General features: G+C 60.2%; 97 protein-coding genes, 2 tRNA genes, 1 other RNA gene and 5 pseudogenes (2 of these 105 only partly in view). 46 read left to right on the top strand and 59 right to left on the bottom strand.

Translation table 11 applies throughout. The features are described from left to right. From pnp to rlmE, 15 genes are all read right to left on the bottom strand, one after another. Positions 1–690 carry the 5' end (the start) of a polyribonucleotide nucleotidyltransferase gene (gene pnp, locus M5B96_RS07985; protein WP_248796140.1) on the bottom strand. Its footprint begins 1,416 nt before the window's first position, so the window shows 690 of its 2,106 coding nt (coding positions 1–690); its start codon is at positions 688–690; the stop codon falls past the left edge of the window. A gap of 211 nt (positions 691–901) precedes the next feature. Beyond that, positions 902–1,171 carry a 30S ribosomal protein S15 gene (gene rpsO, locus M5B96_RS07980; protein WP_002555121.1) on the bottom strand — a complete coding sequence of 90 codons (270 nt, stop codon included), beginning with the start codon at positions 1,169–1,171 and terminating at the stop codon, positions 902–904. A 142-nt stretch (positions 1,172–1,313) separates the two neighbouring features. Further along, positions 1,314–2,231 carry a tRNA pseudouridine(55) synthase TruB gene (truB, locus tag M5B96_RS07975; protein WP_248796139.1) on the bottom strand — a complete coding sequence of 306 codons (918 nt, stop codon included), beginning with the start codon at positions 2,229–2,231 and terminating at the stop codon, positions 1,314–1,316. A gap of 3 nt (positions 2,232–2,234) precedes the next feature. Beyond that, complete coding sequence (gene rbfA, locus M5B96_RS07970; protein ID WP_248796138.1) at positions 2,235–2,651, bottom strand: 30S ribosome-binding factor RbfA; 417 nt, start codon at positions 2,649–2,651, stop codon at positions 2,235–2,237. 159 nt (positions 2,652–2,810) lie between these two features. Continuing rightward, on the bottom strand, positions 2,811–5,336 hold the full coding sequence (gene infB / locus M5B96_RS07965; RefSeq protein ID WP_248796137.1) for a translation initiation factor IF-2: 2,526 nt from the start codon (positions 5,334–5,336) through the stop codon (positions 2,811–2,813). Between the two features lie 27 nt (positions 5,337–5,363). Further along, on the bottom strand, positions 5,364–6,845 hold the full coding sequence (nusA, locus tag M5B96_RS07960) for a transcription termination factor NusA (RefSeq protein WP_100939596.1): 1,482 nt from the start codon (positions 6,843–6,845) through the stop codon (positions 5,364–5,366). 47 nt (positions 6,846–6,892) lie between these two features. After that, positions 6,893–7,351 carry a ribosome maturation factor RimP gene (gene rimP / locus M5B96_RS07955; protein ID WP_191489699.1) on the bottom strand — a complete coding sequence of 153 codons (459 nt, stop codon included), beginning with the start codon at positions 7,349–7,351 and terminating at the stop codon, positions 6,893–6,895. 143 nt (positions 7,352–7,494) lie between these two features. Further along, a tRNA-Met gene (locus tag M5B96_RS07950) sits at positions 7,495–7,571 on the bottom strand. 96 nt (positions 7,572–7,667) lie between these two features. Further along, positions 7,668–7,753 (bottom strand) — tRNA-Leu (locus M5B96_RS07945). A gap of 29 nt (positions 7,754–7,782) precedes the next feature. After that, complete coding sequence (secG, locus tag M5B96_RS07940; protein WP_100939598.1) at positions 7,783–8,163, bottom strand: preprotein translocase subunit SecG; 381 nt, start codon at positions 8,161–8,163, stop codon at positions 7,783–7,785. Positions 8,164–8,166: 3 nt separating this feature from the next. After that, positions 8,167–8,922 carry a triose-phosphate isomerase gene (gene tpiA, locus M5B96_RS07935; RefSeq protein ID WP_248796136.1) on the bottom strand — a complete coding sequence of 252 codons (756 nt, stop codon included), beginning with the start codon at positions 8,920–8,922 and terminating at the stop codon, positions 8,167–8,169. 66 nt (positions 8,923–8,988) lie between these two features. Then, positions 8,989–10,326: a phosphoglucosamine mutase gene (glmM, locus tag M5B96_RS07930; protein WP_248796135.1), complete on the bottom strand. Its 1,338-nt coding sequence runs from the start codon at positions 10,324–10,326 to the stop codon at positions 8,989–8,991. Positions 10,327–10,342: 16 nt separating this feature from the next. Then, the gene (folP, locus tag M5B96_RS07925) at positions 10,343–11,194 is read right to left on the bottom strand and encodes a dihydropteroate synthase (protein WP_248796134.1); all 852 of its coding nucleotides are present in this window, start codon (positions 11,192–11,194) and stop codon (positions 10,343–10,345) included. Positions 11,195–11,202: 8 nt separating this feature from the next. After that, complete coding sequence (gene ftsH, locus M5B96_RS07920; RefSeq protein ID WP_248796133.1) at positions 11,203–13,113, bottom strand: ATP-dependent zinc metalloprotease FtsH; 1,911 nt, start codon at positions 13,111–13,113, stop codon at positions 11,203–11,205. 203 nt (positions 13,114–13,316) lie between these two features. Further along, positions 13,317–13,946, bottom strand: coding sequence for a 23S rRNA (uridine(2552)-2'-O)-methyltransferase RlmE (gene rlmE / locus M5B96_RS07915; protein WP_248796132.1), 630 nt, complete (start codon positions 13,944–13,946; stop codon positions 13,317–13,319). Positions 13,947–14,052: 106 nt separating this feature from the next. Between rlmE and yhbY the strand changes: the two genes are divergently transcribed. Continuing rightward, complete coding sequence (gene yhbY, locus M5B96_RS07910; RefSeq protein WP_100939603.1) at positions 14,053–14,361, top strand: ribosome assembly RNA-binding protein YhbY; 309 nt, start codon at positions 14,053–14,055, stop codon at positions 14,359–14,361. A gap of 12 nt (positions 14,362–14,373) precedes the next feature. Here yhbY and M5B96_RS07905 read toward each other — a convergent pair whose 3' ends face one another. The 8 genes from M5B96_RS07905 to grpE form a co-directional block, all read right to left on the bottom strand. Further along, positions 14,374–14,778 (bottom strand): MFS transporter, encoded by a 405-nt coding sequence (locus tag M5B96_RS07905; RefSeq protein WP_248796131.1) that lies wholly within the window; start codon positions 14,776–14,778, stop codon positions 14,374–14,376. A 28-nt stretch (positions 14,779–14,806) separates the two neighbouring features. Then, positions 14,807–15,283 carry a transcription elongation factor GreA gene (greA, locus tag M5B96_RS07900; RefSeq protein ID WP_248796130.1) on the bottom strand — a complete coding sequence of 159 codons (477 nt, stop codon included), beginning with the start codon at positions 15,281–15,283 and terminating at the stop codon, positions 14,807–14,809. After that, entirely contained in the window at positions 15,280–18,501 is a 3,222-nt protein-coding gene (carB, locus tag M5B96_RS07895) for a carbamoyl-phosphate synthase large subunit (protein WP_248796129.1), read from the bottom strand. Before carB ends, greA begins: the two co-directional genes overlap by 4 nt. 105 nt (positions 18,502–18,606) lie before the next feature. After that, a complete protein-coding gene (carA, locus tag M5B96_RS07890) occupies positions 18,607–19,743 on the bottom strand; it encodes a glutamine-hydrolyzing carbamoyl-phosphate synthase small subunit (RefSeq protein WP_248796128.1) in 1,137 nt (378 codons plus the stop codon). Between the two features lie 374 nt (positions 19,744–20,117). Continuing rightward, positions 20,118–20,924, bottom strand: coding sequence for a 4-hydroxy-tetrahydrodipicolinate reductase (dapB, locus tag M5B96_RS07885; protein WP_248796127.1), 807 nt, complete (start codon positions 20,922–20,924; stop codon positions 20,118–20,120). Between the two features lie 10 nt (positions 20,925–20,934). After that, positions 20,935–22,059, bottom strand: coding sequence for a molecular chaperone DnaJ (gene dnaJ, locus M5B96_RS07880; RefSeq protein ID WP_248796126.1), 1,125 nt, complete (start codon positions 22,057–22,059; stop codon positions 20,935–20,937). Between the two features lie 194 nt (positions 22,060–22,253). Next, positions 22,254–24,170, bottom strand: coding sequence for a molecular chaperone DnaK (gene dnaK, locus M5B96_RS07875; RefSeq protein WP_248796125.1), 1,917 nt, complete (start codon positions 24,168–24,170; stop codon positions 22,254–22,256). 101 nt (positions 24,171–24,271) lie between these two features. Then, the gene (gene grpE / locus M5B96_RS07870; protein ID WP_248796124.1) at positions 24,272–24,838 is read right to left on the bottom strand and encodes a nucleotide exchange factor GrpE; all 567 of its coding nucleotides are present in this window, start codon (positions 24,836–24,838) and stop codon (positions 24,272–24,274) included. A gap of 243 nt (positions 24,839–25,081) precedes the next feature. Between grpE and recN the strand changes: the two genes are divergently transcribed. After that, the gene (recN, locus tag M5B96_RS07865) at positions 25,082–26,755 is read left to right on the top strand and encodes a DNA repair protein RecN (protein WP_248796123.1); all 1,674 of its coding nucleotides are present in this window, start codon (positions 25,082–25,084) and stop codon (positions 26,753–26,755) included. Between the two features lie 99 nt (positions 26,756–26,854). Here the strand turns inward: recN and fur are convergent, their stop codons facing one another. After that, complete coding sequence (gene fur / locus M5B96_RS07860; RefSeq protein WP_248796122.1) at positions 26,855–27,262, bottom strand: ferric iron uptake transcriptional regulator; 408 nt, start codon at positions 27,260–27,262, stop codon at positions 26,855–26,857. A gap of 97 nt (positions 27,263–27,359) precedes the next feature. Here fur and M5B96_RS07855 point away from each other — a divergent pair, with 97 nt between their 5' ends. Next, positions 27,360–27,884 (top strand): outer membrane protein assembly factor BamE, encoded by a 525-nt coding sequence (locus M5B96_RS07855; protein WP_248796121.1) that lies wholly within the window; start codon positions 27,360–27,362, stop codon positions 27,882–27,884. A gap of 131 nt (positions 27,885–28,015) precedes the next feature. On the opposite strand, the gene M5B96_RS07850 is transcribed toward M5B96_RS07855, so the two are convergent. Together M5B96_RS07850 and M5B96_RS07845 are read right to left on the bottom strand one after the other, a co-directional pair. Continuing rightward, entirely contained in the window at positions 28,016–28,324 is a 309-nt protein-coding gene (locus tag M5B96_RS07850; protein WP_248796120.1) for an RnfH family protein, read from the bottom strand. Then, positions 28,317–28,751 (bottom strand): type II toxin-antitoxin system RatA family toxin, encoded by a 435-nt coding sequence (locus M5B96_RS07845; protein WP_191489717.1) that lies wholly within the window; start codon positions 28,749–28,751, stop codon positions 28,317–28,319. Before M5B96_RS07845 ends, M5B96_RS07850 begins: the two co-directional genes overlap by 8 nt. 127 nt (positions 28,752–28,878) lie before the next feature. Between M5B96_RS07845 and smpB the strand changes: the two genes are divergently transcribed. Beyond that, the gene (smpB, locus tag M5B96_RS07840) at positions 28,879–29,361 is read left to right on the top strand and encodes an SsrA-binding protein SmpB (protein ID WP_100939616.1); all 483 of its coding nucleotides are present in this window, start codon (positions 28,879–28,881) and stop codon (positions 29,359–29,361) included. A 213-nt stretch (positions 29,362–29,574) separates the two neighbouring features. Here smpB and M5B96_RS07835 read toward each other — a convergent pair whose 3' ends face one another. Beyond that, entirely contained in the window at positions 29,575–30,342 is a 768-nt protein-coding gene (locus M5B96_RS07835; protein WP_248796119.1) for a GntR family transcriptional regulator, read from the bottom strand. A gap of 260 nt (positions 30,343–30,602) precedes the next feature. On the opposite strand from M5B96_RS07835, the gene M5B96_RS07830 reads away from it, so the two are divergent. The 6 genes from M5B96_RS07830 to M5B96_RS07805 all read left to right on the top strand — a co-directional run bounded on the left by M5B96_RS07830 (position 30,603) and on the right by M5B96_RS07805 (position 38,713). After that, positions 30,603–32,297, top strand: coding sequence for a lactate permease LctP family transporter (locus M5B96_RS07830; protein WP_248796118.1), 1,695 nt, complete (start codon positions 30,603–30,605; stop codon positions 32,295–32,297). 69 nt (positions 32,298–32,366) lie between these two features. Next, positions 32,367–33,512, top strand: a complete 1,146-nt coding sequence (gene lldD, locus M5B96_RS07825; protein ID WP_248796117.1) for an FMN-dependent L-lactate dehydrogenase LldD — start codon at positions 32,367–32,369, stop codon at positions 33,510–33,512. Positions 33,513–33,592: 80 nt separating this feature from the next. Then, a complete protein-coding gene (locus tag M5B96_RS07820) occupies positions 33,593–36,409 on the top strand; it encodes an FAD-binding and (Fe-S)-binding domain-containing protein (protein WP_248796116.1) in 2,817 nt (938 codons plus the stop codon). 122 nt (positions 36,410–36,531) lie between these two features. Further along, positions 36,532–36,810 (top strand): hypothetical protein, encoded by a 279-nt coding sequence (locus tag M5B96_RS07815; RefSeq protein WP_191489722.1) that lies wholly within the window; start codon positions 36,532–36,534, stop codon positions 36,808–36,810. Positions 36,811–36,889: 79 nt separating this feature from the next. Next, positions 36,890–37,281: a transfer-messenger RNA gene (gene ssrA, locus M5B96_RS07810) on the top strand. Between the two features lie 187 nt (positions 37,282–37,468). After that, positions 37,469–38,713, top strand: a complete 1,245-nt coding sequence (locus tag M5B96_RS07805) for an integrase domain-containing protein (RefSeq protein ID WP_248796115.1) — start codon at positions 37,469–37,471, stop codon at positions 38,711–38,713. Positions 38,714–39,235: 522 nt separating this feature from the next. Here the strand turns inward: M5B96_RS07805 and M5B96_RS07800 are convergent. The 5 genes and pseudogenes from M5B96_RS07800 to M5B96_RS07780 all read right to left on the bottom strand — a co-directional run. Next, a complete protein-coding gene (locus tag M5B96_RS07800) occupies positions 39,236–40,858 on the bottom strand; it encodes a type I restriction-modification system subunit M (protein WP_248796114.1) in 1,623 nt (540 codons plus the stop codon). Then, positions 40,855–42,093 carry an AAA family ATPase gene (locus M5B96_RS07795; protein WP_248796113.1) on the bottom strand — a complete coding sequence of 413 codons (1,239 nt, stop codon included), beginning with the start codon at positions 42,091–42,093 and terminating at the stop codon, positions 40,855–40,857. The genes M5B96_RS07800 and M5B96_RS07795 overlap by 4 nt, the downstream gene beginning before the upstream one ends. Continuing rightward, the gene (locus M5B96_RS07790; RefSeq protein ID WP_248796112.1) at positions 42,090–43,412 is read right to left on the bottom strand and encodes a restriction endonuclease subunit S; all 1,323 of its coding nucleotides are present in this window, start codon (positions 43,410–43,412) and stop codon (positions 42,090–42,092) included. The genes M5B96_RS07795 and M5B96_RS07790 overlap by 4 nt, the downstream gene beginning before the upstream one ends. Further along, positions 43,402–46,413 carry a type I restriction endonuclease subunit R gene (locus tag M5B96_RS07785; RefSeq protein WP_248796111.1) on the bottom strand — a complete coding sequence of 1,004 codons (3,012 nt, stop codon included), beginning with the start codon at positions 46,411–46,413 and terminating at the stop codon, positions 43,402–43,404. The genes M5B96_RS07790 and M5B96_RS07785 overlap by 11 nt, the downstream gene beginning before the upstream one ends. A 176-nt stretch (positions 46,414–46,589) precedes the next feature. Then, positions 46,590–46,753 (bottom strand): annotated as a pseudogene (locus tag M5B96_RS07780) (histone deacetylase); the annotation flags it as partial. A 948-nt stretch (positions 46,754–47,701) separates the two neighbouring features. On the opposite strand from M5B96_RS07780, the gene M5B96_RS07775 reads away from it, so the two are divergent. From M5B96_RS07775 to M5B96_RS07745, 7 genes are all read left to right on the top strand, one after another. After that, entirely contained in the window at positions 47,702–49,102 is a 1,401-nt protein-coding gene (locus tag M5B96_RS07775) for a YfjI family protein (protein ID WP_248796110.1), read from the top strand. Beyond that, complete coding sequence (locus tag M5B96_RS07770; RefSeq protein WP_248796109.1) at positions 49,086–49,445, top strand: hypothetical protein; 360 nt, start codon at positions 49,086–49,088, stop codon at positions 49,443–49,445. The genes M5B96_RS07775 and M5B96_RS07770 overlap by 17 nt, the downstream gene beginning before the upstream one ends. Further along, entirely contained in the window at positions 49,423–50,403 is a 981-nt protein-coding gene (locus M5B96_RS07765; RefSeq protein ID WP_248796182.1) for an integrase domain-containing protein, read from the top strand. Before M5B96_RS07770 ends, M5B96_RS07765 begins: the two co-directional genes overlap by 23 nt. Continuing rightward, positions 50,400–50,729, top strand: a complete 330-nt coding sequence (locus M5B96_RS07760; protein ID WP_248796108.1) for a hypothetical protein — start codon at positions 50,400–50,402, stop codon at positions 50,727–50,729. Before M5B96_RS07765 ends, M5B96_RS07760 begins: the two co-directional genes overlap by 4 nt. A 248-nt stretch (positions 50,730–50,977) precedes the next feature. Then, complete coding sequence (locus M5B96_RS07755) at positions 50,978–52,174, top strand: hypothetical protein (protein WP_248796107.1); 1,197 nt, start codon at positions 50,978–50,980, stop codon at positions 52,172–52,174. Beyond that, positions 52,171–52,626, top strand: coding sequence for a three component ABC system middle component (locus M5B96_RS07750; RefSeq protein WP_248796106.1), 456 nt, complete (start codon positions 52,171–52,173; stop codon positions 52,624–52,626). Before M5B96_RS07755 ends, M5B96_RS07750 begins: the two co-directional genes overlap by 4 nt. After that, positions 52,623–54,452: a DUF3732 domain-containing protein gene (locus M5B96_RS07745; protein WP_248796105.1), complete on the top strand. Its 1,830-nt coding sequence runs from the start codon at positions 52,623–52,625 to the stop codon at positions 54,450–54,452. Before M5B96_RS07750 ends, M5B96_RS07745 begins: the two co-directional genes overlap by 4 nt. Before the next feature lie 295 nt (positions 54,453–54,747). Here the strand turns inward: M5B96_RS07745 and M5B96_RS07740 are convergent, their stop codons facing one another. Further along, on the bottom strand, positions 54,748–55,530 hold the full coding sequence (locus M5B96_RS07740) for a hypothetical protein (protein ID WP_248796104.1): 783 nt from the start codon (positions 55,528–55,530) through the stop codon (positions 54,748–54,750). Between the two features lie 110 nt (positions 55,531–55,640). Here M5B96_RS07740 and M5B96_RS07735 point away from each other — a divergent pair. Next, a pseudogene (locus M5B96_RS07735) lies at positions 55,641–55,860 on the top strand (transposase domain-containing protein); the annotation flags it as partial. Positions 55,861–56,486: 626 nt separating this feature from the next. Here the strand turns inward: M5B96_RS07735 and M5B96_RS07730 are convergent. Then, entirely contained in the window at positions 56,487–58,088 is a 1,602-nt protein-coding gene (locus tag M5B96_RS07730) for a hypothetical protein (RefSeq protein ID WP_248796103.1), read from the bottom strand. A 380-nt stretch (positions 58,089–58,468) separates the two neighbouring features. Here M5B96_RS07730 and M5B96_RS07725 point away from each other — a divergent pair, with 380 nt between their 5' ends. Next, a complete protein-coding gene (locus M5B96_RS07725; RefSeq protein ID WP_412548595.1) occupies positions 58,469–59,419 on the top strand; it encodes a GlxA family transcriptional regulator in 951 nt (316 codons plus the stop codon). A gap of 69 nt (positions 59,420–59,488) precedes the next feature. Here M5B96_RS07725 and M5B96_RS07720 read toward each other — a convergent pair whose 3' ends face one another. The 3 genes from M5B96_RS07720 to M5B96_RS07710 form a co-directional block, all read right to left on the bottom strand. After that, entirely contained in the window at positions 59,489–59,971 is a 483-nt protein-coding gene (locus tag M5B96_RS07720; RefSeq protein WP_248796101.1) for a YybH family protein, read from the bottom strand. Positions 59,972–60,052: 81 nt separating this feature from the next. Continuing rightward, positions 60,053–60,907: a DJ-1/PfpI family protein gene (locus M5B96_RS07715; RefSeq protein WP_248796100.1), complete on the bottom strand. Its 855-nt coding sequence runs from the start codon at positions 60,905–60,907 to the stop codon at positions 60,053–60,055. 13 nt (positions 60,908–60,920) lie between these two features. Then, on the bottom strand, positions 60,921–61,667 hold the full coding sequence (locus M5B96_RS07710; RefSeq protein WP_248796099.1) for an SDR family oxidoreductase: 747 nt from the start codon (positions 61,665–61,667) through the stop codon (positions 60,921–60,923). A 434-nt stretch (positions 61,668–62,101) separates the two neighbouring features. Between M5B96_RS07710 and M5B96_RS07705 the strand changes: the two genes are divergently transcribed. The 3 genes from M5B96_RS07705 (at position 62,102) to M5B96_RS07695 (ending at position 63,555) form a co-directional block, all read left to right on the top strand. Continuing rightward, complete coding sequence (locus M5B96_RS07705) at positions 62,102–62,341, top strand: hypothetical protein (protein ID WP_248796098.1); 240 nt, start codon at positions 62,102–62,104, stop codon at positions 62,339–62,341. A 171-nt stretch (positions 62,342–62,512) separates the two neighbouring features. Further along, complete coding sequence (locus M5B96_RS07700; RefSeq protein WP_248796097.1) at positions 62,513–62,938, top strand: hypothetical protein; 426 nt, start codon at positions 62,513–62,515, stop codon at positions 62,936–62,938. A 206-nt stretch (positions 62,939–63,144) separates the two neighbouring features. Beyond that, on the top strand, positions 63,145–63,555 hold the full coding sequence (locus tag M5B96_RS07695) for a VOC family protein (RefSeq protein ID WP_248796096.1): 411 nt from the start codon (positions 63,145–63,147) through the stop codon (positions 63,553–63,555). Between the two features lie 185 nt (positions 63,556–63,740). On the opposite strand, the gene M5B96_RS07690 is transcribed toward M5B96_RS07695, so the two are convergent. After that, positions 63,741–64,376 carry a response regulator transcription factor gene (locus M5B96_RS07690; protein ID WP_248796095.1) on the bottom strand — a complete coding sequence of 212 codons (636 nt, stop codon included), beginning with the start codon at positions 64,374–64,376 and terminating at the stop codon, positions 63,741–63,743. Positions 64,377–64,413: 37 nt separating this feature from the next. Next, positions 64,414–66,222 carry a PAS domain S-box protein gene (locus M5B96_RS07685; protein WP_248796094.1) on the bottom strand — a complete coding sequence of 603 codons (1,809 nt, stop codon included), beginning with the start codon at positions 66,220–66,222 and terminating at the stop codon, positions 64,414–64,416. A gap of 229 nt (positions 66,223–66,451) precedes the next feature. Here M5B96_RS07685 and M5B96_RS07680 point away from each other — a divergent pair, with 229 nt between their 5' ends. Both M5B96_RS07680 and M5B96_RS07675 read left to right on the top strand, forming a co-directional pair. Beyond that, positions 66,452–68,074 (top strand): acyl-CoA synthetase, encoded by a 1,623-nt coding sequence (locus M5B96_RS07680; protein WP_248796093.1) that lies wholly within the window; start codon positions 66,452–66,454, stop codon positions 68,072–68,074. Between the two features lie 107 nt (positions 68,075–68,181). Then, entirely contained in the window at positions 68,182–69,954 is a 1,773-nt protein-coding gene (locus M5B96_RS07675) for an acyl-CoA dehydrogenase C-terminal domain-containing protein (protein ID WP_248796092.1), read from the top strand. A 120-nt stretch (positions 69,955–70,074) separates the two neighbouring features. On the opposite strand, the gene M5B96_RS07670 is transcribed toward M5B96_RS07675, so the two are convergent. Further along, entirely contained in the window at positions 70,075–70,554 is a 480-nt protein-coding gene (locus M5B96_RS07670; RefSeq protein ID WP_248796091.1) for a lysozyme, read from the bottom strand. 559 nt (positions 70,555–71,113) lie between these two features. Here M5B96_RS07670 and M5B96_RS07665 point away from each other — a divergent pair. The 9 genes and pseudogenes from M5B96_RS07665 (at position 71,114) to M5B96_RS32700 (ending at position 81,210) form a co-directional block, all read left to right on the top strand. Beyond that, positions 71,114–71,575, top strand: a complete 462-nt coding sequence (locus M5B96_RS07665) for a type IV pilin protein (protein WP_248796090.1) — start codon at positions 71,114–71,116, stop codon at positions 71,573–71,575. Next, positions 71,575–72,030: a Tfp pilus assembly protein FimT/FimU gene (locus M5B96_RS07660; protein WP_248796089.1), complete on the top strand. Its 456-nt coding sequence runs from the start codon at positions 71,575–71,577 to the stop codon at positions 72,028–72,030. The genes M5B96_RS07665 and M5B96_RS07660 overlap by 1 nt, the downstream gene beginning before the upstream one ends. Further along, positions 72,014–72,439, top strand: coding sequence for a hypothetical protein (locus M5B96_RS07655; protein ID WP_248796088.1), 426 nt, complete (start codon positions 72,014–72,016; stop codon positions 72,437–72,439). Before M5B96_RS07660 ends, M5B96_RS07655 begins: the two co-directional genes overlap by 17 nt. Further along, a complete protein-coding gene (locus tag M5B96_RS07650) occupies positions 72,436–73,176 on the top strand; it encodes a PilW family protein (protein WP_248796087.1) in 741 nt (246 codons plus the stop codon). Before M5B96_RS07655 ends, M5B96_RS07650 begins: the two co-directional genes overlap by 4 nt. An 11-nt stretch (positions 73,177–73,187) precedes the next feature. Beyond that, positions 73,188–75,371 carry a beta strand repeat-containing protein gene (locus M5B96_RS07645; RefSeq protein ID WP_248796086.1) on the top strand — a complete coding sequence of 728 codons (2,184 nt, stop codon included), beginning with the start codon at positions 73,188–73,190 and terminating at the stop codon, positions 75,369–75,371. Positions 75,372–75,618: 247 nt separating this feature from the next. After that, on the top strand, positions 75,619–77,451 hold the full coding sequence (ggt, locus tag M5B96_RS07640) for a gamma-glutamyltransferase (protein ID WP_248796085.1): 1,833 nt from the start codon (positions 75,619–75,621) through the stop codon (positions 77,449–77,451). Positions 77,452–77,573: 122 nt separating this feature from the next. Next, positions 77,574–79,034 carry an ArnT family glycosyltransferase gene (locus M5B96_RS07635; protein ID WP_248796084.1) on the top strand — a complete coding sequence of 487 codons (1,461 nt, stop codon included), beginning with the start codon at positions 77,574–77,576 and terminating at the stop codon, positions 79,032–79,034. A gap of 316 nt (positions 79,035–79,350) precedes the next feature. Further along, positions 79,351–80,307, top strand: a pseudogene (locus M5B96_RS32705) (methyl-accepting chemotaxis protein); the annotation flags it as partial. 39 nt (positions 80,308–80,346) lie between these two features. After that, positions 80,347–81,210, top strand: a complete 864-nt coding sequence (locus M5B96_RS32700; RefSeq protein WP_412548594.1) for a methyl-accepting chemotaxis protein — start codon at positions 80,347–80,349, stop codon at positions 81,208–81,210. 54 nt (positions 81,211–81,264) lie between these two features. On the opposite strand, the gene M5B96_RS07625 is transcribed toward M5B96_RS32700, so the two are convergent. From M5B96_RS07625 to M5B96_RS07615, 3 genes are all read right to left on the bottom strand, one after another. Beyond that, positions 81,265–81,633: a glyoxalase superfamily protein gene (locus tag M5B96_RS07625; protein WP_248796082.1), complete on the bottom strand. Its 369-nt coding sequence runs from the start codon at positions 81,631–81,633 to the stop codon at positions 81,265–81,267. Positions 81,634–81,851: 218 nt separating this feature from the next. Further along, positions 81,852–82,745 carry an NAD-dependent epimerase/dehydratase family protein gene (locus M5B96_RS07620; protein WP_248796081.1) on the bottom strand — a complete coding sequence of 298 codons (894 nt, stop codon included), beginning with the start codon at positions 82,743–82,745 and terminating at the stop codon, positions 81,852–81,854. Between the two features lie 103 nt (positions 82,746–82,848). Then, the gene (locus M5B96_RS07615) at positions 82,849–83,757 is read right to left on the bottom strand and encodes a LysR family transcriptional regulator (protein WP_248796080.1); all 909 of its coding nucleotides are present in this window, start codon (positions 83,755–83,757) and stop codon (positions 82,849–82,851) included. Positions 83,758–84,211: 454 nt separating this feature from the next. Between M5B96_RS07615 and M5B96_RS07610 the strand changes: the two genes are divergently transcribed. From M5B96_RS07610 to M5B96_RS07600, 3 genes are read left to right on the top strand one after another with little or no spacing between them, the layout of a single operon-like run. Then, positions 84,212–85,498, top strand: a complete 1,287-nt coding sequence (locus tag M5B96_RS07610) for an ABC transporter ATP-binding protein (RefSeq protein ID WP_248796079.1) — start codon at positions 84,212–84,214, stop codon at positions 85,496–85,498. Further along, on the top strand, positions 85,489–86,850 hold the full coding sequence (locus tag M5B96_RS07605; protein ID WP_248796078.1) for a polysaccharide pyruvyl transferase family protein: 1,362 nt from the start codon (positions 85,489–85,491) through the stop codon (positions 86,848–86,850). The genes M5B96_RS07610 and M5B96_RS07605 overlap by 10 nt, the downstream gene beginning before the upstream one ends. Positions 86,851–86,859: 9 nt before the next feature. Further along, positions 86,860–87,546, top strand: coding sequence for a 2OG-Fe(II) oxygenase (locus M5B96_RS07600; RefSeq protein ID WP_412548593.1), 687 nt, complete (start codon positions 86,860–86,862; stop codon positions 87,544–87,546). A gap of 51 nt (positions 87,547–87,597) precedes the next feature. Here the strand turns inward: M5B96_RS07600 and M5B96_RS07595 are convergent, their stop codons facing one another. Continuing rightward, positions 87,598–88,365: a sulfite exporter TauE/SafE family protein gene (locus M5B96_RS07595; RefSeq protein ID WP_248796076.1), complete on the bottom strand. Its 768-nt coding sequence runs from the start codon at positions 88,363–88,365 to the stop codon at positions 87,598–87,600. Between the two features lie 193 nt (positions 88,366–88,558). On the opposite strand from M5B96_RS07595, the gene M5B96_RS07590 reads away from it, so the two are divergent. Both M5B96_RS07590 and M5B96_RS07585 read left to right on the top strand, forming a co-directional pair. Beyond that, positions 88,559–89,491, top strand: a complete 933-nt coding sequence (locus M5B96_RS07590; protein WP_248796181.1) for a LysR substrate-binding domain-containing protein — start codon at positions 88,559–88,561, stop codon at positions 89,489–89,491. A 39-nt stretch (positions 89,492–89,530) separates the two neighbouring features. Beyond that, positions 89,531–89,878 carry a cupin domain-containing protein gene (locus tag M5B96_RS07585; RefSeq protein ID WP_100939656.1) on the top strand — a complete coding sequence of 116 codons (348 nt, stop codon included), beginning with the start codon at positions 89,531–89,533 and terminating at the stop codon, positions 89,876–89,878. A gap of 79 nt (positions 89,879–89,957) precedes the next feature. On the opposite strand, the gene M5B96_RS07580 is transcribed toward M5B96_RS07585, so the two are convergent. The 4 genes from M5B96_RS07580 to M5B96_RS07565 form a co-directional block, all read right to left on the bottom strand. Beyond that, positions 89,958–91,436: an NCS1 family nucleobase:cation symporter-1 gene (locus M5B96_RS07580; protein ID WP_248796075.1), complete on the bottom strand. Its 1,479-nt coding sequence runs from the start codon at positions 91,434–91,436 to the stop codon at positions 89,958–89,960. Between the two features lie 437 nt (positions 91,437–91,873). Next, complete coding sequence (locus M5B96_RS07575) at positions 91,874–94,237, bottom strand: DNA polymerase II (RefSeq protein WP_248796074.1); 2,364 nt, start codon at positions 94,235–94,237, stop codon at positions 91,874–91,876. Positions 94,238–94,427: 190 nt separating this feature from the next. Beyond that, the gene (gene mmsB, locus M5B96_RS07570) at positions 94,428–95,312 is read right to left on the bottom strand and encodes a 3-hydroxyisobutyrate dehydrogenase (RefSeq protein WP_248796073.1); all 885 of its coding nucleotides are present in this window, start codon (positions 95,310–95,312) and stop codon (positions 94,428–94,430) included. 14 nt (positions 95,313–95,326) lie between these two features. Continuing rightward, positions 95,327–96,850 carry a CoA-acylating methylmalonate-semialdehyde dehydrogenase gene (locus M5B96_RS07565; RefSeq protein WP_248796072.1) on the bottom strand — a complete coding sequence of 508 codons (1,524 nt, stop codon included), beginning with the start codon at positions 96,848–96,850 and terminating at the stop codon, positions 95,327–95,329. A gap of 131 nt (positions 96,851–96,981) precedes the next feature. On the opposite strand from M5B96_RS07565, the gene M5B96_RS07560 reads away from it, so the two are divergent. Then, a complete protein-coding gene (locus tag M5B96_RS07560) occupies positions 96,982–97,929 on the top strand; it encodes a LysR family transcriptional regulator (protein ID WP_248796071.1) in 948 nt (315 codons plus the stop codon). 277 nt (positions 97,930–98,206) lie between these two features. Here M5B96_RS07560 and M5B96_RS07555 read toward each other — a convergent pair. From M5B96_RS07555 to M5B96_RS07540, 4 genes and pseudogenes are all read right to left on the bottom strand, one after another. Next, positions 98,207–98,338 (bottom strand): annotated as a pseudogene (locus tag M5B96_RS07555) (3-oxoacyl-ACP synthase); the annotation flags it as partial. A gap of 241 nt (positions 98,339–98,579) precedes the next feature. Then, positions 98,580–98,865, bottom strand: a pseudogene (locus M5B96_RS07550) (hypothetical protein). Positions 98,866–99,232: 367 nt separating this feature from the next. Further along, the gene (locus M5B96_RS07545; RefSeq protein WP_248796070.1) at positions 99,233–100,123 is read right to left on the bottom strand and encodes an esterase/lipase family protein; all 891 of its coding nucleotides are present in this window, start codon (positions 100,121–100,123) and stop codon (positions 99,233–99,235) included. A 121-nt stretch (positions 100,124–100,244) separates the two neighbouring features. Then, positions 100,245–102,314 carry an AsmA family protein gene (locus M5B96_RS07540; protein WP_248796069.1) on the bottom strand — a complete coding sequence of 690 codons (2,070 nt, stop codon included), beginning with the start codon at positions 102,312–102,314 and terminating at the stop codon, positions 100,245–100,247. A gap of 361 nt (positions 102,315–102,675) precedes the next feature. On the opposite strand from M5B96_RS07540, the gene M5B96_RS07535 reads away from it, so the two are divergent. The 7 genes from M5B96_RS07535 (at position 102,676) to M5B96_RS07505 (ending at position 108,014) form a co-directional block, all read left to right on the top strand. Further along, positions 102,676–103,236: a hypothetical protein gene (locus tag M5B96_RS07535; protein ID WP_248768019.1), complete on the top strand. Its 561-nt coding sequence runs from the start codon at positions 102,676–102,678 to the stop codon at positions 103,234–103,236. Between the two features lie 164 nt (positions 103,237–103,400). Next, complete coding sequence (locus M5B96_RS07530; RefSeq protein WP_248796068.1) at positions 103,401–104,033, top strand: TetR family transcriptional regulator; 633 nt, start codon at positions 103,401–103,403, stop codon at positions 104,031–104,033. A 333-nt stretch (positions 104,034–104,366) separates the two neighbouring features. Beyond that, positions 104,367–104,867: an urease accessory protein UreE gene (gene ureE, locus M5B96_RS07525; RefSeq protein WP_248796067.1), complete on the top strand. Its 501-nt coding sequence runs from the start codon at positions 104,367–104,369 to the stop codon at positions 104,865–104,867. Then, positions 104,864–105,538 (top strand): urease accessory protein UreF, encoded by a 675-nt coding sequence (locus M5B96_RS07520; protein WP_248796066.1) that lies wholly within the window; start codon positions 104,864–104,866, stop codon positions 105,536–105,538. Before ureE ends, M5B96_RS07520 begins: the two co-directional genes overlap by 4 nt. A gap of 9 nt (positions 105,539–105,547) precedes the next feature. Then, positions 105,548–106,162, top strand: a complete 615-nt coding sequence (gene ureG, locus M5B96_RS07515; protein WP_248796065.1) for an urease accessory protein UreG — start codon at positions 105,548–105,550, stop codon at positions 106,160–106,162. 41 nt (positions 106,163–106,203) lie between these two features. Further along, a complete protein-coding gene (locus tag M5B96_RS07510; protein ID WP_248796064.1) occupies positions 106,204–106,776 on the top strand; it encodes a HupE/UreJ family protein in 573 nt (190 codons plus the stop codon). A gap of 104 nt (positions 106,777–106,880) precedes the next feature. Further along, positions 106,881–108,014 carry an AGE family epimerase/isomerase gene (locus tag M5B96_RS07505; protein WP_248796063.1) on the top strand — a complete coding sequence of 378 codons (1,134 nt, stop codon included), beginning with the start codon at positions 106,881–106,883 and terminating at the stop codon, positions 108,012–108,014. Between the two features lie 186 nt (positions 108,015–108,200). On the opposite strand, the gene M5B96_RS07500 is transcribed toward M5B96_RS07505, so the two are convergent. From M5B96_RS07500 to M5B96_RS07470, 7 genes are all read right to left on the bottom strand, one after another. Then, positions 108,201–108,965 carry an SDR family oxidoreductase gene (locus M5B96_RS07500; RefSeq protein WP_248796062.1) on the bottom strand — a complete coding sequence of 255 codons (765 nt, stop codon included), beginning with the start codon at positions 108,963–108,965 and terminating at the stop codon, positions 108,201–108,203. An 821-nt stretch (positions 108,966–109,786) separates the two neighbouring features. Beyond that, the gene (locus M5B96_RS07495) at positions 109,787–110,503 is read right to left on the bottom strand and encodes an ABC transporter ATP-binding protein (RefSeq protein ID WP_248796061.1); all 717 of its coding nucleotides are present in this window, start codon (positions 110,501–110,503) and stop codon (positions 109,787–109,789) included. Next, positions 110,500–111,375, bottom strand: a complete 876-nt coding sequence (locus M5B96_RS07490) for an ABC transporter ATP-binding protein (protein WP_248796060.1) — start codon at positions 111,373–111,375, stop codon at positions 110,500–110,502. Before M5B96_RS07490 ends, M5B96_RS07495 begins: the two co-directional genes overlap by 4 nt. Then, the gene (gene livM / locus M5B96_RS07485; RefSeq protein ID WP_248796059.1) at positions 111,372–112,670 is read right to left on the bottom strand and encodes a high-affinity branched-chain amino acid ABC transporter permease LivM; all 1,299 of its coding nucleotides are present in this window, start codon (positions 112,668–112,670) and stop codon (positions 111,372–111,374) included. Before livM ends, M5B96_RS07490 begins: the two co-directional genes overlap by 4 nt. 3 nt (positions 112,671–112,673) lie before the next feature. Continuing rightward, positions 112,674–113,588, bottom strand: a complete 915-nt coding sequence (locus M5B96_RS07480; protein ID WP_248796058.1) for an ABC transporter permease subunit — start codon at positions 113,586–113,588, stop codon at positions 112,674–112,676. 171 nt (positions 113,589–113,759) lie between these two features. Further along, on the bottom strand, positions 113,760–114,893 hold the full coding sequence (locus M5B96_RS07475) for a branched-chain amino acid ABC transporter substrate-binding protein (RefSeq protein ID WP_177098582.1): 1,134 nt from the start codon (positions 114,891–114,893) through the stop codon (positions 113,760–113,762). 362 nt (positions 114,894–115,255) lie between these two features. Then, on the bottom strand, positions 115,256–115,343 hold the end of the coding sequence (locus tag M5B96_RS07470) for an NAD(P)/FAD-dependent oxidoreductase (RefSeq protein ID WP_248796057.1). The gene runs 1,196 nt beyond the window's last position; only the last 88 of its 1,284 coding nucleotides appear in the window; its start codon lies off the right edge, out of view; its stop codon occupies positions 115,256–115,258.

The raw sequence follows: 115,343 nt of genomic DNA, 5'->3' as shown, positions 1-115,343 counted from the left end.
TGGCTTGGCAGCTTCGGCGGCCAGCTCTTTCACGGCCTGGATAACCACCTGGAATTCGTCGTGGGCGAACAGTACCGCGCCCAGCATCTGGTCTTCGGTCAGCTCCTTGGCTTCCGATTCAACCATCAGTACCGCTTCCGAGGTGCCGGCAACGACCATGTCCAGGCTCGAGGCTTTCTGCTGCTCGTAAGTCGGGTTCAGCAGGTAGCCGGTGCTTTCGTGGAAAGCCACGCGCGCGGCGCCGATCGGGCCGTCAAACGGAATACCGGAGATGGCCAGGGCCGCCGAGGTGCCGATCATCGCGGCGATGTCCGGATCGGTCTTCTTGCTGGTGGAGACGACGGTGCAGACAACCTGCACTTCGTTCATGAAACCTTCAGGGAACAGCGGGCGGATCGGACGGTCGATCAGGCGCGAAGTCAGGGTTTCTTTTTCGGAAGGACGGCCTTCACGCTTGAAGAAGCCGCCAGGGATCTTGCCGGCAGCGTAGGTCTTTTCCTGGTAGTGCACGGACAGCGGGAAGAAGCCTTTGCCTGGATCCGCTTGCTTGGCACCGACCACGGTCACCAATACGCTGACGTCGTCGTCAACGGTGACCAATACTGCGCCGGAGGCCTGACGGGCGATACGGCCTGTCTCGAGGGTAACGGTCGACTGACCGAACTGGAATTTTTTGATAACCGGGTTCACGGTGTCCTACCTTCTTTTGTGGCTCTTGGGGAACTTGTCTTCTTGCGAAATTCTTGGGCAACGCCGGGAATCGGCCCGACTGTGATTGTCCAGGTGCTGTCTTTGGGTAAAACAGGTACTCAGATAAAACTAGAGGCTGGGAGCTTGCCATGCGCCGGCGGAAAACCCGCTGACGCACAGCAAACAACCAACCTCATAGCGCAATCGCTGATTAGCGACGCAGACCCAGGCGACCGATCAGAGCGCTGTAACGGCTCACGTCCTTGCCTTTCAGGTAGTCCAGCAGCTTACGACGCTGGTTAACCATGCGGATCAGACCACGACGGGAGTGGTGATCTTTACCGTTGGCCTTGAAGTGACCTTGCAGTTTGTTGATGTTGGCGGTCAGCAGTGCAACTTGCACTTCTGGCGAACCAGTATCACCAACGGCTTGCTGGTAGTCGGTAACGATTTGAGCTTTTTCTTCAACGCTGAGAGCCATGAGGCAATCCTTCTATCAAGAAACTGTTTCAAGAAACAGTTTCAACAGGCCAGGGACAAATCCCTGTATCTATAAATGAGCAGTGACCGTGCCTGTTGACAGCCACCCTCTCCAGCCTGCGATCAAGCAGGCTGGTTTCCGGTCATTCTGACCGAATCAGTCGACGCGGCGCGATGCGCCCGTCTTCGCTCACTTCACCGATACCGATAAAGCGACCGTTGTGATCTTGTACCCGCACCATGCCGAACTTCGGCGCGTCCGGGGCACGTACCGGTTGGCCGTTGAGCCAATAGAACGCACTGTGCTCCGAGAAGTGCAGCAGCGGCCAGTCTAGCAGACCGCTGTCCGAAGGCATGAGGAAGCGGTCGACCGCCTCGTTGCCGCCTTCGGCATGCACGGCCTCGAGCTCTTCCAGCGTGACGGTCTGGGCCAGGGTGAAGGGGCCGGCCTGGGTCCGTCGCAGTTCCGCCACGTACGCGCCACAACCGAGCTTCTCACCGATATCCTCCACCAGGGTACGAATATAGGTGCCCTTGCTGCAATCCACCGCCAGCCGGACAGTATCGCCTTCACAGGCGAGCAATTCCAAGCGCGCAATAGTAACAGAACGCGGTTCGCGCTCCACTACTTCACCGGCACGGGCCAGCTTGTACAACGGCTGTCCGTCACGCTTGAGCGCCGAGTACATCGGCGGTATCTGACTGATTTGACCGCGAAATTCCGGTAACACCGCGTCGATATCGGCACGACCAACGGTCACCGGGCGCGTCTGCAAAACTTCGCCTTCGGCGTCCGCGGTGGTGGTGGTCTTGCCCAATTGCGCCAGGGTTTCATAACCCTTGTCGGAATCGAGCAGGTATTGCGAGAACTTGGTGGCCTCGCCAAAGCACAGCGGCAGCACGCCGGTGGCCAACGGATCGAGGCTGCCGGTGTGACCGGCCTTCTCGGCGTTGAGCAACCAGCGGACCTTCTGCAAGGCGGCGTTGGAGGTGAACCCCAACGGCTTGTCCAACAGAATGATGCCACTGACGTTACGACGGATACGCTTGACCTGAGCCACCGGTTACTCCCCGGCGTCTTCTGGAGTGCGGCCTTGCGCAGCGGCGTCGCCGACATGCTGGCTGTCTTCGGCCACGGCACGTTCGATCAAGGCCGACAGGTGCGCGCCACGCACGACGCTCTCGTCATAGTGGAAGTGCAACTGCGGCACGCTGCGCAGCTTCATCTCACGGGCCAGTTGCATACGCAGGAAGCCCGCCGCCGCGTTGAGCACCTTGATGCTCTGGGCGATATCTTCCGGATTGTCCTGGCCCATCACGGTGATGAAGATCTTCGCGTGGCCGACGTCACGGCTGACGTCGACGGCGGTAATGGTCACCAGGCCGACGCGCGGGTCTTTGACTTCACGACGGATCAGCTGCGCGAGCTCACGCTGCATCTGGTCGCCGATACGTTGGGTACGGCTGTATTCTTTTGCCATGTCTTGTTACCTGTAGCTGCCCCGCGGTGAAACCCGCAAGGTCTGAAAGCGGCAAACGCCCGGCCTGGCAGAAGCCGGACCGGGCGTTGCGTTTAGAGTCCTGACACCGTGCCGCGCATTGGCATGCGGCGACTCGGCGTGGCCCTTGAAGTGTGCGAGTCAGAGGCTGCGAGCAACCTGAACCTTCTCGAAGACTTCGATCTTGTCGCCGACCTTGACGTCGTTGTAGCTCTTCACGCCGATACCGCATTCCATGCCGGCACGCACTTCGGAAGCGTCATCCTTGAAGCGGCGCAGGGATTCCAGCTCGCCTTCGAAGATAACGATGTCTTCACGCAGTACACGGATTGGACGGTTACGGTGAACAACACCCTCGATCACCATGCAACCGGCGATCGCGCCAAACTTCGGCGAGCGGAACACGTCACGCACTTCAGCGATACCCAGGATGTTCTCGCGAACATCGCTGCCGAGCATACCGGTGAGGGCTTTCTTGACGTCTTCGATGATGTCGTAGATCACGTTGTAGTAACGCATATCCAGGCCTTCCTGCTCGACGATCTTCCGGGCGCCAGCATCGGCACGCACGTTGAAGCCGAACAGTACAGCGTTGGAGGCCAGTGCCAGGTTGGCGTCGGATTCGGTGATACCACCGACACCGCCACCGACCACACGTACTTGCACTTCGTCGTTACCCAGGCCGTTCAAGGCACCGTTCAACGCTTCCAGCGAACCGCGGACGTCGGATTTGAGGACGATGTTAAGCGTCTTCTTCTCTTCCTGGCCCATGTTCTCGAAGATGTTTTCCAGCTTGCCAGCATGGGCGCGAGCCAGTTTGACTTCGCGGAACTTGCCTTGACGGAACAAAGCCACTTCACGGGCTTTCTTCTCGTCGGCAACCACGCTCATCTCGTCGCCAGCGTCCGGGGTACCGTCCAGGCCGAGGATCTCGACAGGGATGGAAGGACCGGCTTCCTTGATCGACTTGCCGTTCTCGTCGAGCATGGCCCGTACACGGCCATAGTTCGAACCGACCAGGACCATGTCGCCTTGGCGCAGGGTACCGTCCTGGACCAGAACGGTCGCCACCGGGCCACGACCTTTGTCGAGGCGCGATTCAACCACGACGCCACGGCCAGGAGCCGATGGAGTCGCTTTCAGCTCCAGGACTTCGGCTTGCAGCAGGACCGCTTCGAGCAACTCGTCCACACCGGTACCGACTTTCGCCGAAACCGAGACGAACGGCGTATCGCCGCCCCACTCTTCCGAGGTCACGCCGTGAACCGACAGTTCGCTACGGATGCGATCGAGATCGGCGCCCGGCTTGTCGATCTTGTTCACCGCGACCACCAGCGGAACACCGGCAGCCTTGGCGTGCTGGACCGCTTCAATGGTCTGCGGCATCACGCCGTCGTCCGCCGCAACCACCAGGATCACGATGTCGGTCGCCTTGGCACCACGGGCACGCATCGCGGTAAACGCGGCGTGACCCGGGGTGTCGAGGAAGGTGACCATGCCGCGATCGGTTTCCACGTGGTACGCACCGATGTGCTGGGTGATACCACCGGCTTCGCCGGCAGCTACCTTGGCACGACGGATGTAGTCGAGCAGCGAGGTCTTACCGTGGTCGACGTGGCCCATGACGGTCACGACCGGAGCACGGGAGAACGCTTCACCTTCGAACTTCAGGGACTCGGCCAGGGAATCTTCCAGGGCGGTGTCGCTGACCAGGGTCACTTTGTGGCCCAGCTCTTCAGCAACCAGCTGGGCAGTTTCCTGGTCCAGTACCTGGTTGATGGTGGCCGGGGTACCCAGCTTGAACATGAACTTGATGATTTCAGCAGCCTTGACCGACATCTGCTGGGCGAGATCGCCGACAGTGATGGTCTCGCCGATCTTCACTTCACGCACGATAGGGCCGGTAGGGCTCTGGAAACCGTGGGCGTTGCGTTTCTTCAGCTTGGCCTTGCCGCGACCGCCACGACGGAAACCGTCGCTTTCTTCGTCGGTAGTGCGCGGTGCCACACGTGGCGCCGGAGCCTTTTCCTTGACCGAAGCACGATGCGGAGCGTTCTTGCGCTCGCCATCGCCACCGCCGCTCCGACGATTGCTATCGTCGGCACGAGGTTTGTCCGGACGACGCGGCTCTTCGCGCTTGCGCTCGACAGCCGGTGCAGGAGCGGCCACCGCGGCTTCACGGACAGGCTCGGCAGCGACCACAGGGGCCTGGGCAATAGCCTCGACCACCGCAGCGTTCCCCGGAGCAGCAGCAGGCTGGCGGCGCGCTTCTTCTTCGGCGCGACGCTTGGCTTCTTCTTCAGCCTTTTGACGGGCCGCATTCTCTACGGCACGACGTTCTTCCAGCTCACGCTTGCGCTCGGCTTCGATTTCTTCCGGGCTGCGTTGTACGAAGACTTTCTTCTTGCGTACTTCAACGCTGATGCTTTTGCTACCGGCAACACGCAGGGTGCTGGTGGTCTTGCGCTGCAAGGTAATCTTGCGCGGCTCTTCCACTTTCGCCTTGTGGCTGCTTTTCAGGTGAGTCAGCAGCGACTGCTTCTCACTGTCGGTCACATGTTCCTCGGCGGCGGTGTGCGGCAGACCTGCCTCACGCATCTGCTGCAACAGGCGCTCTACCGGTGTTTTGACCTCATCGGCCAGTTGTTTCACCGTGACTTGCGTCATGCACTTCTCTCCTCAGGCCGCGCCTAATTACTCGAACCAATGGGCTCGGGCGGCCATGATCAACTTGCCGGCACGATCATCGTCAATGCCGTCGATGTCGAGCAGGTCGTCAATAGACTGCTCGGCCAGGTCTTCGCGGGTAATTACGCCGCGCACCGCCAGTTCCATCGCCAAATCCTTGTCCATACCCTCAAGCGAGAGCAGGTCTTCGGCCGGATGGGCGTCTGCCAGCTTTTCCTCAGTAGCGATGGCTTTAGTCAACAAACGATCCTTGGCCCGAGCGCGAAGCTCGTTGACGGTGTCTTCGTCAAAGCCATCGATGTTGAGCATTTCTTCCAACGGTACGTAGGCAATCTCTTCCAGGCTGGTAAAGCCTTCATCAACCAGTACCTGCGCCAGATCTTCGTCGACTTCCAGCTCGTCGATGAAGTTGCGCAGAATGTCACCGGTCTCTGCTTGCTGTTTAGCCTGGATGTCCGATTCGGTCATCACGTTCAGGGTCCAGCCGGTCAGCTGGCTGGCCAGACGCACGTTCTGACCACCGCGACCGATGGCCTGAGCCAGATTGTCTGCGCCGACGGCGATGTCCATCGCATGGGCATCCTCGTCAACGATAATTGCCGCGACTTCCGCCGGCGACATGGCGTTGATCACGAACTGCGCCGGGTTGTCGTCCCACAGGACGATGTCCACGCGCTCGCCACCCAACTCGCCGGAAACGGCCTGGACGCGCGAACCGCGCATACCGATGCAGGCGCCTTGCGGGTCGATGCGTTTGTCCTTGGAGCGGACCGCGATCTTGGCACGCGAACCCGGGTCACGGGAGGCAGCCATCACTTCGATCAGGCCTTCGGCGATTTCCGGCACTTCGATGCGGAACAGCTCGATCAGCATTTCCGGCGCGGTACGCGACAGGATCAACTGCGGGCCGCGGTTCTCGGTGCGGATTTCCTTGAGCAGGGCGCGCACGCGCACACCGACGCGGAAAGTCTCGCGGGAAATGATGTCTTCGCGGGCCAGCAGGGCTTCGGCGTTGTTACCCAGGTCAACGATGACGTTGTCGCGGGTGACTTTCTTCACGGTGCCGGAGATGATTTCCCCCAGGCGCTCGCGATAGGCGTCGACAACCTGTGCGCGCTCGGCTTCGCGAACCTTCTGCACAATGACTTGCTTGGCGGTCTGAGCGGCGATACGACCGAATTCGATGGACTCGATCTTGTCTTCGACGACGTCGCCAACCTTGGCACCCGGGTGGGTCTCCGCGACCTTGCTCGGCCAGGTCTCGATCGCCGGATCATCAAGATCGGCTTCCTCGACGACCGTCCAGCGACGGAAGGTCTCATAGGCACCGGTGTGGCGGTTGATTTCCACACGCAGGTCAACTTCGTCTTCAAAGCGCTTCTTGGTAGCGGTCGCCAGAGCAATCTCCAGCGCCTCAAAAATCACGCTTGCCGGTACACCCTTTTCGTTGGATACCGACTCAACAACCAGCAATACTTCTTTGCTCATCGTACGCCTCGCCTTTCGCAAGCCATTGGATCCGCGGGATCCGCGTCTCAGTCAAAACTGGGAATAATGTTGGCCTTGTCGATCAAATCGATCGGCAACAGGAACTCATGGTCTTCCACCTGCACCACGACATCCTGTTCTTCCACTCCGCGCAGAAGGCCCTGAAAATTACGTCGACCTTCGAAAGGCGAGCGCAACTTTATCTTCACTTGTTCGCCGGCATGCGAGGCAAACTGTTCAAGGGTGAACAGCGGGCGTTCCATGCCAGGAGAGGAAACCTCAAGGGTGTATTCATTGGTGATGGGGTCTTCGACGTCCAGGACACCACTGATCTGACGGCTGACGATGGCACAGTCGTCCACCAGCACACCGCCTTCTTTATCGATATAAACGCGCAACACGGAATGGCGACCTTGAGCCGAATACTCAATACCCCAGCATTCATAGCCAAGGGCCACGACCACCGGGGCCAACAAGGCCTGCAACTGTTCTAGCTTGCTCGACACCTGAACCCCCTCGTGCATCTCTGTGCATGCTATTGAAATAAACAAAAAATGGGCGAATCGCCCATCCCTGAAACGCCGTCGAACAGCGGCGTCATAAAGTGCCCAGCCAACAAAAAGCCCCTGAAAAGGGGCTCCGCTAAAACTGGTTGCGGGGGCCGGATTTGAACCGACGACCTTCGGGTTATGAGCCCGACGAGCTACCAGACTGCTCCACCCCGCGACAAAGCTGGGGCGGAAGTATACGACCGATCCCTTGCAGGGTCAATGTAACCTTCCACCTACAAGAAAGCCCGCAACAGCGGGCTCTCCTGATAATTGGTACCGAGAAGGGGACTCGAACCCCTACACCCTATGGGCACAACCACCTCAAGGTTGCGTGTCTACCAATTCCACCACCTCGGCAATACAACGTTTACAGCGTGAAACCCATTTTACTTCTGCTCTGGAGCCTTGGGTACATCAGTCGGTGAGGCCGACTTAGGTTCCTGGAGCACCGGTACATCATCAGATGCCGGTTTCTGCTTTGGCACTTCCAACACCGCCGGGTTTGGCAAACCTACTTGAGTCAGCTCATGAGCTTTCTCTTTAGCAAAGTAACCTAACCCCAAGCTGGTTATGAAGAAACCTGCGGCAAGTATAGCAGTAAACTTACTAAGAAAGGTAGAGGAACCTTGGCTTCCGAACACAGTATTTGAAGCACCTGCCCCGAAAGACGCACCAGCGTCCGCACCTTTACCCTGTTGCAGCAATACCAGGGCGACAACGCCCAGCGCACCCAACAGATGAAGAACGACTACGACTGTTTCCAGCATTTTTCAGTTTCCCGCGGCGCGACAGATCGCACCGAACTCATCTGCATTCAGGGAGGCCCCACCAATGAGCCCCCCATCGATATCCGGCATGCCGAACAGTTCGACCGCATTGGCCGCCTTCACGCTGCCGCCGTATAGAAGCCGCACACCTTGTGCGACCTCAGAATTCTCTGCCGCCAACTGCGCGCGGATGGCGGCGTGCACATCCTGCGCTTGTTGCGGCGAAGCTGTCAGCCCGGTGCCAATGGCCCAGACCGGTTCGTAAGCGATGACAGCCTTGGCAAAAGCGCCGACACCCAGCTCCTCGATAATGCTGCCCAGCTGACGCGAAACCACTTCCAGCGTCTTGCCGGCTTCACGCTGCTCCAGGGTTTCCCCGACACAGAGCACCGGAATCAAGCCACAAGCCTGCGCTGCCGCAAACTTGCGATTGAGGGTGCGATCCGACTCACCCATGATCAGGCGACGCTCGGAATGCCCAACCAAAACCAGCGAACATCCTGCATCGAGCAACTGGCTCGGGGCAGTTTCACCGGTCAGGGCACCCTGCATGGATTCCACCGCGGAGTTCTGCGCACCGACCGCAATCGATTTGCCTTTCAGGCCTTCAACCACCTGGCTGATATGCAGGCAAGGCGGGAATACCGCCACGTCCACACCGCTCGGCAAGGCCAGGTTACGCAGGCCCTTGATCAGCTCGACGACGCTGGCGCGGGTACCGTGCATCTTCCAGTTACCAGCTACCATTGGGCGACGCATGCTGTACCTCGCAGGTCAAAGTGGGCGCAGATGTTACCCAACCATATCCTCACTGGCAAGCCGAAATCAGGCGCAAACTTCAGTCACCAGTTTTGCCAGCGCATCGGCATGCCCACGAACCATCGCTTCGTCTTCGCCCTCGACCATGACCCGCACCAGCGGCTCGGTGCCGGACTTGCGCAACAGCACGCGACCGCGACCGTTCATGGACTCGGTGACACGCTCGCAGGCCTGCACCACCTTCGGGTGCTTGACCGGGTCGGCGCCGCCACCGAAACGCACATTGACCAACACCTGCGGGCACTTGCGCAAGGCCTGCCGCGCTTGCGCCAGGCTTTCACCGCGGCGCCGCAGGGCCATCAAGGTCTGCAGTGCCGCAATGATCGCATCCCCGGTGGAGTTGTGATTCAGGCAAAGGATATGTCCGGAATTTTCCCCGCCCACCAGCCAGTTGCGCTCCAACAGCTCGGCAATCACATAACGGTCACCGACATTGGCCCGCACGAAAGGAATGTCCAGCTCCTTGAAGGCCAGCTCAAGACCCAGGTTGCTCATCAAGGTCCCGACCACGCCGCCATTCAACTTGCCGCGCTCGGCCATATCCCGGGCAATGATGAATACCAGTTCGTCGCCATCGACCACCGCGCCAGTGTGATCGACCATCAGCACCCGGTCGCCGTCGCCGTCGAACGCGATGCCCAGGTCCGCCTGTTCGGCCAGCACCGCCGCCTGCAGCGGCTTCATGTGCGTCGAACCGCAGTTGTCGTTGATGTTCAGGCCGTTGGGCGCCGCCGACAGCGCCGTGACCTGCGCACCGAGCTCGCGGAACACACTCGGCGCGACCTTGTAGGTCGCACCATGGGCGCAGTCAATCACCAGCTTCAGGCCCGCCAGGCTGGTCCCGGTCGGCACACTGCTTTTGCAGAATTCGATGTAGCGACCGGCAGCGTCATTGATACGCGAGACCTTGCCGAGTTTTTCCGACTCGACCACCGTCATCGGCGCATCGAGCAGCTCCTCGATCATCAGCTCGACCTCATCCGGCAGCTTGGTGCCCTCGCCGGAGAAAAACTTGATGCCGTTGTCGTCATGGGGATTGTGCGAAGCACTGATCACGATCCCGGCTTCAGCGTGAAAGGTCCGGGTCAGGTAGGCGATAGCCGGTGTCGGCATCGGCCCCAGCAGCAGCACATCGGCGCCGGCCGCGGAAAGGCCGGCCTCCAGGGCGGATTCGAACATATAGCCGGAGATCCGCGTGTCCTTGCCCACCAGCACCCGGCATGCACCCAGCTTGCGGAATGCCATGCCGGCGGCCCAGCCGAGCTTGAGCATGAACTCCGGAGTGATCGGGAATTGCCCTACGCGCCCACGAATACCGTCGGTGCCGAAGTATTTTTTCTTCATCAGTGCTCCATCGTTCTTATTGCGCAGCGTCAACAGCAGCAATCATGCGTACCACGTCGACCGTTTCGGCGACATCGTGCACGCGAAGAATCCGTGCCCCTTTGCTCATCGCCAGGGCAGCCAGGGCAAGGCCGCCATAAAGGCGCTCACCCACCGGGCGACCCAGGGCCTGCCCTATCATGCTCTTGCGCGAGACGCCGACCAACAATGGCCGGCCCAGGGCGTGCAAAGCTTCCATATGCTTGAACAGGCTCAGGTTGTGCGCCAGGGTCTTGGCAAAACCAAAACCCGGGTCGAGCACGATACGCTCGGGCGCGATACCTGCCGCCGCGCACAGCGCCATGCGCTCGGCGAGAAAATCCACCACCTCGCCGGTCACGTCATCATAGTGCGGATTGTCCTGCATGTTGCCCGGTTCGCCGAGCATGTGCATCAGGCAGACCGGCAACCCCGTCGCCGCGGCAGCCTCCAGGGCGCCGTCGCGCCGCAGCGAACGCACGTCATTGATCAGGCCCGCGCCCAGCCGTGCGGTTTCGCGCATGACCGCCGGAGTGGAGGTATCCACCGAGATGATCACATCCAGTTCCCGGTGAATACGCTCGACCACCGGTGCGACACGCTCCAGCTCCTCGTGCGGAGAAACCACTGGGGCACCGGGACGCGTTGACTCACCGCCGATATCGATCAGGGTGGCGCCAGCCTCGACCATTGCCCGGGCATGGGCCAGGGCCGCCTCCAGGTGATTGAAGCGACCGCCATCGGAAAAGGAATCAGGGGTGACATTGAGAATGCCCATGACGTGCGTCTGGGCCAAATCAAGAACCCGGTTGCCGCAAGGCAACCGGGTCGAGGACTGAACAGAAGTCATTTCAAACCTTAATGATCAGCCGCAGGGCCGCCGATCGGCGTTTCAGGTCGTTCGTTCTGGATCACCGGCGGAGTGCCCGATGTACCCGAACCACCTTCCCAATCGCGCGGTTCACGCGGCGGGCGACCGGCCATGATGTCGTCGATCTGCTCGGCATCGATGGTTTCATACTTCATCAGCGCGTCCGCCATGGCGTCGAGCTTGTCGCGATTTTCCGTCAGGATCTGCTTGGCCGTGCCGTAGCACTGGTCAATGATGCTCCGCACTTCCGAGTCGATCAGCTTGGCGGTTTCGCCGGAAAAGCTGGCGTTCTGACCGCCGCCGCCACGCCCCAGGAACACTTCCTGGTCTTCCTCGGCGTACATCAGCGGCCCCAACTTCTCGGACAGGCCCCACTTGGTGACCATGTTCCGGGCAATCTGGCTGGCCCGCATGATGTCGTTGGACGCGCCAGTGGTGACACCGTCGAAGCCCAGGGTCATCTCTTCGGCGATACGACCACCGTACAACGAGCAGATCTGGCTGATCAGCGCGCGCTTGGACAGGCTGTAGCGATCCTCTTCCGGCAGGAACATGGTCACACCCAGCGCACGACCGCGCGGGATGATCGATACCTTGTAGACCGGATCGTGCTCGGGCACCACGCGACCGACAATGGCGTGACCGGCCTCATGATACGCGGTGTTCTGTTTTTCCTTCTCGGACATGACCATGGATTTGCGCTCGGCGCCCATCATGATCTTGTCTTTCGCCAGTTCGAACTCTTTCATCTCGACGATGCGCTTGCCGGCACGCGCGGCGAACAAGGAGGCCTCGTTCACCAGGTTGGCCAGGTCGGCACCGGAGAAGCCCGGCGTACCGCGCGCAATCACCGCCGGCGCGACGTCGTCGCCCATCGGCACCTTGCGCATATGCACCTTGAGGATCTGTTCGCGACCGCGGATGTCCGGCAGGCCGACCACCACCTGGCGGTCGAAGCGACCGGGACGCAGCAGCGCCGGGTCAAGCACGTCCGGACGGTTGGTGGCGGCAATCACGATGATGCCGTCGTTCATTTCGAAACCGTCCATCTCCACCAGCAACTGGTTGAGCGTCTGTTCGCGTTCGTCATGACCGCCCCCCATGCCGGCACCACGGTGCCGACCGACCGCATCGATTTCGTCGATGAAGATGATGCACGGCGCGTGCTTCTTGGCCTGCTCGAACATGTCACGGACACGGCTGGCACCGACACCGACGAACATCTCGACGAAATCGGAACCGGAAATGGTGAAGAACGGCACCTTGGCTTCGCCGGCAATGGCCTTGGCCAACAGGGTTTTACCGGTACCCGGTGGGCCGACCATCAGCACGCCACGGGGAATCCGACCGCCCAGGCGCTGGAATTTGCCCGGATCGCGGAGGAACTCCACCAGCTCGCCGACTTCTTCCTTGGCTTCGTCGCAACCGGCAACGTCAGCCAGGGTGGTTTTCACCTGGTCTTCCGAAAGCAGGCGCGCCTTGCTCTTGCCGAAGCTCATCGGCCCGCCCTTGCCGCCCGCGCCGCCCTGCATCTGGCGCATGAAGAACATGAACACCGCGATGATCACCAGGATCGGGAAGCTGGCCACCAGCAACTGGGTCCAGATGCTCTGCTGTTCAGGCTGCTTGCCTTCGACCACGACATGGTTGTCCACCAGGTCGCCGATCAGGCCGTTGTCCTGGATCGCCGGGCGGATGGTCTTGAAACTGTCGCCATCGTTGCGCTTGCCGGTGATCACGTAGCCGTCCACGGCCACGCGCTCGACTTTGCCATCCTTGACCTGCTGGATGAAGTCGGAATAGTTGAGGGTCTGCGGCTCGTTAGGGCTGGAGAAGTTGTTCATCACCGTCACCAGGACAGCTGCGATGATCAACCACAGGATCAGATTCTTTGCCATATCGTTCAATTAACTACCCTCATGAAGCGGGATCCGCTACTGGCGCGCGCTTCGCATGATATTCACCGGCATAACTTACTACATTACCTACAGATCCTGCAGGCGCCGTCTGTAACCCTTTGTGAAACAATCACTACACAATATGCGCTTATTCTCACGGGGCGAAATACGAAAAACCTATCGCCCCGGCCAAGAACCTCGAGTTATTCAGTCCGTCCGCGGAAGCCACGGCCCAGCAGGTACTGCTCGCGGGACCGATCACGGGAAGACGCCGGCTTGCGCGTCTGGACCTTCTCAAACAGCTTGCGGAAGTTCTTGTGGTACTCGTCGAAGCCTTCGCCCTGGAAAACCTTGATCAAAAAATCGCCACCGGGGCGTAGGACGCGTCCGGCGAGATCGAGTGCCAGTTCGCAAAGGAACATCGAACGCGGCATATCCACTTCAGGCGTACCACTCATATTGGGGGCCATATCGGAAATCACAAGGTCAACCTCGGAATTTCCCACCGCCGCGAGGATTTCAGCCAGGACGGCGTCCTCGGTAAAGTCGCCCTTGATGAAGGTCACATCGGGGATGCTGTCCATGTCCAGGATATCGGACGCGATCAGGCGGCCCTTGCCGCCAATCAGACGACTGGTCACCTGGGACCAGCCACCTGGCGCCGCGCCGAGGTCGATCACGGTCATGCCCGGGCGGATAATCCGGTCCTTCTCCTGGATCTCCAGCAATTTGTAGCTGGCCCGGGAGCGGTATCCGTCTTTTTGCGCCATTTTGACGAACGGGTCGTTGAAATGTTCTTTCAGCCAGTTAAGGCTAGTCTTGGAACGGGCCACGGGCCACCTCAAAAAAATAGTCGAATCGCGATTAACTGGGCGGTCCCGGACGCGCTCGGGTAAACTGGCCGCCGCTTTTTACAAGATCAGACGCAGGGGTCAGATTATGCCGCTCACTCAAGAGCAGAAGAAACAGTACAAATCCATTGGCCACCATCTGAAACCAGTATTGACTGTGGCTGACAACGGTTTGACCGAAGGTGTGTTAGCCGAGCTTGAACGCGCATTGGGCGATCATGAGCTGATCAAGATCAAGCTCAATATCCTCGACCGCGAATCGCGCCTGGAGGCCATTGCGCAGCTGTGCAAGGCCGGCAAGGCGGATCTGGTGCAAGTCATCGGCAAGATGGCACTGCTGTATCGCAAGAACTTCAGCGTCAACAAGCAGCTGTCCAACGTCCATCGCTTCAAGTGACGTAGGAACGGGTCAAGGGTACGCCGCGCGTACCCTGCCACTCTCGCCCGGCACCGGTTGCAGCACCAACACCAGGCCGCAAAGGCCGAGCACCAGGTAACTGAACAACTGCCAGCGCGACGCCTCCGGCAGCCAGGTCCGCACCGCGAAATACATCCCGCACGCATACAGCGCCATCAACAGCAATTGCCCGCGCGTATCGCGCCAGAGGCTTGCCCGGCCTTCGGCCTGGAGCAACACCAGGGTCTGCACGATCACACACACCGTGGCAAACCCTATCAATAAAGAGCCCAGCAGGCTATTGATCTCATCGATCAACAGCGGTGCCAGGCCAATTTGCGTCAACACCGGCAACAGCCCGATGTGCAGCAGCCACAGGCCGCCAACCCAGAGCATCTGGGTCAGCTGCCAGAGCATGGCGCCCGCCCGCAGCGGGCGCCTGCGTTCAGAGGTGGCGGACTTCGACAATCTCGTACTCGATAACGCCGCCTGGCGTTTTGACAGCCACCACATCGCCTTCTTCCTTGGCGATCAAGGCACGGGCCAGCGGCGAGCCGACGGAGATCTTGCCGAGTTTGAAGTCGGCCTCGTCTTCACCCACGATGTGGTAAACCACGCTTTCGTCGGTTTCAACGTTGGCGATTTCCACGGTGGTGCCAAAAATCACCTTGCCGGTGTGCGGGATGGTGGTGACGTCGATGATCACCGCGTTCTGCATGCGGCCTTCGATATCACGGATCCGCGCCTCGACCATACCCTGCTGCTCGCGGGCAGCATGGTATTCGGCGTTTTCCTTCAAGTCGCCCAACTCACGGGCCGTACCGATGTCCTGGCTCAGCTTCGGACGGACGACCTTGGTCAGGTGGGCGTGCTCCTCTTCCAGGGCCTTGGCGCCCTGGACGGTCATGGGGTATTTGATCATGCCTTCAATCCTGCGTGTAGATCCTGCAAGCGACGTACGGTCTTCTCCGGACCGAACTTGAGCGCTTCGCAGATGGCTTCGCCAGCAGCAATGGTAGTCGTGCAGTAGATCTTGTGCTGCAGCGCGTTACGACGAATGGAGTACGAGTCGGCGATCGACTGGCGGCCTTCGGTCGTATTGATGATCAGGGTGACTTCGTCATTCTTGATCATGTCGACGACGTGCGGACGACCTTCCGTCACTTTGTTGACCCGGCGCACTTTCAACCCGGCCGCTTCGATCAGCTTGGCCGTGCCGGCAGTCGCCACCACTTCGAAGCCCAAGTTGATCAGATCACGGGCCACGCCTGCAACCAGTGGCTTGTCATCATCACGCACGCTGATGAAGGCGGTGCCGCCGGTCGGCAGTACTTCGCTGGCGCCCATCTGGGCCTTGGCGAAGGCTTCGCCGAAGGTGTCGCCGACGCCCATCACTTCACCGGTGGACTTCATCTCAGGGCCCAGGATCGGGTCCACGCCAGGGAATTTGGCGAAGGGGAACACCGCCTCTTTCACGCTGTAGAAGTTCGGAATGATTTCCTTGGTGAAGTTCAGCTCCTTCAGGGTCTTACCGGCCATCACGCGGGCAGCGATCATCGCCAGGGAGACGCCGATGCACTTGGACACGAACGGTACGGTACGCGAGGCGCGCGGGTTGACTTCGATGACGTAGATGTCTTCGCCCTGCAAGGCCAATTGCACGTTCATCAGGCCGACAACGCCCAGCTCCAGGGCCATTTTCTTGACCTGTTCGCGCATTTCGTCCTGGATGTGCGCCGGCAGCGAGTACGGCGGCAGCGAGCACGCGGAGTCACCGGAGTGCACGCCGGCCTGCTCGATGTGCTGCATGATCGCGCCGATCACCACGTCGGTGCCGTCGCAGACCGCATCCACGTCCATTTCAATGGCGCAGTTGAGGAAGTGGTCCAGCAGCACCGGACTGTCGTTGGAGACTTTCACCGCGTCACGCAGGTAACGCTTGAGTTCGTCTTCCTCGTAGACGATTTCCATCGCCCGACCGCCCAGCACGTAGGACGGACGCACCACCAGCGGGTAACCGATCTTGCTGGCGGCACGAATCGCTTCGTCTTCGCTGCGCACGGTAGCGTTTGGCGGCTGGCGCAGGTTCAGGCGCTCGACCATCTGCTGGAAGCGCTCACGGTCTTCGGCACGGTCAATGGCGTCAGGGCTGGTACCGATGATCGGCACGCCGGCCGCTTCCAGGGCACGGGCGAGCTTCAACGGGGTCTGGCCGCCGTACTGGACGATCACGCCCTTGGGCTTCTCGACGCGGACGATTTCCAGCACGTCTTCCAGGGTCACCGGTTCGAAGTACAGGCGATCAGAGGTGTCGTAGTCGGTGGACACGGTTTCCGGGTTGCAGTTGACCATGATGGTCTCGTACCCGTCTTCGCGCAGTGCCAGGGCCGCGTGCACGCAGCAGTAGTCGAACTCGATACCCTGGCCGATACGGTTCGGACCGCCGCCAAGGATCATGATCTTGTCGCGACCCGATGGCGCGGCCTCGCACTCTTCTTCATAAGTCGAGTACAGGTAGGCGGTGTCGGTGGCGAACTCGGCCGCGCAGGTGTCGACGCGCTTGTAGACCGGGAACACTTCCAGCTTGTGCCGGTGGGTCCGCAGGTTCTTCTCGGTCACGCCCAGCAGCTTGGCCAGACGCATGTCGGAAAAGCCCTTGCGCTTGAGGCGGAACATCAGGTCGCGGTCGATGGCCGACAGACCCAGGGTCTTGACCTTCTCTTCTTCCTTGATCAGATCTTCGATCTGCACCAGGAACCACGGATCGATCATGTTCATGCCGAAGATATCTTCGACGCTCATGCCGGCGCGGAAGGCGTCCGCCACGTACCAGATACGCTCGGCGCCCGGCACGGTCAGCTCGCGCTTGAGCACGTTGAGGCTTTCCGGGTTGCTCAGGTCGAGCTTCTCGTCCAGGCCGCAGACGCCCACTTCCAGGCCACGCAGGGCTTTCTGCAGGGATTCCTGGAAGGTCCGGCCGATGGCCATGACTTCACCCACCGACTTCATCTGGGTGGTCAGGCGCGCGTCGGCTTTCGGGAACTTCTCGAAGGCGAAACGCGGCAGCTTGGTCACGACGTAGTCGATGGACGGTTCGAAGGACGCCGGGGTCTTGCCGCCGGTGATGTCGTTCGACAGCTCGTCCAGGGTGTAGCCCACGGCCAGCTTGGCGGCGACCTTGGCGATCGGGAAGCCGGTGGCTTTCGAGGCCAGGGCCGAGGAGCGCGAAACCCGCGGGTTCATCTCGATCACGACCATGCGGCCGGTGTTCGGGCAGATACCGAACTGAACGTTGGAACCACCGGTTTCCACGCCGATCTCGCGCAGCACCGCCAGGGAGGCGTTACGCAGGATCTGGTATTCCTTGTCGGTCAGGGTCTGTGCCGGGGCAACGGTGATCGAGTCACCGGTGTGCACGCCCATCGGGTCGAAGTTCTCGATGGAGCAGACGATGATGCAGTTGTCCTTTTTGTCGCGGACCACCTCCATCTCGTACTCTTTCCAGCCGATCAGCGATTCGTCGATCAGCAGTTCCTTGGTCGGCGACAGGTCCAGGCCACGGGCGCAGATCTCTTCGAACTCTTCACGGTTGTAGGCGATACCGCCACCGGTGCCGCCCATGGTGAAGGACGGACGGATGATACACGGGAAGCCGAGCCTCTCGAGGACCGCATTGGCCTCTTCCATGCTGTGGGCGATACCGGAACGCGGGCAGTCCAGGCCGATGGATTTCATCGCCTTGTCGAAGCGCGAACGGTCTTCTGCCTTGTCGATGGTGTCGGCATTGGCACCGATCATTTCCACGCCGAACTTCTCGAGGACGCCTTCGCGCTCCAGGTCCAGGGCGCAGTTCAGGGCAGTCTGGCCCCCCATGGTCGGCAGCAGGGCGTCCGGACGCTCCTTCTCGATGATCTTGGCCACGGTCTGCCACTTGATCGGTTCGATGTAGGTGGCATCGGCCATGGCCGGGTCGGTCATGATGGTGGCCGGGTTGGAGTTCACCAGGATGACGCGATAACCCTCTTCGCGCAGGGCCTTGCAGGCCTGGGCGCCGGAGTAGTCGAATTCGCAGGCCTGGCCGATCACGATCGGGCCGGCACCGAGAATCAGGATGCTTTTTATGTCTGTACGTTTTGGCATGGGTTTGTCACTCAAATCCGCAGGTCAGTCGGCAAGCCGTTGAACATTCCTTGAAGAGGCCGAGGGGGCCGCCGCGTCGCGGGGCCGCCCTGGGCATCCAGGCGATCAACGGCGCTTGGCCATCTCATTGATGAAGCGATCGAACAGCGGTGCAACGTCGTTCGGGCCCGGGCTGGCTTCAGGGTGACCCTGGAAGCTGAACGCACTCTTGTCGGTGCGCTCGATACCTTGCAGGGAACCGTCGAACAGCGACTTGTGGATCGCCCGGAGATTGGCCGGCAGGGTCGCTTCATCCACCGCGAAACCGTGGTTCTGGCTGGTGATCATGACAACGCCGGTATCCAGGTCCTGGACCGGGTGGTTGGCACCGTGATGGCCGTGACCCATTTTCAGGGTCTTGGCGCCAGAGGCCAGGGCCAGCAGTTGGTGACCCAGGCAGATACCGAACACCGGGATCTCGGTTTCCAGCACATCCTTGATCGCCTGGATGGCGTAGTCGCAAGGCTCAGGGTCGCCCGGGCCGTTGGACAGGAACACGCCGTCCGGTTGCAGGGCCAGGACGGCACTGGCTGGCGTCTGCGCCGGCACGACCGTCACGCGGCAACCGCGCTCGACCAGCATGCGCAGGATGTTGTGCTTGATACCGTAGTCGTAGGCCACGACATGGTAGGTCAGCTCGGAGGCTTCGATGGTCGCGTGGCTGTCGGTCTTCAAGTCCCAGACCGTCGAGCGCCACTCGTACTGCTTGGTGGTGCTGACGACTTTCGCCAGGTCCATGCCCTTCAGGCCCGGGAAACCTTGCGCAGCGGCAATCGCCGCGGCCTCGGAAATATTGTCGCCGGCCATGATGCAGCCGTTCTGCGAGCCTTTTTCCCGCAGGATGCGGGTCAGGCGCCGCGTATCGATACCGGCGATGGCCACCACGTTGTTGGCCTTCAGGTAATCGGACAGCGACAGCGTGCTGCGCCAGTTGCTCGCTACCAGCGGCAGGTCGCGAATGACCAGGCCGGCAGACCAGACACGATCGGACTCGGCGTCTTGCGGCGTGGTGCCGGTGTTGCCGATATGCGGGTAGGTCAGGGTAACGATTTGCTGGGCGTAGGAAGGATCGGTAAGGATTTCCTGATAGCCGGTCATGGCGGTGTTGAACACCACCTCACCAACGGTCTGACCGTCGGCTCCAATGGCTTCGCCGCGAAAAATGCTGCCATCAGCAAGGGCGAGTATGGCTGGCTTAGTCAAGAAGACCTCCCGTAAATAAAGCCTGAAAGGGCGATCGCAGGTTGTAAAAAAGCGGAATGACGTATGGACACGTCACCCCGCTCGTTCACTGAATTATTCTGCGCGCTTTTAGTGGACACACTAAAGCTGTAGCTTACAGAAAAAGGCTTTTTTAATCCACCGCTAATGAGCCGAAAAGGCCAGGGAATGCGACAGGGCGTCGCCAGGCGGTGTGAAACAGGCTCAACTTCACCCTTACGGGGGAACGCCGAACCTGTAGGAGCGGGGCTTGCCCGCGAAGCTTTTAGCGTTCTCACGGACGCCTTCGCGGCCGTGCGGCGATCCGACAAGCCCTGCTCCTACAGTTCAGTGGCGCATGCACATCCTGCGCCCCATCAGTGCAGCTCGAGCACATCCTGCATATCGTACAGGCCTGGCGCCTTGCCATCCAGCCACAATGCCGCGCGCACCGCCCCCTTGGCAAAGGTCATGCGGCTCGAGGCCTTGTGGGTGATCTCCAGGCGCTCGCCTTCGGCGGCGAACAGCACAGTGTGATCACCGACCACATCACCACCACGCACCGTGGCAAAACCGATGGTTTCCCGCGCGCGCGCACCGGTATGCCCCTCACGACCATACACCGCGACCTTCTCCAGGTCGCGATCCAGCGCCTTGGCGATCACCTCGCCCATGCGCAATGCCGTGCCCGAAGGCGCGTCGATCTTGTGCCGATGGTGCGCCTCGATGATCTCGATATCCGCATCATCGCCCAACACCCGCGCCGCCATATCCAGCAGCTTCAACGACAGGTTGACGCCGACACTGAAATTGGCCGCGAAGACAATCGCAATATCCTTGCCCGCATCAGCCAGCAAGGCCTTCTGCGCCGCGTCCAGGCCAGTGGTACCGATCACCATGGCCTTGCCCGCCTTGCGGCAGAACGCCAGGTTTTTCAGCATCACTTCCGGCAGCGTGAAGTCGATCAACACATCGAACTCATCCGCCACCGCCTCCAGGCCCTCGGACAACGGCACGCCGATACGCCCCAGCGAAGCCAGCTCGCCGGCATCCGCACCGACCAGCGAACTGCCTGGACGAACGATCGCCGCCGTCAGGCCGGTGAGCGGCGCGCGCTGCTGCACCGCCTCGACCAGGATCTTGCCCATGCGCCCGGCGGCGCCCATCACAGCTATACGTCGCATGCCTCGCTCCTCACAGGTCGCCGAAGAAACGCTTCATCCCTTCGAACCAACCACTGGCCTTGGGCGAATGAGAGCTATCGCCAGCCAGGGAGGAGCGGAACTCTTCCAGCAGCTCGCGCTGGCGACGACTCAGGTTCACCGGGGTCTCGACGGCCACGCGACACATCAGGTCACCCGCGCCACCGCCACGCACCGGCGCAACGCCCTTGCCGCGCAGACGGAATTGCTTGCCGGTCTGGGTACCTTCCGGAATCTTCAACTTGACGCGACCGTCCAGGGTCGGCACTTCCAGCTCGCCGCCCAGGGCTGCGTCGACAAAGCTGATCGGCACCTCACAGAACAGATGCTTGCCGTCGCGCTGGAAAATATCGTGCTCGCGGACATTGATCACCACATACAGGTCGCCGGTCGGACCACCCTGCGTACCCGCCTCGCCTTCGCCGGACAGGCGAATCCGGTCACCGGTATCGACGCCCGACGGCACTTTCACCGACAGCGTCTTGTACTCTTCGACACGCCCCTGACCGTGGCAGGAATCACACGGATCGGAAATGATCTTGCCCTGGCCATGGCACCGCGGACAGGTCTGCTGCACCGAGAAGAAGCCTTGCTGCATGCGCACCTGGCCGATACCGCCACAGGTCGGACAGGTGATCGGCGCGGAGCCCTTCTTGGCCCCGGAGCCGTCGCACGGCTTGCAGTTGACCAGCGTCGGCACGCGGATATTGACGGTGGTACCGCGCACCGCCTCTTCCAGGTTCAGTTCCAGGGTGTAGCGCAAGTCACTGCCGCGCTGCGCACCACCACGGGAGCCGCCGCGACCGCCACCGAAGAAATCGCTGAACACATCGCCGAAGATATCGGAGAAATTCTGCCCGCCGAAGCCGGCACCGCCGCCGCCCATGCTCGGATCGACACCGGCATGGCCGTACTGGTCGTAGGCCGCGCGCTTGCTGGAGTCGGACAGCACTTCGTAAGCTTCGTTGGCTTCCTTGAACAACTCTTCCGATGCCTTGTCATCCGGATTACGGTCCGGGTGATGCTTCATCGCGAGACGGCGGTAAGCTTTCTTCAGGTCCGACTCGCTGGAGCCACGCTCGACCCCCAATATCTCGTAATAGTCACGCTTTGCCATGATTCTTTGCACTCTTGAGGATGTTCGGGACAACCGACTGGAACAGTCCCGCCCCTACCACCAGCACCCGACCGTTGTCGCATGCTGTAAAAATTCGTCTATTCCAGACACGCCAACGCGGGAGCAAGCTCCCGCGCGGCGACATCCTACCAGTCACCGCTCAAGCGCAGTCAACCGGCCAACCTACAAGTGGATTACTTGTGGTCTTTGACTTCTTCGAACTCAGCGTCGACGACGTCATCCTTGTGGGCTTCTTCCTGGGCCGGCTGCGCACCGGCTTCAGGCTTGGCACCCTGTTCGGCGTACATCTTCTGGGCCACTGGCGCGGAGACCTTGGACAGCTCCTCGACCTTGGCTTCGATAGCGGCCTTGTCGTCGCCTTTGACAGCGGCTTCCAGGGCAACCAAGGCGGCCTCGATCGCGGTTTTCTCTTCGGCGGTGACCTTGTCACCCGCGTCAGCGATCATCTTGCGCGTCGAGTGCACCAGGGCATCGCCCTGGTTACGGGCACTGGCCAGCTCTTCGAACTTGCGGTCTTCCTCGGCATTGAGCTCGGCGTCGCGAACCATCTGCTGGATTTCTTCATCCGACAGGCCGGAGTTGGCCTTGATGGTGATCTTCTGCTCCTTGCCGGTGGCCTTGTCCTTCGCACCAACGTGCAGGATGCCGTTGGCGTCGATGTCGAAGGTCACTTCGATCTGTGGCACGCCACGTGGTGCTGGCGGAATCTCGGCCAGGTCGAACTTGCCCAGGGACTTGTTCTGCGCGGCTTGCTTGCGCTCACCCTGCAGGACGTGAATGGTCACGGCGCCCTGGTTGTCGTCGGCAGTCGAGAACACTTGCGACTTCTTGGTCGGAATCGTGGTGTTTTTCTCGATCAGCGCGGTCATCACGCCACCCATGGTTTCAATACCCAGGGTCAGCGGGCTGACGTCGAGCAGCAGGACGTCCTTCACATCACCGGCCAGGACGGCGCCCTGGATAGCGGCACCCATGGCAACGGCTTCGTCCGGGTTGACGTCTTTACGTGCTTCCTTGCCGAAGAAATCGGTCACCAGCTTCTGTACCAGCGGCATACGGGTCTGGCCGCCGACCAGGATCACGTCGTTGATCGAACCGACGTCGATACCGGCGTCTTTCAGCGCGATGCGGCAAGGCTCGATGGTGCGCTGCACCAGGTCTTCCACCAGGGCTTCCAGCTTGGCGCGGGAAATCTTCACGTTCAGGTGCTTTGGACCGGTGGCATCCGCAGTGATGTACGGCAGGTTGACGTCGGTCGACTGAGCCGAAGACAGCTCGATCTTGGCTTTTTCAGCGGCTTCTTTCAGGCGCTGCATGGCCAGCGGGTCACCCTTGAGGTTCATGCCGCTTTCTTTCTTGAATTCGTCGACGAGGTAGTCGATCAGACGAATGTCAAAGTCTTCACCGCCGAGGAAGGTGTCACCGTTGGTGGCCAACACCTCGAACTGGTGCTCGCCATCGACTTCGGCGATTTCGATCACGGACACGTCGAAGGTACCGCCACCCAGGTCATAAACGATGACGGTGTGGTCGCCCTTGGCCTTGTCCATACCGTAGGCCAGCGCGGCCGCGGTCGGTTCGTTGATGATCCGCTTGACGTCCAGGCCGGCGATACGACCGGCGTCCTTGGTGGCCTGACGCTGGCTGTCGTTGAAGTAGGCCGGAACAGTGATGACCGCTTCAGTCACCGGCTCGCCGAGGTAGTCTTCGGCGGTTTTCTTCATTTTCTTGAGGATTTCAGCCGAGATCTGTGGCGGCGCCATTTTCTGGCCGTTCACTTCGACCCAGGCATCGCCGTTGTCAGCCTTGGCGATTTTGTAAGGGACCATCTTGATGTCTTTCTGCACGACTTCTTCGTCGAACTTGCGACCGATCAGACGCTTCACCGCGTACAGGGTGTTATGCGGATTGGTCACCGCCTGGCGCTTGGCCGACTGGCCGACCAGGATTTCGCCATCGTTGGCGTAGGCAATAATCGACGGCGTGGTGCGAGCACCCTCGGCGTTTTCGATGACTTTGGCCTTGCCGTTTTCAAGAATGGAGACGCAGGAGTTGGTGGTCCCCAGGTCGATACCGATAATTTTGCCCATTTCACTCTCCCGAAACTTTGATTTTTTTTACCGCAGCGGTTATGGCCAACTGCGGTAGCACTTAAACGCTTGACATGTAGATGGGGGCCTTGCGGCCGATTTCAAGCCTGCTCGTCGATCGTCGGCGAAACCGGCGCGACCGCCTTGCTGACCACCACCATCGCCGGACGCAGCAGGCGACCGTGGAGCTGATAGCCCTTCTGGAACACTTTCAGCACGCTGTTGGGCTCGACATCGGCGCTTTCCTGCATGGCCATGGCCTGGTGCAGGGCGGCGTTGAAGGGTTCGCCGTGCGGGTCGATGGCTTCCAGTTGATAACGCTTGAGGGTGTCCTGGAACATCTTCAGGGTCAGCTCGATACCTTCGCGCATCGGTCGGATGTTTTCATCGTCCGGGTTGGACAGGTCCAGGCCACGCTCCAGGCTGTCGATGATCGGCAGCAGGTCGCCGGAGAACTTCTCCAGGGCGAATTTGTGGGCTTTTTCCACATCCTGTTCGGCACGCCGGCGGATATTCTGCAGGTCGGCTGCGACACGCAACCCTTGATCCTGTGCCGCTGCCAGTTGCTCCTCGAGCACCTGGACGCGGGTTGCCAGATCGTCGCCCTGAGCCTGTGCAGCCGAGCCGGCTTCCTGATTTTGCGAATCCAGAGTCTGTTCGTCAGCCATAAAAAAACCTCCTTTCAATATCGTCCGCGAGCTCGACCCGCGCTTCTGCCCCGATATATGGGGTCGCAATTTCCTGGTTCAAGGGCCGGCAGCGCGGCAATCACCTGCCGGCATGTCCAGGCCAGATTACCGATCGCACTAAGAAAGCCCGACATTCAAGCCAATCGAACTAAGGGCAAGCATTGTCAGCGCAAATCAAAACACTGTATAAATAACCAGACCTAAAGCCTGGGAGCGGCCTTCATGCTGGTGCACCTGTCCGTACATAACTACGCAATCGTCGAACATCTCGATCTGGAACTGGATCGCGGGATGAGCGTAATCACTGGCGAAACCGGCGCCGGCAAGTCGATCATGCTCGACGCACTCGGGCTGACCCTGGGTGATCGCGCCGACAGCGGCGTGGTTCGCCCAGGCGCGGACAAGGCCGATATCCTCGCCACCTTCGACCTCGAAGACATTCCCGAAGCCCGGGCCTGGCTGGCCGAGCGCGACCTCGACAACGAAGGTCCGTGCATCCTGCGCCGGGTCATTACCGCCGAAGGTCGCTCGCGCGGCTATATCAACGGCTCGCCCTGCCCCCAGGGCGACCTCAAGGCCCTCGGCGAACTGCTGATCGACATCCACAGCCAGCACGAACACCAGTCCCTGCTGAAAACCGACACCCACCGCCGCCTGCTCGACGAATACGCCGGTGCCACCGACCTCGCCCGCCAGGTCCAGCTCGCGGCCCAGCGCTGGCGCCAGACCCGCCAGGAACTGGAGCGCCTCTCCAACTCCGGCGACGAACAGCGCGCCCGCCACCAACTGCTCAGTTACCAGCTCGAAGAGCTGGAGAACCTTGGCCTGGGGGAAAACGAGCTGGGCGACCTGGAGCAGGAACACAAGAACCTGACCAATGCCGAGACCCTGCTCGGCATTTGCCGCCAGGTGGTGGAGCAGTGCAGCGAAAGCGATTCGGGCAATGTGCTCAACGCCCTGACCGCCAGCCTCAATCGCCTGTCCAGCGTCAACAACGGTTCCGGCGCCCTGGGCGAAGCCACCAACCTGCTGGCCAGCGCACAGATCCAGGTCGAGGAAGCCGTCGGCGAACTGAACCGCTTCCTCGACCACTTCGATGCCGACCCGGCGCGCCTGCAACAGCTCGAGGAGCGTCTGGACGCCATCTACACCCTGGCGCGCAAGCACCGCATCCAACCGACGGAAGTGGCAACCCTCCAGCAAAAGTTGCTGGATGAAATCGAAACCCTCAATGCCAACGACGAAGCCATCGAGCGCCTCACCGAGGAGCTCGCGGCCTATGCTCGACATTATCAGGAACGGGCCCGGGAACTTAGTGATCTACGTCATCAAGCGGCAACCGGCCTCGCCAACGCCGTGGAACAGGAAATCCAGCGCCTGGGCATGCCCGGCGGGCGTTTCAGCATCGAACTGCATGCCAACGCCAGCAACGAACTGCTGCCTTATGGCCTTGAACAAGTCGAACTACTGGTCAGCGCCAACCCTGGTCAACCGCTCAAGGCACTGGCAAAGGTCGCTTCCGGTGGCGAACTGTCACGGATCAGCCTGGCGATCCAGGTCATCACCGCGCAGACCTCACGTATCCCGACCCTGGTGTTCGATGAAGTGGATGTGGGCATCGGCGGCCCTACCGCCGAGATCGTCGGCCAACTGCTGCGCCGCCTCGGCGAACGCGGACAGGTGCTGACGGTCACGCACTTGCCGCAAGTGGCGGCGCAAGGGCACCATCATCTATTCGTGCACAAGATGCGCGGTAGCGATGCCACCCGTACGGCGGTGTCGAAGCTGAGCAAGACCGAACGGATCGAAGAAGTCGCGCGCATGCTGGGGGGCATTGACCTGACCAAGGAATCCCTGGCTCACGCGAAGAAAATGGTGATTACGGCCAAAGCCTGAGTCCGGATATCGGCCTCAGGAAAAATCCGGCAACAAAAAACACAAAGGCGACCCCAGGGTCGCCTTTGATCGCTTCGCGAACCGGTATTCGCGACAGACTTACGGTTTCTTCTTGCGCACGTACAACACCAGATTGTGATCTACCAGCTCGAAACCGTGCTCTTCGGCGATTGCCTTCTGCAGCTTCTCGATTTCCGGACTGGTGAATTCGATCACCTCGCTGGTATCCACGTTGACCATATGATCGTGATGCCCGCCGTCCGCCAGTTCGAATACCGCGTGGCCGCCATCGAAATTGTGGCGAACCACCAACCCGGCCGCTTCGAACTGGGTCAGTACACGGTAGACCGTTGCCAGGCCTACATCCTCGCCCGCTTCCATCAGCGCCTTGTAGACATCCTCGGCGCTCATGTGACGCTGCTCGGCGGAATCAAGCATTTGCAGAATCTTGACCCGTGGCAGAGTCACTTTTAAGCCGGCTTTACGTAGTTCGCTATTTTCAACCATGGTCAGCTTTCTCGCGATGCTGCTTCGCAGCTTCTCTTAATACGGGTATGATCGGGGTTTACGTTGTCCCAGCCAAGATAGTGGAAGTCGCCCACCGATGCAAAACACCAAGCTGTTGCTAACCAGTTTTACCTTAGTGGGACTGCTCGCACTCGCCGGTTGTTCATTCCCCGGGGTTTACAAAATCGACATCCAACAGGGCAATGTCGTCACGCAGGACATGATAGACCAGTTGCGCCCGGGAATGACCCGCAAGCAAGTAAGGTTTATCATGGGTAACCCGCTGCTGACCGACACATTCCACGCCAATCGCTGGGATTACCTGTATAGCCTGCAGCCTGGTGGCGGCGAACGCCAACAGGAACGCGTCAGCCTGATATTCAATGCCAATGATCAACTCGCCAGTCTGTCCGGCGACTTCAAACCCGGCGTAAGCCGCGATGAAGCGATCCTGGGCAAAGACGGCACACAAGTGAACGCTCCGGCGCAGAATGCCGAGAAGCCGAAACCCGAGAAGCCGGTCAAACCGGGTTCGCTGCTGGACCAGATCCAGAAAGATGTCGACGGCGTGAAAGCCGTACCGGTTCCGACGCCGCAACCGCTGGACACCACGCCGCAGTAAAACGGCGACAGAAAAAAGCCCGGCATGTCCGGGCTTTTTTGTGCCTGCTGAAAAACACCCTCTGGACCTGAGACTCAACCCTGTAGGAACCGGCTTGCCGGCTCCTACACAGATCCTGCGCAAGACAACAGCTACAGATTTTGCGCCTTGGCCTTGGCCGCTTTTTCCGCACGCAGGCGCCGGACCTCCTTCGGGTCCGCCAGCAAGGGACGATAGATCTCGATACGATCGCCCTCTGCCACCGCGCGGGTATCGGCAATCGCCTTGCCGAAAATCCCCAGCGGACAGTCCACTACATCCAACCCGGGAAATTGCCCGGCAATCCCCGACAGCCCCACCGCCGCGCGCAAGGTCGTTCCCGCCGGCACGGCAACCGCCCGCAGGCACTGACGCCCGACATCGGCGTAGACCACCTCTATCGCCACCAATGGCTCAGACATGGAGCTGCTTGGCGCGCTGGCAGAACGCATCCACCAGGGTATTGGCCGCCTGATTGAACAACGGCCCCAGGGTCGCCCGCACGATCGGCCCGGCGTAATCGAAGGTCAGGTCCAGGCTGATCTTGCAGGCCTTCTCCCCCAGGGCCTTGAACACCCAGACACCGTGCAATTGATTGAACGGTCCTTCTTCCAGGTTCATTTCAATCGACTGCCCTGACACCAGGGTATTGCGGGTCACGAAATTCTGGCTCAGGCCGCCTTTGGCGATTGCCAGCGTGGCGCGCATATGCACCTCCGAGCTCTCCAGCACCTGGGCCGACGCGCACCACGGGAGGAACTCCGGGTAACGCGCGACGTCGTTCACCAGGTCATAAAGCGCCTGCGCCGGGTAGGGCAGCAAGGCCGAACGTTGAATATGGGTCGTCATGTCAGCGTTGATTCCACGGCTGGGCAGCAAACAAAAGTGCGCGCATTGTCCGGGATTCATCCTACGCGCTCAAGCACGCAGCTTCACCGTAGCCGAGTGACGCGCAACTGCCTATAATGCCGCCCCTATGGCTAAACAGAAGAAACACCCCACAGGGACCATCGCGCAAAATAAAAAGGCGCGCCACGATTACTTCGTCGAACAACGGTTCGAGGCTGGTCTGGTCCTGGCCGGCTGGGAAGTAAAGAGTCTACGTGCAGGCAAGGCACAACTGGTCGACAGTTATGTACTGCTCAAGAACGGTGAAGCCTGGCTGTTCGGCAGCCACTTCACGCCGTTGACGACCGCCAGCACCCACGTGATTGCCGACCCGACACGCACGCGCAAGCTGCTGCTCAACCAGCGCGAGCTGGAAAAGATCCACGCGGCCGTGCAGCAGAAGGGCCATGCCTGTGTCTGCCTGTCGCTGTATTGGAGCAAGCACCTGGTCAAGTGCGAGATCGCCCTGGGCAAGGGCAAGAAGGAATACGACAAGCGCGATACCGAGCGCGAGCGCGATGCCAACCGGGACTTGCAGCGCGCCGTGCGCAACAAGGGCAAGGAAGACTGAGTGCGGCGAGGGAGGCTTGCCTCAATGCCTGTCAGTTAAGAGCAATCTTAAGTCTGGCCGATATTTGTGGCGAGCGGGCTTGCCCGCGCTCGGCTGCGAAGCAGTCGTAAAACCGGTGATTGCGTTCTGCCTGACACAATGAAGTCGCTGATTTCAGGGCCGCTTCGCAGCCCAGCGCGGGCAAGCCCGCTCGCCACATGACCCGACCGCCTTCTAGATCCCCTTGCGCCGTTCCGCCCGCGCCACCCGCTGCACTTCCTGGCGCACTTCCTCCAGCACCTCCTGCACATACAGAATGTGCCGGCTGGACACTTCGCGCGCGTCGTCGGCACGCCCTTCGATAATCGCCAGGTACAGCTCGCGGTGCTGGCTGATCAGCATGTCCCGGGTTTCGCTGCGCTGCTTGTACATCCCGCCAATATTGGTCAGCACATTGCGTTTGAGCAGATCGAACAAGCCGCGGATGGTGTGCAGCAACACCGCGTTATGACTCGCCTCGGCAATCGCCAGGTGAAAACTCGCATCCGCCGCGCCCTCCTCCGCCCGCCCCACTTCGCCCGCCCGCCCATAACAGCTCTGCAACTGCTCAAAGGCCAGGCGCAGGCGCTCGCGATCCACGTCGGTCGCCCGCAGCGCCGCGTAATACGCGCAGGACGCCTCCAGCGTATGGCGAAACTCCAACAGATCGCGCTGGGCTTCCGGATTGCTCTCCAGCAGATGCAGCAACGGATCGCTGAAGGTCGAACCCAGCGACTCCACCACGTAATTGCCGCCGCCCTGGCGACTGACCAGCAGCCCCTTGGCCACCAGTTTCTGGATCGCCTCGCGCAGCGACGGCCGTGAGACGCCGAACTGTTCGGCCAGTGCGCGCTCGGCCGGCAGCCGCTCACCAGCCTTGAGCGTGCCCTCAAGGATCATCTCCTCAAGCCGCTGGACAATATCGTCAGACAAACGGCGCTGACGAACCTGATCAAACCCCATCACTCACTCCTCACGACCCCGAACCCTTGCCGGGGTTGTCTATTCTGGCTTATCGAGACGCCGCCAGCACCTGCCAGGCACGACATAAATCACCCGCCCAGCCCTCCCGCCGAAGACATTTAGACGAAAGTTTCAGGGCGGCAAATTGACACATCACTCACAACGCTTTTAACCTAGCGTCCGGCGATTGTAAATTGGTATTACCAATTATCCAAATCCCCATCAGTGCCTGACCAACAACAATTAGGGGCCACCCCACTATGCAAACCTGGCAACAGCTCTACAGCCCTCTCGGCAGCCTCGGCCTGTCCGCTCTCACGGCCGTGATTCCCATCGTGTTCTTCTTCCTGGCCCTGGCGGTGTTTCGCCTCAAGGGTCATGTGGCGGGCAGCATCACCCTTGTGTTGTCGATCCTGGTGGCGATCTTCGCCTTCAAGATGCCGGCCGACATGGCGCTCGCCGCCGCCGGCTACGGCTTCGCCTATGGCTTGTGGCCCATCGCCTGGATCATCGTGGCGGCGGTGTTCCTCTACAAACTGACGGTCAAGAGCGGCCAGTTCGAAATCATCCGCAGCTCGGTGCTGTCGATTACCGACGACCAGCGCCTGCAAGTGCTGCTGATCGGCTTCTGCTTCGGCGCCTTCCTCGAAGGGGCCGCCGGCTTCGGCGCCCCGGTTGCGATCACCGCCGCCCTGCTGGTGGGCCTGGGCTTCAATCCGCTCTACGCCGCCGGCCTGTGCCTGATCGCCAACACCGCGCCGGTAGCCTTCGGCGCCCTGGGCATCCCGATCATCGTCGCGGGCCAGGTCACCGGCCTCGACGCGTTCAAGATCGGCGCCATGGCCGGTCGCCAACTGCCACTGCTGTCGCTGTTCGTACCGTTCTGGCTGGTGTTCATGATGGACGGCCTGCGCGGTGTGCGGGAAACCTGGCCGGCCGCCCTGGTGGCCGGCCTGAGCTTTGCCGTGACCCAGTTCTTCACCTCGAACTTCATCGGCCCGGAACTGCCGGACATCACCTCGGCGCTGGTCAGCCTGGTCTCACTGACCCTGTTCCTGAAAGTCTGGCAACCCAAGCGTACCGCCGGCGTACAGATCGCCGGCGCCGCCGCGGGCGTGGTCAGCACCGCCAGCGCCGGCGGTTTCGGCCAACCGCGCAGCAGCCTTGCCTCGCCCTACAGCCTGGGCCAGATCTTCAAGGCCTGGTCGCCGTTCCTGATCCTCACCGTACTGGTGACGATCTGGACCCTGAAGTCGTTCAAGGCACTGTTCGCCACTGGCGGCGCGATGTACGGCACGGTGTTCAACTTCGCCATCCCGCACCTGGACCAGTTGGTGATCAAGAGCGCGCCGATCGTCGCGGCACCTACCGCGATTCCCGCCGTCTTCAAGCTCGACCCGATCGCGGCCACCGGCACGGCGATTTTCTTCTCCGCCCTGGTGTCGATGCTGATCCTGAAGATCAATATCAAAACTGGCCTGACCACTTTGCGCGAGACTTTCTTCGAGCTGCGCTGGCCGATCCTGTCCATCGGCATGGTGCTGGCCTTCGCCTTCGTCACCAACTACTCGGGCATGTCCTCGACCATGGCCCTGGTATTGGCCGCGACCGGAACCGCATTCCCGTTCTTCTCGCCGTTCCTCGGTTGGCTGGGGGTGTTCCTCACCGGCTCCGATACCTCGTCCAACGCCCTGTTCAGCTCGTTGCAAGCGACCACGGCGCACCAGATCGGCGTCAACGACATCCTGCTGGTGGCGGCCAATACCAGCGGCGGCGTCACCGGCAAGATGATCTCCCCACAATCGATCGCCGTGGCCTGCGCGGCCACCGGGCTGGTGGGCAAGGAGTCGGATCTGTTCCGCTTCACCCTCAAGCACAGCCTGTTCTTCGCCACGATTGTCGGCCTGATCACCCTGGCCCAGGCCTATATCTTTACCGGCATGCTGGTGCACTAAAGTGACAAGGGCCGGGGGCTGTCGACGCCCCCGGCAACCGCTCCCTTTCAACCAACGCTGCGAGCCCCCATGATTATTTCCGCCTCTACCGATTACCGCGCAGCCGCCCAACGCAAGCTGCCGCCGTTCCTGTTCCACTATGCCGACGGCGGCGCCTACGCCGAGCACACCCTGCGGCATAACGTCGAGGACCTGGCGAACATCGCCCTGCGTCAGCGCGTCCTGAAGAACATGTCCGAGCTGAGCCTGGAAACCCGCCTGTTCAATGAGACCTTGAGCATGCCGGTGGCCCTCGCCCCGGTCGGCCTGACCGGCATGTATGCCCGGCGCGGCGAGGTCCAGGCGGCTCGCGCGGCGGCGGCCAAGGGCATTCCCTTTACGATGTCGACCGTGTCGGTCTGTCCGATCGAGGAAGTCGCCCCCGCCATCGACCGGCCCATGTGGTTCCAGCTTTACGTGCTCAAGGACCGTGGCTTCATGCGCAACGCCCTGGAGCGCGCCAAGGCCGCGGGGGTCACCACCCTGGTCTTTACCGTGGACATGCCGGTGCCGGGCGCCCGCTACCGGGATGCGCACTCCGGGATGAGCGGCCCGAACGCGCCGCTGCGGCGTGTCTGGCAAGCCATGACTCACCCGCAGTGGGCCTGGGACGTGGGCCTGATGGGCAAGCCTCACGACCTCGGCAATATCTCGAAGTATCGCGGCAACCCGACCGGCCTGGGCGACTACATCGGCTGGCTGGGCAACAACTTCGACCCGTCGATTTCCTGGAAGGACCTGGAGTGGATCCGCGAGTTCTGGGAAGGGCCGATGGTCATCAAGGGTATTCTCGATCCGCAGGACGCCCGGGACGCGGTGAAGTTCGGTGCCGACGGCATCGTGGTTTCCAACCACGGCGGTCGCCAGCTCGACGGCGTGCTGTCCAGCGCCCGCGCGCTGCCGGCCATCGCCGATGCGGTGAAAGGCGACCTGAAGATCCTCGCCGACTCCGGCATCCGCAGCGGCCTGGACGTGGTGCGCATGATCGCCCTGGGCGCGGACACCGTGCTGATCGGCCGCGCGTTCCTCTACGCCCTCGCCGTCGCCGGCGAAGCGGGGGTGAAGAACCTGCTGGACCTGTTCGAGAAGGAAATGCGCGTGGCCATGGTGCTCACCGGCGCCAAGTCCATCAGCGAGATCAACCGTGATTCGCTGGTTCGTGAGCTGGGCGCCTGAACATCGCGCCCGGACGAATCACCGCCTGATTGAATGGGGCACGTCGCGCACCAGACGCCGCGCCCCCGTGAGGAGTTTGCATGAGCCTGCCCCAATCGTTCCTCCACGCGGTCGAACGCCTGATCCCCGGCGAGCGCCGTTTCGATGACCCGCTCTCGACCCTGGCCTTCGGCACCGACGCCAGCTTCTACCGGCTGATCCCCAAGCTGGTGATCCGCGTCGAGTCCGAAGACGAGGTCGTTGCCCTGCTCAAACTGGCGAGCCGCGACCAGGTCGCGGTGACCTTCCGCGCCGCCGGCACCAGCCTCTCGGGCCAGGCCATCAGTGACTCGGTACTGATCGTACTCGGCGACCAGTGGAACGCTCGGGAGATTCGCCAACAGGGCGCGCAGATCCGTCTGCAACCTGGCGTTATCGGCGCCCAGGCCAATGCCTGGCTGGCCCCGTTCGGGCGCAAGATCGGCCCGGACCCGGCCTCGATCAACGCCTGCAAGATCGGCGGCATCGTCGCCAACAATGCCAGCGGCATGTGCTGCGGCACCGCGCAGAACACCTACCACACCCTGGCCGGGATGCGCCTGATCCTGGCCGACGGCAGCCGCCTGGACACCGAGGATGCGACCAGTGTCGCGGCCTTTCGCCAGAGCCATGGCCCGCTGCTCCATCAACTTTCCGTGTTAGCCCGGGAAACCCGCGCCAACACCGAACTGGCGGCCAAGATCCGGCACAAATACCGGCTGAAAAACACCACTGGCCTGTCCCTCAACGCCCTGGTGGACTTCGATGAACCGCTGGAGATTCTCAGCCATCTGCTGGTGGGCTCCGAAGGCACCCTCGGGTTTATCAGCGCGGTGACCTACGACACGGTGATCGACCACCCGAACAAGGCCTCGGCGCTGATTGTCTTCCCCGATGTGGAGACCTGCTGCACCGCCGTGACCGTATTGAAAAGCCAGCCGGTGTCCGCCGTCGAACTGCTCGATCGCCGCAGCCTGCGCTCGGTGCAGGACAAGCCGGGCATGCCGGCGTTCGTCCGTGAACTGTCCGACGGCGCCTGCGCCCTGCTGATCGAGTCCCGCGCGGCCTCCTCGTCGCTGTTGCAGGAGCAATTGCTGAAGATCATGGAATCGCTGGCGTCGTTCCCGGTGGAAAAGCAGGTCGACTTTACCGAAGACCCGAGCGAAAACGCCCGGCTCTGGGCGATCCGCAAGGATACCTTCCCCGCCGTCGGTGCCGTGCGCAAGACCGGCACCACGGTGATCATCGAAGACGTGACCTTTCCGGTCGAACAGCTGGCCATCGGCGTCAACCGCCTGATCGCGCTGTTCGACAAGCACCACTACGACGAAGCGATCCTGTTCGGCCATGCCCTGGAGGGCAACCTGCACTTCGTCTTCACCCAGGGTTTCAACAGCGCCGCCGAAGTGTCCCGCTACCAGGCATTCATGGATGACGTCGCGCATCTGGTGGCTGTCGAATTCGGCGGTTCGCTCAAGGCCGAGCACGGCACCGGGCGCAACATGGCGCCGTTTGTCGAACTGGAATGGGGCCAGGACGCCTACCATTTGATGTGGGCGATCAAGCGCCTGCTCGACCCCCAGGGCATTCTCAACCCGGACGTGGTGCTCAGCGACGACCCGCAGATACACCTCAAGCACCTCAAGCCATTGCCGGCCGCCGACGAAATCTTAGACAAGTGCATCGAGTGCGGCTTCTGCGAACCGGTCTGCCCGTCGAAGGGGCTGACCTTGAGCCCGCGCCAGCGGATCGTGATCTGGCGCGATATCCAGGCAAAAAAACGCGCCGGGGTCGACACCACGGAACTGGAAGCGGCCTATCAGTACCAGGGCATCGACACCTGCGCCGCGACCGGATTGTGTGCACAACGTTGCCCGGTGGGGATCAATACCGGTGAGCTGGTGAAAAAGCTGCGCGGTGAGCACGCCATACACGGGAAGGCCGCCGACTGGCTCGGCACGCATTTCGCCACGGTACTGCAAGGCGCACGCTTTACCCTGCATGTCGCCAATGGCGCGCGCATGCTGCTCGGGGCGCCGCGCCTGGCGAAACTGTCGTCGAGCCTGACGCGCCTGTCCAAGGGCCGCGTGCCGCAATGGACCAGCGCCATGCCGCAGCCGGAACGGGCGGTGCGCTTCAGTCCGACGCTCAGCGACGAGCGACCACGGGTGGTCTACCTCGCTGCCTGTGTTTCACGGGTGATGGGCCCGGCGGCGGGCGACAAGGAGCAGATGTCGCTGCTGGACAAGACCCGGGGCCTGCTGGAAAAAGCCGGTTACCAGGTGGTGTTCCCGGACAACACCGACCAGCTTTGCTGCGGCCAACCGTTCGCCTCCAAGGGTTATGCCGAGCAGGCCGAACACAAGCGCCAGGAACTGATCGGCGCGCTGCTGCACGCCAGCCGTGGCGGCCTCGACCCGATCTACTGCGACACCAGCCCGTGCACCTTGCGCCTGGTGCAGGACCTCGGCGATACCCGTCTCGACCTCTACGACCCGGTGCGCTTCATTCGTACGCACCTGCTGGAACGACTGGAATTCACGCCGCAGGACGCGCCGATTGCGGTGCACGTGACCTGCAGCACCCAGCACCTCGGCGAGAGCCAGGCGCTGATCGACCTGGCGCGGCGTTGCAGCCATAACGTGGTGATTCCGGAAGGCATCCACTGCTGCGGTTTTGCCGGCGACAAGGGTTTTACCACCCCGGAACTGAATGCCCACTCGCTACGGACCCTGAAGGACGCCGTGCAGTATTGCGAAGAGGGCATCTCCACCAGTCGCACCTGCGAGATCGGCTTGAGCCAGCATGGCGGGATCGACTACCACGGGCTGGTGTACCTGGTGGATCGGGTGACCCGGGCCAAGTCGGCGCACGGATAAAATAGAACCTTGGCCAGCGGCGGTAGTCCATAGAACGAGTCCCGCGAGCGCGGGACTCGCCCTACTCGACAGTCCGCTCTGATCAGCAATGAAATCGGGTCACTCAGTTCAAGGAGATACACATGAAGCGTTCCGTGCTGCTGGGCCTGTTTGTCAGCACCTGCGTCCTCGCCGCCCCGGCGTTTGCCTCGGCCGAGAAGGACCTTTGCGCGATGAACCTGCAGAGCCTCAACAGTGCCAAGACCCAGCTGGATTCCAACCAGCAGGCCAACCTCGAGACCAGCATCCAGCAGGCCAAGGCCGCCGCGGATAGAAACACCAACGACAGCGCCCGGGAGTGCGTCGCCATCACCGAGCGGGCGCTCCAGGAAATCCGCAACAGCCCCAAAGCCGGCCAGTAAAGCTGGTCAGTATCGGGATGGCCTTGCGAGCCAGATTGGCGTACACTGTGCATGCCTGCTGGTTACGTACAGCAGGCACGGGGCCGTTTAGGATTCGACGCCGGTCGCGAAACTCTAGGTGCATGCCGAGTTGGTAACAGAACTCGTAAATCCACTGTTGCAACTACTTATAGTTGCCAATGACGACCATTACGGGGAACAAGCTCTCGCTGCGTAAGCGGCGCTAGCCTTCCTCCTGGCTACTTCGGTGCCAGCAATCATCAGGGGATGTCTGTAAACCCAAAATGATTGTCATATAGAACAGAATCGCCGTGCAGTACGTTGTGGACGAAGCGGCTAAAACTTACACAACTCGCCCAAAGCACCCTGCCCGTCGGGTCGCTGCGGGTTAACTTAATAGACACGGCTACGCATGTAGTACCGACAGCGGAGTACTGGCGGACGGGGGTTCAAATCCCCCCGGCTCCACCACTTCAACATCTAAAGACGTCCACGGACGTCTTTTTTTGTGTCTGAAATCCAGTGAAATCAAGGGATTCCAGCGCTTCTGGGGCCCAACGAGGTTTTTGGAGTTCCAGACAGTTTGGTATCCCAGGTGGTATCCCGGGCTACCCGATGCTATTTTTAGGATACCAAAACGGTGCCCGAGGTAGCTCCCATGCCTACTCAAGCAAGCCGTCTCTCCGATCGCCAGCTCAAGGCGGTCAAGGCAACTGGTAAAGACTTCGTCCTTAGTGACGGCGACGGCCTACAGCTTCGAGTACGCGCCAGCGGCTCGATGATGTGGAATTTCAATTACCGCGAACCGTTGACCAGAAGCCGAATCAATATGGCACTCGGTCCATACCCCGACCTCTCGTTAGCCAACGCCCGGAAGAAAGCCGCAGAAGCGCGTGAGTTGCTCGCTCTGGGCATTGATCCCAAAGCTCAACGCGATGAGGTAAGGCAAGCCAAACTCGCTGAGACCGAGCACACCTTCGAGAAGGTGGCCACCGCCTGGTTCGAGCTAAAGAAGGACTCCGTGACGCCTGCATATGCCGAAGACATTTGGCGCTCGCTAACGCTGCATGTTTTTCCCGACTTGAAAACAACGCCTCTCTCGCAGATCAGCGCCCCGATGGCCATCAAGCTCCTTCGCCCCATCGAAGCCAAAGGCAGTCTCGAGACAGTGAAGCGACTGAGCCAACGGCTCAACGAGATCATGACCTACGGGGTAAACTCCGGGCTGATTTTCTCTAACCCCCTCAGTGGTATTCGAGCGGTATTCAAGAAGCCCAAGAAAGAGAACATGGCCGCGCTGCGACCAGAAGAGCTTTCCGAGCTCATGATCGAAATCGCGAATGCCAGCATCAAGCGGACGACCCGTTGCCTGATCGAATGGCAGCTGCACACCATGACCCGCCCTGCCGAAGCGGCGACCACCCGATGGGCAGACATCGACTTCGACAAGCGCATCTGGACCATCCCGCCGGAGCGCATGAAAAAACGTCGGCCGCTGACCGACCAGGCACTCGCGTTACTGGAGGCGCTCAAGCCCCACAGTGGTCACAGGGAATACGTGTTCCCGGCAGATAGAAATCCGCGCACCCACGCCAATAGCCAGACCGCCAACATGGCGTTGAAACGCATGGGCTTCCAGGACCGCCTGGTCAGCCATGGTATGCGCTCCATGGCCAGCACCATCCTAAACGAGCATGGGTGGGATCCGGAGCTGATCGAAGTCGCGCTGGCGCATGTCGACAAGGACGAAGTCCGAAGCGCTTACAACCGAGCTGACTACATCGAACGCCGGCGTCCGATGATGGTTTGGTGGAGTGAGCACATCCAGAAAGCGGCCACTGGCAACCTGTCGGCATCTGCGATAAATCAAACCAGGGACCACAACGTCGTGCCGATACGGTGAGCGCTCACCGGACGCCGCTGGTAACCGAGGATGACTCCCCAGATGGAGTGATGGTTGATTTGGCGACAGCGGCGACACCGGCGACAACCCGTGTAATACCTGGTCTGCAGCATGGCGACAGAAGTGGCGACTGTCGCCACGCTGTAGGTCTCTCTCTTGGGGCTTTTTCGGCCAAGCCCACGCGAGCGGGAAGGCTCCGCATTCCCACTCGCATGGGCTCTGCGTAATTGCATCTCACTTGACCACCTAATTTCATTGCCACTGACCAGTCGTTTGCATCCGACTTGATCAGTCATTTGCATTCGCGCTGACCAGCCGTTTGCAGTTGATAGGTGTCAGCGGTAGCCACTCAGCGCGATTGCGTCAGCCAAGCACTGAAGGACTGCAACCGGCCAAAAGCGGCCGGTCTGCCCTATAAATAAATCGTCCTCTTTTCATCTTTCAGTTATTTGTAGACACATAACAAGGCATTGATCTCCGTTTAGTGCCTTGTTGTGCTAACTCGGTGAGTCGTCTCGCGGTTCACATTAAGCGTGGCAGGCCCAGCTCTTTCAGAAACACATTGTGTTTGTCCCGTGCCGCTTGAATGGTTTCTTCCAGCGTGGCCAGCTTGTCATTCACGGCTTGTAAGTCTATCTCTGCCTCTGCGCTCGTCGTGCTGATGTAGCTGGAAATACTCAGGTTGTAGCCGTTCTTTTCGATCTCCCCCATCTCCACCCGACGAGCATAACGAGCCTCCTCTTTGCGGAACTGATAGGTTTCGATGATCTTCGCGATGTTCTCTTCGGTCAGTTGGTTCTGACGCTTACCTTTGATGAAGTGTTCAGCCGCGTTGATAAACAACACGTCGTCCGGTTGCTTGCACTTTTTGAGCACGAGAATGCACACCGGGATACCTGTTGAATAAAACAGGTTGGATGGCAAACCAATCACGGTGTCGATGTGGCCGTCTTTTAGCAGCTTGGTGCGGATGCGCTCTTCAGCACCACCACGGAACAGCACGCCATGTGGCAGGATGATGGCCATCACGCCTTCGTCTTTCAGGAAGTGAAAGCCGTGAAGCAAAAAGGCAAAGTCGGCAGCCGATTTTGGGGCCATGCCGTGGTTTTTGAAGCGCACGTCATCGGCCATGGCTTCTGTCGGGTCCCAGCGGTAGCTGAAGGGCGGGTTGGCGACGATGGCATCGAACGTGGGTTTTTTAGCGGGGTTTAGCTCACGCAGAATGTCCCAGTCGTTGCTCAAGGTGTCGCCGTGGTAAATCTCGAACTCGGTGTCCTTCACCCCATGCAGCAGCATATTCATGCGCGCAAGGTTGTAGGTGGTGATGTTCTTTTCCTGGCCATAAATCTTGCCAATGCCATGAGTCCCCATGCGCTTGCGCACGTTAAGCAACAGCGAGCCAGAGCCACAGGCGAAATCCAGCACGCTTTCCAGATGTTTTTTGGGGCCGGTTTTCGGGTCTTGGCTGTCGAGGGTGACGATGGCGGAAAGGATGTCGGACATCTGTTGAGGCGTGTAGAACTCGCCCGCTTTCTTGCCGGAGCCGGCGGCAAATTGGCCGATCAGGTATTCATAGGCATCGCCCAGTGCGTCGATGTCTATGGAGAACTCGTTCAGCCCCTCGGCGATCTTCTGGATGATGGTGCAGAGCTTGGCGTTGCGGTCGGCATAGGTTCTGCCCAGCTTTTCTGAGCCGAGATTGATCTCGGAGAAGAGCCCCTGAAAGGTGCTCTCAAACGATTCGGTTTCGATGTATTTGAAGCCCGCCTGCAATGTGCTGAGCAGTTCACCGTTCTGGGTGCGGGCCATGTTGGCGATGCTATTCCAAAGGTGTGCCGGCTCAATGACGTAATGCACCTTGCGGCGCATCTGCTTCTCGAAGGCAGGGATGTCCGCTTTGTTTTCTTCATACCAAACTTGCAGAGGGGTCGATGCCCCCGTTCTTAGCAAAACGTCAGTGGGTAACTCTGGATAGTCTTTTCCAAGTTCCTTCTTGGCCGCTATCTCATAGTTGTCTGACAGATACCGCAAGAAGAGGAAGGACAGCATGTAGTCGCGAAAGTCGTCCGCGTTCATCGCTCCGCGAAGTTGATCGGCAATAGTCCAAAGGGTTTGGCCAAGTTGTTTTCTATTGGTGTCGTTCATGTAGTGGCTTCGATTGTGGGCGCTGGAATTGTGGCGGCAGCCGCTGCGGCTGGTTTCGCGTCCAATAGGTCAGGCAGGGAAAAATTAAATGTACTGATGAAGTCTCTGAGAATGCGGCGGAACAGGTCTTTGTTGTCAGCGCCCATTTCGGTCGGTTCATGGATGGCGTATTTGCCGTGGCTTAGCAGGTTGAGGGCTCGATTGTAAAGCGCTGTGTCTTCCTCGTTAGCAAGGGCTTTAAGGCAGAAGGAAATATCCGCGTGCCCAAAGAACGAGGCCGTTTTTTCCATGATGCTGCGCAACGCATTGAAGTGGAATGTGTACAGCTTGCCGGTGATGGAGTCTGCGGCGGCCTGTAGCTCGGCTAGGGTCGCGACGTGATGGAAAAACGGCGTGTCCTCGGTTGCCCGTAGGGTAAGGGCACCTTCACCATTTGGGCGGTGCAGGAAGTAGCGTTTGTGAGACACCTTCGGTTCCCCTTCCTTCGCCCTGCCGATCTCATTGCACATCACGTTGAAAAAGAGGGCGTGATGGGAGGAGAAAACCACTTTGATGGGCGCGAGAGCGCCGTTCTGGTCTTTTCGGCTCGCAGCTCGGCGCAGGAGCTTGGCGAGGTCGCAGGCAACAGCGATGGCATTGTTGTCATCGAGCGACGAGACGGGGTCGTCGATGTAGAGAAATTTTACCCATTGATAGGATTCGTGACCGTCGAGCATCCGTTCACAGATGGCCATGAAGAGGCACCAAATGAAGATGTTCTGCTCGCCTCTGGAAATCTTGATGTTCTCCGACTCGTCTTTGCGAAAGGTGATCTTCCATGCCTCGTAGTCGATATCGAATTCAAAGTCGGTGTAACGACTGAGGTAGCCAGCGATGGTTTCGTCTAGAGCAAGGTCATGTAGAGCCTCGAAGAACTTTGAATTCTTATTGAGCTGGAGATGGCGGATACTGTCGCCTTCCAGATCGTTTTCCCAAGTGAATAAGTCCTCAGTGAACGCATTGAAATAAAGTGTGTCGGAATTCCCCTCAGGGTTCTTCTTGCTCTTACGCTTACCTGCGTCCTTGAACTCCATAGAGAGTCTGGTCTTACCGGTGCGGTTGTAGGCATAGAGAAGCAGGACAGTTGCTGGTTTATTAACGACTTTCTTTTGGGATTCGGTCTCGCGCTGATTGAGATCGTCACGCAGCCGTGTCACCAGCGTGCGCAGACTTTGGTAAGTACGAATACCGCTCATGCTTCAACCTCCACCGGGGACGGAAAAAGCTGCTGCATTAGCGCTTTCTTGTGGATTTTGAGGGCTTCCTGCTTTTGGGTTTGCGCGGCGATGAGGTCGTCAAGGGTGGTGAAGCAGTCGGCGATGCGCTGTTGTTCGAGCAACGAGTTGGGAAAGGAAAATACGACTTCGCCAATCTTTGTCGGCGATGTATGTCGCACCTTTGCGCCGGATGAGCTGGCATGAATCGCCTTCCGAACAGGCTGGGTATTGAAGACATGGAAGAAGAACTCGCTCGTCCAGGCGACTCCGGGCTTTTTCGTGACAAGGCCGAGCCGCTGGTTGTGCAGGAACTTGTCGGACTCTGGAGCGAGTAATGGGCTGCCAAGCAAACCGGCGGCCTGCTCGGTCATGGCTACAAGCAAGTCTCCGCAATTGAGTATGTAGTCGCGAGGAATTTCGCCGCTGTAGTATTTCTGTTTCTCGCCTCGGTCGCGGTAGCCGCCTTCCTCGTAGAAGTTACCTGGCGTGAGGAGCACATACTCGCCTTCGTTGCTGAAAAATTCTCCAGCGAAGGCGAAGCCGTGTTTGATGCCGCAGAGTTTAGAGAAAGGCTTCTCCTCCCACTCCCCGGCGTTTTGGAATTCAGGGAGTCGGAGGCGAGGTTGGGTTTCGCCTTCGCGGGGAAAAAGCTGCTGCAGGAGTGCTTTTTTATGGGTCTTGAGCGCGGTTACTTTGCGGCATTGAGCAGCTATCAATGCGTCCAGTGAATTTAGGATATCAGCGATTTTTTGTTGCTCATCTGGTGACGACGCAGGCAAAGGCATTGCCATAAACTTGTCGCTTGATATGGCCATCCTATCGTGGCGTGCACCAGTGCTAGATGCCTGCCGCATATATGCATGCCAACCGGTAGTTTTGAAAAAATGTTCGTAAAAATCGTTCCTATCATCTTTGAATTTAAAGACTGTATACAGCGGCGACATTACTCCTGTGCCAATTTTGTTCTTTGATATGGGACCTACGGGCGCTGTTGACGATATGCGAGGATTGTAGACGTAGCTGCCCAGCGCAACAACAAAATAGCCCTCTAGCTTTCCTTGAGTAGCGATGTCCTTATCAAAAAAATCTCTCTGATCTACTATACCAAATTCAGCAGAGTTGGTCAGCACACGATCAATTTTTTCGTCTCGATTTTTCTGTTTCGAACGAGACGCCAAAAGATTTAGAGGGATAAATCTCCACCCCGCCGCCTCCCGAAACTCCGGAAATCGCAGTTTCGGCACCAGCTCGGGTTTTCTGTCTTCCTTCGCGCAGGTTGTTTTGGTCTTACTGCTCATACGCGCTAAGTCCTGAGATGTCGCGGCCTTGGGCGCGCTTGATAAGTAGGTCATGCAGTTCTTTCATCAGCGCCAGTTCGGCATGGGCACGTGCTTTCCAACCGAGGTCGAGAGGAGCCATAAGGTCGCTGAGCTGTTCGCCATCGAAGATCATGCGCTGGATAATGCCATCAACAAAGCTTTGTAAGGCAGCTGGATCTAGGTGATGCTTGCATGCGATGTCGGCGAGTTCGGCGGCATCTTTGTGTTGTTTGAAGCGAGAATAGCCATTGCGGATAGCGGTTTCGCTCAGGCCTTCACCGGCTTTGAGGGTGGAGATATAGGCGGCAATATCTTCGCGCTCGTTCATAAACTTGGAATCGGCCTGTATCAGGCCAATAAGCTGATCGCGACTCATCTTCTGTTTGCTAGGTTCCTGCTGCGAGAAGCGCGACATCAGCCCCACGATGTAGTCGTAGTCAATAACAGCAGAAGCGAAGAGTACAAACTCGAAATCGAGCTGGTCCACTGCGTCGATTTTACCATCTGCAGCGTCTTTACCGTTCTTATCTTGCTGGGCCTTAAGGCGCTGGGCCGTTTCCAGGTAAGCACCGCGAAAGCCGAGTAGATTTTCCTTGGGCAGGATGTGCTCAATGGCGGCTGCGTTGTCTTCAGTGAGGTCGGTGTATTGGTCGAGTTGAGTTTTGAGACGCTGCACTTCCTTGAAGTGGTTGATAAAAGCGGCGCGGGCTTCGTCGCCTTTTAGGTTATGCACGGCCTCGGGGGCGCAGGCCACACCTTGCGATTGCAAAAAGTCATCCATCTTTTGCACTGCAACCTGTAGTTTTTCTATAACCACGGGGGCTTTTTCCACTAACCAGATTTCGCGGGCCTGTTTGCCGGACTGTTCGCCGGAGAAACGGGTAATGGCGATATCTACAGCTTCTTGCTGCTGGCGGAAGTCGAGAATGTTGCCGTAGGGCTTGGTGCTGTTAAGTACGCGGTTGGTACGCGAGAACGCCTGAATCAAACCGTGGTACTTGAGGTTTTTATCCACGTACAGCGTGTTCAAGTATTTGGAGTCGAAGCCGGTAAGCAGCATGTCGACCACGATGGTGATGTCGATTTTCTGCGTATGCGGGTGGTCTGCATTGGGCCACTGTTGATCTTTGATGCGCTTTTGGACGTCCTGGTAGTAGAGATCGAACTCGCTGATGCTGTGATTGCTGCCGTAGCGGGTGTTGTAGTCGGCCAGGATGGCTTTGAGCGCCGCTTTCTTGCCTTCAGGGTCTTCTTCGTTGTCCTGCTTTTCTTGCGGCAGGTCTTCCTGAATCTGCTTTACGTCCGCATTGCCTTCGGCAGGCGGCGAAAATACGCAGGCGATATTCAGCGGCTGGTAGTCAGGGTCGGCCAGTTGTTTGGCGTGTTGCAGTTCGGCAAACAGGCGGTGGTATTCGATGGCGTCGTTGATGCTGGCCGTAGCCAAAATGGCATTGAACCGACGCTGGGCCGTGGCCATGTCGTGCTTGGCGAGGATGGCTTCGATTACTGCACGCTTGGCCAAGCCTTGCCCAGGCTTGGGTGTTTTTTTGCCTTCTGGTTTGAAGTAATCGATATGGAAGCGCAGCACGTTGGTGTCTTCAATCGCGTGGGTAATGGTGTAAGCGTGCAACTGCTTCTGAAACAGTTCTTCCGTGGTTTGGTAGGAGGCCTGCTCGTCTTCCACTTTTACGCGTGAGGCGTTTTCTTCAAAGATGGGTGTGCCGGTAAAGCCAAAGAGCTGGGCCTTGGGGAAGAACTCTTTGATGGCTTTATGGTTCTCGCCAAACTGGGAGCGGTGGCATTCATCGAAGATGAACACAATGCGTTTTTCGCGCAGTGGGGCCAACTGCTCTTTGTAGGTGAGCTGGTCGTTCCGTTTGCGCTGCTTGTTACGTTTGCTGTTTTCATCCAGGGCGAGGCCGAGCTTTTGGATGGTGGTGACGATAATTTTGTCGGCGTAGTCCTCGGACAGCAGCCTACGCACCAACGCAGCGGTGTTGGTGTTTTCTTCGACGCAGCCTTCCTGAAACTTGTTGAATTCTTCACGGGTCTGGCGGTCGAGGTCTTTGCGATCCACCACAAAGAGGCATTTCTCGACGTCAGAGTTGTCCTTGAGCAAGGTGGAGGCTTTGAAGGACGTGAGTGTTTTGCCACTGCCCGTGGTGTGCCAGATATAGCCGTTGCCGCAGTTTTGCTGGATGCAGTCGACAATGGCTTTGACTGCATAGACTTGGTACGGGCGCATCATCATGAGCTTCTGCTCGCTGGCTATCAGCACCATGTAGCGGCTGAGTGTTTGGCCAAGCGTGCATTTGACTAAGAAGGTCTCTGCGAAGCTGTCGAGGAAGGTAATCTTTTTGTTCGCCTCGTCAGCAAACTGATAGATGGGTAGGAAGCGCTCATCGGCGTTGAACGAGAAATGACGAGCGTTATTGTTGGCGAAGTAGTAGGTGTTGTCGCGGTTACTGACGATGAACAACTGCAGGAAACACAGCAGCGTTTTGGTGTAGCCGTTGCCGGGGTCGTTTTTGTATTCGACGATCTGTTCCATGGCGCGGCGCGGATTGACGCCCAGTGTTTTCAGCTCTACTTGAACGCACGGCACACCGTTGATGAGGATGAGCACATCGAAGCGGTGGTGACTGTTGTCGGTATTGATGCGTAGCTGGTTGACCACCTCGAAGCTGTTTTTGCACCAATCTTTGACGTTGACCAATGTGTAGTTCAGCGGGGTGCCGTCTTCGCGGGTGAACGCATTACGCTCGCGCAGAGTGCGCGCCGCCGCAAACACATCAGGGGTGACGATCTCGTCGAGCAGGCGGGCGAATTCGCCATCAGTGAGGCGAACGCGGTTGAGGGCCTCGAATTTCTCACGAAAATTGCGCTCTAGCGAGGCGCGGTCGGTAATGTCGGGCCGGTAGGTATATTTGAGCTCAACGAGCTTGTCGATAAAGCTTTGTTCGATTTTTTGCTCACTCATTGATGGTGCTCTGCGATCTTCATATGGCCCGTAGTAAAACATGACTATTGTGAATCGCCACGTGTTAGCTGGAAAGGGCCTGCGTTCGTGGTTCGTGGGATTAGTTGAGCTGCGCGATACCCATCATTTCTTTTGCAGTTGCCGCGATCGCAGCCGATGGGTATCGCTGTGCTCGTTTAGCCCAAGCCCTGCTCTGTCCATACTCGCGCTACGCTGTGATGCAGAATCCCGTGGTGCTCGGCCAGGGCTGTGCGGTCTTTGTCGTAGCCGCCGATTAGCCCTACCACGGGGATATCGCGGCCCAGTCAGTGGTTAACACGGCTTCGTCGCGGACGGCGACCGTCCACTTCTGGCCGTTCTCCGCCGGTCGTCACCACAGCGTGTGCTGGTCAAGTCGAATGAAAACGGTTGATCAGCACGACTGCAATTGACTGCTCAGTGACAATGCAAATGGTCAAGTCCATGCAATTACGCACTCATATTAAAAACCGACGAACGACCACCCGACCATGGAAAGCCACCGGCTTCCAAGGTCTTCCAGCGCTACCGATTGGGACAAAAGCGCCCCCAAAATACGGTTGACCGCGAGCAGAACGAGCGCTAAACCAGAGCTGTACCAGCGCTGTCCCCGACAGCACCCAGGTAGCCAGAACCTTTGAGGCTACGCCACATGGTGGTGGTTCTCCCAAAGTGCGATTAGCGTCCGGCGGCTCGCACGGTCACAGCGATGTGATGGATGCCTACTTTTATCAGTGTGCCCACTGCGGCAACTCATCCCCTTTCATAGCTGCCCTGCAGCAACCTATCCGCGTGGCCATTTCCTTGCGCCAACCTGCGCCCGTCTCTTTCTCCCGGAAAGAGACGGGCGCATATCACACTGCTGCAGCCCTGCTCGCACGGGCCTTTGCTGCTTCCCCCCTCGTGACAATCGGCGTGACAAACACCGAAGTCACCAGCAACAGCGATGCCGATGATGGTGCCGCAGCCCAAGGAATGGACTGCACCTGACTGACAGTCAGGCACGCCCCGGTCATCGCCTCATTGCCTTCACCCGACTCAGGATCTCGCGGCACCGGTCTCGTCAGCCAGTGCAGCCTCCACCCGCCCACTTCTTCGGAAGTGTTCAGGAGGCCAGATCATGAGATGCCCAAGCTCTCGGTCGTAAGGAGCCGCCAGTCCCGCGTGAGTGGACAAACCTCACAGGTCGCAGGGGCCTTGATCCCTGATAACACTCAACAACCGTGGCGGGATGAGTGAGGACGAAGTCGATAATCTCAGGAGAATTGCGATGCAACTGTGCGAAGCGTTCGAGCCACCACAACCATTGCTGGAATATCAGCAGGCGCCACTGCCCTACCCGGTCGAAGCACTGGGGGATCTGTTGGGCCCTGCGGTCAAGCGGCTGGCCGAGGTGATCGGCGTGCCCTGCGCCATGGCCGCGCAATCGGTGCTGGCTACTGCTGCCCTGGTGAGCCAGGGTCATGCCAATGTCCAACTCGACGGTCGAACCTATCCGCTGTCCCTCTACCTACTGACGGTGGCGTCCTCGGGTGATCGTAAAAGCGCGGTGGATCAGCTGGCACTGAAGGCGGCGCGCGACTGGGAACGACAGCAGTGGACCCTGTATGCGGAAAAGCTCAAAGCCTATCGCGCAGCCACCAACATCATGGCCAAACCCAAAACCTCAACGGAGTGTGCCGAGGCGAAAGGCGGTGAACTGTCCGAGCCAGTTCCGCCGAGACTGATCATTGCCGAGCCCACCATTGAGGCCCTAGTCAAAAGTCTGTGCCATGGCTTGCCCAGCATGGGCTTGTTCAATGATGAAGGTGGACAGTTCTTGGGCAGCAGCACCATGAGCAAAGAGAATCTGCTCAAGGCGATCACCACCTTGTCGACACTGTGGGATGGCAGCCCTATCGACCGGGCCCGCTCTATGGCCGGAGAAAGCCTGCGCGCCTATGACCGCCGCCTCAGCCTGCATCTGATGCTGCAGCCCTACCTGGCCAACCAGCTGTTCAAAGACCCGGTGATCAATGGCCAAGGCATCCTCGGCCGCTGCCTGATCAGTTGGCCCGAGCGCCTGGCCGGCCAGCGACTCTACAAGGCAATCGACCTGACCAGAGATACCAAAGTCCAGCGCTACCAACAACGGATCACCGCCCTGCTGCAAAAGCCCTGGTCGCTTCACAAGGATGGATCACTCAATCCCGTCACGCTGGAACTGACTCCCCGTGCCCGTCGTGCCTGGATCGATATTCACGACACCATCGAGTGCCAGTCTGGCGAGTTCGACGAGCTGGCCGGCGTCCAGCCTGTCGCGGGCAAGGCCGCGGCGAATGTGCTGCGCATCGCAGGCGTGCTGGCCATGGTTGAAGAGGCCAGTCAGTTGGAGGAAGCACACATCCAGCGCGCCTCCACGTTGATGGATTACTACCTGGCCGAGATCCAGCGCTTGACCGAACAGGAGCCGGTCAATAGCCGACGCGAAGAGGCGGATCGGCTGCTGCGCTGGCTGGTGCAGAAAGGCTGGACCCACTTCACCATCCGCGACGTCAATCGCAACGGCCCTCGTTTTGCCCGCAAGAGCGCTGACCATACCGCTTCTTTATTGGTCGTGCTGATCACTCATCGCTGGCTGAGCAGCCGCGACGGAAAAACTTTCGAGGTCCGCCATGTTTCGCCTCAATGACGCGGTGCGCCGCTACCAGGCGCAACATCAACCGCAACCTGAATCGCTGCGTGTCGCCGCTACTGTCACCACCATGTCGCCATGCGCCAGGCCAGAAACGACGCGGGTTGTCGCCACTGTCGCCGCTGTCGCCACACCACCACTGGAGCCTACCCACCTAGCCCGGCTGATCGAGCAACTGCGTGAGGAGGGGGCACTGTTGCAACACCACGAGAACGCCCTCCTGATCCGCCCGACACACTGGCAGCAGGTGGACAGGCTCAGCCCCCACTGGAAAGCCCTGTTGCTCTTTCTGCAAACAAACGAAAACGGTAATGATGATGGCTCTGGTCGGTCGGCGTGATAGTCGCAACTTTGGCTACGGCCGCCAACTGAGCTACGCCGGCCCACAAGCGCTCAAGGATTTGTTTGCCGGCGGCCACTTCGCCACGGTCAAAGCGCATAGTGATCGCTGGCAAGCGTTCGTGCGTTGGTGTCGGTCAGAGGACGGCCCCGGTTACAACGATGCGCGTCAGATCGATCGACGGACGCTGCAAGACTACGTCGCGTATCTGCGCCAGCAGATCCAGCAAGGTGAACTCTGCATCGCTACCGCGCAGAGCCGCCTGAGCAGCGTCAACCGCACCCTCGCGGCGCTGCGCGGTGATCAGGACGTGAGGATCGCCAGTCCGAGCCAGGCGTTGGGACAGAAGCGCTCGAGCGTACGCACCCGCGCGCCGGATGGCCAAGACTACCAACAGGTGCTGCGAGTGATTGAGGTGCTTGGCAAACAGCAACACGAGCGGGTGGCCGCGATTGTCCTATTGGCCCGAGCAACCGGCATGCGCCTGCGCGAAGCAATCCTGGCTGACCTGCCACGACTGCAAAGCGAAGCCGAACACTTAGGTCGCATCAACATCCAGGACGGTACCAAAGGCGGCCGTTCAGGAGCATCAGCGCCGCGATGGGTTGTGGCCAATGAACCGGTGAAAGCGGTATTGCAGCTTGCTCGTAAGGCATCGCCACCCAGCAGCCGCAATTTGCTGGCCCGAGACGAAAGCTACTCCGTGTTCCTGCAACAGACCGTGCTCCCCGCCCGCGAAGTGCTACATGAACACGGGCTGAAGGGTTTCCATGAACTGCGAGCGGCCTACGCCTGCGAACGTTACGAGCAACTCACTGGCCATGCCGCACCGGTCAATGGTGGTCACTGCTATCGCATTGACCGCTACCTTGATCAACAGGCGCGACAACAGATCAGCGTTGAGCTCGGGCATAATCGGATCGATGTGGTTTCGGCCTACATTGGAGGTCGAGCGTGACCAAACCGTTCGATATGGCGCTGTTCCTGAGCGGCGTACTGACCGGCTCGAAGGTCACGCAACAACGCCATCTACGGCAAGCCCAAATCATGCAAGCCGCCATTCAGCAGCGATGGAAGCGGGATAACCCTTGGACCTGGCAGCTCAAGCACGTGCGCTGGTTTCTGGTCCACCACCTTGAGGGCCGTTCCGACGCTACTCGATATTACTACCGGCTCACTACTGCGTTGATCTGGATGCGACTGGGGAACCGATCCAGTTTGCAATGGAATTCGAGGCATTTGAGTAACGGAGGCCACCCGAGTCGATCGCGCGGCATGGCATAATGCTATCCTTGGATTACGGACCGCGAATAAATATGGATGCGGTCATATCAGGGAGGAGCCATCATGGTTGCGTCGGCAATCTGTAGAGTAGTTATGGGCCGCGTCGGCTCATCGTACACCAAACCGCATGTCCGACAGGGAAGAATGAAGTATTCACTTCTTGATTCCGCTGCCAAGCCCCCCTAATTGGTTCGCCCCTAAGGATGTACAACTAATAATTCTAGACGTATAGCTTCAGGAAGATGCGTATGGGTCACTTAGAACAAACAGCTGCAGATAAAAGCGCTTTAGGATTTGAGTACCAAGACCTAGTGCTTGTGAATACTCTGTTGGGGTTAAAACCTGGAGAGCAAATTGGTTTGGAGGTGTTTGACGACATCCATACCGAAAGCATTAGTGACGACTTGTGTCTCATCCAAGTAAAGCATAGCCTCTTAGGAGGAAATATAACTGAGCGAGACATTGATCTCTGGAAGACGCTATACAATTGGCTAAAATCACTACCCGAACTACCTCAAGGGAAAAATATCACATTTCAAATTTACTCAAATAAAACCCTCAACAACCAAAATCTAATAGTACTACTTAACTCAGCAAAAGCTAACAAAGAAAAAATCATCGCTGCAATCAGTAATATTTTTACGGACATAAAAGCCAAAGAGTCACTGAAAGATAAGACAGATTCAGTAAATCCGATATTCAAATACGCGGAAGCGCTAGCAACGGCAAAGAAAGAAGAAATAGAATTCATCTTAGAGCGATTCCACTTCCATACCGACACGGCTTCCGTAACTCAGCAGATAAACGACAAGCTTTTGTACTTGGCCGTACCTAACACCAAGTTGGACGATACACGAAAGTTTGTTGTAGGCGCCTACAAGGAATACAAAATTGCAAGCATCGTCGGCGGTGAAAAGGTAATAATAACGTATGATACCTTTAGAATTCAAATGGGGTTCGAGCGAATATTGCGGTCCTCCCGAAGCAACGAAGTAGACTATGACCGCTTTTATGATAAGTATTATCATTTCCAGCAGCTAGGTGACCTTTCGTTTCTAACTAGTACCTTCAGCTATCAGTTAACAGATATCGGCCTGCCTCATGAGGACGTCATTGAGCATGGAATTGAGATGCTTGCAACGGCGGACTTAATTCGAGATCTGAAAAAGGAGGGAGATTTCACCCACCAAGATGATGCTCGCCTTGCAGCACAATGTGAAATGAGCTGGAAGAAAATCCATCGTCAAGCACATGGTACATTTAATCAAGAAACTCCCCAATCATTACTTGCCGCGCAAGCGTGCTACGACGCCACTTTGAAAAAAGAGTTGAAATTAAAAAACATTTCTCTTCCCGACGGATTTAGCAAAGGTAAGTTCATCGCCCTATCCGATCTTCCTTCTATAGGGTGGAAGGTAAATTGGAAGGAGCTATATTCTAAATGAACCCACTTATCACGAATGAAGTACTTGGCACTTTAGCGTTTCAAGCTACATTGGCATGCCTACCAAATCGACAGTTAGACCTGACAAAGGCGCTGTTGATTTTACCACTGTTATATAACAAGCGAATCAGGGGCATCCTTAAAAACAAAAAGGTGGTGCATTTAGGCAGTCGCGACTTAGTACTTTCTTTTCCAAAAGATTTTGCAGCTGTGAACAACCACTACCTTGACATGTCAACCACATCATTAAACACAATCCTGCTAGCATGCGAGATGGGCATCACCACGCTAAATGCAAACACATTGTTTTTGAGCGCAGAAATCTTTACATCAACTTGCTCCAAATCTATAGGTCAGTTAGGGAGTGAAATTTTCATCGCTGCCCCGCGCCTTGCAAAAATACTAGAAGAAAGCGCCGAAGAACTTTATCAGAATTTTAGGATAGTGCTATGAGCAGCATACAGATAACCAACATTCTTCTCTGGCAAAAAAATGGAATCCTGAGGAACCTTGAGTTTTTGGAGAATCACGTTAACGTCATAACGGGTGATTCGGGCAAAGGGAAGTCGTCAATTCTTTATATTATTGATTACTGCCTACTAGCCAGTGAGACGAAGGGAATCTCCAAAGCGAACATCGATTCAAAAGTCACTTGGTATGGATTAAAACTTAAGATCCATGGACGCGAGCTTTTGATTGCTCGCCCGTCAGAGGAAAATGAGGAAACCTCCCAGGCCTACTTATCGGAAGGGGAGGAAATTCCTGAAATACCATTTTTTAACATTAAAATAGACAATCTAAAAAAGATTTTAAATGACGCTTTCGGTATCGATTCTGAATTAAAAATCCCATATGGCGGAAGGCACATACGCACTGGTTCAAAGGTTTCCTTTCGTAGCTTTCTACCTCATAGTTATCAAGATCAGAATGCTATCATTGCACCAGAATACCTGTATATCAGACCGGCAGACGGGCGCTATCAAGAATCGATTGAAAGAACCTTTCGAATGGCGCTTGGCGTTGAAAACGTCAAAACTTCTACAGCAAAAACAAAGCTACTCGACTTAGAGCAGCAGCGCTTAGCATTTGAGCGAAAGAAAGAAATATTCGAAAAGAACAAGCTTGCATTTTCAGATGAACTTCAAAGTCTTGGCCAAGAAGCAGCAGCCTTGGGAATTCTAGATAGTATTCCAACGGATACAGATACCCTTCTACAAAAGCTTAAAGAAGTCGTAATTGACTCAGAAATACCACCACCTGGAAAAATTGAAGCTGAGAAAATAGAAAAGCAATTATTTTCGCTTCGTGCCAAAAATAAAAAATACGAAGCGTTTGCCGATAGGAAATCTGAACTTACCACCTCAACAAAACAAGCAGAGGATGCTCTTCGCCCAATTGAGTTTTTCAACGAAAATCCAAATTTAGTATTTCCATCCGAAATGGCGAATAGCCTAATTCATCATCTCCAGATGGAATTGTCCCGTCTACGCACATCATTGAAGAGCAAAAAACAAGCTCCATTCCTTGCTGAAGTCACCGAACTGATTTCTGAGAACGCTAAAGAAATTTCAAAACTTGAGAAAGACCTAGCAGCACTTCAAAAAAATCAAAAAGCTCGATCGACCCCGAAAGAATACTATAAGTATATTGGCCGCCTTGATACAAAGATCCAACTATTTAGCGGCTCGGACAGCCATACCTTCAACTATGATCCGGAAGAATACCGCACCAAAGCCGACCAGCTCAAAAGCGTGATCGAGGAAGACAATCTGAAAGTTGAGTTAGCGGAGCAAAAGCTCAATGAATTCATTAATGAAAAACTCACAAGATTAAGACTCAAAGGATATGATAAATTCACTGCTCGGTTCAGCGAAAGGGAAAGACTAATACACTTGTTTTCGGAAGACCTGTCCTTCATTGAAAAGATGCCCGACATAGGCAGCGCATCTAATTATCTTTATCTACACCTAGCTTACTTCCTCTCCATTCATGAAGTTGCAAAGAGGCATAAGGTTTCGTGGATGCCATCCTTTATGATTTTTGACCAACCAAGCACACCTTATTACTCTACTGAAGGGGAACCAAACGATGATGTTGTCAGCCTTGATGCTGCTTTAATTGAGATGAATAGCTTTATAAAAAAAATGGACCAAGAAGGTGGATTCCAAATAATATTGCTCGAACATATTAAAGAGTCACATTGGACAAAATTAAAACTAGACAGATTCCACTTGGTAGACAAAGAATTGCGTGGAGATTACGGACTGATTCTTGACTAAGAATTTTTTGTGGCTTTTTTCAAATAGCAGTTGCCAGCCCAACTGCTTTCTGCTCGCCAACAGCAAGAAATACCCTTTAATATCCGAAAAACACCGCCGCAATGGCAAAAAGCAACCCAAACTGGTTGTCGTGACAGGCCGAAACGGCCCAGACTGTGTAAAAACGTAGACTTTGTTTTGAAGTCCTCGCGTCTAAGTTAAATCTGCAAGCGTTCGGTTAGTCAACAGACCTGGATTTTGTGTAGGCGCGTGGTGGCGATGACCATCAACTCTTGGTTGATGATCAATTCTTGCCTCAGTACTGATCGATCAAGGAAAAGCCTCGATCCTGGCCAGACCAGAATGGTTTGAATCTCCCAAGATCAAGTCCCGGGATGCTGGTGACCGACCAATAATAATAGTCGAGAACCCAGGTGTATTTGTCGCGGGCCCTTGCGTCAGGCTCTGCTTCCCTGCTCCTGAAGACGTCGACCATTTCTTTATAAATATCGTTGTGATTAAGGTTCGTGGAAATGAAGCTTCGGGCAAAGTGCAGCACCATTTCCCCCTTTTCCTTGACGATATAATTCTTGCCCTCGGTGCTCAATTCATCATAAAGATGGTCGTCGAACATAATGCGAGGATTTTTGGCGACCTGGCTCTCCAGATAGTAGGCTTTCTCCAGCCCGACTGAGGAGATGAAGCTGTGCTCTGCAACGTTTCGCTCAGAATATGTACCGCTGGAGATGCCCCCCCTCACGAACAGATCTTCGTAGCTCAGAAAAGTGGCAAGCAGTGAGCAAAACTGCACCACGCCAAAGAGTTCATCCTCGCTGTTTTCTTTGGCATCCGCTGTTATCACGATGCTATCGGAGAAGAAACGCGTCTTGATTCCCGATGTATCGTAGAAGTGCGATGTCAGATTCATCGTTCCAAACGCATTTTCGTAGGCGCGGTTTATCCTCTCACTGAGGTTGTACTGACCCGCGAAGAATTTTCTGGATTTTTCCTTGTAGCCCAGGATGTCCAGAAAAGCACAGTAATGGCGTTGCGACGGCGGCACATAACGATCAAGAGCGTTCCAATCTGCATTTGCCATTTAAACGTCCTTTTCACTGCTTAAGATTGAGGAAGATGCCCCTGTCACTCGTCAGGGACGAGTGACAGCTTATCAGCCAGCACGCCGAATCAACGCTGGATTATGCTGAAAACTGGATCAAGAATCAAATCCGCCCATTGGCACTTGGGCGCTAGAACCGTTTGTTTGGGGGCTCGTTACCAGTGATAAACGTGCAGCTGCGAACATGAGTTTGAGCAAGTCGGTGCGGCTCGATGGGCATGATCCGTACGCTTACTTGAAGGGCGTTCTTACGTGCCCGCCGACGCATCGTGTGAGTGGATTACCTAGCTGTTGCCACATCGGTGGGTGTCTATTTTAGCAACGCAAGGTGTGTTGGGCGGACACCTACGTCTCCACGACGCCACGACCGGCTGGTTTGAATTTACTTCCGCCTGTTGCCACCGGCAGCTATGGGCAGCTCACTGCCAATCATGGTTACGAAGCGTGCTGGTCAGATCGGATGTAAACGGCTGGTCAAGTGGAGTGCCGTATTCCAATTGGTATTCCAACTAAAAAATAAAATAGTTATTAATCATATAAATCAATACGCTACTGAACGAATTCAAATTACCCCGGCAAACCGAAGCCCGCCTTGTGCGGGCTTTGTTGCATCTGGGCTCCTGACTTTTCGGGCTAACCCTGCCGTCACTCGCCCCACCTGATCAATGGGATCTGTCGCTACTCCCCAGGCTCTTGATATGGCGGCTCGGGTTAAATCTGTCCTTCGTGGTAGCTCTGGACCATTCGCTCGCGCATAACGATGCCGTTGTGTTTTGTCGGTAGATATTTATAACTACCGACGTAATGCAACATCCCTGGCGAGTCGGCCTGGACTACCTGCTGTACGGCGATCAATGGGCCTTCCGCGCGCTCGTACCGTTCAACCGCTGGGCCCGGAACACCACCGCCAACCGCCCGAAGGCCTTTCACGACGGCTACCTGCTCGACGGCAAGCCCCTCGACAGCCCTGCCATCGCCGCCACCGGCGGCGATACGGCAGTCATTCCCAACGCCGCGAGCAATTGCACGCGTGGCAACGGCGTGTGATCGACCAATAGGGCCCTCAATACACTGGCATCGGCTTCAAGCGGCATGTCCAGTGTCCTGCGCACCGACTTGGGCAAGGCCGTGACCATATCCCTTGCCTCACCCAATGATTGGCCCAGGCCGTTGTAGACCCGATAGCGCCCATCCGCCCGTACCAGCACCCGCTGCAACTCGGCCTGCTCAAGCCCGATGCTGTCCAGCAAGGCCCCTGCGGGGCTGTCCTGGCGCACCTCGATGCGCATGCAGCCGGGCCAGCAAGGCAAGGTTTCCAGGGTGTGCAGCACCAGCACATCGCTGTCCTCTCCGGCCGCCGACGCCAGGTAGAGCCCCTCGTACGCGCGGTTCAAGCGCAACTGCTGGCGATACCACAGCGCATCCCGGAGCATCCGCGGGGGTGCCACCTGCGCCGTGGACAACTGACGAAGCTCGTCCTCGTCAGCCCGGGCGATCAGCTCTCGTACCATGGAGGTCGGCAGATCGGCAAAGAACCTTCTGACCTGCCGCACCCGGGGATCGCCCGACTGCTGCCGAAACTGATAACAGATGTCGAACACTTCATTCCTGCGCCGGGCAAGGGCTTCGCCGGCTTTGCGCCTCAACGCCAACAGGCGGTCTGCGGCCGAGGCGTAGTCGCCCCCCAGCCACGCCCTGATCTGCTCGTCGTCCAGATGATTCAGCACACTGATCCACAGATCGCCGGCCATCAATTGAGCCTCGCTCACCGAGATTCGCGGCAAGTCCTCGGCGCTGTCTTGCGGGCACTCGATCCGGTTGGCGGCTCCCGCTTCGAACAACTGCAATACCCGTGAAGTGGGCCAGATCAGTTGCAGTCCCACTTGTTGCAGATAGCGTTGCACATCAGCATCTTTTGCCGGCGTCTCGTCTTCGGGATGCTCGATGAAGCGCCTGATCTCCCTGTCCAGCCGGAAGCGCTCCACGGTATCGAGCAAAAATGCCGGGGGCTGCCGTGCCTGGGGATAGACCTGGTGCAACACGGGGTCGTCGATACCACTGGCCACGCAAATCGGTTCGATGTCGGCGTCATCAAACTCAATGAGCAGCGTGTCGATCAACCATTCGAAGTACGCCCCCGTCTCCTCGGGAGGCTCAAGGGAAACTTCACTGTCAGTGGATGTAGGCATGTAGGTGTGTTCTCCGCGTTTGCTGGCCACCGCCCTTGGCGGCATTGCAGAACGATGGAGCAAACCGGCAACCGCGAGGGGCCACCCCATTACCACACACCACCGGATCTTCGGTCCGTTCTGGCAGTCGACGCCCGGGGCCACCGACGGTCCCCGGGCATCAGCAGCGGCCATGGCCAGGTTGCCGGTGGCCTCGAACGGCACGATCTGGTCATCGTCGCCATGGATCACCAGGGTCGGCACATCGATCCTGGCCATGTCCGCGCGAAAGTCGGTTTCCGAGTGACTGAAAGGTGACGGATCTATTTTTTCGAAAATAAATGCATCACCTTTTTGCTTGAACGACAAGAGCTCGACCTAAGAGCAGATGTCGACGACAGCTACTACGCCCCTAACGAAGCCGACACGCCACACATTCAATTCAGAGCAAACCAAAAACGCACCCATTAACACCCATTCCAAAGCCGCACGCTTTTTAAACTGACCGGAGCCAACCGCAACACCCTGAAACAGCACCTCCGTAGCCTGACCGAGCGAAACCATCTGGAGCAGCACGGCAGCGGACGCGGTGTGTGGTACGGGTTGAAGTGACTCGGTGATTGAGGAAACACCAGCGGGAGCATCAAGTTAACGAGGACCTCTGCATCAGGGGAAGGCAATGACCTGCCATGGCGCTATCCGAGGGTTTCCCGCAAAATACGCCCTCCCGGATTCTGAGTAACCTCATCATGCATCGAGTCGGATTCTTCGTTTGCCATGGCCATGATGCTCTTGATCTTGCCGGCCCCCTTTCGGCGTTCAATCAGGTGCTCACCGCCGCTGGCCATACCCCCTATGATCTCCAGGTCATCTCGCAGGCGGGAGGATCAGTGCTGGGCAATGCCGGCCTGCCGATCGAGACCCAGCCGGTAGGCAGGCGCAGGTTTGACACCGTGCTGTTCATTGGTGGCGATATCGAGCCGATGCGGGCACCGGAAAACATCGCCGCCGCCAAGAAACTGGGGGCCAAGGCCTCGCGGGTCGGAAGCGTGTGTACGGGAGCGTTTCTGCTGGCGGAAACCGGCTTGCTGGACGGACGCCGGGCAACCACGCACTGGCTGTACGCCGCTCAATTGCAGTCGCGCTTCCCTGGTATCAAGATCGAGGGGAACAGTATCTATATAGCGGACGGACATATCTGGACATCCGCCGGCATCGCCGCCGGCATCGACCTGGCGCTCGCCATGATCGAGCGGGATATGGGCGTGGAAATCGCGCGGGATACCGCCAGGCTGCTGGTCGTGCCCTATCGTCGACCAGGAGGTCAGTCGCAATTCTCCGCCATGTCACAAATGGAGCCAGAGTCGGATCGCATCCGCATTGCGCTGAATTTTGCCCGGGAACATCTGGCTGAAGCGCTACCTGTCGAGCGACTCGCCGAGGCGGCCAGCTTGAGTCTGCGACAATTCGGACGAGCCTTTCGCCGGGAAACCGGTGAAACGCCCGCCAAGGCGGTCGAGCGCTTGCGCGTTGAAGCGGCGTGCCTGCGCCTGCGCGATGGCAGCGAACCGATCGAACAGATTGCCCTGGCGGTGGGCTTCACCGATCCGGAACGGATGCGCCGGGCCTTCGTCAAACTGCATGGACATCCGCCGCAATCGGTCCGCCGCGAGAGCAGATTGAGCGGTGAGCGCGGATAGATCGACGCCCCATCAGCACGCCTAGCGCAGTCAGTGGCCACCCGGGCCACTGCGGTCAGACCCGGGCGCTCAACGAGCGTCAGGTTTCAGCGGACCGTAATCACTCCACATGTCGCGGTGCAGCTTCCAGGCACCATCCTGCTTCAGGAAGATCAGGATCTGTTTACCGCGAAACTTGAGCGCTCCACTGTGATCACGGACCTCGGCATCCGAAACTTCGGTAACCGCCTGATCGTCACCGTAGAACTCGTAATTGCTGAAAGATACGCTGCCAGGTGGGGAGCCGGCATAGCCCTTGGCGAAGTATTCGCTGATCGCACGGGCTCCGCTGACTCTCTCACCCCCGGGCGGCAAGAGGGCGCCATCTGCCGTATAGAGGCGACCTATCGCCTCATAGTCACCTCGCGCGAAGGCCTGCGCCCATCGCGCATTCTCGGCCTTGATGGCCGCTGCGGGCGGATGCTGCGGGTCACCGGCAGTGGCCGGCAGGGTAAAGGCGAAAAAGGAGAAGCCGACTGCAAGGGCAGCCGCACAAAGACGGATCTGTCGCATCTGATGATTTCCGATATTGGCTTGAATGGAAGAGGGCTGCACCCGACTGGGCAGGTGCAGCCCACATTGCCTGGCAGCGTTTCAGCGAACGCCGGGTATTCGTGCGAGCCCTTTGGATGCGCCGGGCAGTTCTTTGTCGACCATCGCGATGACTTCTGGCCGAGCGTCCCTGGGATGACCGGAATGGAACGGCGGAGCGGGGTCATATTCGATCGCCAGTTGCGTGAATTCGGCGGCCTGTTGACCACGCAACTTCGCGGCAACACGAAGCGCGAAGTCGATGCCCGCCGTCACGCCGCCGCCGCTCATGAATCGGCCGTTGTCGTCTTCTACGAAGCGATCCGGAACAGCGATAGCTCCGTACTCCGTCAGCTTGTTGACGAAGGCCCAATGGCAGGCGCTGCGCTTGCCCTTGAGAATGCCCGTGGCGGCGAGCACGAGCGAGCCATTGCAGACCGACGTAATATGCTTGGCGCTTTCCGCCAGACGCCGGATCTGTGCCTGGTACTCCGGGCGCATCGGCGCCGACAAGTCCGAACCGCCAGGGACCAGGAGCAAGTCGGTCCTTTCAATGTCGGCCAGTCGCTCAGTGTTGCCATACACGACCCCGAATTCGAGGGTCACGTTGCCGCCATTGAGGCTCGCATAACGAACCTTGGTATTCGGTAGCCGGTGAAAAATCTCGCTGGGGCCGGCGAAATCGAGCAGCGTGCCGCCGTCGTAATTCACGATCAAGATATTCAGCGGTTCGTTCGCGGCCAGTTCTCCACCGCTGCCGGCCTGCGCGAGAGCCGGAGCGACACGGCCAAGCAGGGCTCCGCCGCCGAGGATGGAGCCGAGGGTGACGATGCCGCCGAACTTGAGCACATCGCGGCGGGAACTCCCCGAGCTGAGCGGGCGCTCACCGGTGGCGTTGTTTTCGCTATTGTCGGTCACGATAACTTCTCCTTTAAAGTTGCGAGGCTCCGCCATCGACTACCAGTTCGGTGCCGACCACATAGGAAGATTCGTCGCTGGCGAGATAGAGCGCGGCGTAGGCAATGTCCTCGGCCTTGCCCATGTGGCCCACCGGAACCGCCTGGGCGAACTCGGCCTTACGCTCGCGAACCCACTCATCGGACATCCCCCACTTGCTGATCAGGGGCGTGTCCATCGCGCCGGGCGCAATCGCGTTGAAGCGGATTTTCCGGTCAAGGAACTCGTATGACCAACTGCGGGCCAGTGATCGCACGGCGGCCTTCGCCGCTGCGGTCAGGGAGATGCCATGCTTGCCGGTCTGCGCGACGAAGGATGTGTTGAGAATGACCGAAGCGCCCTCGCGCAAGTCCGGCAGCACCGCCTGAAGCGTGACCACCACGCCCTTGACGTTGATGTCCATGATCTCGTCATAGAGGTCGTCGTCGATGTCGTTGAGTGGCGACGGGAATGCTCGACCGGCGTTGGCAAACACGACATCCAGAGCGCCGAAGCGCTCTTTCACCTCGGCGGCAATCGCCCGCATATCCTTGAGCGAACGCACGTCGCCCTGGAGCACCAGCGCGGTCTCGCCCAGCTCGGCCCGCACACGCTCGAATACGGCAACATCGCGACCGGTAACCGCGACCCGCGCGCCCTCTGCAATGAAGAGCCTGGCGGTGGCAAGACCGATGCCACTGGTACCGCCGGTGATCAAAACCGCTTTGTTCTTGAGCCTCATCTTCTGTCCCCTTCTCTGCCTCGTGATTGGCCAAGCCGAAAGGTCACGGCGTAATCACGGTTATGCGCATGTCTGCGCTCGATTTCCCGGGCAAATTATGGAAACAGCCCGCTGATGGCGTAAAGGCCGTATAACCCTCAAAAAACGCCACAAGCTGGCAGACAAACCGATAGAGATCCTTACGCCAAGGTGCGCCAGATCATGAGATGGCCAAGGTGCTGAAAGCATTGTTGCAACGCTTACACAGCGTGGGGTCGAGGCTGCGTGAGAGGGCGTTGTATCCCAAGGACCAGCGCCTTGCGCGGACAGGCGATCGGTTATCAGATCGAGTTCAAATGGGTGTTACAGTGGCGTGTAATTGCGAAAGATATTCCAGTTTTCATTCCGCATTAAAAATCAATATTAACCATTAAATTCAATCGGTTAAGGAAGACATGCCACAAGAAAGGCTCGACCTGTTACGACTTCCAAAACCCATCCGGGACCCCGTCAGCGACCTAGTGCGGGCCTTCAATGCCGCCAGCACCATTGCGGACGTGGAGGCTGAAAGGGCCATTCAGATTGAATGGATCGGCGGCCTGGAAAGTGCCAAGCGCTTGCGGCCAGCCGATATCGAAGCGCTCTACATCATCTTTGACGATGCCGTGGAGGCGAAGCTGGCGCAGTTGCGATGAATTTCAATCACAGTAGTCAGCGGATATCCCTGCCCTTTCCCTGGGTAATTTTGCATACCCGGCAAGACAACTCACGTTCCCTTGCCTGAAATTTGATATCGCCCTGTGGCGCTGAAACATATTGGCCCCAACAGTACCAGGCTGTTTCCTGGCAAATCACGGAAGGGTGTGATGAGAGTCATCATTGCAATGCTGTTGATGCTGAGTGGTTACGCCTATGCCGATTGCCTCAGCATCGGAGATAGTGACCAGCGTAGCTATTGTTATGCCAAGGCAGGTCAGGGTAGCTGTCTGTCCATCTCCAACAGCGACTTGCGCAGTGCCTGCTATGCGGAAACCGGCAATGGCAGTTGCCTTTCGATCTCCGACAGCGACCAGCGTGCCTATTGCTACGCCAAGACCGGTCATGGCAGCTGTCTTTCCATCTCCAATAGCGACTTGCGCAGTGCCTGCGATGCGGAAACCGGCAATGGCAGTTGCCTTTCGATCTCCAACAGTGACCAGCGTGCCTATTGCTACGCCAAGACCGGTCACGGTAGCTGCCTTTCGATCTCCAACAGCGAACTGCGCAGCCAATGTGACGCCTTGAAGCCCTGACTGAACAGTTCCTCGGCTGGCACCCGGTTGCTGGACTCGGTTGTTATAGAGGACGCTCCAGCGGGAGTAACAAAGTGTGGGCATGCGACAATCCAAACCTCACCGTGAAAACAATAATCACTCAAGCGAGACGTCCGGGAGATTGCTGCGCCCTTGAAGAGTGGGACTGCGATACTCTTGAAACCAACACCTTCGAAGGAGCCGAAATGTTCAGCCATGTGACTGTCGGAACAAACAATCTCGACAAGGCCGCCGCCTTCTACGATGCGGTTCTGATTCCGCTGGGCCTGTGCCGGCGCACGGTCACCCCTGACGGCGGCCCAGCCGCCGCTTGCTGGGTCATGCCCGATCGCACCTTGCCCCGGTTCTACGTCTATTCGCCCTATGACCGCATGCCGGCAAACCCTGGCAACGGCAGCATGCTGGCTTTCTCCGCACCCTCTCAGGAAGCCGTGGATGCAGCCTATGCCGCAGGTCTTCATCGCGGTGGAGTCGACGAAGGCGCACCAGGGCCTCGACCTCACTATGGCGACGGCTACTATGGTGCCTACCTTCGCGACCCGGATGGCAACAAGATCCATATCGCCCATCGTGGAGACTTGCACCTCACTGAGTGACGGTGGGCTCGTCAGTGGATCGTAGCGGCGGAGTGAGGGAGAGGTCCTTGGGCACTATGACCTCTCGGATAGCGAAGCACCCCCGCGCTGAATCCAATGATGACGGTCCACGCATCAATGGTCAGCGCTGTAATGAACGCAGGGAGCACTGTCAGATAATCGCGAGAGCGCTCACCGCTGATGCCTCAACGCAACTTCAACGGATCCACCAACCCCACCGCAATCACCATCCCCACCAGATCCGGGAGGTTCTGCGCCTCCATGCGTTTCATGACCCTGGAGCGATACAGGTCGATGGTCTTCACACTGACCCCCAACTGCTCGGCTATTTCCCGGTTGGCGTAGCCCTGCACCAGTGGCAGCAGCACATCGCGTTCGCGCGGGGTCAGGCTGTCCAGCCGGGCCTGGACCCGCGCCTGCCCTTCACTCAGCGTCTGGCTGTCATCGGCCCGGCTCAAGGCCTGCTGCACGCTGTCGAGCAGCAACTGTTCGTTATAGGGCTTTTCGATAAAGTCGTGGGCACCGGCCTTGAACGCCCGCACCACGATCGGCACATCGGCATGGCCACTGACAAAGATCACCGGCAAGCGGATATCCCGCGCCTTCATCTCTTCCTGCACATTCAAACCGCCCATGCCCGGCATGCGCACATCCAGCAGCACGCAGGCATTGAGCCGGGCATCGCAGGCTTCGAGAAAGTCCCGGCCACTGGTGAATGGCAGCGCCTTGAGGCCGACCGACTCCAGCAGCCAGACCGTCGAGTCGAGCATGCCCTGGTCATCGTCAACCACATAGACCAGCTGCTGCGCCACACTCACCATTGCGTTACTCCTGTTGTTATTTTTTTCGGCCGACACATTATTGCGCCGGCAAACGGCAGCACATCCGCAGACCGCCGGCCATGGGTTGCGCCTGCAACTCGCCGCCGAACCCTTCGATGATGCTGCGACTCATCGACAACCCCAGGCCCAGGCCGTTGGCCTTGCTGGTGTAGAACGGGGTGAAGATCTGTTCCAGCTGCGCCGAGGAAACGCCGGGGCCCTGGTCGCTGACACTCACTTCCACGCCACCCTCCGCGCCGTGCCCGGCCGCCAGGATGATCCGCGATGCCTGCCGCGGATGCACCTCGCAATTGGCATCGATGGCGTTGCGCAACAGATTGAGCAGCACCTGTTCCAGCAACACCCGGTCGGCATAAATCGGCGGCAGATTATCCGGCAGGCGCTCCTCGATCGTCACCTGGCAGGCACTGGCCTCCCAGGCACACAAGCGCACCGTCTCGCGGGCCACTTCGCTGATATCCAGGGCCTGCATGCGCCGTCGGCCCTTGCGCAGGAACGCGCGCAACCGCTTGATCACCTCGGAGGCGTGGTTGGCGTGCACGGCGATGCGTTCCAGGCCCTGGGCCACCCGTTCGACCGCCTGCGGATTGCTATCCAGGGCCTGCAGATAACGCTGGCTGGCGCTGGCGTAATTGACCACCGCTGCCAATGGCTGATTCATCTCGTGGGCGATGCCCGAGGCCAGTTCCCCCAGGGTCACCAGCCGGGCGGTGTGCGCCAGTTCGTCCTGATGGTGACGCTGCTGGGCCTCGCGCAATTCGCGCTCGGTCTGGTCGTGGGCGACCAGGGAGTAGAAGCGTTCGCCGCTGGCCGAGCGGTGCGCCAGCAGCATCAGCGACACCGGCACCGAGGTGCCGGCGTCGAGCGGTTGCAGGCGTGCCTCGATACTCCAGCGCCCATCCCGTTCGGCACGGCTCCAACCCTCGCGCTGCAGGGCCGCCAGCACATCGGCGGCCAAAAATCCGCCCAGGCTCGGCATTGCCGACTGTTCGCCGAGCTTGAGGGTGCGCCGGGCCGCCGGGTTGAGATAAGTGACATGCCCGCTGGGCTCGATGAACAACACCGGGTCGGGGTTGGCCTCCACCACCTCGGCCAACCGGTGCTTGTTTTCCTCGGCCTGAACCCGGGCAGTGATATCCCGCGACACGCTGACCACCTCGACCACCGACCCGGTGTAGGTTTCGCGAATCGCCCGGCAGGCGGTCTCGAACCAACGGTAATGACCATCGCGATGGCGGATGCGATAGGTCATGGTGTGATAACCGTCCTGCTCCAGGGCGTCACGGGCGCGGTGCGTCAGTCCGGCCAGATCCTGCGGATGGAACAGCTCGCGGGCCAGGCGACCGCGCAACTCTTCGGGCCAGTAACCGAGCAAGGTCGAGGACGCCGGGGACGCATCGAGAAAACAGCCGTCGGGGGTATGCCGGGAAATCAGGTCGGTGGTGTTTTCCGTGATCAACCGATAGAGCCGCCTGGCCGTGGCCGATTCGCGTTCGGCGAGGATCTGCGCGGTGGCTTCGCGACAGCGCGCCAGCACGCGGTTTTCCTGCGGGTCGGGGATAAAGGTCCAGATCAGGATCCGTTGCTCGAACTGCGCCTCGACGCCTTCGATGGCCCGTTGCTGGTCCAGGCAGGCGCGCACCAGCGGCAGGTGATTGACCGGCAACAAGCTCAGCGCATCGACCAGCGACAGTTGTTCGAGCAATGCCAGCAACGCCCTGTTGAGCTCCAGCGGTCGGGCCCGGGCATCGAGCAGCAGGCTCGGCTGCGGGTCATGCTCGAGCAACGACAAACCCTGCCGCCGACTGATGGAGGTGGAATTCATCGTGATCCCTGCCTGGAGAAAGGTCGGGCCGGTAGCGACTTCACGAGCAGCGCAACAGTCATGATTTGAGCCTTGAAATTATTATAGTAGATATACTATACAACTCAGGTAGTACTTCCATATACATCCGCAAACATTATATAAAAGACCCTGGATAAGTCATCGAGCGTCGGTAAAGACCGAGCGCCTCGGACATAGAGCTAATAATCAGCCACCGGGTACCCAAACCATGTCCATCTACGAGCAAGGCCTCGCGCCAACTGCCGTCAATCATATTGCCCTGTCTCCACTCAGTTTTATCGAGCGTACTGCCAAGGTCTACCCCGACTACCCCGCCGTGATCCACGGTTCGATCCGTCGCACCTGGGCCCAGACCTACGCGCGCTGCCGGCGCCTGGCCTCGGCGCTGGCCGGGCGCGGTATCGGTCGCAACGACACGGTGGCGGTGATGCTGCCGAACATCCCGGCGATGCTCGAAGCCCACTTCGGCGTGCCGATGATCGGCGCGGTGCTCAACGCCCTCAATGTGCGCCTGGATGCCGAAGCCATTGCCTTCATGCTCGCCCATGGCGAAGCCAAGGTGCTGATCGCCGACCGCGAGTTCCATGACGTGGTGCAGGCCGCCGTCGGCATGCTCGACCACCCGCCGCTGGTGATCGATGTCGATGACCCGGAATACGGCGAAGGCCAGGCCGTCAGCGACCTGGACTATGAAGCGCTGCTGGCCGAAGGCGATCCGGCCTATGACTGGCAGTGGCCGCAGGACGAATGGCAGGCCATCGCCCTGAACTACACCTCCGGCACCACCGGCAACCCCAAGGGCGTGGTCTATCACCATCGCGGTGCCTATCTCAGTTCCCTCGGCAACCAGATGATCTGGAGCATGGGCAACCACCCGGTGTACCTCTGGACCTTGCCGATGTTCCACTGCAACGGCTGGTGCTATCCCTGGGTGGTCACCGCGATGGCCGGGGTGCATGTGTTCCTGCGCCGGGTCGACCCGCAGAAGATCCTCAACCTGATCCGGGAACACCAGATCACCCACCTGAGCGGCGCGCCGATCGTGCTCAATGCGCTGGTCAACATGCCCGAGTCAGCCAAGGCGGCGATCGATCATCCGGTCAACGCCCTGGTCGCCGGCGCCGCCCCACCGGCCAAGGTGATTGGCGCCGTGGAAGCCATGGGCATCAAGGTCACTCACGTCTACGGCCTGACCGAAGTCTATGGCCCGGTGACCATCTGTGCCTGGCATGAGGCCTGGGATGAACTGCCGCTGGAAGAGCGGGCGCAGGTCAAGGCGCGCCAGGGCGTGCGCTACCAGACCCTGGAGGGGTTGATGGTGGCCGATCCGAAAACCCTCGAGCCGGTCCCCGCCGACGGCCAGACCATCGGCGAGATCTTCATGCGCGGCAACACGGTGATGAAGGGCTACCTGAAGAACCCCAGCGCCACGGCCGAAGCCTTCGAAGGCGGCTGGTTCCATACCGGCGACCTGGCAGTGACCCACCCGGATGGTTACGTGGAGATCCGCGACCGGCTCAAGGACATCATCATTTCCGGCGGCGAGAACATCTCCACCATCGAACTCGAAGGTGTGCTCTATCGCCACCCGGCGGTGCTGGAAGCCGCAGTGGTGGCCCGGCCGGATGAAAAATGGGGCGAAACACCCTGCGCCTTCATCACCCTCAAGGCCCACCACCAGGATGTGCGTGAAGCCGAGATCATCGCCTTCTGTCGCGAGCACCTGGCCGGTTTCAAAATACCGCGCACAGTGGTCTTCACCCAGTTGCCCAAGACTTCGACCGGCAAGATCCAGAAGTTCGTCCTGCGCGATATGGCGAAAAACCTCTAGCCTTTGCCTATCCACCCCAGGCGTTGTCGACGCCTGGGGTAACGCGCATTGCCAATGGCGCGGCCGCGGCCGTGCCCCCATCCCCTATTTGCAGGATGTTTCCCGCCATGCCCGAGTTCAACGCTCCCCTGCGCGATATGCGCTTCGTGCTACATGAGGTCTTCAACGCCGGCCAACTCTGGGCGCGTCTGCCGGCCCTGGCCGAGACTGTCGACGCCGACACCGCCGATGCGATTCTGGAAGAAGCGGCCAAGGTCACTGGCAACCTGATCGCCCCGCTCAACCGCAGCGGCGACGAAGAAGGCGCCCAGTGGCACGACGCGCGGGTCAGCACCCCGAAAGGCTTCAAGGAAGCTTATGCCACCTATATAGAAGGCGGCTGGGTCGGCCTCAGCGGCAATCCGCAGTTCGGTGGCATGGGCATGCCGAAGATGCTCGCCGTGCAATTCGAAGAAATGCTCTACGGCGCCAACTCCAGTTTCGCCCTGTATTCGGCGCTGACTTCCGGCGCCTGCCTGGCCATCGACGCACATGCCAGCGAGACGCTGAAAGAGCGCTTTCTGCCGCCGATGTACGAGGGCCGCTGGGCCGGTTCCATGTGCCTGACCGAAGCCCATGCCGGCACCGACCTCGGCCTGATCCGCACCCGCGCCGAACCCCAGGCCGACGGCAGCTACCGCATCAGCGGCAGCAAGATCTTTATCACCGGCGGCGAACAGGACCTGACCGAGAACATCATCCATCTGGTGCTGGCCAAGCTGCCGGACGCACCGGCCGGCCCCAAAGGCATCTCGCTGTTCCTGGTGCCGAAGATCCTTGTCGATGCCGACGGCAGCCTGGGTGCGACCAACGCCGTCAGCTGTGGTTCGATCGAACACAAGATGGGCATCAAGGCCTCCGCCACCTGCGTGATGAACTTCGACGGCGCCAGCGGCTGGCTGATCGGCGAAGCCAACAAGGGCCTGGCGGCGATGTTCACCATGATGAACTACGAGCGCCTGTCCATCGGCATCCAGGGTATCGGTTGCGCCGAGGCGTCCTACCAGAATGCCCGGACCTATGCCCGCGAACGCATTCAGAGCCGCGCCCCGAGCGGGGCGGTGGCCAAGGACAAGGCCGCCGACCCGATCATCGTCCACCCCGACGTGCGGCGCATGTTGCTCAGCATGAAGGCCATGACCGAAGGCGGCCGCGCGTTCGCCAGCTATGTCGGCCAGCAACTGGACCTGGCCAAGTTCTCCGAGCGACCTGATGAACGGCGCGATGCCGAAGCCCTGGTCGCCCTGCTGACCCCGGTGGCCAAGGCGTTTTTCACCGACACCGGCCTGGACAGCTGCATCCACGGCCAACAAATCTTCGGCGGCCACGGCTATATCCGCGAGTGGGGCCAGGAACAGCTGGTGCGGGACGTGCGCATCGCGCAGATCTACGAAGGCACCAACGGCATCCAGGCCCTCGACCTGCTGGGCCGCAAGGTGGTGGGAAACGCGGGGGTCGCCCTGCGCCTGTTCACCGCCGAGATTCGCCACTACGCCACGCAGCCCGACGTAGCCTACGCCGACGAGCTGCTGGACGCGGTGCAACGCCTGGAAAGCCTCAGCGACTGGCTGCGGGAACAGGCCGCGCACAACCCCAATGCCATCGGCAGTGCCTGCGTCGAATACCTGCACCTGTTGGGTTATGTCGCCTACGCCTACCTCTGGGCACGCATGGCCCGGGTCGCGCAGGACAAGCACAGTGAAGATCCAGGGTTCTACGGGGCGAAACTGGCAACCGCGGCGTTCTATTTCAGCCGCTTGCTGCCCCGCATCCTGAGCCTGGAACAGAGCATTCGCGCGGGCAGCGCGTCGCTGTTCGGGCTGGAGGCCGAGCAGTTCTAAGCCGGTGCTTTGCTTCAGGGGCTTGAAGTCTTGCGATGCGCGCTAGAGTGCTGGCAGTTCCTGAACCCGGGCGGCGGCATCGGCTTTCGACCGGGCAGGAACCTAACCGTCAGAACCGGTTTATGCCGCCGCCACTCCCGCAGCAATGGCATCCGCCCCGCTGCTGCCGCTGAACAGCGCGGCTTCGGCGGCGCGGCGGCGCGTCAGGCCAGCCATCACCTTGCCGGCGGCCTTGTTCCAACGTGCGAACTGCTCAACCGCCCCCGCCATGTCACCGGCATTGATCAGGCTTAGTAGCGTCGACGTCTGGAAGTTACCGGCGCCCAGGTTGTAGACAAAGTCCACCAGGGCATCGAACTGGCCCGCTGTCAGCGACGCGGTTACCGCGTTGGAGACGGCCTGCTCACGCGATACCAGATCGTTGCTCAACTGCGAATCAGCCTGCGCCTGGCTCCACACCAGTCCCGGCTTCACTTCAGGACCGGTATGTCCCCAACCAATCGTCCACGGCACACCGCCGCTGGCCGGATCCGGATACGCCGTCAGCCGGCAACTCTCGAAATATTTCAGCACTGCGATACCGTTGGGCGATGTCTTCATGATCTCTCCATGTGCAAAAGAACCCGCGGTGCGGGCGTTGTGGTTTTACCGATACTTGAATCTATAAGCCTCACGCATCCGCGGCTTTTGCATGAGGCCGCCGAAAAGCGCCGCGGATCACGGAAAACTTGATAGTTTCAAATAGATAAAATGGTTTTGCGAAGAGAGTGATGGGTCGCGTGCAGCGTTGAGTGGCAGGGCACATCAACTGTAATAGAAACACCACAAACGCGAGTAAATAGTCCATTTCTACACTCACTGCTTTGCATGTGGATATGTAGCCGCTGGATCAAGAGTAGCAGGCCATTAGCCATTTATTTATAATTTGCACTGTCCCTCCGTTACGGGCGGCTCAGGCAAGGTGTCCGTGCTCGGCAAGCCAAGCGGCCAGGACGCAACGCTGACAGAGCCGCTACCTTTTCCCGACATCACCCGCTTCTACCCGGTGAGCCCCATCCACTGCGCCTGGAGGGGCCTCCCGAAGTGACTCCCGAACCGTCACGCAACAATGTCATAATGGGATTATGACTATATGGTCACATATGGAATCGTTAATACAATGCCGAAAAAAAACACCAGAACACAATCGGGATTCACGCTGATCGAGGCGATGATCACCGTCGCCATCGTCGCGATCCTCGCTGCTATCGCACTTCCGGCCTACAGTAGCTATATCACCAAGAGCAATATCAAGGCCGCCCAGGCCGACCTGGTCGCGCTGAGCCTCAATCTGGAAAACTACTACCAGAAACAGTTGGCCTACCCGGTCTCGACGGCCAGCGGCATAACCTCGATCCAGTGCGCGCTGATCGGCAACCCTACGCCCTGCACCGCCCCGTCGTCAGGCTGGCAACCCAGCCAGTCCAGCCTGTTCAGCTACTCCATCAGCTCCACTGCCACGACTTATACCGTGACCGCAACAGGTAGCAGCGGCAACGTCAATGGCTGCGTCATCACTCTGGATCAAGGCAATAATCGCAACATCGCTTCTTGCAGCCCGTATAACGGCGGCTGGCTGTAATGAACAGTCGTGGCTTCACCCTGATCGAGTTGATGATTACCGTCACCCTGTTCGGCCTCTTGCTGTTCGTTGGGGTGCCCTTGACCCAGTCATGGACCAACAGTGGTTATCAGCGCGATGCCGCCGGCCTCTTGAAACAGGGGATCAGCCGTGCCAAGGCGATCGCCCTGCGCAACCAGGGTAAAATGCAGGACACCGCGCCCGCGGCCGTACTGTGCCGCTCCGGCCAGAGCCTCAAGCTGTACAGCCTTTCCGGCGCCATCGACTGCACTGCGACCACGCAGATCTGGAGCTCCTCGCTTCCGAACGCCGCCGTAATCCAGACCGGCGGTGTCGACCTGGCCTGCATCGCTTTCAACAACCGAGGTTTTGCAGTCAGCTCCGGCTCGTGCACCACCAGCACCATTCAAGTCACGGCCGGCAGCGAGAGTTCAGTCGATGTCCCGATTATATAAGCTGGCGTCGAAGGGACAACGGGGCGACGTGCTGCTCGAATCACTGATCGGTATCCTGCTGATGGCGATTGTCGGCCTGGGCATCACCTATGCCGCCTCGCGGGCGGCGGTAAGCCAGCGTGACATGAAACTGGAAAATATCGTGGTCGCCCAGATGCGCAGCCTGCTGGAGCAGTATGGCGCGCAGTTGTGTACGAACAATGCCGCCAACACCGCCCTGCTCGTCGTCTCCATCCCCACCCAGACTACCCCCCTGACGATTACGGCAACTTGCACCAGCGCCCCCACCGTCACCGTCGGCAGCAGCACGCTCAGCGGCGGAACACCGCAGAGTTCGGTAGTACTGACCACCGGCTCCGCCGACAGCGGCACTTTGGGTGGCATCATTCGCGTGGGTGACGACTCATGAGCCGCGATCAGCGTGGCTTCACGCTGATCAGCCTGATGGTCGGCACGGTCATTTCCCTGCTCAGCATCCTGGCCATGCTCTCGTTGTATAAAAACCTGGTTTACATCTCGGCGACATCCATCCAGAGCGCCCGGCAAGATGGCCAGGTGGCCTCGGCCCTGCTGACGGCCCAACGAGAACTGACGAACGGCGGTTTCTGGAGCGGCAGTGCCACAGCCCGTGCCAGCTCCGATATCGACAATTATTTCGTGCTGCTGTCTGGCGCCACCCTGACCAACGGCACCCTGGCCGGCACGGCCACCGCCCAGGCCAACTTCCCGACCCTGACCAGCGCCGCACCGAACGGCATCACGGGCAACGCCATTGTCTGGTCCTATCAGACCAATGCCACGGCGACGACGGCCAGTTGCGCGGGGCTGGCGGTCATCAACGGCGCCCTGGTCAGCCTCAAGGGCGCGGCCGGCTGTACCCAGGCCTCGACACAATGGAACACCACCACCTGGACCAGCACCACGCTGATCGAAGCCGGCCAGAGTGCCACGCTGTTTTCGGTGGGCTTCGCCGCCTGCTGGCCCTACGGCCGCACCACCGACAGCAGCAATACCGCCTATCGCCTACAAGTCAGCCTGAGTGCCAATAACAGCACGCTGGACCCCAACAGCAGCAGTCCCCAGCCCGCCTATGTCAAAAGCAAGGCGACGGCCTGCCTGATCAATTTCGAAAAACCCACTTCCTGAGCGAGCACTCGATGCCAGCCCCATCGTTTCCCACATCGACACGCGCCGCTCAGCGCGGCATGGCCGCAACGCTGATGATCCTGTTTGTCGGCATGGCCCTGACCGTGAGCACGCTGGGAATGATGTACGGCATACGTGCGACCCAACAGCAGCAACTGGCGGCCCACGCCAGCTCGCCGGCGGAATCGAGGGTCTGGAGCGGCGTGGAATGGGTGCGCCTGTACTTGCAGGCGCAGTTGCTGCAAGACAGCACCCTGGCCAATGTCAAGGTGGGCAGCCTGTCCATCAGTGACACCAAGCTCAGCGCGCAGATCATCTCCAAGGTCGCCAGCGGCAGCAGCACACTGGTCACCGCCACCATCACCGCCACCGGCAACCTGGCGACCAACACCCTGCAGGTGGTCTACCTGCTGACACCGGCCAGTGCCGCGAACACGGTCACCAGCGGCAACCTGCCGCCGGCACTGCAGTTCAACGGCGACTTCAACTACAGCGGCGGTAGCCTGTCGATCACTAACGGCACGGCCCTGGCGAACATCGCAGTGATGGGCACGCTGAGCATTTCCAGTGGTTCGAAAGCCTATGTCTCCGGCTGCGCCAAGGGCGGTATCAACCTCAGTGGCGGCGGTATCGCGGACAATGCGACCCTCAACACCGAAGGTACCTTTACCTTTAGTTCCAGCAGCCAGCCGGTCAACCTGACCGTGGGGGCCAATACCATCAACATCTCCCAGTCCGGCGGCAGCTATGTGACGATCACGGCAGGGGCGTTCAAGGCCAATGTGCTGTCGGGCGGATCGACGATCGGCACCGCCCTGGTCGGCGGCACAAAAAACACCGACAACTCGATCACCGCCGCCAGCACCGGCACCGCACTGATCACCCTCACCGATGGCACGGTCTATACCCTGGACCTGAGCAAGGCCAGCCAATCCGCTGGGGTCATCAGTACCACGGCCGGCGCGGTGCTGATCTCCGGGACCGGCACCCTGCCCGCCAGCATCTCGCTGACCTACAACTCGGTATACGGCGGCGGCGTCAACTTTCTGACCGGCACCGTCGGGACCTTGTGGGGCAACACCCTGGCAATCACCGGCTTCAGCGGCACCTACACCACACTCAAAGCCAACAGCAACGTATCGATCCTCACCGCGACGGTAGGTCAGTTCCAGGGCGGCGGAAATTTGAGCGTGAAGCAATACAATACCCCGTCATTCAGCGCGGCCAGCCAGATCGCCGGCACGCTGCTCAACCAGGACGGCACGACCTACACCGGCACGGCACTGGCGAACCTGACGCAGAATGTCGCCGGCGCCTCGCCCGGCCTGCCCGGCGTGCCGTACTGCAACATCACCGTCTCCACGGTGGACGTCACGGCCCTGAAAAGCCAGGCCAACTATGTGTTCGCTTTTTCCGGGAGCACACCGACGCTGACGATTCAGAACGTCAAAACCTCCGCGGGTACGGCAGTGCCAGCGGGGCCCTATGACCTCACGAAAACCGATATGCGCACCCTGCTGGGCGCCAACTTCATGATCTGCAACTATGGCAACAGCAGTTGCGGCAGCAGTGCGACCCCCAGCAGCGGCTGGATCTTTACGGGTATCAAGGCCATGCCGCCAGGTGTGCTCTGGTTCGATGGCAATATCACCCTCGATGGCGTGCAGAGCCTGACCCGGCTGACCAATACCGTGCTCAGCAACAGCAACAGCAGCAATAACAACAAGGGCGACGTTACCCTGACCAGCAGCGGCATGGTGCCGTTGTACTCGCCGAACTTCTCCGGCTACACGAACCTGTGCGGCGGGTCGTTCTACCCGACCAACCTGTGCGACAAGACAGCAGGGGCCCTGGCCAGCTGGACCGACGCCTCCAACGTCAGCCACAGCGGCCTGCCCATCGGCAACATCGCCATTGAAGCCAACGGCGGGCTGAACAGCAGCGGCTGGACCCTATACGGCAACGTCATCCTCGGCGGCCTCGTCAGTACCACGGGGGCCACCACCAGTATCAAGGGCGCGCTTTCCAGCGGTGGCAACGGCACCAGCACGACTACCATTTCCCAGGGCGGCATCGCCGTCGACGTCTCGAGCGTGACCACCGACCAGAGCATCACCACCACCCCACCCAGCACCGGTGGCGGCGGCGGGGCGGTCCAGGCCTCGACGAGAGTGCGCTGGATCCGGGCGTATTGAGTGTTCCTTTATGACGCTGTATTCAGTGCATAGAACTCATGCAACTTGGCCTGCAACAGCTGCTTATCCGGCAAGCGGGTCTTATAATTGTCGCGCCAATGGCGCGACTCTTTCCTCTGCACGATATTTCCATTCGTGAACCAGCGCCTCATCTGCTTTCCTGCTCCAGGCCCGACAGCTCAACGATTGTTCCCGCCGCCGCGCCCGGACTATAGTGCCGTGCCAGTCCAAGGCAGGAGCCTACACAGTGCACTCACGTTTTCCATCGCGTCGTTTCTCCCTTTGCGCCCTGGCCATCAGCCTGGCGCTCAGCGTCTGCAACGTCCCGTTTGCCTCAGCCGACACCCGCCTGCCCGACGCCCCGGAAATCGGCACTGGCTTTCGCACTGGCATGCTCACCCAACACGCGGCCCGGCACATGGCCGCGGCGGCCAATCCGCTGGCGGCCGCGGCCGGGCGCGAGATCCTGCGCCAAGGCGGCTCCGCCGTGGATGCGGCGATTGCCATGCAAGCCGTACTGACCCTGGTGGAACCGCAAGCCACCGGCATCGGCGGCGGCGCCTTCATCATGGTCTGGGACGGCAAACAGGTGCATGCCTACGACGGTCGTGAAACCGCACCGGCAGGCGCCACCGAGAAGCTCTTCCTCAAACCTGACGGCACGCCGATGGCCTTCACCCAGGCACAGATCGGCGGCCGCTCGGTCGGTACGCCCGGGGTGATGCGCGCCCTCGAACTGGCCCATCGCACCCAGGGCCGCCTGCCCTGGGCGAAGCTCTTCGAACCGGCCATCCGCCTGGCCGAACAAGGCTTCGCGATTTCACCGCGCCTGCACAAGCAGATCGTCGCCAGCCCATTCCTGCCCCGCTCGCCCGCCATGGCCGCCTACTTCCTCAACGCCGACGGCAGCCCGAAAGCCGTCGGTACAACGCTGAAAAATCCGCAGCTGGCCGCCGTGCTCAAGCGCATCGCCAACGAAGGCAGCGACGCACTCTACAAAGGTCGCATCGCCGAGGAGATCGTCGCGGCGGTCAATGGCAGCGCCAACCCCGGAACGCTCTCGCTCGCCGACCTGCAAGGCTATCAGGCCAAGGAACGCACGCCACTGTGCTCCGACTACAAGCAATGGCAGCTCTGCGGCATGCCGCCACCGTCCTCCGGCGGCATCGCCATCGCGCAGATCTTCGGCACCTTGCAGGCCCTCGAAGCGCAGGACAAACGCCAGGCACTGCCAGCGCTCGGGCCGATAAAAAGCGCGAGCCCCGCCGGTCTCGAACCGCTCCCGCAAGCCGTGCACCTGATCGCCGAAGCCGATCGCCTGGCCTATGCCGACCGCGGCCTGTATGTCGCCGACAGCGATTTCATCCCGGTCCCGGTCGCCGGGCTGATCGACCCCGGCTACCTCGCCAGCCGCGCCCGCCTGATCGGCGAACGCAGCCTGGGCCAGGCCGAGCCCGGCGTCCCGGCCGGGATCCAGGTGGCCCTGGCCCCGGACCGCTCGCCAATGCGCATTTCCACTTCGCAGATCGTCGCCGTGGACGACCAGGGCGGCGCCGTATCGATGACCACGACGGTGGAAAGCTCGTTCGGCTCACACCTGATGGTCGAGGGTTTTATCCTCAACAACCAGTTGACCGACTTCTCCTTCATCCCCAGCGAAAACGGCAAGCCGGTGGCCAACCGTGTCGAGCCAGGCAAGCGCCCACGCTCGTCCATGGCCCCGACCCTGGTGTTCGACCGGGCGAACGGCGAGTTCCTCGGCACCGTCGGCTCGCCCGGCGGCTCGCAGATCATCGAATACGTCTCCAAGACCCTGGTCGGCCTGCTGGACTGGAAACTCGATCCGCAGGCAGCCATCAACCTGCCCAACTTCGGCAGCCGCAACGGCCCCACCGAACTGGAGCAAGGCCTGTTCTCGCCGCAACTGGTCAAGGCGCTGCAGGACAAGGGCCACCTCGTCAGCGAGTTGGACATGACCAGCGGCACCCAGGCGATCATGCGGGTGCGCGACGCCAAGGGGCAGTCGTCATGGACCGGCGGTGCCGATCCCCGGCGTGAAGGCGAGGCCCTGGGGGACTGAAATGTCTTGGCACACTCTGACACCGTGGCTCTTCACAATATGTTGAGAAATCGCCCCGTATACTTTTTCAATCAAAGGATTGCCTTGCGACCCGCTCCCTCTCTTTCGGTATCACTATGCGAATGACACGCCCCTTCCTCCTCCTGCTCCTGCTGGGCGGCCTATTGTTCTTCTTCGGGCTGGGCAACCACGAGTTGCAAGGCTCCACCGAATCCCGGGTAGCCGGGATCGCGATGGAAATGCACCTGACCCAGGATTGGGTCACCCCGCATCTGCTGGGCGAACCTTTCCTGGAAAAACCACCGTTGAGCCTCTGGCTCGATGCCGGCGCCATCCAACTGTTTGGCGGCACGCCCCTGGCCGTGCGCCTGGCCTCGGCCTTCGCCGGCCTGTTCACGGTGCTCGCACTGTTTGCCTTCCTACGCAAGATTGGTCGTCCAGCCGTGCTGGCCTGGACCGCCGCCGCGATGCTCGCCACCATGGCCAGCTACCTGGGCAACGCGCGCCAGGTTGGCGAAGACGCACTGCTCAGCCTCGGGGTGACCCTGGCCCTGCTGGCGTTCTTTCGCGCCACCGAGCAACGGGCACAAAACAACCCGACCCTGGGCGCCTGGTGTGTCTTCGCCCTCGGCATCGTGATCTCGACGTTGAGCAAGGGGGTGCTCGGCCTGGCCCTGCCCGGCGTCGTGATTTTCGTCTACCTGGTGTGCCGAAGCCTGCTCGACAAACGCTTCAGCCTTGGCGACTGGCTGCGTCCGGCGCTATTCACCGCGCTCGGCTTGATCCCCCTGCTGATCTGGCTGGTGCTGCTCTACCAGCGCGGCGGCATGCACGCCGTCGCTGAAGTGCTGTGGGCCAACAGCGTCGGCCGCTTCAGCGGCTCCTTCACCTCCGCCGGGCACTACGAACCGTTCTACTACTACCTGGCCAAGCTGCCGGAAGCCTTCCTGCCCTGGAACCTGCTGGTGTACCTGGGCCTGTGGAATCTGCGCAAGCGCCTGGTGGACAACCGCCACCTGCTGTTCGCCAGCGTCTGGATCCTCGCCCAGTTCACCCTGCTGACCCTGGCCTCCAGCAAGCGCATGGTCTACCTGATGTCCATGGCCCCGGCCGCCGCCATCATCGCCGCCGAATACGCGGTGGTGATCCTCGAGTGGCTGCGGCGACGCTCCGCCACCTCCCCTTTCAGCGCCAGGCTGGTGAAACATCACCGCCCACTGGCGATGGGGCTGATGGCCCTGGTGGTCTGCGCCTACCTGGTGGTGGCGGCGCTGGAATCGCGCTCCGACATCAAGAACTCCTTCAAACCGCTGACCGACCAGGTCATCGAACTACAGGCCCACGGTAAACAGGTCGCCCTGTTCCAACCGGAAGAGCGACTGGCCTCCACCGTGTTCTATACCCAACGCCAGCAGCAAGTGCTGATGACCGAAGCCGATCTGAACGCCTTCCTGGCCGCCTCGCCGGACAACGTGGTCATCGTCGACCAGAGCCTGAAGATCTCGACGCCGCCGGCGCCGACCAAGGTCCTGAGCAGCGTCACCATCGGCGGCAAGCGCCTGTATAACTTCTACGGGCAGTAACGTGCCCCGTACGCTTCATCCGTAAAGAGCCGGCGCCTTCGAAGCGCCGGTTTTTTTTGCCGGAAAAATCGGTTTCGCAAACAAACAGCCCTATCCTCGTCTGCCAGTTAGCAGAAACATGCTGTATGACAAAATCCTTTCAGCTATCTGTGTTACCGCCGATACAAGCTCTACCAACAAATTCAGCTGGCTCCAAAAACAACACCTTCCAGCCACCCGATAGCACGCAACACAACGTTCCTGGAGGAATTCGATGAATAGCTGGTTTGGCAATATCAGCGTCAACCTGAAACTTGGCCTGGGTTTCGGCTTGGTACTGCTCCTGACCACAATCCTGGCCCTGACCGGCTGGAACAGCCTGGGTGGGCTGATCGACCGCAGCAACTGGATGAGCGACATCACCCAGCTCAACGCCTCGCTGACCAAACTGCGCGTGGCCCGCCTGCAATACATGCTGACCAATGGCGACGAAACCGCCGCACAGAACGTGCAGGTCAACCTGGACGCGTTCATCGCTCAACAGCAGAAACTGATCGGTAGCTTCAAGAGCCCGGAAAACCTCAAGCTGCTCAAAGAGCAGACCGACTTGATCAGCCAATACCAGCAGTCGCTGAACAAGATGCGCGATGCCTATCGCACCGGCAACGGCGCCCGCCAGACCATGGGTGACAATGCCGAAGTCGTCAGCAAGCTGATCAGCGCGATCAACGACCAGGTGCTGCACATGCAGCCCGGCGAGGAAGGCCGTTTCGAGCGCTTCCAGGCCATCACCCGGGCCAAGGAACAGTTCCAGCTGACCCGCTATGAAGTGCGTGGCTATGCCGCCAACAGCAACCCGGACACCGAGCAGAAAGCCTTCAATCAACTGGGTGAAGCGATCGACGGGCTCAAGGCCCTGCAGCAAGCCTTCAGCAGCGCCGAGCAGACCTCCGTGACCCAGCTCGAGACCGCCCTGGGCAACTACCGCAGCGCCTTGCAGGCCTACAAGAGCGCCAACGCCGCCGCCCTGCAGGCGCGCAAGGAAATGACCGACCAGGGCAACGACATCGTCGCGCGCAGCGACGCGCTGTATCAGATCCAACTGGACCGGCGTGACAGCGAAAGCGCCCAGGCCCGGACGTTGCAACTGGGCAGTACGCTGCTGGCCTTGCTGGTCGGCCTGTTCGCCGCCGTACTCATCACCCGGCAGATCACCCGCCCGATCCGCGACACCCTGGCCGTCGTCGAGCGCATCGCCGCCGGTGACCTGACCCACAACCTGGTGGTCACCCGCCGCGACGAACTGGGCGTGTTGCAACAAGGCATCCAGCGCATGGGCACCACCCTGCGCGACCTGATCAGCGGTATCCGCGATGGCGTCACCCAGATCGCCAGCGCCGCCGAGGAACTGTCGGCGGTGACCGAACAGACCAGCGCCGGGGTCAACAGCCAGAAAATCGAAACCGACCAGGTCGCCACGGCGATGCACGAAATGACCGCCACCGTTCAGGAGGTCGCGCGCAATGCCGAACAGGCCTCCCAGGCCGCCGCCGCCGCGGACGGTGAAGCCCGTGAAGGTGACAAGGTGGTCGGCGAGGCCATTGCCCAGATCGAACGCCTGGCCACCGAAGTGGTGCGTTCGACCGAAGCCATGAGCGTGCTGCAGCAGGAAAGCGACAAGATCGGCGCGGTCATGGATGTGATCAAGGCCGTGGCCGAACAGACCAACCTGCTGGCGCTCAACGCCGCCATCGAGGCGGCCCGGGCCGGCGAAGCCGGACGCGGCTTCGCCGTGGTGGCCGACGAAGTGCGCGGCCTGGCCCAGCGTACGCAGAAGTCCACCGAGGAGATCGAGGGCCTGGTGGCGGCCTTGCAGAACGGCACCCAGCAAGTGGCGAACGTGATGAACAACAGCCGCAACCTGACCGACAGCAGCGTCGCCCTGACCCGCAAGGCCGGCGTCTCACTGGAGAACATCACCCGCACGGTGTCGAACATCCAGTCGATGAACCAGCAGATCGCCGCCGCGGCCGAGCAGCAGAGCGCGGTGGCCGAGGAAATCAGCCGCAGTATCGTCAATGTGCGCGATGTGTCCGAACAGACCGCCGCCGCCAGCGACGAAACCGCAGCGTCCAGCGTCGAACTGGCCCGACTGGGTAATCAATTGCAGATGATGGTCAGTCACTTCCGCGTGTAACGCCGCCGTTTCGCCAACCCTATGGACCAGCGTCCGTGGGGCCGGCGGACGCGCTCAGACGCAAATCGCCTGGGTAAACACCAGCCGATTGCCGAACGGGTCGTGAAGGGCCATATCCAGGCTGCCCCAGGGCATGGCCCGGACCTCAAGCGGTGCAGCGTCGCCGGCCTTGTCCAGCAACTGCGCCCTGAGCGCTTCCAGTTCGTCGGCTTCGATGCGCAATGCCGCTCCCGGCGTGGCGTCCCCCTTGTGCTCGCTCAGGTGCAGCACGCAGTCGCCCCGGGACACTTGCAGGTACAACGCAAAGCCGGGCTCGGAACGGTGCTGCCAATCGACAGAGAAGCCGAGGAATTCGATGTAGAACGCCAACGCCTTGCCCTCGTCATCGATGTGCAGGACGGGAGTGGTTTTACCGAAGCTCATGACGGGTCTTCCTGGCTATCTGGATCAAAGCGCTTCGGCCTGGAAAGCAGATTCTTTAATAGCCAGGTGCCACCACCACAAAAAGCGCGAAGTGGCTCGCAAAAACCGCGTCGTAAAGCCTCCGGGGGCGTCAATAACCGAACGGCTTGTACATTCGTTGCCAAGGTCGAGCGGGCTGATCGCGCCCCAGGCCCGGGAGCGACCAACCCGTTGCGCCGTCACAGCATCTCGTTGAGAATCCACTCGGTCACCGAAGTGCGCTTGGGCGCCCAGCCCAGCAGTTCGCGGGCCTTCTTGCCGCGTACCCGGCTGTTGGAGCCCAGGCCGTAGTTGGCCATTTCATAACCCCACTCGGCCTCGGCATCGGCCAGCGGCCAGTCCTGTGGCGCACCCAGGTCAAGGGCCCGGGCCATGGCCGTGGTCATCTCGAAAAACGCTGCCTCGCCGCTTTCCACGAAGTAGAAGGTGCCCGCCGGGGTCTGGGTCAGTGCCAGCAGGTACAGCGCCACCACGTCATCGATATGCACGTTGGACCAGATGTTCCGGCCAGTGCCGACATGACGCACCACGCCACTCTTGCGCGCCTGCTTGAGCAGCCGCGGCAGCTGCACGCTATCGCGGTTCACGCCCCTGCTGTGGCCGTAGATCAGCGTGTTGCAGAGCACCGCCGAGCGCACGCCGAACGCAGCCGCGCCCAGCACCAGGTTGTCGATGGCCACGCGCGCGGCCTTGTCGACGGTGGGCTCGGGCAGTTGGTCTTCGTAGTAGATACTGTCACTGGCCAGGCCGCCGGAAGCGTCGCCGACGATGCTCGAACCGCTGGTGTGCAGGAATACCTTGTCGGAACCGCGCAGGGCACCGAGCAAGGCTTCGACCGCACCACGATGATCGCTGCTGGCGGCGTTGATCACCGCATCGGCCTGACGCGCCTGCCCGGCGAGCAAGGTGCTGTCATCCAGGGTGCCGATGACCGGGGTGATGCCCAGCCGGCGCATTTCTTCGGCCTGCCCGGCGCTGCGCACCAGGCCCGTGACCTGATGACCGGCCTCGACCAGGCCGGTGGCGATGGAGCCGCCGATAAAGCCGGCGGCGCCGGTAATGAAAACGTTCATGGAGAAACTCCGTGCGGGGGTCAGTGATGGGCTCAGTATCGAAGACTTATCCGTGCCGAATAAGCCCGGATACCCCAATTCACTCTTGCGCGGGAGTCACGAATCACCTGAGCAGCGGCGCGGCATAACCCGCCAGCTTGTCCTGGATAAAATCGAGGAAGCACTGGATCCGCAGCGCCAGTTGCGAGTTGCGGTAGTACACCGCGTGAATCGGCTGGCGATAGCCGCTGTTGGCCTCGGGCAGGATCACCCGCAGGCGCCCGGCCTGGATGTCCTGATGGGTCATGAAATGCGACAGGCAGACAATGCCCTGCCCTTCCAGCGCCAACTGGCGCAAGGTCTCGCCGCTGGACGCGCTGATGCTCGGCTGGATCTGCCAGCGGTCGCCCTGGGCATGTCGCAACGGCCAGTGGTTCAGGCTTTCGGTCTGGGTGAAGCCGAGCAGCGTATGCCCGGACAACTCGCCGACGCTGGCCGGCATCCCATGGGTTTCCAGGTAGGCGGGACTGGCGAGGATATTCAGCGGGCTGCTGCCCAGGGAACGCGCATGCAGGGTCGAGTCCGCCAGGTTGCCGATACGAATGGCGATATCGGTGCTTTGCTCCAACAGGTCGATGATCAGGTCGTTGCTGTTGAGCTCCAGTTGGATATCCGGATACAGGCGGCGAAACTCTGCGATATAGGGCACCACCGCATGCAGCATGAAGGGCGAGGCGGCATTGATCCGCAAGCGGCCGGCCGGCGTCTGCTGACGCAAGGACAGCCGCTCTTCCAGCTCGTCCATCTGCTCCAGGATCTGCTTGGCGCGCTCGAAGAAGAACTTGCCCTCCTCGGTCAAATCCATGCGCCGCGTGGTGCGGTTGATCAAGGTGGTTTCCAGCTTGGCCTCGAGCCGCGACAGGCTCCGGCTGACCGCCGAGGGCGTCTGGCCGACCTGTTCGGCCGCCGCGGAAATCGAGCCGCACTCGATCACGCACACAAAGATCTGCAACTCATCGGATCTGGCTTTCAACCGCTATCCCTCTTGGAAAACTTGCTCGACAGTCGCCGTATTCCGCGGCCACGTTATTGTGTCTGAAGTGTATTAATACAAACACACTTGTTGCCTTGGCCTGATCCGCCCCCAGGAGTTGCCTCTCGTAACTAACTTGAGACCTTAAGATGCTTATTGACGCCAATATACCGACAAAAATCTTCCCGCTCCCTACACCCTGCACTTCAAGACACGGTGTTTTGCGCCGAGGTATAAATCGATATATCGAAAACCTTAATTATCACTTATTCTCAGTCGCTCAAGAATGACCCGATAGAGCCGGGACCGGCGCCCTCCCAAGGCAGAGAAAAGAACCACTCCTTCTGCCGGCAACGAAGGCAACCGCGTCGTCTCACTGACCTTTCGGTCATGCGGCGAGGCGAACAAGACGGGGGCCTTGAGGATGATTGTATGATGCGTAACGGACTTACCAATGTCGCTTGATTTCGCAATTGATGTCCAAGACCTGAGCAAGTGCTATCAGATCTACGACGCCCCCCAAGACCGCCTATTGCAAATGCTGCTGCGCAACCGCAAGCGATTCTATCGTGAGCTCTGGGCGCTCAAAGCCTTGTCACTGCAAATTCGCCGAGGCGAAACCGTCGGTATCATTGGCCGTAACGGCAGCGGAAAGTCCACGCTTTTGCAGTTGCTCTGCGGGACCTTGACCCCCACCCACGGCAAACTTCAGGTTCAGGGCCGGATTGCCGCCCTGCTGGAGCTGGGCTCTGGTTTCAATCCGGAGTTCAGCGGTCGCGAAAACGTCTACCTGAACGCCGCGGTCCTGGGCCTGACGCCAGAACAGATCGACGCTCGCTTCGACGAAATCCAGGCCTTCGCCAACATTGGCGAGTTTATCGAGCAGCCGACCAAAACCTACTCCAGCGGCATGCTGGTCCGCTTGGCCTTTGCGGTCTCGGTGTGCGTGGAGCCGGACATCCTGATCGTCGACGAGGCGCTTTCGGTGGGCGACGCGGCGTTCCAGTTCAAGTGCCTGAACCGCCTGGAGACCCTGACGAAAAATGGCACCACACTGCTGTTCGTGTCCCACGACATGAACCTGGTCAAACGCTTTTGCCATCGGGTGATTTACCTGAACCAGGGCCAACTGGTTGCCAGCGGCGCGCCCGAAGAGATGGCCGAGTTGTACCTCCTCGACATGCGCGATGAACAGCGGCGCTGGGCCTCCGGCGGTGACATCGCGGTCACGCGCAAGTCATTCCTCGACACCCGGGACGGTATCGCCTTCGGCACCTCGGAAGGGCATATCAGCAGCGCCGTGTTCACCAACACGCAAGCGCTGACATCGGCCTACCTGTACGGCGAAAACGTCGAAATCCACGTCCAGGCCAGGATTCAGACGTCCATCCGCCAACCCTCGGTCAGCTTCACCCTTCAAGAGGCCCACCTGCTGGTCATCGGCGGGGCCAACCTGGCGCTTTCGGTAGAGCCGGAAGAAAACGGCTGGCAGCGCGCCTCAATCACCATGACCTTCAAGGCCAAGCTGGCGGCGGGTCGTTATCATGTCACCCTCAAGCTCATGGATGGCCTGGTCGAACACACCGCGCAACTGATCGAAAAACAAGTGGCCCCCCTGGCTTTCGAGATGCTGCCCAACGCCGAAAATTTTCTCGGGGCCGTCGACCTCGGCTTGCAGGCCGTCGACGTGTCCGCCCGTGCAAATCCTCTATTCAGTAACGGAATCGCGCCATGCAAATGACTGCACGTACCTGGCACATCGGGATCTTCGGTACCTTCGATGTCGAGAACTATGGCGACCTGCTGTTCCCCATCCTCGCCGAGGCCGAATTGAGCAAACGCCTTGGCCCGGTGCAACTGCATCGTTTTTCCTACAATGCGAAAAGCCAGGCCGAGTGGCCCTACGCCGTGACCTCGCTCACCGATCTGCCGGAGTTGGCCGAGCAACTCGATGGCGTCCTGATCGGCGGTGGTTTCATCATTCGCTTCGACAAAGTCGTCGCCCATGGCTACGTTCCCCCCAGCCCGGATATCCATCACCCCACGGGTTATTGGCTGTCGCCGGCGCTGATTGCCCAGCAGCACGGTGTCCCGGTGATCTGGAACGCCCCGGGCATGCATTGCAATGATATTCCCGAGTGGAGCACGCCCCTGCTCAGGCTCGCGCTGGAGCACAGCCAATGTGTACGCGTCAGGGATGAGCCGTCGCGCGCAAGCCTCAGCGAGCTCAGCCCGGGTACCGATATCCAGGTACTGCCCGATACCGCCTTCAACCTGCCGGACCTGATCGACGAGCAACACCCCAGCGCGGCCTTTGCCGAACTGCGCCAGACGTTCGGGCTGGATGCGCCCTATATCGTCATTCAGTCGATTCATGTGGTCGAGCCGTTTTTGCAACTGTTCGAGCAACACCCGCAGGCGCTGGCCGGCTACCGCCTGCTGGTCATGCCGATCGGCCCGGTACTGGGCGACCATCACATGGTGGTGTCCCAGCGCATACCCGACACCATCACCCTGCCGTTCTGGCCGGAGCCGTTACTGCTGGCGGAAATCCTCTGCCACGCCCAGGCGGTCATCGGTCACAGCTATCACTTGTCCATCAGCGCCCTGGTGTTTGGCGTTCCGGTGTTTTCCACGGCGGACCTGAGTACCGGCAAGTACACCGCGCTGGCCGAGATGGGCCAGATGCATGCCCTGCCGCCGGCCGAAGAACTGACGGTGCAGTGGTTCACGTCACGGATCGGAAAAACGCAGCCGTCGGCGCGGTTAAAAGCCGCCACGGTGGAACTGGCCGCCTATTGGGAGCAGGTCGCGACCATCATCGGCCAAGGGAAGACCTTGGCGCGCCGCGCCCTCAATCGCTTCTGGCAGCACCTGCCGAGCCTGCTTGAAAGCGGCGCGAGCCGGCCCCTGGCAAGCGCGGAACCGTTACCCCCCACGCTCGACTATATGAATATCGAGCTCAACGCCCGCCAGCAACAGATCTTCCAGTTGAACGAACAACTGACAACACTGCGAAACTCCAACAGCTTCAAACTCACGGCGCCTTTGCGCTCGCTGGGGCGTGGTTTCAGAAAATTGAGAGAGCGATAAATGCAACCCATCCTGAACCTGTCGGCGCTCAAACACGGCGTACTCAATACCGAGCCGTTTTCATGGGCCGAAATCAGCAACCTGTATTCGGCGCAAGACGCCGCCGCCCTGGCCGCGACCTATCCCCATGATCACTTCAAGACCGTGACGGGCTACGGCGGCGAAAAGGATTATGACTACGAGGCCCGCGCGCTGTTACCCATGGGTAGCGAGGTTATTGCCTACGAATCCGAACTGAGCGAGGTCTGGCGCCGGCTTGCCCGGGATCTGTGCAGCGCCGCCTATCGCGAGGCCCTCAGTGCCCTGACCGACCAGGACCTGCGCCAGGCGCCGATGGAAGTGAACGTTTTCCACTACGGCCCGGGGGCCAGCCTCGGAGCCCATCCGGACCTGCCGGACAAACGGGTCACGCATATTCTCTATTTCAATGAGTCCTGGGACCGGGCCCATGGCGGCTGCCTGAACATCCTGCGCGGCAAGGACCCCGCCGCGGTGACCGCGCTGGTCGAGCCACTGGTGGGCAACTCTGCCGTGCTGGTCCGCTCGAACAACTCCTGGCACGCCGTCTCTCCGGTCGTCCCGAACCAAAGAGTCTCACGTCGCAGCATGACGGTGACCTTCTACCAGCCGGGCTCCGCAAGCTCGATGTGGCCCCCTGGCGATACCACGCCGCTGCACAGCTATCCCCGGGACTGACGAAAAAACACCGGGGCTGGAGCCCTCCTCCTCCCCGGTTGCTTCAAATCATCAACCGCCGATCAGCAGATGCCCGCCCAACAGGCCCAGGCCGACAAAGAACACCCGCTTGAACAGCTTGGCGCTGACCCGTTGGCGTAGCCATTGGCCGAACAGCATGCCCAGGATAGCCGGGAGCAAAACCAGCAGTGAGGCACCCAGGGCGCCCTCTCCCAGCGCCCCGCGCCAGAACAGACCGAACGCCAATGCCAGGGTCGAGACGGTGAACGACAGGCCCAGCGCCTGCACCAGCTCATCCTTGTTCAAACCCAGGGCCTGCAGGTAAGGCACGGCCGGAATCACGAACACACCGGTGGCCGAGGTGATGATGCCGGTGACCAGCCCACAAGCCGGGCCCAACCAGCGCTCCGTCCGCGCGCCGACCCGTAGCGGCGGCAGAAACAGGCCACTCAAGGCGTACAGCAGCAAGGCGGCGCCCAACGCCCGCACCACCCCACGGCCGCCGTCCATCCCGCCCAGCCACCACGAACCGGCAGCGGTGCCGAGAAAGATCGCCAGCAACATCGGCCACAAGCGCTTGAGCAGGGCCGACAGCTGTCCTCCCGCCGCCAGTTGCCAGAGATTGGTCAGGGTCGCGGGAATGATCAACAATGCCGCAGCCTGCGTCGGCGCCATAGCCAGGCCGAGCAGGCCCATGGCAACCGTCGGCAGCCCGAGGCCGATCACGCCCTTGATCATGCCCGCCAGCAGAAAGGTGCCCAGCACCAGCAGGGAGAGGGCCAGGCCCAGGCTTTGGTAAAACTCGAGGAGTGTCTTCATACAGACAGACTGGACCCGGGCAACGGGTTTGAAAATCTGTCATACGTTGAGCTAGCCTCTTGAATAACGAGAGACAGATTCAACCTGCAGGAGCCGGTTTTCCGGCACTGGGCCCTTGAGTCTCGCCCTTACGGCCGCCATCGCCAGCAAGCAGGCTACAGGGGGCGCGGCGCACCGAATCGAGCGTATCAACATGCACTTCGACCTGATCGACCTCCGGCTGTACCTGAATATCCTCGACGCGGGCAATATCACCGCCGGCGCGGCGCGCAGCCACTTGTCGCTGCCGGCCGCCAGTGCGCGGATACGGGCCCTGGAAACCTCACTCGGCACAGCGTTTTTCCTGCGCGGTCGCCGTGGCGTCAGCCCCACGCCCGCCGGCAACGCCTTGGCCCGGCATGCCCGGCTGATGCTGCAACAGGCCGAACGCCTGCGCCAGGACCTGGCCGAATACGCCCAGGGTGTAAAAGGCCAGGTCCGCCTGCTGGGCAACAGCGCGGCGATCAGCGAATACCTGCCGGAACGGCTCGCCGACTTCCTGCACAGCCACCCGCAAATCGACATAGACTTGCAGGAGCTGCCCAGCCTGCGCATTGTCCACGCCATCCGCCAGGGCGCGGCGGAGCTCGGCATCGTCTCCGACGCGGTGGACACCCAGGACTTGCAGACCCGGCCCTTTTGCGACGATCCGCTGCTGGTGGCGATTCCCCGCGCCCACCCCTTGGCGCAGCAGCCGCTCGTGCGCTTCAGCGATACCCTGCGCCATGAACAGATCGGCCTGCCCGCCAGCAGCGCCCTTGCGGTATATCTGGAAGAGCAGGCCTTGCACCTGGGGATGCGCCTGCAACTGCGGGTGCGCGCCGATGGTTTTGACGGGGTGTTGCGCATGGTCGCGCGCGGTGTCGGTCCGGGCATCGTGCCCCAGGCGACCCTGGAGCGTTGGCCGGTTACGGCGGACCTGGTCAGCCGTCCACTGCCCGAGCCCTGGGCCCGACGCAAACTGCTGCTGTGCGCCCGTTCGTTCGAACACCTGCCGGGTTACGCCCGCGCCTTGCTCGACGCTTTATGCGCTCATGGGCAGGTCGATGTCGAACCTGGACAACTGCCCGCTGCCGACGACCGCTAGGGTGCAGGCTTCCTCACGAACCTGCGCCCGGAGCCCAGCATGTCCAATCCACCGATCACCGTTCTGCGCGACACCCACCCGTTGCCGGTCCTCGATGCCTGCAAATGGGAAAAACTGGCGGGCGACCCGCACACCGTCAACCTCAACGCCTACACCAGCGAAGACGGCAGCAAGATCATGGGTACCTGGATCTGCACCCCGGGCAAATGGCGGGTCGAGTATGTGAAGTGGGAGTACTGCCACTTCCAGGAAGGCTACTGCATCATCACCCCGGACGGCCTGGCGCCGATCCACCTGCGGGCCGGCGATATCTTCGTGATCGAGCCCGGGATGAAAGGCACCTGGGAAGTCGTGGAAACCGTGCGCAAGTACTTCGTCTTCGCCTGATTCCGCGACACCGCAACAGAGCGCTGGTGAAACGACGGATGACCCTGTCACGTCGTTTCACTCAGCTTCGGCCTCCCCTCTAGACTGTTTCGCCAAGCGCTGAAACGGCCATCCCCCTGCGATTGGCCGCCACATAGATAAGCGCTGCACTGCCGGCACCGATCAGCCATCCCCAGTCACCGACATTGAAAATCAACCCGAACGCGCCCAGCAACGCCAAGCCGATCGACAGGCTTCCCGACACGATCAGCGCGAACAAGGCCTTGCTGTTCCAGCCGCCCTCGAAATACAGCGAGCCATCCGGCGCCAGGCTGTACAGGTCCTCCAGCTTGATGACCTGGCGTTTCACCCGATAGTAGTCGGCGACCATGATGCCGAACATCGGCCCCAGCACCGCCCCGAAGATACTCACGAATATCGTGATCGCCTGGGGACTCGAGACGAACAGCCAGGGGCAGACCAGCACCGAGAGGATCGAGGTGATCAGGCCACCCAGCTTGAAGTTGATTTTCTGCGGCGCCAGATTGGCGATGTCATAGGCCGGAGAGACGAAGTTCGCCACGATATTGATGCCCATGGTCGCGACGATGAAGGTCAGCGCGCCGATGATCGAGACCAGCGGGTTATTGATTTTCTCGACAATCAGCACCGGATCCATGATCGCCTCGCCGAACACCTTCATCGAACCGCCCGTGACAATCACCGTGATGATCGCAAAGACGATGAAGTTCACCGGCAGGCCCCAGAAGTTGCCCTTTTTCATCACCGCTTCAGTCTTGGCGAAACGGGAAAAATCGCCGAAGTTCAGCAGCAACGCGGCGAAGTAGGCGACGATCAGCATCGCCGCGCTGGCCATCAGGCCGATCGACTCCAGGCCCGTGAAGTGCTTGTCGGAGAACTGCATAGAGAAGCTCTCCAGACCGGTCTTGGAGATCATCCAGCCGGCCAGCGCGAACATCACCAGATAGACCACCGGGCCGCAGAAATCGATGAATTTGCGAATCGTCTCCATCCCGGCGAGGAAGATCAGCAACTGAAAGAACCACATGAAGGTGAAACTGATCCAGCCCAGCGTGGACAGCCCCAGCAGGCTGTTGTGGGTGAAGTCCGCCGCCCAGGGCAGTACCGCGATCACCAGCACCTGCACCGCCTTGGAGGCGAAATAGGTCTGCACGCCGTACCAGACGATACCCACGATGCCGCGCACCACCGCGGCGAGATTGGCGCCGCGGACACCGAAGGACATGCGCGCGACCACTGGAAACGGAATACCGTACTTTTGCGACGGCCTGCCGATCAGGTTCATCAGGAAGTAGACGATGGTGATCCCGACGATCATCGAGAGCAACACCTGCCAGCCCGTCAGCCCGAGAAAGAACAGGCTGGCGGCAAAGGTATAACCGCCGACCGAGTGCACGTCGGACATCCACATCGAGAACAGGCTGAACGTCCCCCAGGTGCGCCCCTGCGCCGACGTGGGCGCGAGATCCTGGTTATAGAGCTGGGCGTGGGCGCCGGTGATGACGACCACCGGGACCTGGTTTGCATCGATAGACATCGGGCTGACTCCCATGATTTTCCGCATTCTGATTGGCGTTGTTTTGAATACATGTGCGCGTGAGATTGGTCACAACCGCAAGTTCTATAAACACACTTCAGCAAAATGCGCGCCAGAAAAACCATGAAGCGTCTGATTGCTGCTCGCAGATCGGCTCCTGAAGGGGCTGTGTCACTTGGAGATTTTTCGATTGGCGCGGCTAAACGCTTGAAAATGGATACATCGATCGATACAAATTGTTCTTTATAGTGATCGCTCAGCGTAGACGCTTATTTTCCGAGCACGAGTATTTCAGCCTCTTTTTCGGCGCGAAATCATACTGAAGATCATTTGAGCGATACTCGGGGAGGCGGTTTGTGACAGCAAGGCGCGAGAGCGGTGCAGTCACCGCGCCAATCTGGTGCCTGCCGGCTCTGAAATTCACCCCGGGGCGAGGTTCAGAACAACCCCAACTGCCCGCCGATCAGGGTGCTGAAATCATCCTGGACAAAGGGCAGGATCGCGTCCGCCACCGGCTGTAGCTGCCGGGTGATGTAGTGGTCGTAGTCGATCGGCGCGCGGCGTATCTCCAGCGGCTCGGGGCCGGCCAGGGTGATCACGTAGCTGATCCAGCCACCGTTCTGGTACTGCCGGGGCCGAGCCTGGGCATCGTTGTATTCATCGGCCAGGCGCGCGGCCCGCACATGGGGCGGCACGTTGCGCTGGTAGTCGCCCAACTGACGGCGCAGGCGCTTGCGGTAGACCAGCCGGTCGTCCAGCTCACCGGCCAAGGTCCGACGCACATAGTCGCGCACATAGTCCTGATAGGGCACCCGGTCGAAGATCCGCCGGTACAGCTCCTGCTGGAACTCCTGGGCCAGTGGCGACCAGTCGCTACGCACGGTTTCCAGGCCCTTGTAGATCATCTCCCGGCTACCATCGGCCCGGGTCACCAACCCGGCATAACGTTTCTTGCTGCCCTCCTCGGCCCCCCGGATGGTCGGCATCAGGAAGCGGCTGAAATGGGTCTCGAACTGTAGCTCCAGGGCGCTGTTCAGCCCGAGTTCCTGCAGCAGATGTTCGCGCCACCATTGGTTGACCTGGGCCACCAGGCCGCGGCCGATCTGCGCGGCATCCTCTTCGCCGTGGGCGCCCTTGAGCCAGACGAAGGTGGAGTCGGTGTCGCCATAGATCACCGCGTAGCCCTGGGCCTCGATCAACTGCCGGGTCCGCCGCATGATCTCGTGGCCGCGCAGGGTGATGGAGGACGCCAGGCGCGTATCGAAGAAACGGCAGCCGCTGGAGCCGAGCACGCCGTAGAAGGCGTTCATGATGATCTTCAGGGCCTGGGACAGCGGCGCATTGCGCTCGCGCTTGGCCGCCTCGCGGCCCTGCCAGACGCTCTCGACAATGGCCGGCAGGCAATGCCGCGTACGCGAGAAACGCGCGCCGCGAAAGCCGGCCACCGAGTCACTGTCGTCGGGATGGCGCAAGCCTTCCACCAGTCCGACCGGGTCGATCAGGAAAGTGCGGATGATCGACGGATAGAGGCTTTTGTAATCGAGCACCAACACCGACTCGTAGAGGCCGGGCCGCGAGTCCATTACAAAACCGCCGGGGCTGGCTTCGGGGGTGCGCTCGCCCAGGTTCGGCGCGACGAAACCCTGGCGATGCATCAATGGCAAATAGAGATGGGTGAACGCCGCGACCGAACCGCCGCTGCGGTCAGTGGGCAGGCCGGTGACCGTGGCGCGTTCGAGCAAGAAGGTCAGCAACTGGGTCTTGTCGAAGATCCGTGTCACCAGCTCACAGTCCTTGAGGTTGTAGCGCGCCAGGGCCGGCTTGTCCTCGGCGAACATGCGGTCGATCTCGTCCATGCGCTGGTAGGGGTTGTCGATCGATTTGCCTTCACCGAGCAGGTGCTGCGCCACGTATTCGAGGCTGAAGGACGGAAAGCTCCAGGTGGCCGAGCGCAGGGCCTCGATGCCATCAATGATCAGGCGCCCGGCGGCGGCGGCGAAGTAGTGGGTGTTGCGCGCGCCGTTGTCGCGCCAGCCCATGACGTCACCGCCGCGGCCGAGGCGCAGCGGCACCTTCAGGAGCTCGGCGTGTTCGTGCAGTACGCGCAGGTCGAACTGCACCAGGTTCCAGCCGATGATCGCGTCGGGGTCGTGCAGGGCCAGCCAGTCGTTCAGGGCTTCGAGCAAGCCGGCACGGCTGTCGCGGTAGTCGAACTTGAAGTCCACCTGCGAGGCGTCGCCGTTGGCCGGCCCGAGCATGTACACCTGGCGCTCGCCGCAGCCTTCCAGGGCGATGGAATACAGCTCGCCCTGCATGGTGGTCTCGATGTCCAGCGACACCAGCTTCAAGCGCGGCCGATAGTCCGGCGCCGGTTTCATCTGGGTATCGAGCAGCGGGCCGGCGGCATTGGCCGTGCCGCCGAACTGGACCGGCGCGGTGATAAAGCGCTCCATCAGGTAACGCTCGGGCGGGCGGATATCGGCTTCGTAGACATCGACGCCGCCCTTGCGCAGCAGCTTTTCGATATTCATCAGTTGCCGGTGTTGCTGGCAGTACAGACCGAGGATGGGACGGTGGTGAAAGTCCAACAGTTCCAGGGGACGCAGTTCGACCCCGCGTTCACCGCGCAGCAAGGCTTCGGCACGCTGGCGATGGGCGACGGGAATGAAGGCGACGGAGGATTGCGGCGGTAGCCGGACATGCCGGGGACCGTTGTCGGTGGCCAGCCAGAATTCGACCTGCGTGCCCGTGGGGGTGTCGCGCCAATGCCGGGTCAGGACAAAACCCTGCTGTAGATCCACCACCCGCACCTCGAAAGCATTTTCAGGGGGATGATTCTACGCGCCCTGGGCGGCCAGGTGTGTGGGAGCGGAGCTTGTCGCATCGCCGCTGCTCCGCGAAGAGAAGGCTGCGGTCTTACAGATACACCGCAGTGCTCCCTTCGCGGCGCTGCAACGATTCGTCAATCCCCCAATCCCCGCCCCCACAGACCTACGGTTTGCGATAGGCATTGATGATCGCCGAAAAATCCAGGCCACCGTCCCCGCGCAAACTCATCGCCTGGTAAAGCTGCTGCGCCACCGCGCCCAGTACCACCGGCTGATGCGCCTGACGCGCCGCTTCCGTGGCCAACCCCAGATCCTTCAACATCAACTCGGCACCGAAGCCGCCGGTATAACCACGCGAGGCCGGCGCCGTATCGACAATCCCCGGCCAGGGGTTATAGGTTTCCGAACTCCAGCAACGCCCGGTGGAACTGTTGATCACCCCGGCCAGCACCTGGCTGTCGATCCCCAGTGCCGCGCCAAGGGCCATGGCTTCGCTGACCCCGACCATGGAAATGCCCAGCAGCAGGTTGTTGCAGATCTTGGCAATCTGCCCGGTGCCCACTTCGCCGCAATGGACAATATTGCGGCCCATCTGCGCCAGCACCGGTTGCAGGGTGGCGAACAGCTCCGCCGAAGCACCGACCATGAAGGTCAGGGTCCCGGCCGCCGCACCGCCGGTCCCACCGGATACCGGCGCATCGCCCATCGCCACGCCCTGCTTGGCCGCCGCCGCCGCGACATCCTTGGCGGTCTGCGGATCGATGGTGCTGCAATCCACCGCCGGGACACCGCGACCGATACCGGCCAGCACGCCGTCTTCACCCAGCCAGACGCTGCGCACATGAGCCGCCGCCGGCAGCATGGTAATCACCAGCTCGCTGCCCTGGGCCGCAGCTTTCGGCGATGCGCTGATGGTCCCGCCAAGGGCTGCCAGCTCTTCCAGCACGCTCTTGTTCAGGTCGAACAGGTTCAGGCTGTGCCCGGCCTTGATCAGGTTGCGTGCCATCGGCGCGCCCATGTTGCCCAAGCCGATAAATGCAATCTTCATGGCAGATTCCTCGCTCAGCGCAGATTGATGGTGGTGTTCACACCATGGTTGACACTGTCATCGTCGAACCAGCGACTGGTGACGGTCTTGGTCTGAGTGTAGAACTGCACCACCTGCTTGCCGTACGGACCGAGGTCGCCGAGCTTGGAACCACGCGAACCGGTGAAGCTGAAGAACGGCACCGGCACCGGGATCGGGATATTGATGCCGACCTGGCCGACGTCGATTTCGCTCTGGAACTTGCGCGCCGAGGCGCCGCTCTGGGTGAACAGGCCGGTGCCGTTGCCGAATGGGTTGGCATTGACCAGGGCAATCGCCTCATCGAGGGTGTCGACTTCCAGCACCACCAGCACCGGGCCGAAGATTTCCTGGGTGTAGATCTGCATATCGGTGGTCACCCCGGAGAACAGGGTCGGGCCGACAAAGTTGCCCTGCTCGAAGCCCGGCACCTGGATATCGCGACCGTCCAGCTCCAGCTTGGCGCCTTCCTTGATACCGCTTTCGATCAGGCTCAACACACGCTCTTTCGCGCGCTTGGAAATCAGCGGACCGACATCGGTGCCCGCCTCGCTGCCGGCATTGACCTTGAGTTTCAGCGCCAGGGCCTTGAGGTCCGGCAGCCATTGTTTCGCCGCGCCTACCAGCACCACCACCGAAGTAGCCATGCAGCGCTGGCCAGCCGCGCCGAAACCGGCACCGACCAGGGCATTGAGGGTTTGTTCACGGTTGGCATCGGGCAGTACAACGGCGTGGTTCTTCGCCCCCATCATCGACTGCACGCGCTTGCCGTGGCGGCCGGCGAGGTCGTAGACATGGGTACCGACGGCGGTCGAACCGACGAAGGAAACGGCCTTGATGTCCTTGTGGGTGCACAGCGCATCCACCACGTCCTTACCGCCGTGCACCACGTTCAGCACGCCCGGCGGCACACCGGCTTCCAGCGCCAGCTCCACCAGCAGCAGGGTCGACAGCGGGTCCTGCTCGGACGGCTTGAGGACGAAGGTGTTGCCGCAGGCAATTGCCATCGGGAACATCCACAGCGGAATCATCGCCGGGAAGTTGAACGGGGTGATCCCGGCGCAGACACCGATGGGCTGGCGCAGGGTGTAGGTGTCGACACCGCCGGCGACGTTCTCGGCGAACTCGCCCATCTGCAGGGTACCGATGGAGCAGGCGTGCTCGACCACTTCCAGGCCGCGGAAGATATCGCCTTCGGCGTCGGCAATGGTCTTGCCCTGCTCGGCGCTGAGGACCACGGCGATGCGCTTGGAGTGTTCGCGGATCAGCGCTTGCAGCTTGAGCATGATGCGCATGCGTGCGCCGATGGGGGTCAGCTTCCAGGTCTGGAAGGCGCGGTGCGCGGCGTCGATGGCGGCGTTGACTTCAGCGGCGGTGGCGAACGGGACTTTGGCCAGTACTTCCTGGGTCGCCGGGTTGACGATGTCGTGCCATTCACTGGTCTGGGATTCGACCCACTCGCCATTGATCAGCAGCTTGGCAGTCTTGAGGGTGGTGTCGGGCTTGAGAGAAACGTTCATTGAAGTCTCCTGAATTATTGTGGGGCCGGATCCGTAGCGGGCGAGGCAGCGCCCGAGCATGGTGACTGGACTGTTTTTGGAGTATAGATGTGCGTTCTTCTAATAAGAATGCACATAAAAACCGGACCAACATGCAAAAAAACATCACGTCTTTAGGTTCATTGAACTGGGACGACCTGAAGTTTTTCCTCGAGGTCGCCCGTACCCGCAAGGCCAGCACCGCGGCCAAGCGCCTGGCGGTGGACTACACCACGGTGTCGCGCCGCATCAGCTCACTGGAGGGTGCACTAGGCACCTTGCTCTTTGAAAAATCCCGGACCAATGGTTTTGTGCTGACCGCTGAAGGCCAGCGTTTGCTGGGCTATGCGGAGTCCATTGAAAGCACCTTGCACATGGCTTGCGAGCAGGTCTCGGGGTCAGGCGTGGCGCTGTCGGGGCATGTGCGGATGGGCTGCACGGAGGGTTTCGGCAGCTTTTTCATCACTCCGCAGCTGAGTCATTTCGTCGATGCGTATCCGGCGATTTCCGTCGATATCCTGCCATTGCCGCACTTCATCAGCCTGTCCAAGCGCGAGGCGGATATCGTCATTGCACTGGAGCGCCCGGAGCATGGGCCGTATGTGTGCTGCAAGTTGTGTGACTACCGCTTGCAGCTGTATGCGACCCAGGAATATCTGGACCAGCACCCGCCAATCCGTCGTGCCAGTGATTTGGGGCGGCATCGATTTGTCAGCTATGTGGATGATCTGGCGTTCAGCAATGAGCTGCTGTACCTGGCCAATGCCCTGCCGAATGCCACGGCCAATTTACGCAGCACCAGCGTGATCGCCCAGTTCGTCGCGGCGCAGCAGGGTCGGGCGCTGGCGATCCTGCCCTGCTTCCTCGCGGCCCAGGACCCGAGGTTGCTGCCGGTGCTGGCGGATGAAGTGAATATCACCCGGCAGTTCTGGATGTACTGCCGGGAGGATTTGCGCAAGTTGAAGCGCATTACCTTGCTGTGGGATTACATTCGGGATGTGACGGAGCGCAATCAGGCACTGTTGATGGGGGAAACACGGAGCATGGTTTTCCACGATTGATCCCAACCATGCCGAACGCGATCCCTTGCTGGAGCCGACTTGCTGGCGATGGGGCCAGTGAGCCTTGCAGCGCCTGATCGGCCGCCATCTTATTTGTGGCGAGCGGGCTTGCCCGCGCTCGGCTGCGAAGCAGCCGCAAAACCGCGTGTCTCGGCCCGCCTGACAGATCGAGCTCTCTGGTTTCAGGGGCGCTTCGCGCCCCAGCGCGGGCAAGCCCGCTCGCCACACAAGATCGCACCTGGCGTCAGATATCCTTTAGTCAATCCGTAAACTGCCCCTGCTTCACCGGCACACGCAATTCGGCACGACGAAAGAAGTCTTCGCCTAGTTCGGGGACTTCGCGGATATCGATGTCCTGGTCGCTCAGCTTCGTCAGGTGCTCCCAGTCCGTTTTCGATGCTTCCGACATAGTGTTTGGCCTTCTGTTTGGTAGCTTTTCACGCATAGATAATCCAGCGGCTTCTGGAGGTCGAATGCCGATACCACGCCTTGAGACCGTATGCCCAGCAAGGCCGAACGCAATCCCGTGTAGGAGCTGGCTTGCCAGCGATGAGGCCGGGAGGCTTGCATCGCCTGATCAGCCGTCATCGCTGGCAAGCCAGTCTCCTACAGGGTTATGTGGCTTGTTCAGAACCCGGGACCTTGTCCAATCAAGCCTGCAAGGCGCTTGGCTGACGATCCGTGAAACGCCCCTGCATCGCATCCAACGCATCGCAGCCATCCTGCAACAACAGATAGGCCGCTGAGGCGAAGTGCTGGAGATCGCGGTCCGCAGGTGTTGCCGATGCTCATGCAGGTCAGGCTGTGGCTCAGGTCGCGAGCTGCCTTGAGGCGCTGTATGGCAAATTCATAGAGATTGCGCACCGGGACATCGAGCTTGAGGTAGAGCACCGGGGCGTCAGTGAGGTTGCTTTGTAGAGGGCGAAAATTGGTCATGGTGTCACTCCGTAATAGTCATAGAGTCACCAACATCTGCGGCTAAACAAACGAGGGTGGCAGCTGTACGCGGGTTAGCCGACCGGGGACTATTACGAAACCCGGCACACCCGCAGGTGTCCCACGCACAGCCGCCATAGCAAAAAACCAGGCAGCAAAAAGCGCCGACATCATAGGGCGCTTCTGCGTTTCGTAACAGTTTCGATCGGCTAAGACCGGTCACCGATTCGTCGATGACCACCGAACTATAGTCCAGCGACTCGTCGAATAGCTGCCGCTTTTACACCCTGAAATACGTGCCAGTACCGCTGCCAGCAATGGCATTTTCACTCTCTGCGACAGGGCATTCAGCGTTGAACACCTCGTTTCAAACACCCGCCAACTTCAACCGCCGAGCATGCTCGACAAACAACCGGATCGGCTCCGCGCCCTTGCCCACCAGCCCGAACGACTGGTTGACGATATCGAGGTGATCCAGCGGATAGTCATCGCCGATCACCGTTCCCAAATGCGAGCTGTTACGGCCGACCATGCCATCACACTGCCCGGCCTCACGCACAAAGGTTTTGGCGAACAGCCGGCAGCTGCGATTGGTGCCGTCAAACAGGTTGCGCCCGCGATCGGTGATCCCGGGCTGCAAGATCCCGGACCAGGAGTAGTAACGCACCCCATTCACCAGCTCATCGCCCTGCCCGCCCCAGTGCTGTGGCAACCCTTGCGGGTATTGCTGATTGAACAGCGCAACCCCTGCGCTGGTCAGCGACTGGTGCGACGCCGGCAGGTCCATCGGTAGCCTCAGGCCGTAATGGCCCGTGTCCAGCCACCCCATCACCCGCGCCACCATACAAAGCAACAGGCTGAGCAGGCGAGCCGGCAGCCCCTCACGTGGGTAGTGCCGGTCAAAATAGTCCGCCAGCTCCGAGCCATGATTGGGGCCGGCCACCGAGGTCACCGAGGCCACCCACTCCGGCCGTTTCGCCGCCGCATAACGGGCGGTCAGAGCGCCCTGGCTATGACCGATCAGGTTGACCTTGTCGGCCCCGGTGTCGCGGCGGATCTGCTCGATCCGCGCCAGCAATTGCTCGCCGCGAACTTCACTGGAATGCAGCGGCGACACCGCCACCGGAAACACCTGCGCGCCACCACGGCGCAATGCCGGAACTATCCCGTACCAATAGGGGAAAAACACCAGGCGGACAAAACCGAGCATGCCCGGCACCAGCACCAGCGGATAACGTGTGGCAAGTTCTTGCGGCATCCCGTGAACGTCCTTGAAGGTCAAAAGCCAAAGCCCGGCGGCACTGCGAAGATCAAAGCATCGGCATTGAAGATGACAAATGCATTGTGGTGAGCGGGCCCGCCGGTGCCAGGCCCGGCTTTCAGCCCTTCACCGTCTTCGGCGCCTTGCCCGCCCGCATCTGTTCCAGCAACGGCGCGCACTGGTTCGGTACATCGCCGCTGGGCGCCACCAGCGCCAGCAGCCCCGCCGCCGGCCCGGCAATCACGCCCAGGGCCACCATGCCGGCGCCGCGCAACATCAACGGCACCGCCTGCACACCGGCATCGGGCTTGATGAACTTGCCCCGCACATACAAGGGCGAGCGCAAGGACAAAAGGCGGAAGCCCTTGGACTCAGGCGTGATCTTCAGATCCAGCTGCTCTTTGGCAAAGTTGGCCGTGCCGTCGATATAGATGATCGCGTTCTCGGTATCGAAGACAAACAGCCGGGTGGTCGCCAGGCCGCTCTTGATCCCCAGGTCCGCCGCCGCGCAGTTGATCTTCACTTCCTTGTCGCCAAAGATTTTCCCGACCACGTAGTTGCCCACGTTAAGCCCGGCGATCTCCATCAGTCCACGACTGATGGCGCCATCGTTGACCAGCATCTTCAGGTCGCCATTGGAGGTGCCGAGCAACTTGGCCACCGAGTTGCCGGTGCCGGTGATATCCGCATCGCCATTGAGCTCGCCGAAGCTGGTCTGCATCGGCTCGAAGGTCGGGAACAGTTGCTTGAGCTTGAAGTTGCGCGCCGTCAGCCTGGCCCGCCCCTGCATCGGCGTGGCGCGGCCATTGAGGCGGATCTGCGCATCGAGCTTGCCGCCGGCCACGCCGAAACGCAGGGGCTCCAGGCTCAGCTCGCCGTCGGTGAGCACCAGATGGGTATAGAGATCGGTGAACGGCAATTCGCTGCTGTGGACGATGCGTTTGCCGGTGAATTCCACATCAGCGTCCATGTCACGCCAGCGCTCGGTACGGAACTCTTCCACCGGCAGCACCCTGTCCGCCGGCTGTTTGCTTTCGCCGCCACGGGCTTTCTGCTTGGCATTCGAGTCAGCACCGATCAGCGGCGCCAGGTCGGTCATCAGCAGTTGGTTGGAGACCAGCGTGCCGCTGAGCTTGGGCCGCGGCTGGCTCGCCAGATAAGTGAGGTCGCCATGAATATCGCTGGTGCCGATCTTGCCGTTGAAGTTCTCGTAGGTGAACGCCGCCCCGGCCGGATCGCGTAGTTTGGCGATCAGATGGCCGTCGGTCTCATACGCCGGCGAATCCGGCAGGGTGACGCCGGTCAGCGGGTAGAGGTTGCCCAGGCTGCTGCCCGACAGCGTCAGACGCAGGTCGAGGGCGCCGAGGTTGCGCGGGTCGGTCAGGGTCCCGGCAACGGCGATCCGGGTGTCGGCGATCTTCACGTCGGCCTGGACCGGAAATGGTTTGGTCGCGTCCTGCAATGCGAACAAGCCGCCGATCTTGCCGCTGCCGGCGAGGTTCTGGCCGTGGTACTGGCCTTTGACCTTCAACGCAAAGGCATAGTCCTGGGGCGCCGCGCCCTTTTCCAGGGCCTTTTTCGCCGCCTTGTCGCCGACGATATCGCCGAAGGGAATGGATTTGCCCAACGGGTCGATCACCAGGTCCAGGTGCGCTTTCAGACTCTGGTCGTCAAAACTGACATGGCCCTTGTCGAAACCGATGGCGCCGATATCCACCACCCAGCTGGACGGTTCGGCATTCGGGTCCTTGGGATCGAACTGGAAGCTCCAGCTGGCACGGCCATCGGCCAGGCGTTCGAGGTTGGCATTCGGTTCGCTCAGGTCGATACGTGGAATCACCACCTGCCGCGCCAGCAGCGGCAGCGGCGAGAGACGCACCTCGACCCGCTTGAGCGTGACCATCTGCGGGCTCTTCGACCAATCGGGATTGCCCAGGGTCAGGTCTTCGGCGATCAGGTGCGGCCAAGGCACCCACGCCCGCCAGCCACCCTCGTCGGCTTCACGCTGCCAGCGCAGGGACAAATCACCATTGATGGCGAAGGGCCGATGAAGGATGGCCGAGACCTTGGCATTGATCGGCGGTTTGACCCGGTTCCAATCGAACAAGGCGATGACCGCGACCAACACGGCCAGCAGGAGGGCGAGACTGGCGCCGGTCCAGGCAAGAATCTTTCGAGTGCGCGTCATTGCACGGGGCTCCTAGAACGACTGAGCGTCCAAAAATCGACGCATTATGCCTTTACGACCGGCAAACACCCGACAAGGTTTAACGCCAAAAACCATTAATCGACAACGGCAAGGAATGAGCGGTCCTGACCAATCCGCCAGCTTTTCGTTCACTGCATGCCCCCAGGTGGCGCAGCAGTGAGTCGAAAATACCCATCGCAGGGCAAAGGTAACGCGCTGTAAGCCTCGGTCTAGAGGGGTTTGGGTAGAACCATCAATTCCGTTGATTATTAACATTGTGCTTATGAACTTTTATATCGATTTTGCAAGAGTAGCATTAGCTCCGTACCCACTTTATCGCCCTCCTACGGAGCAACCGATCATGAAACGTCAATTAATCCTCAGCCTCACCCTTGCCGTCCTGGCTGCCAATGCCTACGCGTTGCCAGCCCGCGAACAGGCTGCTCCACAGGCTCAAGCCAGCCATGCAACTGTTAGCCAAGTACTGAATACCTTGGCTGCCGACGGTTCCAGCAAGACCGCTATCGGCGAACGGAATGGCGACACTGTCAGCGAGAACGGCTCTGACCACACTCCTCTGGGCCAAGCCCTGGCCGCCGACGGTTCCAGCAAGACCGCTATCGGCGAGCGGAATGGCGACACTGTCAGCGAGAACGGCTCTGACCACACTCCTCTGGGCCAAGCCCTGGCCGCCGACGGCTCCAGCAAGACCGCTATCGGCGAACGGAATGGCGACACTGTCAGCGAGAACGGCTCTGACCACACTCCTCTGGGCCAAGCCCTGGCCGAGAACGGCTCCAGCAAGACCTCCATTGGTGAGAACGATAAATTCGCCGAAGGTGGCCGTGCTCGCCTGGAAGAGAAAGGCCTGGTCCAAGACGGCGGTGACCGTGTGATCGAACGCAACAGCAGCCTGAGTTAAGGCCTTGCTGGCCTGGAACAAAGCCCGGTCTCCTGGACCGGGCTTTGATATTTCAGGGCCCTGAATATTCGAAATCCCGCGACTGCCCCCTTCTCTTGGTTCGACGCCGGCAAAGCTGATTTGCTAGAGTGCGCCGCTCTCTTCATCCAGAAAATACCCTTGCGATGCTGCCCCGCGCCGAACAGAAACAACAGACTCGACATGCGCTCATGGACGCCGCCCGGCACCTGATGGAATCCGGCCGTGGCTTCGGCAGCCTGAGCCTGCGGGAAGTGGCGAAGACCGCCGGAATCGTGCCCACCGGTTTCTACCGACATTTCGACGATATGGACCAGCTCGGCCTGGCCCTGGTCCGCGAAGTCGGCCAGACCTTCCGCGAAACCATTCGACTGGTGCGCCATAACGAGTTCGTCATGGGCGGCATCATCGATGCGTCGGTGCGGATTTTTCTCGATGTGGTGGCGGCCAATCGCTCGCAGTTCCTGTTTCTTGCCCGCGAGCAATACGGTGGCTCACTGCCAGTGCGCCAGGCCATCGGCGCGCTACGGGAAAATATCAGCACGGACCTGGCGACCGACCTGGGGCTGATGCCCAAGCTCGTCCACCTGGACGCGGCCGGACTGACGGTCATGGCCGACCTGATCGTCAAGAGTGTGTTCGCCACCCTGCCGGACATCATCGATCCACCGTCCGAGCCCTTGCCGGAACACCTGACGCCCCAGGCCAAGATTACCCAGCAACTGCGCTTCATCTTTATCGGATTGAAGCATTGGCAAGGGCTCGGGAGTACCGAGTAGCCGGAACGGGTGCCCTGCACCCGGATCGCCGGCAAGCTGGCTCCACAGCTTTCATAGCGCATCAGGATTCAAGGTATCCCGGCCGCCCGTGGGCACGAGGCTCTCTCTGTGACGGAACACCGACCTGCAGGAGCCGGCTTGCCAGCGATGAGGCCCGATAGGCACCACAAAAGCGCACTCACACCGACAGCGCACCATCTTGAAACATTATGGAACATGACTACGCTCCCTTTTCAGGCATCCAGCGCTTTCTGACGGGACTTTCCTACGCAGCGGACGATTGGCAAGCCCCTTGCTCTAGCTCAACCATCGTTCATTGCCGGAAGCCTCCTGATGTTGGTGATTCATCGCAGAATCGAAGCGCAATCGACCTGGGCCGCCGAGCTGCACCTGAACTTCGAAGCCCGCAGCAAAAGTCGCCTGCGCTGTTTCAGTGCCGAGGGTGAGGACGTAGGACTGTTCCTTGAACGTGGCCAGCCACCGCTGTACGACGGCGAATACCTGGAAGCCGAGGACGGCCGTATCGTGCGGGTCTGCGCCCGCCCCGAACAACTGCTGCACGTCACCTGCAGCAACGCCTTCGAACTGACCCGCGCCGCCTATCACCTGGGCAACCGCCATGTCGCCCTGCAGGTCGGCGACGGCTGGCTCAGGCTGCTCGACGACTATGTGCTCAAGGCCATGCTCGAACAGCTCGGCGCCCATACCGAAACCCTCGAAGCCCCATTCCAACCGGAACACGGGGCCTACGGCGGCGGCCATCACCACTCCCGCCACGGCGACGAGGACTTCAACTACCCGCCGCGCCTGCACCAGTTCGGTGTGCGCCCATGAATCCGGCCTGGGCGCTGTTGCGCCTGGCCAGCCCGCAATTACCCATCGGCGGCTACAGCTATTCCCAGGGCCTGGAAATGGCCGTGGAGCAGGCCCGGGTCAAGGACGCGGACGGCGCCCGACGCTGGATCGCCGATCAATTGCTGCTCAACCTGGCGCGCTTCGAAGCCCCGCTGTTGCTCGCCCACTGCCAGGCCGCGACGGAGGAAAACTGGGCCGGGCTGAAACAGCTCTGCGAAGAACACCGCGCCAGCCGTGAAACTCGCGAGCTGTATCAGGAAAGCCGGCAGATGGGTTATTCCCTGCAGCAGTTGCTCAGCGGCCTGCCGGAACTGGATGACGCCGCCCGTAGCGTCCTCGTACAGCAAAGCGAACCGCATCTGGCCCTGGGCTGGGCCCTGGCCGCCCGCGCCTGGCGGATCAGTCCCCAGGACGCCCTGGCCGCCTGGCTCTGGAGCTGGCTGGAAAACCAACTGGCCGTGCTGATGAAAACCCTGCCCCTGGGCCAGCAAGCCGCCCAACGCCTGACCAGCGAATTGCTGCCCCTGCTGCAACAGGCCCAGCAAACCGCCACGGCCCAGGACCTTCAATCCATCGGCAGCGCCGCCTTCGGCCTGTCCCTGGCGAGCATGGCCCATGAACGCCAGTACAGCCGCCTGTTTCGTTCCTAGGAGAACATGATGAACACACAACCTCTGCGCGTCGGTATCGGCGGCCCGGTGGGCTCCGGCAAGACCGCCCTGACCCTGGCCCTGTGCCTGGCCCTGCGCGACCGCTACAACCTGGCGGTGGTGACCAACGATATCTACACCCGCGAAGACGCCGACTTCCTGGTGCGCAACGAGGCCCTGGCCCCGGAGCGGATCATCGGCGTGGAAACCGGCGGCTGCCCGCACACCGCGATTCGCGAAGATGCCTCGATCAACCTCGAAGCCGTCGACCAGTTGAACCGCCGTTTCCCGGGACTCGACCTGATCCTGGTGGAGTCCGGCGGCGATAACCTCTCGGCGACTTTCAGCCCGGAACTCTCCGACCTGACGATCTACGTGATCGATGTGTCGGCCGGTGACAAGCTGCCGCGCAAGGGTGGGCCGGGGATCTGCAAATCCGACCTGCTGGTGATCAACAAGATCGACCTGGCGCCGTTGGTGGGTGCCTCCCTGGAAATGATGGACAGTGACACCCGGCGCATGCGCGGCGACAAGCCCTTTGTCTTCAGCAACCAGAAAACCGGACATGGCCTGGAGGCCATCGTCGCCTTTATCGAGCGCCAGGGCCTGCTGACAGCAGCCTGATGCTTGGCAAACAACTATTTCAACCCTACGGAGCCCGTCCCATGACTTTGAAGAAAATCCTCGGCAGCCTCGCCCTGCTGGTTATGCCAGCCGTCGCCTTCGCCCATCCCGGCCACGGCGACAGCGGCTGGATGGCCGGTGTCAGCCATCCGGTGGGTGGCATCGATCATTTGCTGGCCATGGTCGCGGTCGGCCTGTGGGCGGCGCAACAACAAGGTGCCGCGCGCTGGGCGCTGCCCCTCACCTTTGTCGGTACCATGCTGATCGGTGGCCTGTTGGGTTTCGAAGGGTTGGCGTTGCCGGCGCTGGAGAGCGGGATTGCCGCTTCGGTCCTGGCCCTGGGCCTGGCCGTGGCGCTGGCGGTACGACCACCGTTGAGCCTGGCGGTGGCGGTAACGGCACTGTTTGCCTTGTTCCACGGCGTGGCGCACGGTCTTGAGCTGCCGGAAATGTCGAGCCCGTGGACCTATGCGGCCGGTTTCGTGCTCGCGACCGCAACCCTGCATGCGCTCGGTTATGCCGTGGTGCGGGTATTGCCGCAAGCCGCGGCGCCGTTGGTCCGGCTGGCCGGTGTTGCGTCGGCGGCGACCGGGGCCTGGCTGTTGGCAGGCTGAGCCTTTGTGGCAAGGGGCTGGCCCTATTGCCACAAGGAACAGCATCGCCAGCAACCGCCTGTTAACATGTCGCGCAACCGCCCTTGCCCTGACGACGCCAGCCGATGCCCGATGTTTCCAGCTCCGCCTCCACGCCTGAATTGAGTGCACTGTTCAACACCGTGCAAGACCACTTCCGCCAGGTCATCGTGCCGCTGTGGCAAGGTCCCGGCTGGAACGCCGATATGGCGCTGCCCTACGAGGCGCTGGACGCCGAGCATAGGCCGCTGCCGCCGCAACGCTATCGCGCCATGGCCTGTGCCCGGCAGTTGTATCTGTTTTCCAGCCTGATCGGCGATACCGCCTTCCCTACTGCCAGTGAGCGCGCCAGTGCGCTGTTCCGTTCGCTGCAACGGCATTTCCACGATGCCGAGTACGGCGGCTGGTTCTACAGCATCGATCCGCAAGGCAAGCCGCTGGACACCCGCAAGGATCTCTACACCCACGCGTTCATTCTCTTTGCCTGCGCCCATTACTGGGCCAAGGTCCGCGAACCGCTGGTGGAGTCGGTGCTCAACGCCGCCCTGGAGGTGATCGCCGTGCGCTTCGCCAATGGCGACGGCCTGTATGAAGCGAGCCTGGAGCGCGACTGGGCGCCCCTGGGCAGCGGGCCGTTGCAGAACCCGCTGATGCACCTGGCCGAAGCCTTTCTGGCGACCCTGTCGGTGCGCGAAGATGCCGCCACGCGGGATGCACTGCTGGCCCTGGTCGCCGCGATGCAGCAACGCTTTATCGATCGCCGTCACGGCGTGATGCTGGAAAAACCGTTGGGGGCTGTGGATAACTGGTTCGAACCGGGCCATCAGTTCGAATGGCTGTTCCTGCTGGAGTCATCACCGTTGCTGCGCGGTACGCCGCTGCATGTCTCGCTGGATCGCGCGTTCGCCTTCGCCGAGCAATCGGGGGTCGAGCCGCAAAGCGGTGCGGTCAGCGGCATGCTCGACATCAATGGCAACCTGCGTGACGGCACCCAACGCATCTGGGCCCAGGCCGAATACCTGCGGGCGCTGACGTTGCGTGTGGATAACTCGGCGCGCTTGCAGCACCAGCTGGGCGCCTTGCAGCAGCGCTTCCTGCACCCGGGCGGCTGGCATGAGTGCCTGGATGCCCAGGGCGAGGTCAGCCGACGCGATATGCCGTCGACCACGCCTTATCACCTGGCGACCTGCCTGAGCGGCCTGGCCGAGTATTTCGGCTGAGCCAAGCACAAGCAGGCACTTGAAGACATTGCCGGAGCGGTGCTTGTCGGATCTGCGCAGCGCCGCGAAGCTGTTAGCGGCCTCAAGGGCCTCTTCGCGAGCAAGCTCTGCTCCCACAGGGGGGAGTGTCTGGCCTTGGCTGCAAGGCATCAGGCCAAACCCGCTCGCCACAATAAGCGAACGTTCTCAGCCCTTGTTCCGCTCGATGGCAAACCCGCTCCAGGTCTGGCTCACCGGCATAAGTTCGAGGCTGTTGATATTGACGTGGGCCGGGGTGTTGAGCACCCAGAAAATCGTCTCGGCGATGTCCTGCGGCTGGATCGGCTCGGCACCGGCGTAGGTCGCGTCGTAACGCGCCTGGTCACCGGCAAAGCGCACCAGCGAGAACTCGCTTTCGCACAGCCCCGGCTCGATATTCGTCACCCGCACGCCCGTGCCCTGCAAATCGCAGCGCAGGTTCAGCGAGAACTGTTTGACGAACGCCTTGCTCGCGCCATAGACATGGCTGCCCGGGTACGGATAGTTGCCGGCGATCGAACCGAGGTTGATGATCCCCGCGCCACGACCATGGGCGATCAACCGTGGCAACAGCAGACGGGTGCTGTACATCAGGCCCTTGATATTGGTGTCGACCATGGTGTCCCAGTCGTCCAGGTTGCACTGGGGCGCCGGATCGACTCCCAGGGCCAGGCCCGCGTTGTTGATCAACCCACGCAGTTTGGCGAAGCTCGGCGGCAGGTTGGCAATCGCCTCTTCCATGGCCTTGCGGTCGCGCACATCCAATACCAGGCCATGCACTTCGGTCTGCTGCGACAGCTCGGCGCACAAGGCCTTCAGGCGCTCTTCGCGACGGCCGGTGAGCACCAGCTTCCAGCCGGCCTCGGCAAAACGCCGGGCACAGGCCTCGCCAAAACCGGAAGTCGCGCCCGTGATAAACAACGTGGATGTCATGGAGTTCTCCTTGCTCGGCCCGCGGGCCGCCAGATATGAATACGGTCGTTGCGCAGCATGCCTCAACGCCGGCCAGTGAAGAAATGGAATCTTGCAGGCCACGCCTCTGTACAAAAAATGATCATTCGTAGCAAAGCCAGGCAAACCGTGGCCTGGGGCCTGCTGTACGCACCTTATCCACAGCCCCGTCCACAGTATCCGGGGGCAACTCGAAAAGCCGCCACTCCCCTGTACACAAGGCCTGCAGCGCTATTTCCAAAGTTTTTCCCTTGACCCCGCAACACCCGTTGTGCAGCCATCGCGGAAAAATCCCCGGTGGCGGATTTCACCCCACTGGCTCCAGGCCAGTAACTACGCCGCCCTGGGACATGTTTCCAGAGTTTGCCCACAGAGTTATCCACAGGCTGTGCCAGGGGCTTTCCAGGCGCAAGGTGTGACAATAAACCTGTTGACAAAATCACCTGGCGCTCTGCAAAACGACGCCGATCAAAAAACAACCAAGCCGCTGCAAGCCACGGTTTAAAAGGCTCACAGCCAGCTACTCCCACGTTACCCACAGCCACCTCCACAGCAAACGGGGACAAGTCAAATTGATGACAAAACAATCGTTTGCAGCGGTTTCGTGTCGCACTTTGGCAGGTTGTTCAGATTGTTTTCCACAATTTCGGATCCCAGCTGTGGACAGACAAAAAAACGCCCCGGATCCGAAGATCACGGGGCGTTTCAGGGCTGTACATAACCTGTGGCAGCCGGCTTGCTGGCGATGGCGTCAGCATAGGCAACGCAAGGCCCAAGGGCCTCTTCGCGGAGCCGCTCCAGACTCAATGCCCGCCCAGGTAGGCGTTACGCACTTCCTCGTTGACCAGCAGCTCCTTGCCGGTGCCGCTCAGGCGAATCTCGCCGTTGACCATCACATAGGCCCGGTCCGACAAGCGCAGCGCGTGGTTGGCGTTCTGCTCCACCAGGAAGATGGTCATGCCCGAGGCCGCCAGCTCGCGCAGGGTGGCGAAGATCTGCTTCACCACGATCGGCGCCAAGCCCAGGCTCGGTTCGTCCAGCAGCAGCAACTTCGGCCGGCTCATCAGCGCCCGGGCGATCGCCAGCATCTGCTGCTCGCCGCCGGACATGGTCATGGCCCGCTGGTTACGCCGCTCCTTGAGCCGTGGAAACAACTCGAACATGCGCTGCATGTCCTCATCGACGAACTTGTCGCCAATGGGGATGGTACCCATCTGCAGGTTCTCTTCCACGGTCATGTCCGGGAACACCCGGCGGCCTTCCGGCGACTGGGCGATACCGTTGGAAGCGATGTAGTGGGACGACTTCTGGGTAATGTCGACACCGCGATAGATGATCTCCCCGGCGGCGGCCCGCGGCTGGCCGAAGATCGACATCAGCAGCGTCGACTTGCCCGCGCCGTTGGAGCCGATCAGGCTGACGGTTTCACCTTCGTTGATGTGCAACGAGACTTTTTTCAGGGCCTGGATCGGCCCGTAGAACACTTCCAGGTTCTTCAGTTCGAGGATAGGTTGACTCATACCAGTTCCTCTTCATCGGCGCCCAGGTAGGCGGCAATCACTTTCGGGTCGTTGCGGATGTCTTGCGGACAGCCCTCGGCAATCACGTTGCCGTGGTCCAGTACCACGATGTGGTCGGAAATGCTCATGACCATGCCCATGTCGTGTTCGATCAGCACCACGGTCAGGTCGTGCTGGTCGCGCAGCAGCCGGATCATCGCGCTCAGTGCTTCGGTTTCCTGGGGGTTGAGGCCCGCCGCCGGTTCGTCGAGACAGATGATCCGCGGCCGCGTGCACATGGCCCGGGCAATTTCCAGGCGGCGTTGCTGGCCGTAGGACAGCTCACCCGCCAGGCGGTTGGCGCAGTCCACCAGGTCGACCACTTCCAGCCAGTAGAACGCGGTGTCCAGGGCATCGCTTTCGGCCTTGCGGTAACCCTTGGTATTGAGGATACCGGAGAGCATGTTGCGGTTGACCCACATGTGCTGGGCCACCAGCAGGTTTTCCAGCACCGACATTTCCTTGAACAGGCGAATGTTCTGGAAGGTCCGGGCCAGGCCCGCGCGGTTCACCAGGTGGGTACCGCCGAACATCTTGTAGTACAGCCGGCTGAGGAAGGTTTTCGGCGAGGCGAAATCCCCCAGGCGAAAGGACTCGCCCAGCAACTGGATGACGTTGGTGCGCTTGTCGCGCACATTGAGCTCGATCTTGCCGCCGGTGGCCTTGTAGAAGCCGGTCAGGCAGTTGAACACCGTGGTCTTGCCCGCGCCGTTGGGGCCGATCAGGGCAAAGATCGAGTTGCGTTTGACTTGCAGGCTGACGTCGCTGAGGGCCTTGATCCCCCCGAAGTGCATCATCAGCTTTTCGACTTTCAGAACGATGTCATTACTCATTGGCCAGCCCCTCCAACCAGGACGCCCTTGCGTGGGGTCACCCCGGTGCGGCTGATGCGGATCAGGCCACGTGGCCGCCAGATCATCATCAACACCATCAACACGCCGAACAACAACACGCGGTACTCGGCGAAGCTGCGCAGCAGCTCCGGTGCCACGGTCAGGACAAAGGCCGCGATCACCACACCGATGGTCGACCCCATGCCGCCCAGCACCACGATGGCGAGGATCAGCGCCGACTCGAAGAAGGTGAAGGAGGTCGGGTTGACGAAGCCCTGGTAGGTGGCGAAGAACACCCCGGCCAGACCGGCGGTGGAAGCCCCCAGGGTGAATGCCGAGAGTTTTACCAGCACATGGTTCAAGCCCATGGCGCGGCAGGCGATCTCGTCTTCACGCAAGGCTTCCCAGGCGCGCCCGACTGGCATGCGGGTCAGGCGGTGCTTGATGTAGAGCACGGCCAGTACCACCAGGAACAGCACGGTGTAGATGAAGTAGAACTTCACATCCGGGTTGTAGGCGATGCCGAAGAACTCATGGAAGGGAATCCCGCCCTCCTTGGCCCGCTTGCCGAACTCCAGGCCGAAGAAAGTCGGCAGGGGTGCCGGCATCCCGTTCGGACCACCGGTCAGCGACAGCCAGTTGTTGAGGATCAGGCGGATGATCTCGCCGAAGCCCAGGGTCACGATGGCCAGGTAGTCACCATGCAGGCGCAGGACCGGGAAGCCGAGGATGCATCCGGCCAGCGCGGCGGTGATGGCGGCCAGCGGCAAGACGGTCCAGAACCCCAGCCCCAGGTACTGGTAACCCAGCGCCAGGCCATAGGCACCGATGGCGTAGAACGCCACGTAACCCAGGTCGAGCAGGCCGGCGAGGCCCACCACGATATTCAGGCCAAGACCGAGCAGGACGTAGATCAGGCCGAGGATCACCACACCCAGCAAGTAGGAGTTGGCGAACACCGGGAAGATCACCGCGATCGCGATCATGATCGGGATGATCCAGCGCAGGCGCGACTTGTAGTCCGGAGCCAGCACATGCACGCCGGAACCGGTGCTCTCGAAACCTTCGAGAATCCGCAGGCCCTTGGGCGTTTGCAGGAACAGGCTGAGGGCAAAACGACCGAGCATGACAATCGCCACCAGCCAGGCGACGCGGGTGGGTTGCAGGTTGAAGCTGTAGCCCTCCAGGACGACCCCGACGATGGGGCCGAAGACAATCAGTGCGACCAGGCCGGCGAGAATGGCGTCAACCAGGCTTTTTTTGATATCGAGCGATTTTTGAGTGGTTGAGGACATTGCTTACACCTTCGACACAAGAGGACGGCCCAACAGGCCTTGCGGCCGAAAGACCAGCACCAGGACCAGCAGCGAGAAGCTGAACACGTCCTTGTAATCCGAGTTGACCAGGCCGGAGAACAGCGATTCGGAAATGCCGAGGATGATCCCACCGAGCATGGCGCCCGGCAGCGAGCCGATACCGCCGAGCACCGCGGCGGTGAACGCCTTGATGCCGATCACGAAGCCGGCGTAGAAGTCGAACGTGCCGTAGTTCATGGTGATCAATACACCGGCCAGGGCCGCCATGGCCGCGCCGATGATGAACACATAGGAAATGATCCGGTCGGTGTTGATCCCGAGGATCGAAGCCATCTTGCGATCTTGCTGGGTCGCGCGGCACATGCGGCCCAACTTGGTGTACTTGATGACGTAGGTCAAAAGCCCCATGCCGACAAACGCGGCCACCAGGATGAAGACCTTGGTGTAGGTGAGCTGGACAAAACCGCTGCCGACATCGACGCGCCAGGCGCCGGTAAGCAGCGTCGGGACGCCCTGTTGCTTGGCGCCCTGGGCGATCTGCGCGTAGTTCTGCAGGATCAGCGAAATACCGATGGCACTGATCAGCGGTGCCAGGCGGGTGGAGTTGCGCAGGGGTTTGTAGGCGATGCGCTCGATGACCCAGCCATACACCCCGGTGACGATGATGGTGAACACCAGTGTACCGAGCATCAGGAGCGGGAAGGATTCAATACCGAAGTAAGCCAGCAGAGCCAGACTGATTGCCGCGAGGTAAGCGGAAATCATGTAAACCTCGCCGTGGGCGAAGTTGATCATGCCGATGATGCCATAGACCATTGTGTAGCCGATGGCGATCAGGCCATAGACCGACCCGAGGGTCAGGCCGTTGACCAGTTGCTGCAGGAAAATACCATCCATAACGCAATCTCACGCATTTGAGAGACTGCACAGAAGCGTACCGCGACGGACCGGGGTTCAACCGCCGTCGCAGCACAGCCATGTGCAGCTCTACGAGAAAAGACAGGTACTGCACGGACACGCTTGGCGACTGGCCGGCGCACGGGACGCCAGCCGGGTCAGGCCGTCATGTCACTTCTGTTTTTCCAGCTGGTGGTATTTGCCGCTCGCGTCCCACTGGTAAACCACGTAGTCGGAGATTTTCAGGTCGCCCTTGGCGTCCCAGGTCTTCTCGCCCATCACGGTCTTGACCGGGTGTGCTTTCAGCCACTTGGCCGCCTCTTCGCCCTTGTTCGACTTGGCGCCATTGAACGCCGCGGCCAGGGTCTGTACCGAGGCGTAGGCATAGAGGGTGTAACCTTCCGGCTCGTAGCCCGACTTGCGGAACTGGTCAACGACCGCCTTGCTGTCCGGCAGCAGACGCGGGTCGGCGCCGAAGGTCATGAGTACGCCGTCGACGTATTGCGGACCACCGGCAGTGGTCACCAGTTCGTCGGTGACGATGCCGTCGTCAGACATGAACTTGACGTCTTTCAAGCCTTCAGTGCGCAGTTGCTTGACCAGCGGACCGGCTTCCGGATGCAGGCCGCCGAAGTAAACCACGTCGGCACCGGCGGCACGGATCTTGGTCACCAGGGCGCTGAAGTCCTTCTCGCCACGGGTCAGGCCTTCGTAGATCACCGGGGTCACACCGCGCTTGATCAACTGGGCCTTGGTGGCATCCGCCAGGCCTTGGCCATAGGTATCCTTGTCGTGGATGACCGCGACTTTCTTGCCCTTGAGCACATCGACGATGTAGTTGCCGGCCACGATGCCCTGCTGGTCGTCACGACCACACATACGGAACATCGCACCCAGGCCGCGCTCGGTTACCTGAGGGTTGGTCGAGCCCGGGGTGATCGCGATGATGCCCGCTTCGTCGTAGATCTCCGAAGCCGGGATGGTGGAAGAGGAACAGAAGTGCCCGACGACGCCGGCGACTTTCTGGTTGCTCAGGTCCTTGGCGACCGTGACCGCCTGTTTTGGCTCACAGGCATCATCGCCCTTGACCAGGACGATTTTTTCGCCGTTGACGCCACCGGCCGCGTTGATCGCATCCGCCGCCGCTTGCGCACCTTTCATGTACTGCTCGCCGAAAGAAGCGTTGGCACCGGTCATCGGACCCGCCACGCCGATCTTGACGTCAGCCTGAGCAAACGCAGAAACACCCAACGCAGCAGCCACTGCGAGGGCTACAAAGCCTTTCTTGTAAAACGTCTGGGACATGAGGTGGTGCTCCAAGGTTTTTTTAGTTGGCACTGCGACTTCAATGAATGCTCAGAGCAAGGGGCGTGCCATAGGTTTTTTGTTCTGCAAAAAGTCGCTGTCTTATTGTTTTATGGACTGTTTCGGGCCCTTTTTAACTGGGCGTGCAACCGTCTAAACCGCGGCAGGTGGAACCTTTTTAGGAAAAAGGTGCAACCCGTCGGTGCCACTATTGCAACCGTGGCGCCGAAGGGCGTGCAACCACCCTGTAACAACGTGCGTCACCGAAGTGCACACTCGCGGTGCGCGACTGCTACATCGCGCACCATTACAGGCTAGCTGTCTCGAACAAAAGCGCCGTCCGAATCAGCTTTTTTGTTGTATCAAATGACAATCCGCAGGCACTGGCCCGCGTGATAGAGGGAAAAACCGGCCTCGTAGAGACCACTGCGCAGGCCCACCGCCTGGATC

This window comes from Pseudomonas sp. MWU13-2105, from assembly GCF_023242315.1.
In the GTDB taxonomy this organism is placed as follows: Bacteria; Pseudomonadota; Gammaproteobacteria; order Pseudomonadales; family Pseudomonadaceae; genus Aquipseudomonas.
Note: the sequence above shows the minus strand (reverse complement) of the source record. Positions and strands in the feature narration are given on the sequence as shown.

Coding starts and splice junctions, on each gene's coding strand:
- rpsO (WP_002555121.1), bottom strand. CDS start 1,171: ATGGCTCTCAGCGTTGAAGAAAAAGCTCAAATCGTTACCGACTACCAG.
- rbfA (WP_248796138.1), bottom strand. CDS start 2,651: ATGGCAAAAGAATACAGCCGTACCCAACGTATCGGCGACCAGATGCAG.
- infB (WP_248796137.1), bottom strand. CDS start 5,336: ATGACGCAAGTCACGGTGAAACAACTGGCCGATGAGGTCAAAACACCG.
- nusA (WP_100939596.1), bottom strand. CDS start 6,845: ATGAGCAAAGAAGTATTGCTGGTTGTTGAGTCGGTATCCAACGAAAAG.
- secG (WP_100939598.1), bottom strand. CDS start 8,163: ATGCTGGAAACAGTCGTAGTCGTTCTTCATCTGTTGGGTGCGCTGGGC.
- tpiA (WP_248796136.1), bottom strand. CDS start 8,922: ATGCGTCGCCCAATGGTAGCTGGTAACTGGAAGATGCACGGTACCCGC.
- glmM (WP_248796135.1), bottom strand. CDS start 10,326: ATGAAGAAAAAATACTTCGGCACCGACGGTATTCGTGGGCGCGTAGGG.
- folP (WP_248796134.1), bottom strand. CDS start 11,194: ATGACTTCTGTTCAGTCCTCGACCCGGTTGCCTTGCGGCAACCGGGTT.
- ftsH (WP_248796133.1), bottom strand. CDS start 13,113: ATGGCAAAGAATCTGATCCTGTGGTTGATCATCGCAGCTGTCCTGGTG.
- yhbY (WP_100939603.1), top strand. CDS start 14,053: ATGCCGCTCACTCAAGAGCAGAAGAAACAGTACAAATCCATTGGCCAC.
- M5B96_RS07905 (WP_248796131.1), bottom strand. CDS start 14,778: ATGCTCTGGCAGCTGACCCAGATGCTCTGGGTTGGCGGCCTGTGGCTG.
- greA (WP_248796130.1), bottom strand. CDS start 15,283: ATGATCAAATACCCCATGACCGTCCAGGGCGCCAAGGCCCTGGAAGAG.
- carB (WP_248796129.1), bottom strand. CDS start 18,501: ATGCCAAAACGTACAGACATAAAAAGCATCCTGATTCTCGGTGCCGGC.
- dapB (WP_248796127.1), bottom strand. CDS start 20,924: ATGCGACGTATAGCTGTGATGGGCGCCGCCGGGCGCATGGGCAAGATC.
- dnaJ (WP_248796126.1), bottom strand. CDS start 22,059: ATGGCAAAGCGTGACTATTACGAGATATTGGGGGTCGAGCGTGGCTCC.
- dnaK (WP_248796125.1), bottom strand. CDS start 24,170: ATGGGCAAAATTATCGGTATCGACCTGGGGACCACCAACTCCTGCGTC.
- grpE (WP_248796124.1), bottom strand. CDS start 24,838: ATGGCTGACGAACAGACTCTGGATTCGCAAAATCAGGAAGCCGGCTCG.
- recN (WP_248796123.1), top strand. CDS start 25,082: ATGCTGGTGCACCTGTCCGTACATAACTACGCAATCGTCGAACATCTC.
- fur (WP_248796122.1), bottom strand. CDS start 27,262: ATGGTTGAAAATAGCGAACTACGTAAAGCCGGCTTAAAAGTGACTCTG.
- M5B96_RS07855 (WP_248796121.1), top strand. CDS start 27,360: ATGCAAAACACCAAGCTGTTGCTAACCAGTTTTACCTTAGTGGGACTG.
- M5B96_RS07850 (WP_248796120.1), bottom strand. CDS start 28,324: ATGTCTGAGCCATTGGTGGCGATAGAGGTGGTCTACGCCGATGTCGGG.
- M5B96_RS07845 (WP_191489717.1), bottom strand. CDS start 28,751: ATGACGACCCATATTCAACGTTCGGCCTTGCTGCCCTACCCGGCGCAG.
- smpB (WP_100939616.1), top strand. CDS start 28,879: ATGGCTAAACAGAAGAAACACCCCACAGGGACCATCGCGCAAAATAAA.
- M5B96_RS07835 (WP_248796119.1), bottom strand. CDS start 30,342: ATGGGGTTTGATCAGGTTCGTCAGCGCCGTTTGTCTGACGATATTGTC.
- M5B96_RS07830 (WP_248796118.1), top strand. CDS start 30,603: ATGCAAACCTGGCAACAGCTCTACAGCCCTCTCGGCAGCCTCGGCCTG.
- lldD (WP_248796117.1), top strand. CDS start 32,367: ATGATTATTTCCGCCTCTACCGATTACCGCGCAGCCGCCCAACGCAAG.
- M5B96_RS07820 (WP_248796116.1), top strand. CDS start 33,593: ATGAGCCTGCCCCAATCGTTCCTCCACGCGGTCGAACGCCTGATCCCC.
- M5B96_RS07815 (WP_191489722.1), top strand. CDS start 36,532: ATGAAGCGTTCCGTGCTGCTGGGCCTGTTTGTCAGCACCTGCGTCCTC.
- M5B96_RS07805 (WP_248796115.1), top strand. CDS start 37,469: ATGCCTACTCAAGCAAGCCGTCTCTCCGATCGCCAGCTCAAGGCGGTC.
- M5B96_RS07800 (WP_248796114.1), bottom strand. CDS start 40,858: ATGAACGACACCAATAGAAAACAACTTGGCCAAACCCTTTGGACTATT.
- M5B96_RS07795 (WP_248796113.1), bottom strand. CDS start 42,093: ATGAGCGGTATTCGTACTTACCAAAGTCTGCGCACGCTGGTGACACGG.
- M5B96_RS07790 (WP_248796112.1), bottom strand. CDS start 43,412: ATGAGCAGTAAGACCAAAACAACCTGCGCGAAGGAAGACAGAAAACCC.
- M5B96_RS07785 (WP_248796111.1), bottom strand. CDS start 46,413: ATGAGTGAGCAAAAAATCGAACAAAGCTTTATCGACAAGCTCGTTGAG.
- M5B96_RS07775 (WP_248796110.1), top strand. CDS start 47,702: ATGCAACTGTGCGAAGCGTTCGAGCCACCACAACCATTGCTGGAATAT.
- M5B96_RS07770 (WP_248796109.1), top strand. CDS start 49,086: ATGTTTCGCCTCAATGACGCGGTGCGCCGCTACCAGGCGCAACATCAA.
- M5B96_RS07765 (WP_248796182.1), top strand. CDS start 49,423: ATGGCTCTGGTCGGTCGGCGTGATAGTCGCAACTTTGGCTACGGCCGC.
- M5B96_RS07755 (WP_248796107.1), top strand. CDS start 50,978: ATGGGTCACTTAGAACAAACAGCTGCAGATAAAAGCGCTTTAGGATTT.
- M5B96_RS07750 (WP_248796106.1), top strand. CDS start 52,171: ATGAACCCACTTATCACGAATGAAGTACTTGGCACTTTAGCGTTTCAA.
- M5B96_RS07745 (WP_248796105.1), top strand. CDS start 52,623: ATGAGCAGCATACAGATAACCAACATTCTTCTCTGGCAAAAAAATGGA.
- M5B96_RS07740 (WP_248796104.1), bottom strand. CDS start 55,530: ATGGCAAATGCAGATTGGAACGCTCTTGATCGTTATGTGCCGCCGTCG.
- M5B96_RS07725 (WP_412548595.1), top strand. CDS start 58,469: ATGCATCGAGTCGGATTCTTCGTTTGCCATGGCCATGATGCTCTTGAT.
- M5B96_RS07720 (WP_248796101.1), bottom strand. CDS start 59,971: ATGCGACAGATCCGTCTTTGTGCGGCTGCCCTTGCAGTCGGCTTCTCC.
- M5B96_RS07710 (WP_248796099.1), bottom strand. CDS start 61,667: ATGAGGCTCAAGAACAAAGCGGTTTTGATCACCGGCGGTACCAGTGGC.
- M5B96_RS07705 (WP_248796098.1), top strand. CDS start 62,102: ATGCCACAAGAAAGGCTCGACCTGTTACGACTTCCAAAACCCATCCGG.
- M5B96_RS07700 (WP_248796097.1), top strand. CDS start 62,513: ATGAGAGTCATCATTGCAATGCTGTTGATGCTGAGTGGTTACGCCTAT.
- M5B96_RS07695 (WP_248796096.1), top strand. CDS start 63,145: ATGTTCAGCCATGTGACTGTCGGAACAAACAATCTCGACAAGGCCGCC.
- M5B96_RS07690 (WP_248796095.1), bottom strand. CDS start 64,376: ATGGTGAGTGTGGCGCAGCAGCTGGTCTATGTGGTTGACGATGACCAG.
- M5B96_RS07685 (WP_248796094.1), bottom strand. CDS start 66,222: ATGAATTCCACCTCCATCAGTCGGCGGCAGGGTTTGTCGTTGCTCGAG.
- M5B96_RS07680 (WP_248796093.1), top strand. CDS start 66,452: ATGTCCATCTACGAGCAAGGCCTCGCGCCAACTGCCGTCAATCATATT.
- M5B96_RS07675 (WP_248796092.1), top strand. CDS start 68,182: ATGCCCGAGTTCAACGCTCCCCTGCGCGATATGCGCTTCGTGCTACAT.
- M5B96_RS07670 (WP_248796091.1), bottom strand. CDS start 70,554: ATGAAGACATCGCCCAACGGTATCGCAGTGCTGAAATATTTCGAGAGT.
- M5B96_RS07665 (WP_248796090.1), top strand. CDS start 71,114: ATGCCGAAAAAAAACACCAGAACACAATCGGGATTCACGCTGATCGAG.
- M5B96_RS07660 (WP_248796089.1), top strand. CDS start 71,575: ATGAACAGTCGTGGCTTCACCCTGATCGAGTTGATGATTACCGTCACC.
- M5B96_RS07655 (WP_248796088.1), top strand. CDS start 72,014: ATGTCCCGATTATATAAGCTGGCGTCGAAGGGACAACGGGGCGACGTG.
- M5B96_RS07650 (WP_248796087.1), top strand. CDS start 72,436: ATGAGCCGCGATCAGCGTGGCTTCACGCTGATCAGCCTGATGGTCGGC.
- M5B96_RS07645 (WP_248796086.1), top strand. CDS start 73,188: ATGCCAGCCCCATCGTTTCCCACATCGACACGCGCCGCTCAGCGCGGC.
- M5B96_RS07635 (WP_248796084.1), top strand. CDS start 77,574: ATGACACGCCCCTTCCTCCTCCTGCTCCTGCTGGGCGGCCTATTGTTC.
- M5B96_RS32700 (WP_412548594.1), top strand. CDS start 80,347: ATGGGCACCACCCTGCGCGACCTGATCAGCGGTATCCGCGATGGCGTC.
- M5B96_RS07625 (WP_248796082.1), bottom strand. CDS start 81,633: ATGAGCTTCGGTAAAACCACTCCCGTCCTGCACATCGATGACGAGGGC.
- M5B96_RS07620 (WP_248796081.1), bottom strand. CDS start 82,745: ATGAACGTTTTCATTACCGGCGCCGCCGGCTTTATCGGCGGCTCCATC.
- M5B96_RS07610 (WP_248796079.1), top strand. CDS start 84,212: ATGTCGCTTGATTTCGCAATTGATGTCCAAGACCTGAGCAAGTGCTAT.
- M5B96_RS07605 (WP_248796078.1), top strand. CDS start 85,489: ATGCAAATGACTGCACGTACCTGGCACATCGGGATCTTCGGTACCTTC.
- M5B96_RS07595 (WP_248796076.1), bottom strand. CDS start 88,365: ATGAAGACACTCCTCGAGTTTTACCAAAGCCTGGGCCTGGCCCTCTCC.
- M5B96_RS07590 (WP_248796181.1), top strand. CDS start 88,559: ATGCACTTCGACCTGATCGACCTCCGGCTGTACCTGAATATCCTCGAC.
- M5B96_RS07585 (WP_100939656.1), top strand. CDS start 89,531: ATGTCCAATCCACCGATCACCGTTCTGCGCGACACCCACCCGTTGCCG.
- M5B96_RS07580 (WP_248796075.1), bottom strand. CDS start 91,436: ATGTCTATCGATGCAAACCAGGTCCCGGTGGTCGTCATCACCGGCGCC.
- mmsB (WP_248796073.1), bottom strand. CDS start 95,312: ATGAAGATTGCATTTATCGGCTTGGGCAACATGGGCGCGCCGATGGCA.
- M5B96_RS07565 (WP_248796072.1), bottom strand. CDS start 96,850: ATGAACGTTTCTCTCAAGCCCGACACCACCCTCAAGACTGCCAAGCTG.
- M5B96_RS07560 (WP_248796071.1), top strand. CDS start 96,982: ATGCAAAAAAACATCACGTCTTTAGGTTCATTGAACTGGGACGACCTG.
- M5B96_RS07545 (WP_248796070.1), bottom strand. CDS start 100,123: ATGCCGCAAGAACTTGCCACACGTTATCCGCTGGTGCTGGTGCCGGGC.
- M5B96_RS07540 (WP_248796069.1), bottom strand. CDS start 102,314: ATGACGCGCACTCGAAAGATTCTTGCCTGGACCGGCGCCAGTCTCGCC.
- M5B96_RS07535 (WP_248768019.1), top strand. CDS start 102,676: ATGAAACGTCAATTAATCCTCAGCCTCACCCTTGCCGTCCTGGCTGCC.
- M5B96_RS07530 (WP_248796068.1), top strand. CDS start 103,401: ATGCTGCCCCGCGCCGAACAGAAACAACAGACTCGACATGCGCTCATG.
- ureE (WP_248796067.1), top strand. CDS start 104,367: ATGTTGGTGATTCATCGCAGAATCGAAGCGCAATCGACCTGGGCCGCC.
- M5B96_RS07520 (WP_248796066.1), top strand. CDS start 104,864: ATGAATCCGGCCTGGGCGCTGTTGCGCCTGGCCAGCCCGCAATTACCC.
- ureG (WP_248796065.1), top strand. CDS start 105,548: ATGAACACACAACCTCTGCGCGTCGGTATCGGCGGCCCGGTGGGCTCC.
- M5B96_RS07510 (WP_248796064.1), top strand. CDS start 106,204: ATGACTTTGAAGAAAATCCTCGGCAGCCTCGCCCTGCTGGTTATGCCA.
- M5B96_RS07505 (WP_248796063.1), top strand. CDS start 106,881: ATGCCCGATGTTTCCAGCTCCGCCTCCACGCCTGAATTGAGTGCACTG.
- M5B96_RS07500 (WP_248796062.1), bottom strand. CDS start 108,965: ATGACATCCACGTTGTTTATCACGGGCGCGACTTCCGGTTTTGGCGAG.
- M5B96_RS07495 (WP_248796061.1), bottom strand. CDS start 110,503: ATGAGTCAACCTATCCTCGAACTGAAGAACCTGGAAGTGTTCTACGGG.
- M5B96_RS07490 (WP_248796060.1), bottom strand. CDS start 111,375: ATGAGTAATGACATCGTTCTGAAAGTCGAAAAGCTGATGATGCACTTC.
- livM (WP_248796059.1), bottom strand. CDS start 112,670: ATGTCCTCAACCACTCAAAAATCGCTCGATATCAAAAAAAGCCTGGTT.
- M5B96_RS07480 (WP_248796058.1), bottom strand. CDS start 113,588: ATGGATGGTATTTTCCTGCAGCAACTGGTCAACGGCCTGACCCTCGGG.
- M5B96_RS07475 (WP_177098582.1), bottom strand. CDS start 114,893: ATGTCCCAGACGTTTTACAAGAAAGGCTTTGTAGCCCTCGCAGTGGCT.